This window comes from Desulfopila sp. IMCC35008 (assembly GCF_010646885.2).
Taxonomy (GTDB): Bacteria; Desulfobacterota; Desulfobulbia; order Desulfobulbales; family Desulfocapsaceae; genus Desulfopila.
The window spans coordinates 4,242,375-4,357,717 of sequence record NZ_CP050700.1 but is presented as its reverse complement, the minus strand read 5'-3'; the positions used below and the strand labels follow the sequence as shown (position 1 = coordinate 4,357,717).

The window sequence follows — 115,343 nt, the reverse complement described above, 5'->3', positions numbered from 1 at the left end:
CCGAAATAATCGAACCGGACTTCATACTCAGGGACAACACGATCAAGTACAATGTCTTGTCCTATTGCACTGCTTGCACGACTTTGGAGTATATTGCACCCATCATGATGCAAAACAAAATCTGCAATTGCGTGGGCACTCCGACCAACTTTCCATTGATGTGCCGTTTTAGTGGAATCATACAGGTGAGCCCAGTCTGCAAGGGATTCGATCGGTTCACCTGAAGATTTTTCAATCCGCATTTTTCTTTATTATTTCTTTTTTGCCCATCTGTAACGGTGAGGATCTTTTTTTAACAGGTAAGCACGTAATTCTTCTCGTTTAGCAGAGGTCGCACGCATAAAGATGCTACGAAGATCGTCATCAACTGATTTCTCACTGGCGCCACGTTCAATAGCTTTTTCATACCATGCCTCCCCCATACTGTGATTTCCCATTTCCATATTCACAGCGCCCAATAATGTGCAGGGGCGAAAATCTTTTGGGGTGAGTTCGTGTGCTTGTTCTCCCAAAGTTATCGCTTCGTTATACTTGTGTAGATCTCGTTTAACCCCGCCATGGGTCGTGCAAAGGGCAGACCTCAGCTTCTTTTTATTTATTTTTGAGGTCTTGATCGTTTTTAACATGGTGTCAGCTTCCGCAGCTCTTTGACATTTGCGGAAGTGGCTGCTCGCGTTCACTGCTAACCATGGATCTCTGCGCTTTTGAAATTCCTTAGCGTAGAATTCAGCTTCGTTTTCATGGTAACGTTCTCTGAGTTCTTCTGTGTAATATTCGTACTCATAGTCTTTAGTCGTGAGCCAGGCGATATCATTTTCCGTTAAACGAAGCCCTCTATCAACATTCCCAAGAATGTTCATGAGTCTTGGGAAATGTTCTCTTTCAATATAAAATGACAGGTTATACCTGGCCCGGAGTTTATTTTGCTTCCGCTTGGCGATGGTTTTAGGGTCATTTTCATAGGCCCGTCTCCTTGCGGCAGCACGTTCTTGCTCTTGCCTGGCTTTAGCGAGCAGGGCCTCTCTTTTCTTCCTTCTTTCTGCCTCTTCCCACGATATTTTGTCTTTCGTGAGCTCCTGACGCTTGGCCTGTTCCGGTTTTGCAGCTTTTTGAAAATCAACGAAGGAAATCTCATTTTTCACATAACTCAACAAAGCGAGAAATCCGTTTTTCTGTAGATATTGGAGGGTAAAGTTGGAGAGTGGAGATCCAGACTCTACCTGTTTCAATATATTGTTGATTCGACTGCCGGGAATGGCTGCACCGGAAAGATCCTGCACGAAATGCTTACGAGCAATCTCAATTAACGGTTGTGCTGTTAGCTTGGATTCGGGGGACATCTTCCTTGGCCTGGTCATTTTGATAACCACCTCTCGTCATACAATACGGATTGCAGCTTTTCCAAAGCAGTTTTGTGCTTTTCAGCAGGCATCTTGCCCAGGTTTTGCTGTTTCCATTTTACTGCCGGCAACTCTTTAATCCCGGGTAATCCAAGCAGCTCCCAATCAGGTTTATTCTGTTTGAAACTCAGCAGAAATTGACGTTCATTTTCAGTGAGACCGGAATTAATAGTTGTAATAAGCTGCTTCAAACCCTCCTCCAGCCTATCTTTAGTTACTTGTTCTTCCGTCATATGCTCAAACTCGCCATAATAGGTGCCCGAGATGTCCTTTAAGCCTGGCTGCAGGAGTTCTGAGATTGGTCTTGGATGGCTTATGAGATAGACAATGAAAGCTCTTCGTAACTCCTCGTTAATCCCAGTATCGTCCAGAAGCAACAAGATGTCGTAAAGGTCTCTCGGGTGCTGGCGATCAAGCGCTGCACATATTTTCCCGGCATAGAGGTCGGCAGGGTGGACCACTTGTATCTCTGCAAACCCGAACTCATCTTCAACCTTGTCGCAGACGCTTCTCATTTCCGGCTCGTAAACAGTTCCACGCAAAACAGGTGACAATTCAATTTTAACCTGAACACCATTTCTGGAGACGATAAGCCGTAATGCATCCTGTTTATCTTGGAAGGCCTCAACTACACGGGCTTCGCTCCAGGTTTCTCTTATTTCTTTTGCAATCCTGGCTAAGGCCGTAGAAATTTCAGTCAGCGAAGCTTTTCTGTCTAATACTGGAAGAAAAACCAGATCGATATCGACTGACAGGCGTGGGAGATTTTTTTCAAACAGGTTGATTGCTGTCCCACCCTTCAGTGCAAAACAGTCTTCCTCCGCGATGATTGGAAGGATCTGAATGAGTAACTGTACCTGCTTATAATATGTTGAAGCCCTATCCATGCATACTCTCCGGGACCGTTATCAGGAACTCAGTGTCAAGTTTGCCACCTGGTGCAACGACCCTTTTACCGCTACCCAGATCAAAATCATTCGGTGTTATTTTCTGATACCATCTGTAATTGTGCCTTCTTCCAAACCAGAAAAACAGTCTCTTGACCTTCACATGACAGCAGGATGATAGCAAGAGATTCAACCTGTTGGGAGACAAGTTCGTTAGTCCCTGCATTATCTCATCTGCGTGTTCGAAGCTGATTGTTCCTGGAACGTCCATCAGCATTTCCAGGTACCCTTTTTCAGGGCTTGAAGCGCAAAAAGAGGGCAGATCCTCCCGCCAACTGTGTTCTTTTATAACTTTTGAATTTTCCATCACACCTGGTAACCATATTTTCTTGGCAGTATGGTGGCGGAATTCATATTTGGACGAAACTCTGTTAAGCCATGTCGGTAGTTTTTCTTCAGAAAAGAGATGGATTAGTTTCTTTCCTTGGGGAGTGAGATAATGGGCGAAACCTGACAACTCCAGCGAAGAGATGCCACCTACATGCACAGGCCACTCGGACATTGTCTGAAGAGAAGTTACAACTCCTTCCCAGGTTATCGGTATACCTGCTCTGCAATACAATCCCGGTGTTATGGAGATTATGCTGCCGCTTTTTACGCCATTATCCAGGAAATGTCTGCTTATCCCTTTGCTTGTCAGCCACTGTTTGGTGGCAACCATGCCAAATGGTAAGAGTTTTTCAAGCTCTGCTTTATAGCGTGACTTTGTCATAGTTTGCTTATTTGTGTATTTGCGGCGAATAGCGCCGTAAAAAAGCTAGAGCTGTAAACTATCAATTTTTAGCGAGGTTTGCAATATATCTTGTGTGCGGCATATTGTGCCGCATAGTTGAGAAAACGTAAACTACAGGGGGTGGTTTTGTACGTATAGGAAAGAGGATATTATTTCAAGAGCACCTGAGGTGATGAACAGCCTCTGGCAATAATTGGCCAGAAAAGAAGGCCGCGATCATAGGGAGTGTTGATCGCGGCTAATTGAAAACTCATAACGGCTAGAAGGGATTAAGCATTAACCTCATCACCCAAAGCCTTTCCCGCCTTGAATTTGACAACTGTCTTGGCTGGAATTGTCATTGCCTTGCCGTTCTGCGGATTTTTTCCCTGCCTCTCAGCTCTCTCTGATGTTGAGAAGGTGCCAAAACCGATAAGGGTGACCTTGTCCTTTCTGCCCAACGATTCGGTAATGCCTTTGAGTGTTGCATCCAGGGCTGCTGCCGCTTGTTTCTTTTCAAGTCCGGCGTTGTCCGCAATATAATCGATCAGCTCTTTCTTGTTCATGTCTTTCTCCTGATTGTGTTTGGTTGAAAAGTGAAATTTTCTGCTATGGGTGAGAAACAGAGTCATCTGCTTTCTGGTTCATAATCTCATGGAAGGTTTGGTTCACCTCCAGGTACCCACGTTTTATCCGTTCCTGGTGTACTCGCTCATATTCCTTCAGCATTCCCGTTTCCTCGAGAAAACGTTGCTTTTTCCCTGGCTGCCCTCTGGTACCAATCCTTCCCCATCTCCTGATCAGGATAAAGCCAAAAAGGTCTTTCCCTGCGAAAAGCTCATAGAACGCTTTTTTGTTTCGGTCAGGGATGATGCACACATAATATGCGTATTTGTGGCAGTCCATTTTTTATCCTTTTCCCAGGACCAAATGTCCTTGCTGATAGATATATCGCTGTGTTCTTTATCATTGTACTATAGTATAAATAGGGAAAAAGATAAAATGAATAATAGATAAAAAGATATAAATTTATCTATTCGATGTTGTTCGCTTTCTTGTAGGCTTCTAACGCTTTTTCAAGTAGTTCGACCTTTTTCATTTTGCCAAAGAATGCGATGCGCCTGAATTCTTCATCAAACTCAGCGGTAACTTTGGTAGCAAATGGCACCGTTCGTCCTGTTTTATTTCTTGGTTTACGTGCAGGGGCTGTCTCCGGCGCATCGAGGTTATTATCATTCTCCTCTGGTGAGGGCGCATCTCCGAAACGGCTTTTCCTGGTCTGCTTTATTTTGCTGAAATCTGCCATTATCCTACTCGCTCAGTAAGTTGGTTAAGATGCTTTCCAAAACAATGTTTGCCTTATTGTTGAGGCTTTTCCATTTTGTCTCCGTCAAAGCGTAGCCATCGTTCTGAGCTTGTCTGTAACCAGGTTTTTCAAAAACACAGCCATCAAGCACTTTAAAACCGGATTCGGTGATGAACTCCCTTGCATCTTCGATTTCTGACGCTGTGTTGACCCTGGACAAAGCGAAGACAATATTGCGGCGAGGTATCTGATTTTTAACCAGCTCGTGCCCAAGCTTGATGGTGGGGATAAGATCAGCCCTGCTTGAACAACAAGGCAATACAATGAGGTCGGATATTTTTCCGGCAGCGAGAGTACCTTTACTGGCTCTAGGAGTACCGTCAATAATCAGGAAATCATAATCGCTATTTGTCACAGATTTTTTGAGATCATTGATCGTCGCAAAGATTTCAACAGAGCCAATGGAAGAGATACCGTTGTTGAGGCGCTGCCGATGGAGGTCGGAAAGGGTACCTTGCTGGGTGTCCATGTCGGCGACCTTCACAGATAATCCACTTTTGGATGCCTCATAGGCGGTTGCGAGGGCCAGGGTGCTTTTGCCAACGCCGCCCTTTTGGGAGACGAAAGAGATAGTTTTCATGGCTGTTCTGGATGTATAAAAAGATTAATTTAAAAATAGACAAAAAGATAACAATTTGTCTACTGAGGATATTAGCCTATCTCTCTTTCCCATTCAAATCAAGTGATAGTTCGTGGAAGATTTTATGGAGGCACTTGATCTAGATCATCCAGTTTGGGAGGAAAGGTAACGATAGATACTAGCTTTGGATAGATCGTATTCCTTCATCAATGTTTTAATCAGTTCCCCACTTGCTCGTCTCTTATGTAGTTGCTGAATCTGGTCCTGGGTCAATTTCTTTTTTCGCCCAAAGCTAACCCCTTTTTCTTTTGCCTTGAGAATTCCATCCATCTGTCGTTCAGCACGAATCTCTGTTTCAAATTGTGATATAGCTCCAAGCATGTTGAAAAGTAACCTGCCGGTGGCATCACCGGTGTTAATGTTTTGTGATAAAACCTGAAGGTTCACGTCTTTTTTTTGTAGTTCGTCTGCTATTTGGCACAGGTGAAGCGTTGAGCGAGCAAGTCTGTCAAGACGGGTAACGACGAGCGTATCCCCTTCCCTTACATACTCGAGGCAGGCTTTCAATCTTGGTCGCTTGTCAGAAGAACCGCTTTTTTTCTCTTTGAAAACTTTATCACAGTGCTGGAGCATATCCATTTGCACATCTAGACTTTGTCCAATTGAACTTACTCGTGCATACCCGACCAGTGCCATCCCATTTCCTCCGAATCAGATTAGTCGCAAATACTCTTAGACGATTTGAGAAATGCATTCTGAGACATTTATTGAGACTAGTCAATTAAAACGTCTCACAAAGTTTACTTTTTGGGACACTGTCAGACTGGCCATAATGTTGTCATGAAGAATGTCCGCATAATTATCATTCTCATTTGTGAATTCAGTAGGATATTATATATCCTTGTCGGGTATTGTCATGAGATAATAAATAATTGTAAATGTCGGTCCTATACAAGTATTAAAAAATATGATACTAAAACCATTGCAACTAAAAAATAACTATTTGGTAGGTATGGAATGAAGTGGAATGTACGAAAAAGACTTGAGTTTATCGAGTCTCGATTAGCCTGGGAAGAGAAGATTAGCCGTGGAGATCTTATTGATTATTTTGACATTTCTACCCCGCAATCTACTAAAGATCTGAAGCTTTACCAGGAGAAAGCTCCCTCTAATCTTTACTATGATAAGAGGATGAAGCAGTATATTGCGGCTGAAGGGTTTGATCCTTTTTTCGTATCTTTCAACAGTCAATCCTATCTATCACGTTTGTTAATAGCGCTACGTGACAAGACAAAAGGAGTTTTTTCTTGTGGCAAAATCCCCCCGGCATACCAGTTGCCAAACCTGGAAAGAATGATAGAAACGCCTATTTTAAAGGCTATTCTTAGTTGCTTGCATTCCCACCATTCCATAATGATTGAATATCAATCAATGAATAGCCCTAAACCTGCTAAGAGATGGATTTCACCTCATGCACTTGGTTTTGCAGAGCATAGGTGGCATGTACGTTCTCTATGTCATAATAACAAGGAGTACAGGGACTTTAATCTGGGACGAATTCTGTCAGTGGGAGATATCCGCATGGAGTCCATTGATCACTCAAATGATTTTTTATGGCACAACTCCGTATCATATCGAATTACCACACATCCTGATTTGACACCAAGCCAAAAGAAACTCATTGAGCGCGATTATAATATGGTCAATGGAGTGGCAGAAGTTGAGGTTAAGGCAGCTTTTCATTTTTACTTTCAGAAAAGATTGAATCTCACCAAGGGTCATGAAAAAAAGCCAGCAAAGGAACAGCATATCATTCTTACAAATGAGGATGAAATCAATACTCAAATAAAGCTGTTACGAGATATAGAAAAGAAGCGACTAGCGGCTATCACTTTTGCGGAAGAAACTTGTTAATGGGTAAGCATAATGGTGTGTGGTATGAAGGTTCCACATTACTGCATGTGAAAAAATGTTCTGTTAGATTGGATCAATAATGCAATGGAATACAAGGCATGGATTGTGAAAAATTTCAAAGCATAACAAGAAGTATATCACTTGGGAAAAAGCTCCCTGATGCGATTTATCTTCATGAGTCAGCACTCAAAAATGTTTCAATTGAACTGTTTCGATTTGTTTATGAAAAAATTGACGAGTTTGACTTGAAGGGGATTGACTGGAATGTAATAAAAATTTCAAAAAAGACTTTTAGGTTTTCTTTACTTAACTACCCAAGTTTCTTTTCAGAATCATACCCAGAGCTATCTGTAAGTTATTTGTTCGATTTAAAAGAAAATATATTTCAAAAACGAAGTTATAAAAATTCAAAAAACCCACCAATATTACATCGAAAGGAGATGTTCCTGGCTCCAGATCATCATGCAGTTGGGGAATTTAAACAATTAACAAAAGAAGGTGAAGAAGCAGGCTTGTATGAATCTCCACGCACTATAGGTTTTAAGAAAGGGTGGGAAGATGTTATCGCAGCTAAGGGGTATGAACTGATAGAAGGGCACCTTACGAAAAAAAGAGTTTCAAGCGATGTGCCCCAAAAGGAAATCGAAAGACATAGAACGGCTATTGACCGATACAGTCTTTCTTCTCCGATGCAGAGCTTATACCGTAATGGATACCTTTCAGGTCAGTATTCAGTGTTAGATTATGGCTGTGGTAAAGGAGATGATATAAGAATTTTAAATCAACATGGCCTCTATGCGAAGGGTTGGGATCCGGTGTATTTCCCTGAGGAGCAGGTAGTATCATCTGATATTGTCAATCTAGGTTTTGTTATCAATGTCATTGAGGATCAACAAGAAAGAAGAGAAACCTTGGAGAAGGCCTATCAACACGCACACAAGCTTTTAGTTATTGCTGTTATGTTGGGTGGAGAAAGTATAACGTGTCGCTACCAGAAACATGGCGATGGGGTAATAACCTCACGGAATACATTTCAAAAATACTATGGCCAACAAGAATTCAGAAATTATCTGGAAGGTGTACTTTCTGAGGCTGCAATAGCTGTAGGGCCAGGTGTCTTTTATATTTTTAGAGATAAAATTGAAGAGCAAAAGTTCCTTGTAGAGCGTGAAAAAGTAAAGAGAAATTGGAAAAGATTATCATATATTGGCGATACCGAACGGCTTAAAGTTAAGCAGAGGGCTTTTTATGAGTTGAACAATAAGATTCTTGATGATTTTTGGGATAAAAGTTTGGAGCTTGGTCGCATGCCTGTTGATGCTAACGAGTTCACAGAATCTGAAAGTCTCCGCACTTTATGTGGCTCTCACAACAAGGCTTTTCAATTTTTGTTGAGCTTTCATGATGAAAGCATTCTTGCTGATGCCGCTAAGGCAAGACAAGATGATCTTTTAGTATATTTTTCCCTTGGACTTTTTAAGCAAAGAAAAGCTTATTCAAAAATGCCGATGGGGTTAAAGCGAGATATTAAGAACTTTTGGGGAAAATACACTAATGCCATTCAGGAAGCGAGGGAAGTTCTGTTCTCGGTGGGCCGAACAACTACTATAGCTGAAGCGTGTCGGGATACCTATGCTGGATTAGAGGTTGGATTGTTGGAGGAGAAAGCGTTTACCTTTCACCAGTCTTACTTGTCACAGCTTCCGACAGTATTACGCATTTATGTTGGCTGTGCCACTCAACTCTATGGTGATTTGGAGGGGGTAGATCTTATAAAAATCCATATCAACTCCGGTAAAGTTTCTCTGATGCGATATGAAGATTTCTGGGAATCCCCCCTCCCCCTTCTCGTGGAGAGAATAAAGATAAAAATGAGAGAACAGGAGATCGATTTTTTTGAATATGGTGAAAGGTTTCCTGCTCACCCCCTTTATTTAAAATCGCAATTCATGAACCCTCATATGGCTAATTATTCAAATCAAACTCGTTTTGATCAGCGTATAAAGACTTTTAAGTGGCTTGATTTGACAGGGTATGGACCAAAACGTGAAGAGTTTGATACTTCTTTGGAGACTCATGAGGGTTTAAAAGTACGAGGTTTTAGATTTTATAATTATAAGGCATGAAAGCTGTGTTGGCTTTCGTGTAACTATAAGGAATACAGAGACAAAGATGACGACAGATTTATCAGAGTGGTTTGAAAGTATTTATTTTGCCAGGCATGAGACCTTTTGCCCTCGTTACAGTTGGTTGAAAAAAGGGTTCGATGGGGTTTTGAGTGACCCAGGGATATTTGATAGACCAGACGCCATTGAGCTGCTTGGTGTTGGTAAGAATATGGTGAGGTCTATTCGCTTCTGGTGCATGGCCTTTAATATTATTCGCCCGATCAGTGATAAAAAACCTCTACGAGTAGCAGGTCCGATGGAAGTTACTTCCTTCGGCAAGAAGCTTTTTACTGATAAAACAGGTTGGGATCCTTTTGCAGAAGATATCGGAACTTTGTGGTTGCTCCATTGGCAGCTTTTTACTCCACCAGTTATTGCTACTTTCTGGCCACTAGCTATGAATGGCAATGTTCGTGGAAATTTTTCAGCAAAGGATCTTGCTCTGGCTGTTGATGGGCGTATTCGCCAAGATGACCGTTTCAATCGATTTTCCAGCTCTTCAGTTGAAAAGGATGCATCTTGTTTTTTGCGGATGTATTCCTTCTCTAATCGTGCAAATTCAGATGAGATTGAATGCCCTTTCACCAGTTTAGACATTCTCTTAGCAGGCGACAAAAAGAATAAGGCTACCTTCAATGTGGAAGAAAAGAGTTCTCTGCCTAATTCGATTTTTATGGCTTCATGTTTCCGCTATGCTGCTATAACGCAACCAAAACTCAGGACGCTGTCTCTGCATAAAATTGTCTATGACTTTAATAGTCCAGGAGTCGTCTTCAAACTCTCTGAGTCGGATGTAGGGCGTAGAATCGAGGAAAGTGTTAGGGAGTTACCAGAGGTATCCTTTGTGGAATCATTCGGCAACAGGCAGTTACAGTTCGAACATGATCCAGAAAGCATCTGTCTTAAATTGTTAGATGACTATTACGCTAGCCATACCTAAGACTGTAAATAAAAAATGACAAAATAATTCAATCTTGCTCTTCGTTTATAGGAAACATTTAAATGCTTTTATCTGACATTGTGCAGCCTGGTTCAAATGTAGCTCGTTCAGTTAATATTGAACGGGATTTGGAAAATGAGGTTACACTTAAACAATATATAATGACCGATAAAGGTGCAGATATCATTAGCCGCTTTATTTCCGCGCTTGCTGGTGAAAAGATATCTGCATGGTCATTGACAGGCCCTTACGGCATGGGGAAGTCGGCTTTTGTAAATTTTTTGCTGTCTCTATGTGGGCCAGACAATCAGGCGACCAAAGTTGCTGCAGCTATATTGAAAAAACGCTCCCCAGGATTGCATAAGAAATTCGTTAATCTTACGAAACAACAAAAACAACAGGGTTTTCTACGTATTGCAGCAACAGCATCATTTGAACCTATTAATCGCACCCTGGCTAGGGCATTGCAACAAGCGGTAAATCATGTCTTTTGCAGCCCAAAACGAAGGGAAGAGCTAAGTCATCTCGAAAGTGATATTCGAAATTTTATTGATCAGGATTGTACTGATACAACTATGCTGTTAAGGCTCATTAAAATGGCTGGTAGGCTGCACGGTGCGCCGCTAGTCATTGTTCTAGATGAGTTTGGAAAAAATCTAGAATTCATGGCTCGACATGCTGGGGATGGTGATCTCTATATTCTTCAGTTGCTGGCTGAGAGCAATGGGATTTTCACCTGGGTATGTCTTCACCAGGCTTTTGAAGAACATGCATCATCGCTTACAAATAAACAGGTCCAGGAGTGGGGGAAAATACAAGGAAGGTTTGAAGATATTTCCTTTATTGAACCACGGCGGCAAATGGTTCAATTTATCGGCACTACCCTGATCACTCGAAACGGCAATTCCTACCGCGAAAAGAGAGGTCCCTCACCAGAGGGGACAGAAACTAAGTCGCAACTATTTGGTCAGTTATTAAAACGTTGGACCTGTTTCTTTTCTGACCAACTCAATTCTTTGGAACTACCTGAAAAAGACATAATAGACAAGGATTCGATTGCGGCCTGCTATCCACTTCATCCATTGGTAGTCTACACTTTGCCCGACCTTTGTTGTCGTTTTGCTCAAAATGATCGTACCCTATTTTCTTTTCTATGTGGTGGTGATCCATACGCATTGCCCAATTTTATAAAAGGCACACAAATTGATGTTGAGAAAGGAGGGCTTACATCATTTAGACCTGCGGCATTATATGACTACTTCTTGGCCGTAACTAATACTCTCTCAATGAATCGACCGGAATCTAAAAGGTGGTTCGAAGTCAATTCCATTATCGAAGAAACCAGCCATTTCCCGAGAAAAGAAAGGGAGGTGTTAAAGGTCATTGCCTTATTAAATCTCTTAGCTCAACCTGCAGGTCTACGAGCTTCCAGAGAGATTGTTGTTTTTGCTTGTTCCTGTCCTGGAGAAGAATGTCTTTCCAGGGATGATACTTTGAATATTTTGGAGAAGCTGTCGCGGAAAGGACTTTTAATATATCGAGAATATGCAGATGAATTTCGGCTTTGGGAAGGTACCGATATTGATTTTGATGAAGCCCTGGAAACTTATCGAACAAAACTAACGGGCATAGCTTTAGACGAGATGCTTACGCAAACAGCACCTCTGATACCAATTGTCGCTGCTCGCCATTCATATGAAACAGGTAGTGTTCGCCATTTTGAACGGCGTTGGATTTCATTAGCTGGTTTGCAAGAAAACATACAATGTGAGTCTCCGGATGCGGACGGACTTTTACTACAGTGCTTTGGTGAGGCCGAATCACCAGAATTGATTCCTACCAAAACTGATGATGGTAGACCCGTTCTGGTTGCATACGCACCAAGCGAAAAACAAATACTACAAGCCATTATTGAAGCAGCATCTATAAATAAAATGATTGCCGAGTCCTCTGAGCTTGCTCGAGATAGTGTGGCTCGAAAAGAGGCAAGATACCGGGCTCAAATAGCTACTAAAAAACTCGCAAAACTTATTGATCAGGAATATTCCCACGGAAGTAATTCGCTGCTTTGGTTTGTACAGGGGCAGTCTGTTGAAATTCCTTCTCACCGAGCTCTTTCTCGCCAGATAAGTACTGTGTGCGATGCAGTATATTCCGATTGCCCAACAGTTCGTAATGAACTCATTAATCGTAACAACCTGTCTTCTGCCACAGCCCGAGCTAGGCGGGAAGTTATTGATGCGATGATTTTGGGAGCAGAGGAACAGATGCTTGGTATGAGCGGCACAGGGCCGGAAGTGGCCATTTATCGTACGATGTTGCTCAGTGGCAGAGTACACAAGCAAATAGGTGGTTCCTGGGGATTCCTACCTCCTACAGAAAGTTCTACCTATTTCCCGGCTTGGAATGCCTTGGATGAGTTGATTCAGAAGGCAGAAGAGAGTGAGCTACCTGTTAGCTCTATGGTTCGGGAGTTGCAGCAAGCACCTGTTGGTATGAAATATGGCCCGGTTCCAATTTTCCTTTGCCTTTACTTGTTGGTGGAGGCTGATGAACTCGCTTTGTATAGAGAGGGACGTTTTCTTCCTGCTTTGACCTGTGATGAAATGGAGCTGATGGTTAAGAGACCAGAACTCTTTACGGTCAAGCGGTTTGCTTCTACCGGTATTCGAGGAGAAATTTTTCAAGTTTACCGAAAGCTCCTTAATACTAGCCCCGCAGCAGGGCAAAAAATCAGAAATGCAGACATGGTAAGTGTTGTTGGGCCTCTAGTACAGTTCGCCAATACTTTAAGTGATTATGTCAAACAAACCAAAACAATTAGCAAACATGCACAGGCTGCTCGCCGGGTACTGTTGGCTGCCAAGGATCCGATAACCCTTTTGTTTTCCGATTTGCCTGAGGCTTTGGGGTGTGGAGCTTTCTCAGATAGTAAAGAGATGGACCCAGAGCAGGTTGTCAAGTTTCAGCAAGTTCTTCGAGACGCTCTTATTGAACTAAGTAAGGCAGATCAGATATTGCAGCAAAATATTGCAGATAACATTCTGCAGGCATTTAACTGGCAGGAAGATGTTAGTTTATTACAAAAAGAATTACAAAGTCGAGCAATTCCATTGCTCACACGATGTGCAGACAAGCAGCTGAAACCCTTTTTAACAGCTCTTTGTAAATCATCTACCTCTAATGATGAGTGGTTGATCTCAGTAGGGACTATTATCAATCAACGCCCTGTTGATTCCTGGCGTGATAACGATCTGCAAATATTCACTGCTAAGGTTCATGATTTTTCCAGAAGATTTTCTGCTCTAGAGGCAGTGGTTACAGCCGAGCTTTCTTTGCCGGTGAACCAAGAAGGTAAGGATGTCCGTTTCGTAGCCATAATGGATGGTTCGGGCGCTATGCCTGGTAAGGTGGTCACAGTGAATAAAAAAACAGAATCGTCGATGCGTAAAATTATGAATGAATTAGAAACTACTTACGACACGGAAGAGCTTGAAGCTTTGATGGTACTTTTAGGGGAACAACTACTTGCATCTAAGGAGAAAGGCTTAAATGACTAACCATGACAATAGACGGCATGTACTATCATTGTCGGGCGGAAAGGATAGTGCTGCATTGGCTGTATACCTTCAGGACAAGGTACCAAATCTTGAATATATGTTTATGGACACGGGTTATGAGCTGGCGGAGACCTATGAGTTTTTAAAGCGAATGCGGGCGATCTTGGGAATTGAGATAACAGTGGTGAAACCCGAGCGGGATTTTGAGACTTGGCTGGACTTGAAAGGGGGATATTTGCCGTCACCGCATAAAAGATGGTGTACCGATGTTTTAAAAATATCACCTTATGAGAAAGCAATAGGATCGGATAAAATATACAGCTATATAGGCATCCGCGCAGATGAGGATAGGGATGGATATATATCAAATAATGACAATATTATTCCGGTTTACCCTTTTATTGAAGATGGTCTCGTCTATGCTGATATCGAAAATTTATTAGAAAGCAGTGGACTTGGTTTCCCAAAATACTATGAGTGGCGGAGTCGGTCTGGATGCTTTTTTTGTTTCTTTCAACAAAAGATTGAGTGGGTCAATTTGCATAAACACCATCCTGATCTTTTCAAGAAAGCAATGTCGTATGAAAAAGTCGGTGAGGGTGAAAAACGATTTACTTGGAGTGAAGGGGAAAGTTTAGAAGAGTTGCTACTGCGTAAAGATGAAATTGAAAAAGCTCATCTAGATAAAATATCAGCAAAAAAGAAAAATGAAAGTGGAGATAAGTTGGTCGATATTTTTCAAGATTTTGGCCCAAAAGCTTGCATAATTTGCGATCTTTAATCAGGAGGGTGCAGGAATGGATATACAAAACTTTAAAGATCTCTTAATGGCTGTTGTTCCAAAAAACATTGAAACTGACAAGCCACATAAGGCCATAGCTGTTCTTGCTGTAATAGATGGGATTGAACAAGGAGTCTACTTAGATAATAGGATATTCTTTGATTCTGATTTTAAGGATTTGTTTTCAAAATATTTCAGTCGTTTTTCTAGGAAACAAGATAGCAATAGACCTTTAAATCCTTTTTTTCATTTACGCTCAAGTGAGTTCTGGAAATTAGTAGCAGTTGCTGGGCAGGAACATGCATTGGAGAGTTTGAACTCAGTAGGTTCACCTCGGGAGCTCAATAGTTTTGTTAATTATGCTTGCTTGGATGATGAAATCTTTGTGCACTTGCAAAATCCTACTATTTGTCTGGATGTTAAAGATTTCCTAATGCAATCGTTGAAACATTATGACACCTCCAGTACCACCCCCTCACTTCAAATACCCAGTAAATTTCCCCACGAAGCCCAAGCTCTCACTGCCATTGTCCAGCCATTTGTAAAAAGCAGCAATATCAAGTTTGTCCCAAATCACGACCTTTATGACCCTGCCACGAATTCCTACCTTGAGTGTGATTTGATTGCCATATCTATGAATTTGATCACTATTGTTGAGCTCAAGCATTGGAGTGGGGAGGTTGATATAGCTCCCAACAATTGGCAAGTCAATGGCCGTTACCGAAAGGATCCACACAAATCAAACAAATACAAGTGTCAGGTACTGAGAGGCGTCATTGAAAAGGAATTTCCATATCTTAAGTGCCCCTGGGTAGAGTCTGTGGTTGTGCTGACTAATCTCGATGCCACTGTGCATCATGATGATAATTACAAAACAACACGCCATAATCCGACTTTTGCTGATACTGAAACCCTGGTTAAATTCTTTAAGTACAGGTTGAGTGGTAATGTCGAAGAAAGAACCTTATCTGCTGCTGATCGAGACAAAATTGCAGCAAGGTTAAAAGAATGGCAGACCGGGCCTCGAAACAAGACCCTGGAAGTTCCAGGGTACGATATCCTAGAAAATATAACCCAAACTGACAGCCGTATTGAATTACTTGCCCGAGTAGCAGGGTTGGAGTTGCAAACTATCAAAAGGTTAAGGATCTTTCCTTCTGATTCTGAACTTTCTGAGTCTAAACAAAAGATTCAAAGAGAAAAATCTTTCCACACCCTGAAAACGCTAGACCAGATTGGCTCTCATCCCAATATCTTGAAAGTGGAGCCTGTTCCAAATGATGATGGTCTGCTTATAGAGGTATCTGACTGGACAGAGGATGGTTCTTTGGCTGATGTCATCGCAAATAAGGAAAAGTTTAGTGAAAAGGAGGCAACGGAACTCGTTTCAGATATTGTATCAGCCTTAGTCAGGCTTCATCAAGATGTGATAGTTCATCGGGATTTGCGACCGGAAAATATTTTGATGGATGGCAATACCCCTAAACTTATGAACTTTGATTATACCTATCTGCCTGATGATCACGCCCCTGAGTACACCGTTTTTCATCCGGAAGCGTTACAGGCTTCCCCCTTTATTGCCCCGGAACTCTATATCAATGAACAGTTTGACGAAACAGCCGATCTCTTCAGTGTAGGTGTTATTCTTTATCGTATGTTGTGTGGTGAAGATCCTTTTGAAAAGTCACTCGATCTTATCGATACAGGCGGTTTATCCGATTCTGCACTGGCTAAGCTGAAAGCAGAGGATCTTTCGTCCTCATTATTTGAACTCATTACTTCCCTGATTTGCTTTCCTCGGACAAAGCGAATCCAGCAGGCTGAACAAGTTTTGGCGATTCTGTTAAAGCAGAACGAAGAGCAGGAAGCAGAGCGCAAAGTTGCCCCCCCAAACGACGAGGTCTTACAGGCCGGGGATGCTTGTAATGTATATGAAATAGTCAAATTCATAGGTCAAGGTCGAGAAGCACAGGTTTATAGAGCTCGAGAGGTAGGCGACAGGCAAGTTGCTCTTAAGTTATTTATGCACAAGGTGCCGCGTCAAAGGATTATTGATGAAAGGCAAAACCTGGAGCAGCTTAAAAACCCCTACATTCTCCATATTCATACCTTATCGCAGTGGTCTGACGGGAGGTTCTTCCTCGTAACCAATCTGGTGGAAGGGGCATCAATGCGTGAAATGATTACAGAGGGCCAACGTCCCTCTGTGGACGAATTTCGCCATGTTGCAGGGTGTCTTCTGCAGGCCCTTGAGGCAATGCATAGAGCTCCCGATCGGGAAAAGCCTCTTTTGCATAACGACATAAAGCCAGACAATATCCTACTTACGGAAGATTTTGATCCTGTTCTGATTGATTTCGGTACAGCTTGCTATCCTCGGATAAGCTCATATATGGGGACTGATCTTTATACCGCCCCCGATCTACTAAGAAAGGTTGATTTTGAGTTTTGTGAAAGCGGAGATCTGTTTGCTTTGGCGGTAACACTGTTTGAGTGGTTGTGTGGTATGCGCCCTTATGATGGTGTGGCCTCCTCAGAGGTGACTCCAAAACCTGCTTGCAATTTTATAGCTGATTTACCTGAAAAATTAAATGATTGGCTAGATCAAGCTGTACAACCCAAACGAACAAGTCGGTTTGCTAAAATTGGCGATATGCAAGAAGCCTTTGAGAATATCTGGGCTGTTGAAGAGCAGGAAGAAGTGATTGAGTCAGAATTATCACCCCTTCCAGCAGAAGATCAAGACGAAGAGAACAAAGCCAAAACAATAGTAAAATCTATATCATCCTCCAAGAGAGATAAAGCTACAGATCCTTATTGTAGAAATCCATTTGTTCACTATTTAAATACCCTCCATAACGCTACTTCTGAGGATGAGAATTCCTTGGCTGAATCTCAAGCTCGAAATCCTTATTTCGGCTCTATTCATGTTTCTTTGCCCCAGACAGATTTTATCTTCGAAAAGCTGACCTGCTCAGATGGTGCACATGTGATCCTCACCGGTCACGCTGGCGATGGGAAATCCACCATAGGGCTTGAGCTCTACAAAAAAGCCAATAATCTTGATTTTGATGCTCCACTTGATCAGGCTTTAGATGCTAAAGAAAGAATAGTTACCGATCAAGGGACTATTCATATCGTTAAGGATATGAGTGAGCTGGGGGTAAAGGAGAGAAGTGAAGTCCTTGCCCAAACAATTGACCCGGAAAAGAGTGGTGAGCATTGGCTAATTATATCTAATACCGGCACGATGTTATCTACTTTTAAAGAGATTGCCAGGGGTAAAGATGTTCATTGGCCCAAAATGGAAAGTGACATGCTCAAGGGGCTTGGTAGTCATGATCCTCACTCTCTCACCCTTTTTGACACGAATTTCATCCTGATTAACTTGGCACAGACAGACAATATTGCCACAGCAATGCAGGCTTTTGACAGTATTTTGGAGCATAAAGAGTGGGAGAAGTGCCAAACCTGCGACCTCTTGACTAGTTGTTCTGTTCAGCAAAACGTAGCTCTTCTCAAGGGAAACCAGTTAGCTCGAAAAAGAATCAGTATGGTCTATCGCCGCCTTAAAGGATATGGGATCCGGTTAACCATGCGGCAGATTACCGGCCACTTGGCATATAGCCTGACAGGTGGGCTCGATTGTAGGAATATTCGTGGTCATGCGGTTTCTGCAGCTCCTCCTCATCCGTCGGATAATCTTTTTAGCAATCGATTTTTTGGACACAAAGGGCCGCGTTTTGATGTGCAGGCTAATAGATTGAAAGCAATTCAACATATACAAGCCCTTGAAATGGGGTCAAAACCTTTTCTTAGTTTTGATCGTGATTTGTGGAATGAGACTGGTGATTTACATTTGTCGTTGTCAGAAGATGGTTTAAAAAGCATGGTGCGACAATTACGACAAGATCTACGGAGAGATAATAACTCTAGACGTATACGGCAATCCATCAGGCGGCTTTATTATGTCTTTGCCGAGTTTGGTCAACAGGAAAGAGCCTTACCATTTTTTCTTGATTCGCAGGTGCTATCGGCTGTGCAAAAATGGCATGATTCTGAGTCAGGTGGTCCTAGCGCAAAAGAAAAGGCCGATCTATTGAGGCAAATACTCTACGTGCTGCAAGAAGAATTTACAGGTTTACAACTTGGAGCAAATATTCGTCCGAGCCATCTTTATATCACATTGCGGCGGCGACAAGAGGGATACCGGCAAAGTGTCCAGCTGTTGGTCGCTCAGATTCCATTGGCAAGTTTCATGTTAGAATGGCGGCAGATAAATACAGAATTTCCACCATTCACCCATAGCTTGGTTCTAAAAGAGCAGGTTTCTAAAGCTGAGATGGTGCTTGATATTCCATTTCTCGACTTTGTTTTAATGCGGGATATGGGGGAAGTTGGACAACGGCTTAATCCTGGCTATAAAGATCGGCTTGAAAAACTGAAGTCTGATTTGTTGCGTTCCCCTCACTACAATAATAAAGAAAGTGAACAACAACTTACTCTTCTTGAGCTTGATCGGACAGGAAATCTCAATACCAGGTCGCTGCTGGTTGAAAATCAACAATTGCAGGTGGTGTGATGACAATAGCGCGTTTTCCAGATCTTTCCCATCATCAAACCGATGATAATAATCCTGCAATTCAGCTCTGCGGGAGAAGGTTTTACAAAGACCAGACAGAGATTGAATATCTTGTCGAGTTTTTATTGGTTTTTCTGTCTCCTAAATATGTAGTGGATGAAAATGAGATTGGAACAGGTTTTCCTGATTCACATACCATTGATGCATGGCCAATAAACACTCCGCTCAGGTATGTACCTCAAGAACGTCTAGGCTTAAAGCTCTTTGCCTTTCTAGGTTCCTCCAAACTTGAAACCAGACATCCGTGCCATAAGGATCGGTTCGAGGAGCTAGTTACCACCCTCAAACAGAGGATTGAGACGGATTACAACACCAGTAAAGACCAAATCCTTGAGCTTTTGGAGCAACTTCTTGGTGGTTTTGTTGGAGTTGCTGCGAATCGTACTTGGTGTACGCAGGTCTTTTTACCGGTTGGAGAGGGGCTCATTGCTGGTGAGACAATTTGGAAGCGAGTTTTGGGTAATAAAAATCCAGAAATTTCTTGGGATCAAGCTCTAGAAGGCATTGAAACGAGGAAAAAGAATGAGAAGCTATTCACTTTTTCAAATCACGACTTCATGGCCCGTGGAGGTGAAATTCTTTATTTGCAGCTTTGCAACCTTAAGCGTTTTCTTAACTCTCCTGAATTAGCTGCATTGGAAAAGCAGTATGATTTTGAGCCAGGAAGTGGCTATAGAGCCTTGCAAACTATAGAACAGGAATTGGAAAATCTTTTTCGGAAAACATCACCTATAACTCAGATTGTACAGTGGCTTGAAGCTGCTGACCCTGAAACTCCAAGGTTAGTTAGGGATGGTCGACAAGATGCCAAATGCGGCTGGTGTCCGGAAGAAAGTTGGCAGGAGGCGTATTTGTTTGGACAGGAGTTTGCCAACATCTGCCGGGCAACTATCGACCCCATGGAAAAGATTGAAATGCTAACTTTCTGTTGTGTTTTCCAAGTGTTGAGAAGTATTTGTGCTCAGGCTGTTCGGTATAGCATGGTTATGGAGGATGAGCAACGCATGCTTGGTGGATGTAACGGATTTGCCTGGCTACTTACCCCAGCCCAGCTTGATGATGTAGCGTTCAAAGAAACCGCAAAACAAAATTTAGTTAGAGTGCGCGAGGTTATTTATGGTGCTGTAAAGAATCCAGCTATTCTTTCTCCAGAAACAAATACTGATAAAATTAAAGAAACAGAAGTTGATAAACATAGTCAGGATCTTTTGGTCCATTTAGGAAAGCGCATAGGCTTTATTGCTCCTCGTACTGGGGCAGGCGCTCGGTTTGTTATGTCTGAAAAAGTATTGCGGTTTTTAGTACTTGCTTTGGTTACACCGGGGGAGACAATGACTTTGGCCAGCTTCACTGACCGTATGTTTTTCCATTATGGTATGGCTGTTTCGGGTTCACATTTAAGAAAGGCTGCGAACTGGACTTATCCCAGGCAGGAAGTTCAGATTGCAGAGCTGCAAACAAATTGGTTGGAAGATGCTTTACTCGCTGCTGGTTTTTTAATCCCTCTTTCAGATGCAGTTTCTCAGGTCAAAAATCCCTTTGGGGACAAGGAATAATAACTTTTTAAGGATATAGGCGATGAAGCTTTTTGCCAGAACGTTAACAGATTTTCTCATCAAAGAGATCCGTCCCATGATAATGGGGCAGAGCGGAGGAAAAGAGCTACGGTTGTTCCTTTCTTCGCAACCTCCCCAAGTGATTCATCGGGTAGCAAATGCAGTTTCTGAATTCTTACGTGATCATCCAGCACAGATTCAATTTGAATTCAAGGTTGGCACGGCATTGTGGCAAAGTTGGCAAGAAAATTCCGCTAATCATAATACTGGTGCATATCTTCAGAAAGTTGATTCGAGTGGCTGGGTCGACAAAGAAGATAAACTCACCCACTACCGGAACATGAAATGGGAGGCTGGTTCTGGATATGACTACTTGGTCATTATTCTAGTTGGAGTTGACCTCGCTCGGGATCAAGCAAGTTTACATGATTTTTTTAGGGTTGATTCAAAAGTTATCTGGGAGAGTGGGTTGAAAAAAACTTTTGAACCATGGGTTAGGCTGTTGTACCAGGAACAGCAGGAGCCGGTTTTCGCCCAGGATGAGCAGATTGAAGAAGCAGGCGAGCTTCTCAAAGTGTTGCATAAAAATGGGGCTGGAGACTTATTGAGGGTTTCTGACTTTTTGGAACAGCTTGATGTGAGCGGTTTACCTGATGGTAATGAGGCTTTGATGTCCATGTATGGAGGATTGGGTTTTTGGGATCTCCCTTTACTCCAAGAAATGTCGTTTCGCTCCCGTAAGCGTTGGGTAGACTATGTAAAAGATGCAGGGGCATTTTTTACATATCAGAATTTTTTAAAAAGCTCGGAGCGTAAAAAAGTTTTAGGCAAAATTGAGCTGTTTCAAGAAAAGTTCGATGCTGGAGAAGAAGATTACCCTCTGGAGGTTGGTGAATTTGCAGATGTTCAAGATCTTCTAAGCTGTTTACGAGAGTATGTGGGTCACAACCAGACAAATGCCCGGAATCGGTTGCTCAAAACCGATTTCGCACTGGTGCGTGATTTGATACTGAAAGTACGAAAGAAGGGGCCTAAAAAACCACCTCGCCCGCCTGCAATGACAAAGATTGATGCTCACCCTTTAGGAGCAGTATTAAATGCTCTTTGGATGGTGTTGACTGATTTTAAAAAGGGCTGTACCCAAACCAATATAGGGCCTGCTAAGGCTTTAAAAAAGATTCATATTGAAGGTAAGAAGTTTCTCCATGACCTAGATGACCAAGATGATGGTCGGGATCTTATAAACGGTTGCCTCGGAGGACTGGATGCGTTTCTGGAAAAAAATCTTACAATCGAAGTAGAAGGTGATTCTGAAGGTGAAAAACAAAATATACCGATTGAGAGCAAATTATTGCCAGATTACCTCAATCATTTGCAGTTAGGGCGTGCAGGTGCAGGGAGCCCTGGTTTCCAGTTTGAAATTGTATTTCAGGCAGAAGATGATGAATTGAGTGTTAGGCGAAAGTTTCAATGGCAATTGCCAGCGACACAACCCTACAGAACTTTGTGGAATTTAAGCAAGGAAGTTCGAAGGCAAATGCCAGAACAAGGCGCTTGTTTGCCTGTTATCACTGTACCGTTTTATGATGAAATATTTTTAGCTTCTGATGAGGAAGAAGCTAATCGAATTCTGCAGCTTGGCTTTAAAAAATTACAGGTAGAGAATCTTTTTGTTCATCAGCAAATTAATCCTGATGATGAAGCTTTATTAAAATTGGATTTAGGTGAGTTGTCTCACTGTTTTGGAGTTTTCTTAAAGTCGTTAGAGCAAGATGGATATTTTGCTGCATTGGAAAAACCATGGGAAGAATATAGCCGCTCTTATTCCAGAGTTTTAACTCTTTTGGCTAGGGACGGCCAGGTCGGCCCTAAAAATCAATTTGCCCCTTTGGTGTACAAGGCTTTTTCAATAATTGATGCCGCCCATTCAAAGACTCCCTTTGCACAGTTTTTGCCATCTGCAGTCTTGACTGGGTTACACCCTACTCTTCTAGAAATGCTTAGAAATCGTGAGACATTTCTCGTCCATGGATTTTTAGAGAAATCGCAAAGAATTTTAAATGATACAAGTGGATTAAAGATTACCTTACAGCAATGGGAGAGTGTCTGCGACCTGGCCGACATTAAATATCCATTATTTGGTCTAGTAGCAGATGACAGTAAACGGCTTGATAGTACTGTCAAATCACTTGGCCTGATCCATTGTGTTGGTTCACCTGTCCAGGATTCGGCACCATTGTCGGCCAAAATTTTACTGCGATCTGATGAAAATGATGATGAGATGTCTGATTCGTCATTGTTTAGAGAAAGCAGGGAGTCTCGCGTTGTTAAACGTCTACTGGAGGAATATGTTGATGTTTATCCACATGCTCGAGACGGGATTTCACTTGCTGTAGTCAATCCAGAGAACATTCAAACAATTATTTCTGGAATTGATGCGTTTTTAAAAGAACGGCTTAGTGGAGATGATAACTTGATATCTCCTCCTTATCATTTTTCCTTGGTTCTGTTGACCCTGGATAGTGGGCAGCAAGAGGCTGCAAGACATTTGCAAGAATGGAGGAAGCGTTGGGAGGTTGTCAATGAACCTTCTTCAAAATTCGGTTATTACCATAATTGTCGGTTGTCTATTGCTCATAGAGTTGCGAGTAACGTCAATCAAGGGATTGATGATTATTTAAAGCTAGCTAGTCGTGATGATTTTGATGCAGACATAACAATGCTTATCAATTTCATAACTGTTGGGAATATGGGCAATGATGTTGAGCGAACCGACAGTTTCCAGGTTGATTTAGATCACCCGTTGAAATTTCCTATTGTGGAAATGCCGCGTTGCAGTGATGAGCATCCTTCACAGCTGTATGTACGTGCCAAAGTTGTTAGTAATAGAAGGTTTCGTCTAGCTACTTTGCACTCAGAACTTGGGGTGTATTTTAAACACCCTGAATACCCTATGGGTAGAGAGTATATTGTAATCAGTAAGGGGGACTATGAACGTTGGAGTAGTTTGATTGACAAGTTGCATGAACAATCAGCCTGGGTATTTTGCCTGGACTCGGCTATGGATGAGAGGCTGGCTGCCGGTCTTGATGGTGTGGGTCGAAAACGTGAAATAATTGGTTTTTCTTCAGGTCTAGGGTTTAGGGGGGAGCTGAACTACACCATTTCTACAGAACGTTCAACATTAGCAGAAATTGAAAAAGAAATTGCTGGGCAGGTGAGTAGACTTTGCGGGATAAAGGAGCAGAATGTTTTAGAGCAGAGTGCTCATCGTCTTGTCGCTAAGGCGAGAGAGCTTTCCGGGCTATCTCTGGTCAGGGCTACAGGGCCGGGCGAACGACATATTCGAGAATTGATTGCGGCAACACTTGTCCGTATCTCTTTGCCTGAGGTATCTGGTGAAGGGTTGTGTCTTTGTGATGAGCTTGTTTCTTTAGATGCCTTTATTCACTGGTTTGAAAGCGCGAGTAGTTCTAATCGTCCTGATCTCTTGCGAGTTGTCGCCTTTCTTCAAGGTGACGGAACTGTGGTAGTGTATACCCATATGATCGAATGCAAGTTAGCACTGAAAAATTCTGCTCATCTTGAAAAGGCGCGGTTACAACTCTATAGCGGCTTGCAGCATTTAATGACAGTTTTTCAGCCAAGCTGTGACGGAAGTGGTAGTGGCGTCTTTGATCAACGCTATTGGTGGGCGCAGCTTCAACGTTTGATTGCCAGTAAAAGTCGCGTACCTTCTGATCAACAGCAAAATGTTACTCACGCTTTAGAATTGCTAGGGGAAGGGAAGTTTAAAATTTGTTGGCGAGCTATGGCCGTTGCATTTTGGACGGATAGTCTCACAGCCCATTATGAGTATGTGAGAAGCTGGGATTTCCCCTTTGAAGAGCGTCAATTGACCATTGATGTGATTAGTGCAGGTGCAGGAATTATCGTTCCCCTTTGTAGCGCTTCGGATGAGCGGATTCCCTGCTCTAGTGATCCTTTATGTTTTCCTGATGAAAAGTCTTGTGACGAGAAATGTCCAACAGAAGATGGTGCCAGAGTATGTATGGTTGCATCTACCCAGAAGGATGACTTGTCTGAAAACCGCTCTACTGAGAGCACAGGTTCATCAACAGAAGAGATGAATAGTGACTCAGAACTATTATCTGGCGATGAATCAATGGAGGAGGATTCAACAGAACATGTGGAACCAGCATTCCCAGACATGAAGATTGATTCCGACACTATTCAAGAACGTCAGGATACTGAAGGAAAAAGGGAGGAAACGATAGAGATCCCTGATCGCATTACTCTAGGTACAACTCTTGGTGGAGTAAAGAAAGAGATTTGCTGGGAATTTGGACATCCAAAACTTACCAATAGGCATTTTTTGATTTTTGGGAAATCTGGAGTCGGAAAGACCTATGCGATTCAAGCCATTCTCATGGAGCTTGCTCGGGCTAAGCAGAATTCGGTGATCGTTGATTATACTAGTGGCTTCTTAAAGAATCATCTTGAGGAAGAATTCAAAGATATTGTTAATCCCACAGGGCATATTGTTAAGCAATCTCCTCTACCAATAAATCCATTCAAGCAGCAGCGGATTATGATCGAGGACTTTGAGGATATTGAGGATCCTTTTTCAGTAGCTGGGAGAATAACGAGTGTTTTCACCTCAGTTTATTCCTCTTTTGGGGAGCAACAGAAAGCTTTGCTTCACAGAGTGTTGGAGCATGGGGTTGAATCTTATGGAGACGGGTATGATTTTGGGCGCCTCCTTGAAGACCTTGAGGAAGAAGGCAGCGCAACTGCGGTTACAGTAGCGAATAAACTGACCCCGTTGGGAAGGGCTAAGATTTTTTCAGGGCATGAAGGAGACAGTTGGCAACAGATATATTCAGATCAAAGCTCTAAAGTAAACGTTCTTCAACTTGCAGGATTGTCCCGAGAATTGGCTAATATGGCGACGGAGTTTATCTTATGGGATTTATACGATTTTGCGAGAAGTCAGGGCGCTGAGGAAAGGCCTTTACCTATTGTTCTTGATGAAATACAAAATCTGGATCATCGACTGGATTCACCGCTGGCTAAAATACTTACGGAAGGCCGTAAATTTGGTTTGTCCGCAATATTGGCAACACAGACATTGAGTAATTTGCCCCAGGAGGCCCGGGATCGTCTATTCATGGCTACGCATAAGCTTTTTTTCAAGCCTGCAGAGACTGAAATGAAAGAATATTCTACCATATTAGCCAATGCAACAGGTGATAAATTAGATGTCTGGAAAGAGAGACTCATGAAACTTGGCAAAGGAGAATGCTATTCATTTGGTCCTACTTTGAATACTAAAACACAATCGATTGAAGAAAAGCCGTTCCCTATCCAAATCACCTCGCTCCCTGACAGGCTAAGGGAGATAATTAATGATTGATAATATAGAAAATGACAGGTTGTCTGTTTCCTTCCATCAAACTTTTATCCCAGAGCGCTTATATATAACGGCCTTTCTTCGTTATGTAGCTGGAGGTGGCGGGGGAGCAGACCAACAAATATCTGAGCAGACAGGAATTCCGGTTGGCAAGTCATCAGGAAAAGTTCCGGCTATTATTCGTTACTGCAGTGGCATGGGTCTGATCACAGTTTCTGGCACGATTAAGGTTGAAGAGCGGGAATTTGATCTTACTCCGTTTGGTCGATGTGTGTTGCTAGAAGACCCTAACTTCAGTGAAGCCCTCACACAATGGCTTGTTCATTTCCATCTTTGTCGCAGCAGTGGTGGGGCTGAAATTTGGTTTCAGTGTTTTGCTAAAGGCCACTCTGTTTTAGGGATGGATTTTTCGGAAGATGAATTAAACACCCACCTTGCAAATATTTTCGGTAAAAAAAAACGTTCTTTGATTGGTCCTTTAATTCGTTCTTATGAAGAAACCGCCTCTTTAAAAGTGGCTGGTGTTCTACACAGAGAAAACGGAAGAATAATACGAAACCCTGCTCCTTTGCTGTCAGGTTTCCGCAATGGTTACAGTGGGTTTCTTCTTTCCTTATGGGATCAACATTTCCCAGGTGAGTTTCAAATAACTGCGAATGATTTTGAGCAGAAAACCTATTTGCAGCAGATAGCTGGCTGGGATTTACGGCAATATGAAATAGCACTAGAGATGTCGGAGGCTGCAGGTGCTGTTCGAATTGACAAGCAAATGAGGCCTTGGGTTTTAAGCCGATCTTCTGAAACAAATAATTTTTGGCCAATTCTTTTTGATGAACTAGCCTAGACCGGAAAGAGGGAGAAGAAGTGAAAACTATTGCAGATCTTGTAGAGTTCCGACGTGATTTGTTTTTTGATGGTGCTGTTCAAATTAATTGGTTTGAAAATGATCCTTCCAAAAGAGACAAGGCTGCTACTAATTTTGTCTTTCATGGTCCGAAATATCATGGAGTGTCTGCTGCTGACATTGAAGAGAGTCGAGGCTATCGACTAACTGATACCGTATCGTTTGTTAAAAATATTACAGAAGAACTAGGCTCCAAGAAAGGCAAAGAAAATCCCATCACTCTCGCTATAGCGGGCTATGGAACGGGTAAATCTCACCTAGGCCTTACCTTGTCCACCCTTTTTTCTGAACCAACAGGGCCTGTTGCCGATGGAATCCTTGCCAACATCAAAAATGCAGATTCTGTCATAGGAAGTGACATTGAACTGAGGTTAGGAGCCTACGAGGCACCTATCCTTGTCATTCCTATCAATGGAATGGGGAATTTTGATTTGGCTGCAGAGTTGAGCAGACAGGTGATAATTCGGTTAAATGCTTATGGACTTGATACAACCCCAATCGATGAGCTTTGGCCTCGCTTTCAGCAGGCTTATCTTTTTGTTGAAAGAAACTATGAGTTGCGACAAGCTGATTTCGATAGATTTTTTGGATCAGATTGCAAAAAAGAAACGATTCTTCACAAGTTAACCACCCATGAAGACCTCGCTTTTCAATGGGTTAATGAAGTTTTTGAACAAGCCAATGGGTATCCTATCCGTGCAGTAGGCCAGGAGTCACCCCAACAGCTCATTCAGACGCTTTGCGATTCTTATTGTGGTCCTGGTCAGCCTTTTCAAAGCATACTGATTCTTTTTGATGAATTTGGTCGATATCTCGAATTTGCGGCAGAGCATCCTCATATTGCAGGGGATGCGGCCTTGCAGCAAATATTTGAGGGAGTTCAAGACAATTCTGACAAGTGTACCCTACTATGTCTTAATCAGTATGAATTAAAGGTATATCTGTCTCGTATAACTAGGGAGCGCCAATCAACGATACAGCGATATATAACGCGCTATGATTCCGCTAAGAAATACTACCTCTCTAGTAACATTGAGACCCTTTTTGCCCATCTAATAAAAAAACGAGATCCTAAATTTATTTCTGCCTATCTTGCTGATTCTCGTGTCCAAAATTTGGTTGATATCCAGAAGTGGTTTCCTTTTGCTGAACAGCAAAGTGTGTGGCAGGATACTGCATTATACGAACAAGTAGTTGTTCAGGGGTGTTGGCCCTTGCATCCTCTTGCAACACTGTTTTTAAGTCGTTCTTCCGGATTTCTTCAGCAGCGCTCAGCAATTACCTTTGTGGCAGAAGCTTTTGATAGGGCAGAGGGGCGAACCTTGGGGCTTGACGAAGTACCATGGTCAATTTCTGCAACGGACCTTTGTGATTCGCTGCTTGTAAAAGAGCTTATTATTTCAGAAGAGTATGGTCAAGGGGGGGCACTAGCGCAATCATACGAGACCGTCACGCAAAAATATGAGCATGATTTTTCCAAAACTCACCGGCATGCTTTACTCGCTGTATTGATAGCAGGAAAACTAGGACTTAAGGTCAGTTCTCAGCAGGAGGCACTGACAGCATTGGTAGCCTTGATAGGCTGCACTTCAAAACAACTGGAGAACGCTGTCACAGAACTTGAAGATGAATATGGCGTACTTGAGTGGAATGAACGTTTTCTCCGCTATGAAATTATCGGTGATGCAGTCCCCCGAAGTACATTTATTAAATTTCTAAAACATAAAATATCTGGAATTACTCCAGAGCAAATAGAGGAGCTATTTGTTTCCCGTGGTAAGGCATGGGCTGGACTAGACGATATTGAGCCTCAGTTTGCAGCAGAAAATAATATTACAACCTCTGAATGGAAGTACTTTGCAAGTTGTACTCACCTTGGATTTTTGGCCCAGACGATAAAAAATAGTGTGGACGATTGTTTAAAAGCAATTAAGCCTGACGATTTGCGTGGTCAGGTCGTTTATTGTTATGTGCGCGGAGATGAACAATTAGCAAATGCTAAGCGACAAGCAGAAGAGGTGCTTGAGACAAATATTAAGCGGGCAAAATGTGGTTATTTGCCAATTCTAATTATTTTTCTCCAGGATTGTGAAAATAAGATCGGCCGTATATTGGCGGAGTATTCAGTATTGTCAGGGCCTATTTCATCTGATGAAAAACAGAAATTCTCACATTTTATTAATGATCACAAAAGTAAATCTCTGGAAGAACTGAAACAAGCCTGCGACAACTTGCTGAAAGCACGAGAATATATTGGGGTAGCGGGTATCACTATAGAAAAAACTCGATTGACCAGAGCAGGTGATTCAATTTTTAGACAAGTTTACCCTGAAATTGTCCCATTCCCTTTTGATGGTTTTACCACAACTCGGGGTAACGCTGTTGCAGTTAAAGACTGCAGACTCATTACAGCTGAACTATTGAAGGGAACACTAAATCATGAATGGATAGCCACTCAGGAGCCTCGGGCTCAAAATCGTGCAAAAAATCTGTTGAGAACTTGGGAGAGCCTTGGGGAGGATGGTGAAATACGGTTACACCCAAGGCATCAGGGTATTCGAAAAGTTATCATCTCATTAGAAGAAAAACTTGAGGTCGAGAAAATCCTTAATGTGGGTACGTTATTGCAGGACTTAATGGCCCCGCCGCTTGGGTTTAATATTGCATCTGCTGGACTTGTTCTGGGTATTTTTTTAACCCCAAGAAAAGACGTGGCAGTGCTTGCTTTGGATGAAGAGGATATCGCGCTTGGCACCTGGATTGGCAAAGCTTTTACCGGTAATTTTCTCGATCTGAAAATACTTAAGAGAACCATTGTCCGTTATGTTTCCGGCTCTGAAACTGGAGCATGGCAGAAGCTTCTATCGCAATGGGACCTTGCTGGATCATATACGGGGAAAGTCTCTTTTATGGCAAAGGCTCAGCAATTACGGGACAGGATGCCACTTCCCCCAGGAGAATTATATGAACGCTATCTTCGCCTTGAAGAGCAAACCCATAAAGCTCTGAAAAAGTTAAATGAACTGAAGTCGTTTTTAGAGAAGGAGTCACTATTTTTTGAACAATCTTTCTATAAACAAGACGCCGGTAACCTGAGTCGAATCGCTAATGATTTGCTGCAGCGTCTTGAAAACATGAAACGCGAAACAGCTTTATGGACTGAAGATCAACGTCTTGAAGTTGAACGAGCCTATACCGAGGCAAGGCAAGCAGCATCGCAATTTTTTAATGAATGGCTTACGCAGCAAAGTTGCCTTTCCTCAAAGCAGGTAGGTAGCTTTCGCCACAAAATGGTCGAAAAAATAGGTAAGAATTTTCAAAAAATTGGGCTTCGACAAAAAACACAAAAAATAGAAGAATACACAACCAAAATAATTGCCCAAATAGAGGAACGGGAAAAAATCAAATTCATCGTTGAAGATTCACGAGCATTTTTACAAAGTCATCCCGTGCATGCTGAGTGCAGAGTTGCCGAGCTGAGACAATTGATACGTGGAGCCGAAGGGCTTATTGAACCACTCAATGAAGCTGGTAGGCAGATAGAGGTACCGGAGGTAGGTAGGACATTAAATAAGATAGATAAATACATTAAAGAGTGCAGAACACAAATCAAGCAGCATGGGAAACGGGTACAGGAGTTGTGGGATGTTTCAATTCTGTCCAAAGAAGATGTTAATGCAACTCAGCGGGAAGTAGACCTGCTGTTAACCTTGTTTTCGGGAGATAAACCCGAAAATATTGAAGAGCTCGAGACTATGCAGAAGCAACTGCAAGAGTTTGATGATAATTTATCGTTATGGATGGATTTAGGTGTCTCCAATGCCGAGCTCGAAGCCAGTGTCGCTAAAAGAATAGATTTTGAAATGGCGAATCAGGATGATGAAGATGAGTTGGCATGGGACCCTGAGGAGACATATAGAAATATATTGAAATCTTTACTAGAGGAAAGAAATCAGGCTGCTACTAGATGGCTTTCACAGTTAGCTTTCTCCAAAAACGACATAGTAACAATGGACGCCAGAGAATGTCAGGTAGCTATGGGGAGGCTAGAGACAACACCTGTCTATTTAAGTAGCGATCAAAATATTCTTGTTGATGATATGCAAGTAGCGATTAGAGATCGACTAAATAGCCTGAAGCTTGAAGGTGTACTAGAAATGTACAATAATTTATCAGAATCTTTGCAAATGCAATTCATTGAAATTATTTTTGCTGGTAAAAAATAAATTGCAGCCGATTTGATGATTTTGGTAATACTGTATGCTGCCCCTGAAATACTGGAGCATTACACGAAAAATCAGTTTTCAGAAGCTGTTTTAATTTTTTTAAATAGAAAAGACTATCATGACGTCGACAAAACGGAAAATTTTACATTGTGGTTGGCTGACTGATATTCATTTGGAATTTTTAACAAATAAAGAAGCAGCTGCATTTGTTGAAAGCCTGGCTTATAAAGGGCTTGGTTGCCTTTGGATAACCGGGGATATTTCTACAGCACATCAGATTGAAGATCATCTTCAATTGTTTGAGAAACTCTATAAAACACCTGTTTATTTTGTCCTCGGTAATCATGATTATTATGGTGGGGATATAGAATCGGTTCGTTCAATTGTTAAAAAGAAATGTCAGAGATCGAAATGGCTCCATTGGCTGCCCAGCTCTGGCATTGTTCCTTTGAATAACGATACCTGCTTGATTGGCCATGATGGGTGGTCAGATGGCAGGCTTGGAAATTATAAAGACTCGAAGGTATTGCTCAACGATTACCTGAAGATTCAAGATTTTGTGCAGGCTGGTGGTGTTGGTCGCCTGGCTCTGTTGAATCGTTTGGGAGATCAAGCTGCCTCGTACATTCGGGGAAGACTTCTCGTCGCTCTGGAGCAATATAGCCACATTATAATTTTGACCCATGTTCCTCCATTCATTGAAGCCTGTTGGCATGAAGGTGAAATATCAACAGATGATTGGTTGCCTCATTTCTCCTGCCAAGCCATGGGTGATGTTTTGAAAGGTAGTATGAGAACTGCACATGATAAGCAGATGACAGTTTTCTGTGGACATACTCATAGCTTTGGAGAATGTCAGATATTACCAAACCTCCTGGTGAAAACAGGGGAAGCGAAATATGGTGCGCCAAAAATTCAAGAAATTTTTAAAATATCATATTGATACATGAAAGGGCATGGCTGGTAGAATAAATAAAGAACACGGGAAATCCACCCAAAACGAGTCATCCATTGTCCGATCTTCGGCTGCTGAATATCTAACTTTTATTGCGGCGAGTGGTGAGGGTGGTGTCGAGGCAATTTATGCGGATGAAAATATCTGGCTGACCCAGAAAATGATGGGGGTGCTTTATGACGTAGATGTTCGGACGGTTAATTATCATTTGAAAAAGATCTTCAGTGACAGCGAGTTAGAGGAAAATTCAGTTATCCGAAATTTTCGGATAACTGCCGCTGATGGCAAAAACTACAACACCAAGCATTACAATCTCTCTGCCATTATCGCAGTTGGTTACAAAGTCAACTCCGAACGTGCTGTTCAGTTCCGGAAGTGGGCGACAAAGATTATCCAGGAATTCACCGTGAAAGGCTTTACCATGGATGATGAGCGTCTCAAGAGTGACGGCTCTATCCTTGGTAGTAAGTATTTTGAAGAGCAGTTGGAGCGCATTCGGGAAATACGCCTGAGTGAACGTAAGTTTTACCAAAAGATCACTGATATCTATGCAACCTCTATTGATTATGACATAACAGCGAAAGCCACAAAGCGTTTCTTTGCGACCGTTCAGAACAAACTGCACTGGGCTATTCATGGACAAACTGCAGCGGAAGTTATCGTGGAGCGTGCGGATCATGAAAAGGATAACATGGGGTTAACCACTTGGAAGGATGCTCCTGATGGGAAGATTCAAAAGTTCGATGTCAGTATCGCCAAAAATTACCTAACTGAAGGCGAAATGGCACAATTGCGCCGACTGGTTGCTGCCTATTTGGATGTCGCTGAGGATATGGCCTTGCGACAAATTCCAATGACAATGCAGGATTGGGAAGCACGCCTTAATCGCTTTATTGAGGCAACAGACCGGGAAATTTTACGAGATGCCGGGAAGGTTACTGCAGAAATAGCCAAAGCCCACGCGGAGAGTGAATTTGAAAAGTACCGGATTGTTCAGGATCGTCTTTTTGAGAGCGATTTTGATCGGGTTATTAAGCAACTGAAGCAGAAGGGGGAGGAGTAGGTCTATTCAGGTGAGCTTGACATTTTATCACGATGTTGTAAGGATTTATAAAGGGATGAACCCAACAAACGACTACCACCTTTTTAGAAAGACAAAGCTATGACCCTTGAATACGCTATATGTCCCCATTGCGGTTGCCGTTGTGAAGATGACGAATACTGCGCTGCATGCGGGAAGCTGTTTCATGAGGATACGGTTCCAGCACGTAAAGTCTCTTTTTGGGAAATTGTGGGGAGTGGTATCCGATCCTTTTCTAAATCTATTCGGCCTGCTGAAAAAGGTGAGTTTGAAATCGAAGAAGATTTAGAATTTGACTCAAGTTGGTCTTGTCTTTCATCAAACGTTCATAATAGAAATAGGTAGTTAAATCATATTAACTATTTCTTGCCCCCGATTGTACTCGGCGCATTTTTGGGAACGGGTCCTGGAGGAGGTGTTTCTCCCACTCTTTGTACCGTCCCTGTATAATCGAAATATCCATCCTTTGTAGGTCTATCTCCCTGACTATCGACAAGACCATCAAATACTTTTCCGACACCTTCTTTTGCCATTCCAGTTGGAGTTGTTCGTATCCTTCCATCACCTGTTTCCTCGTTGCGAGCAATGTTTCTTAGATGATCTGCTTTATCTACTGCAGGGGTTGAGTCTGGCTCGCGTAAACCTTTCTGATCAGGTGGAACCAGATTATTTGTTGTGACCCCAGACGATTCTTTCCTTGCCGCATTGGTTGTATGGTCTATAGCTCCTCTCAATATTGCATCGTCATGAGTCCGGTTGCCCATTGCATCCATAGCACTGATTACCTTTCCGCTGGTAGTACCCCAGCCATAGCCATTACCGCTGACAAATCCTTCAACCATTTTGTTCAATGCCTGAGGATTGCTTTGCGCCATGTGTGCTAAATTTCCTACTGCCTTTCTAATGCTTGCAGGATTTTCATCTCCAAACTGATTCGTTGCATAATCGCGGACAAAAGCAGTTTGCATATTGGTCCCGTAGGATTGCGTTGCCGCCTCAACTCGTCGTGCATCTTCAAGAAAGGAGTAACTTTCAGTAGCACCAATCTGCTTTGAGATATCTGTTAGGTAATCCAGGCCTTGGGAACCTGAAAAAGTTTCCTGTATGGACTCTGCTCGTATCCTTGCCTGATCTCGGGCAAAGGCTTGGGCTGTTTGTTCGGAAACGTTAAAGCTTACTGTTTCCCCATCATTACCCATGACAGTAATCTGCGCGTTTCCGCCTGCTCCGGCTGATAGGCCAAGACCTATTTTTCCACCAGCATTAAGCATTGACGACAATTGTGTGCGTGAATACTGATCCATCGAATGTACAAAACTCGACGAGTCATTGAACGATCTTTGCCAGTTCGACCTCATGGAATTATCAAGCCGTTCACTGTAGCTCTGGGCGCTGGTACTGGTAAGGCTATCCCTCTGCAGTTGCCGGGTCATCATATTCCAGTTGGAAGAACCGCCAAGACTGTTTGAAGCTGAGCCAATAAGCTGGTTTTGCAGAGACTGCCCGATGCTGATTGGATTCATGCCATTAACCTGAGCGTAGGTGAGGGTTTGATTGCCATTACCATCGACATCATATTTTGCGGTGCCAGCAGGCATGGTATCTACTGCCTGGCCAGTACCACCAGTACCTGTGGTTATTGTGGTTGTGGATCCATCTGCATTGACTGATTCACCTTTCATCCTGGAGGCATTCCCATCAGTTCCAGTTGTGACACTGATAACACCAGCGTTTGTACCTGCGGATCGGCCAGCGGAGGTTTCAGCCTGGGCATATTCCGCTGCAGTCGTTCCCTGTGGAAGATGACCGGTGTCCTGAAGGGAATTCCTGGTGTTCATGGCGGCATGATATCCGCCAACATTTGAATGCATCTTGTATGCACCGGCGGCAGCCATATTGGTAAACCGGTGTTCCTGCATTCCTTCAAGCAAACCTGCAATTCTGGTCTGTTCGGCGAGGGCTGAGGCGTTGCCTTCCGGTGTAATTAGTGCTCCAGCCTGGGCACCAGCACCTCGTGCGATAGAGCCGAGGTTTGTGGCGAAATGAGCGAGGGCCGAACCTCCGAATCGAACCAGCATCATGGAAAAGATACTGGCCAACATGATCCCCGCTGAGCGGATTACCCCAAACATGGCCATCATTTTGAGTGACATGTTGGGAAAGGATGCCATGGCATATACTCCTAGGTTTGACTGTCGAACATCCTCGAAGGCGTAAGCAGCATAGTCCATGGCTGCACCGTGGATAACGGCATCGGTTACTCCCCAGGTGGTGAGAAATACGAAAAACCCAAACATAACTGATGCAGCTCTACCAATAACCGGTGTGGGCAGGAACAGGGCGAGAAAGGGGAGGGTACCGACCGCAATAGCTGTCATAATTGCACGGATAATGGGAATCCACTCATTCATTGTGATGCCGATTCCCATGCCGGTGGCTACGATCTTTCTGTCCGACTCCATCAGGACTGAGGTCTCGTAATCATCCTGGTAGTAGAAGTTATAAAGAATTTCGGCAATCTGTCGCTGTTGAATGAGTCGCTCCGGGGTGTAGGAATTTCCCGTAACATGGAGCATGGTGGTTGAGATGAGGGATTGGCACCTCAGCATTTCCGTGGTGCTGTTCGGGTCAAAATGGGCTTTGGCGCAGGCGCGTTGAATGGCCTCGTCATAGTTGGTGGGGTTTGAGTAGATTGGCTGCAGCTGTGTCCACGCCTGGGTGCAGGTCATGGTTTGTCCTTCAGGGTTTGTGCTGTCGTAATAGACTGTATAGATGGCCGGGTTCTGTGCGCCTGCGAGCTCAGTCAGAAAATCGGTAGAGCTGTTTCGCATGGTATCCAGGGATATTGTGGAGCCAGGCCGTAGCAGTTCGAAGGTCACGCAGTCCTTGATGTAACGGATCATTGAAGTCCGGGCATGGTTATCTTTGGGGCTTGACCCCCTTATGGCCTCCAGGACCTTAAATCCCTTTCCACCGGCTGTATCCAGATAGTGGGCGTTGGGGGCAGAAGCTGTGTCGATAATATCGACCAGACCTTTTTCCAGTTTGTTGAGAGTGCCTGCTGTGGCAACGATAGCGTCCGGGACGTTTGGGACAATCTGGAATCGGTTGAGGACCGGATCGTAGACCGTGATGTTGCCGGTGGGGATAAACAGGGCAATATAGACCACCATTCCAGCCAGTACAGGGACAGGCCAGGTAAGGCTGATCCTGCCACCCACTGTGGCTTTGGCGATCATTCCTACAGCGGCGGCCACTATGCCTAAAACAGTGACGACGACAAGTAGTCCTTTATAACCGCTATCACCGAAAATAAGTGCAACCTTGGCGAAGGCCTGTACAACAGGGTTAAAACCACCGTAGGTATAAAACTCCATATCTATTGCCATCGCCGGAGCGGCAGCAAATACCAACAGGCCGGTGAGTAATAAAGGGTAGATTTTTTTCATGATAATCAAAGCTGCATTCGTGAAGCAATGTCTTTGCCGTATCTGCGGGTAATTTCGCTGACCATCTGGGTCTCGATCTTCTGCATATTTTCCATATAGGCCATGATGGTGGTTATCTCACCTGCAGCAGCGATATAGGCTTCCCTTGATGCTTCCTGCCTTTGTCGTATTCTTCCCAGCATAATGCCAAGGTCGGTATCGATGTGGCCGGCAAATACTGCGGGGTTGCAGTTCTCGGCAGGCTGTCCGCTGGCGGCTCCGGCCTTTTTCTCCAGCATCTCTTTGGCTTTTACCGCAATGGATTCTGCACGGATGTACAAGTCGGAGAGCATCTGCAGGCTGTATGCCTTGGCAGTGAGATCTGCCAGGCTGGTAACCATTGACTCCTTCATGTTACTGCCAATGGCGGTCTTGAGGATGGGTAGAGGTGATAGTGGTGTCGACTCCAGGAAATCCTGTTCCGTGGTGCTGAGGGCGGTTCTGGACTCTATCTTGGTGACGATGGCGTTTAAGGTGTCGGTCACATACTGGACCAGGTCCCTGTTAGCATCAGTGATCAGGGTACAGGTGCCGCCGGAATTTTTGGAATAGAGTATCCCTTCGGAGATTCCTTTGATATCGTCAGGGTTGTTCTGAGGGCAGGGACCTTCGTAGCTCACTTTATAGGCGCTGGCAGGTCCCTGAAGTGTGATATCACCAACCAGACCACGAATAAGATCGGTGTGGCCGGAAGGGATCCCCATGCTGGAACCAAGGTTGTCGAGCAAGGAACCGCCCGACAAGAAGGTGTTGCGGATATCTGCATTGCAGCCGCTGTTGATACGGGTGACATCTGCAGCCTGCGGTATGTTGTTATTGGTCTGGTCCTCCTTGGTGGCAATGTCCCACATCTCCGTGATACCCTGGGCCAGCTTGTTTTCCTTGATCGCAGTACCAAGCTTTTCCCGCATAACCTCTGATGAGTGGAAACCGTTTTCATCCATCACCACCCCGACCAGTCCCTGGGCGGTCGCACATTCCTCGATCTGCATGGAGTTGAGCTTGTCAGCAATGGCTTCAAAGTTCTTGACTGTGTTGGAGCACTGGGAGCAGAGGGTCTTTAAGCCAAGGTCAAAGGCAACAGCCGCGGCGTTGCTCAGGATCCCCTGCATCTTATCCACCAGGTAGTCGGAATTCATAAAAGACATGCCACCAAGGAACACATCGATTCCTCCACAGCCGGCTTTGATCCTGGGAGATTCAACGGTAATTGGATAATCGTTGGTGTTTGACCAGCGGGTGGAAAAACTTCCGGCTTGATAAAAGCCCCGTTCCTGGCCGTGAAAGTAGTTTGGGCCGCTTATGCTGCGCTGCTGCAGCCAATCATCAACCCATTCGGCATGGGTGGAGGTTGAGAAGAGGAGAAAGACGCTTGCTGCTACGAAGATTACTTTCCTTGCCATGGTTGCTTGCCCTCATTGTTTAGGATCGAGGTTGCGTCGAATGCCGAACCTTTCTGGAAGTCGTACATCAGGAAATTGTCATCCCTTGTTTCACCCTGCAGATAGCGGACTGCACGGTAGAGCTTACGCTCGAGTTCAGTGAGTGTGACAACTCCAACGGATACTGTCATATGTTCTTCCCTTCCTTTTTTTATGAGCAACAGGGTGGGAGTTGTTTCAATGTTGAACCTTGCGGCAACACCTGGTTGTCGGCTTATATCCACCGGCTTTATCGTCCAGCCGTATTTTTCCACGAAATAGGAGAGGATGCCGTTTTGTTTCTCACAGAAGCCACATGTGGGGCTGGTGAAATAGATCAGGGCATGGTTGTTCCTGGCATTTGAGATGGTTTGCCCGATCTCTTGATTCTGTATTTGCACTCTGGCAGTGACTCCCGGCCTGGATGTTGGATAGACCTGGTTGATATTGAACAGGTTTCCGTATTTCTGGGTCACGTACATTGCACTGTTAGTGTAGGCAAGGGCCTTTCTCCTCGCCACGTCCTGCATGACCAGGTACCGGAGAGTGTTCTCTTCCGTTGGAGCCTGGACTGCCAGGTTCTGGACATGATCAAGTAGCTGCTGGAAGTCATCGGGGTACATTTTCCACAAATCTTCCAGGCTCACTTGCTCGAGATTTGCTCCCCTGTATCTATTTTCCTGTTGTTGCGGGATCTGCTGAACCAGGCTTATTTTTTGTTCCTCATTCTCATCCGGTTCTGGTGGTGGGTCGTGATACCAGAACCAGCCTTCTTTTTGTTTTTCGTAAAATTGTGGATTTCCCTCACCCAGGGCATGACAACAGGTAGACAGAATTATCCAAAGTCCTGCTGCAAGTATGAACGTGCTACCATAACGGCAGAGCTTTTGAGAGAAATGCACTGTCATGGATCAGTCCGAAGTAACGAGAATCAAAGGAACGGGGATTTGTGCCCTTCATGAAAAAACGTCCCATTGGAATAGGGCCGTTGAAATCGAAGACGGGAAGCACATTGCCTTTACTGTCTTTTGTCAGGGCCTTGCCAAGCAGGTTTTGTTTGCAGAAAAAGACTCCATCAGCGTCCCTGGTTAAAAGATCTCCCGGGATGCAGCCAACCTCTTTGATCAAAACGTTGTTTTCTGTGAGCCCTTTGCGGATAAAGGGCGTGTGTTCTCCTTGTTGCACCCTGAACAGCAGATAGTCTCCATGCTTAATCCTGGTAGTATCCACCGGCACCTTGAAAAATATGCGGTGGTCAAGCGAGTCACTGGTGGCGATGATGATCCGCTGAGGGAGTACAAGCCCGGCGATAAGTCCGGTCAACAGGACAAGAACTATGCTTAGTTCCTTTTTGTTGAGCTGCCATAAGGGCCGCTTTTTATTTGAGGGTGAGTTCGTTCCCATTTTTCAGTACAACTTCTTTGAGAATGTAGATTTGATTTTTATGGAGATCTGCATCCTGGCTGATAAGGGTGTCCACCTGGTTGAGGTTGACCCTGAAATCAGCTTCTGTTATCTCACCGGCTGCCATAAGCGCTTTTTGTTGCCGAAAATACCCGCTCATATCCACTATTTTGATCTTTTGGGCGAAATACCTGTCATAACCATAGAAGGCCCCGGTTACGATGATCAGAACAATTACGATGACTTCTATGTAGCCAGGTGTTAATCGGGTATTTCCAGGTGCGGGTTCGCTTTCACTCATATTTCATTCCTTGCAGAGTGGTGACCAGGTGACTTAGGTGGGGGCTCTTTGCCTCCCGGTTAATCTGTTCCAGCAGGTAATCGAGTCCGGCATCTCCGGTTATTTTCCAGGCCTTTCCTTCTCGTTCATATACGACTGCAGGTGCCCGGGTAACATCATATTTGTCAAACAAGGAGGGCTGAATCCTGATTGGTACGTCGAATCGCTCACAGACCACTGGATTTTCCTGTTGCATCCGGTCAATACAGTTCCGGTCTTTTTGAGTAATCCGGGTCAGGTAGCGACCACGTTGACCCGGGACAAAACCTTTCATAAGTATGCTTATGCCTGGCTCCTCCAATCCTTCAATTGCTGCCAGGTATGTGTTGATCGTTTCATCAGGGATGGAGGATGAAATAAAGAGATACACCTTCTCGTTTTCTGACAGCTTGCCAGTGATAGGCGTGTCCTTTTCCTCTGCATCAGGAGTGTAATCTGCAAAAACTTCCTCTCTGATCCGCCGCTTTTCACACTGGAGTTTTTCTTGAAACTCAGGAGAATTGAATAAGCTTGCGCTTTCCTGGGCAGCCTTCATCCCCTCATCCTCATGTTTATTCGCCGGGATTTCTATCTTGGCAGCATCCTTTCTCGCCTGCTCCATAGCCTGCTGTACACTTTTCTCCAGTTCATCAGCCGCAGTGGGAACAGTTGACAGGAGAAGCATTATCATTATTCGCAGCACGTACAGCAAAATTGCCTCCTGTAAACAGTCCATAGGTATTGGTCATTGGGACCAAGGCCTCCGCCAACCATCGGAACATTGAGGCCGGAGTTGTAATAGGCGGAAGTGACACCAAAGGGCCAGGCCGGTGCTCGAACGCCAGGGCGAACCACATGGGTTTTGTAATGGCTTTTGACCCAGACCGGTGTATTCATACACCCACAAGGGGACTGGGCAGGGTCGCAAATCATGAAAACCCGATTGAGTTTGTAGATCAGGCGGGCAGCAGCGCTGTTGTTGGCCTGGGTTATTTCGTCATTCTGTATCGAGCCAGTCATTGGATAGGCCGAACCGCCTGAACCTATGCACCAGGGCATGAAATCGAGCGTGGCGCCAACATTTGTTGCCGTTGCATCGGCCATGCATGCCATCTGCATGACAGGATTTGCATAAAGCGCAGCTTCCGGGTGGATAAGCACGGACAACTCATCATTGTTCCATTGCACGTCATATTCGGATACCCAGAACGGGTAGTCATAGCGATTGCACATGAGCCAGCTTAAAAGCGGAATCGGATATGAATGCGCCTGGGCAAAATTGTTTTCATTGGCAATACTGACCGCGTCCTGGGTTGCATTTGTTCCTCCCAATTCATCGATAAGAGAACCGCCAAAAGATGATCCGATAAATGCGGAGTAGAAGGGGGTGCTGACGGTATCGACAGCAGCAAGTGGCTCCCAATACGTCCATATCTCACCTTCCTCGTAAAAGATCGGTGGTGGCCGGGGACAGATGCAAATTCCCAGAAAGGTCAGTTGAATTTCACTGTAATGGATATCTGTCATTGGATTGAAAGGCGTTCCTGCCTTTGACCAATTGCCGGCGGTGATGAGGAGTACCAGGAGAAGGGGGAGAATGAATGCTTGCGCTTTCATTAATTCTCCTCCTGAATCAGAAATTCCCTGACCTGGATGTGTTTATCTTTCTGCACGGCAACACATGGGACAGCTGCCAGTTGAAAACGATCGGAAACCTCTTGGTCCAGATAGAATACAGCCCGGTTAAGTTCAGATATTAATGACCGTGCATAGCCCCCGGATAGCATAAGCTTCATCTTGTGATTGGAAGAATAAGGGGACGCCTTGAACCATTTCACCTGAGCCGGATCAGCTCCGTCGATTACCACCAGGCCAATGGTCAAGGTCATATAGTCCAGGGGATTAAACGTGTACCCTTTGGGGTAGAGCACTTTACCGTCCTTGTCTGCCAGATCACGATCCAGGGTGTAGGTCATATCAACGCTGAATGAACGATCTTGCCTGGCCTTTGGTAGCAGTTGCAAGTTGGTTGGTTGATAGGCGTATAGTTTCTCCAGGTAGTCTGATTTTTGCTGTTTCCACTTGCTGACTGCTTCCTGTTTTATTTCAATCCGGACATCCGGCTCCACCACCGGATACACTGCCCCGGCAGGTTCAAGTTCAGTTATTGCCGGAGCTTTCACAGCAATAGCTAAAAAGGTAAAAATATAAAAAGATAACAAATTATATTTCACCTTGTTCCCTCAACATGACCATATGTCCAATGGCTTCGTGGTGTGTAAGCCCTTTCTCCACGAGTTGCTCAATCATGGCGATTTCAGCAGCCTTGGACGTGTAGATGAAGTAGGCGTAGTCATTAACGACCAGGCGGCTCACACCAAGTCCGAAGGGTGTGTCGAAGAAGATCTCAGAGTAGTACGGCGGATTGGATTTGAGTGATTTCAGGAGTTCCATGGTGAAGTCGTCATAGTCGATCAATTCCATACTCCTGGCTTGTGAAAAGTCGCCGGACTCGAGTAGGATCTTGAACTGTGAGTTTCCGTTAACAACCTTGCCCACCTCACCAAAGTTCATCAGGTCAAGCAAGGACTGGGTGACCACCATGAAACTGCCGTTGTATTTCCTGGCTCTGCGATAGCCTTCGTTGATCACAGGGGAGAGCATTGCTGCCTTGTCCAGGAATTGCCAGGCCTCTTCGAAGATCACGAGCCTGGGCCGTGAGCGGTCGGAAAGGTAAAGATCCTGGGTAACGGCATTAATAATGAGGAGGGTGACGACGCGGTACAGGTCAGGCTGGATTTTGAGATTTTCCAACTCGAGAACGACAAACTCATCTCTACGGATATCAAACGAAGAAGGGCCGGTAAAAAATTTGCCGTGAAAGCCGTGGGAAGTAAATTCCCGGATGTTGAAGGCTAGTTTTCTTGCTGATTCAATCAGCTGTTTGTTATCGGCTAATTCTTCGAGATCCGCGTTTTCCACCTCAGGAAATTTCATCAGGAAGGTGTAAACCGTATCTGCATCGGCCTCTTGACCTTTGACTTGCCAGGCCCACCTGACCGCGTTACGGATGAGGTTCATTTCGGTGTCATCGCATCTCTCCATATCCGAGTTGGAGTAGGCCATCTGAGCAAAAACAGCCGCTACGGATTTCAGCTCTTCATCCGGTTCCAGGATATAAGTGAAGGGATTGAGGCAGACATTGGTATCGGCTTGGAAATCGAGATATCTGGCTCCAAGCATACGGGCGATTTTCTGGTAACTGCCGCCGATATCGATGATCCGCACCATGGCGTTGGTGGAATAATAGTTAAAGGCGATATAGTTGATAAGAAAAGATTTGCCGGATCCGGACGTGGCGCAGCAGAGGACATTGTGATTGGCTGCTCCTTTGGCAAAGAAATCCAGGGAAACAAGCTGCCCTTTGCGACCGGTAAAGATCAGATTTGGGTTGCCTCCGGAACCGGAGAAGTCACCCTGGACGGGAAGAATCGAAGTGATCCCTCCCACGGGTGCAACAAAATCGCGTTCCAGGTTTTCAACGTTCCTGCCAGAAGTATACATGCAGAAGGGCAGGGAAGAGAGGAACAGGATTTTCAGGATCAGGTTATCCTTCTGCATAACATACCCCTGATTTTCCCATAAACGTCGAACCCGGGTCAGGGAGTCCCTGGCATGTTCGAGCTCATCGCTCCATACCCAGATGATCGGGATAACCTTTACAAACTTTTCTCCGCTCTCTAGTTGATCAGTTGCTTCCAGGAATTCTGCCTGCTTTCTCCTGAGTGTCGGGGAAAGTGAACCAACGGCTTGCTGGTTGAGCAGCAGGTTACACTTGCCATGGATTTTCATCTCCAGCCCTTTTTCGAAAATAATGTTAAAGGTGTAGAGAAAATCTGTCTTGATCTGGTCGGCATCGGAAACAACGCCCCAAATGCCGCCGAACAACGAATTCGTTTGCAGGGAGTTGACCTGCTTGGGGATGATTTTCGGAGTGGTACAGCAGAAGTAGTTATCACCAACGACCATATGATCCTTTTCTTCACGGATTGGGGTATCAGCGGTGATAATCTGTTTTCGCAGGGGAACCTGATCACTGTAGACACCGTGATTATTTTCCGGGTATCCGTCAGGGTAAGAATTGATCAGACGCCGTAGCAATTCGAGCAGTTCGTCAGGCCGCATGTGATACGGAGAAAGAAGAGCCGCTTTCAGGGTCTCGTTGACCTGGCGTTTGATCTCCATGAGAGGGGCAACTTTAGCCTGATCATGTAAGTCCTCGGGTTTGGGCATCCCCTGGCTGTTTGCAGGAATTGTCACGGCCACATAAAGCCTGAAATTCCGTACCGGGATATTGCTGCAGTTCCTGAGTCCTTTCTTGCCGGCCATCATGAAATCCACCACTTTGTCTGTGTTGGAACGGATGATCTCATCTGGCCTTGTCCTGCTTGCCCTATACCGGTCAAGGATAGGTTCTATGAACGAATCAGCATGGAAGGTGAGTTGAATAACGCTGTCTTTGGGAATACCAGCCCGGAAGAGACCTTCCAGGGCATTGATAGTTTTGGGACCTGCATAAACCAGCGGGTAGCATTCCCAGAGTATGCCCAGGCTATCATCCTGGTTGAGGTAGATCTCTGTCTGCTCGTCGTATGCCACGTAGTTCAGGAATGACGAGAACGGTGTTCTTCTCGTCATTTTCTCAAGATAGGACTGTTTCAAGTGGTCACGACCGCCGAGTCTGGAGTTTTGCAAAAAGTTGAGCAACATGGTTATTCCTGGGTTTCACTGATATCGCTGAGTATCCAGTCAGACTCCTCAACCTTGAGATATACGTAACGGGTCATGAAAAGTTCCCCACCTTCTCCTTCATAGGGCAGGAGTAACACGCGCATGATTTTTGGCGGCTGCAGGATAGGTTTTTGAGGCTCTTCCAGGAGACCGGTCACCATCTGGTAGCGCTGGTCAGGTTCACTGAAACCTGGTGTCGGCATCCCGGGTTGCAACGGCTCTTCAATATTCGGATATCTGGCCTCCTTGTACGCGCTGGGGGTATCAATGCATTTGCCTGTTTCATCACTGGCACGGCACTTAAAGTCTTCCTCGTATGGGTTGACTGCCTTTTCAAGTGGTGCACAGGCAGAAAGAGCGAGCAGTGTCACTATGGTTATCAATTGCTTAAATCGTTCCACTGTCGATCTCCCTTATCTGCAGGTCTTTCCCTTCAGAAATTACCACCGTGATTTCTTTTGTTGCCCCTACCTCAATGACAGGAGTGGTCTGTCGGGCAAGATCCAGGTAGAAGTCGCGCAGTGTGTCTGCACCCTCGGATAAGCCACCACCAATGGCATAGGGAACTATATCTTCACCATTTACGGTCTGGGTTGAACCAAGTGCAGAGGTAGAGGTTGTTGTTGAAGCCGCCTTGAGCCAATCTCCGACACCGCCGAAAATTCCGGCCACTGTTGCCCTGGCTGTTGCTGCTCCCATGCGTGAGACAACCCTTCCAGAGAGACCTACTTTGGAATCTGAGTCCGTCACAAATCCTTTCACAGTTTCATCAATGACGGCCTGGCCGTTTTTTGAAAGGCAGGAGAGAGAAGTCAGACGTACATCAGCACGCTCCTTATCGAGCCTGCCCACGGCTTCGGCAACCACAAAACAACCTTCTACGTCTCCTTTAATGTCGTTGGGCAGGACTGCCGGGGTCTGTATCCGGAGAAGCATAGGTTCAGGGTTGTTCTTGCCGGTCCCGCTGGTAGAAGCGTCGAAACCGGTCAGCAGGCTCGCCTCCATAAAAGAAGGCGGCAGGTAGACGGTTCTCCCTTTTTTTTTAGGATCTTCCAGGATCTCGTCCGCTTTGGGGTTCGACACGACCGCGATCTCACCGATAATTACCGGTTCGGGGTTGATCGCTGCTGGTGGTGGGGTAATCGGGAGTCTCCGGCCCGACCCGTTATCGGTGATTGGCAGAGGCCATTCGGCTACTGTTTGTGATGAGGGCGTAGGAGCCTTGGAAATTTCATCGGCACTTGGGATAACTGTCTTTTCAAGCCCCTGATTCTTGCGCTCAGCCATCTCCTGATCCTTTTTGAGATCGTTAAGCTCGTTCTTAAGTTTTTCCAGTTCCCGCCGTGTCTCCCGCAGTGTCGTCTTTTGAATGAGGTCCGGTTCGAGTGCTACGGATTTGGCACCCTGATCTCCAAGAAGATTCAAGGAACGTTTTGATCGGAGGTTATAGCCGACCATGATGAGGGTAAAAAGGATGATCCCGATGACAGCCCAGATGATCTGTTTTTTCTGCCGTGGTTCAAGCTTGTCAAAACCGCTCATAGACCACCCTCCTTCTTCTCAACCACAAATACCCTTGTGGATTCTCCGGGTTGCAGGGTGTGATCCTCAATGGTAATGGCAAGAATGGATGAGCTGATGTTCGAGCGTAGGAAATCTGTCTCTTTCACCCTGATGTCGCTCATAGCTGACGAAGTGATGTCATAGCGTTTCAGACGAAGCCCGACGCCTTCCACGTCAACATATTGCTGCAACAGGACGTCGAGATCAGGCCTGATAATGGCACTCTGCTCTGCCTCTGTCACCTTATAGCTGGAGGGATATTGGTCTCCATAGGCCTGGCGAATGATATGCAGGGCCTGTTTTTCCAGTGGCATGTTTTTGAACATAGCCACGTTCTGTTTGAACGAATCACCGGCAGGAGGGATCAGGCGAACCGTGGTGGACGGCATATCGGTTGGCTTGGTGATAATGGTATAGACGTTGCCGTCACAGACCAAGAACAGCTCGTTGTCCTCTTCTGCGTACTGCTTCTCGGTACCGACCTGAGTTATCTTGAATTTGATGAAAGCGTCGCTTTTTGAAAAATGACCGGTGATATCCTTCTCCTTGGAGTAAATCATGTCCTGCATGGTGCCGGGGCAGACAAAGCGGTTTACGTCACGGTTGGACACTTCAACCGCGGTCCGAACGTCCGGGGCTACCGATTGCGCTGCAAATCCGCTGGGTGCACAGATAAAGAGCAGATTCATTGCCGCATATAACTTCTTCATTTATTTTCCTTTTCCTGATCTGCTTCTATCTTTTTGGCTTTTTCCTGGATGGACAACACATAAAACCTGCCCTGGTCGATCCGGTATTTCACCAGATAGGTCCTGGTTGTGTTTTCCAGTGGAGTGTTGCCTGTGTACTGTACCAGCTGCCCGAAAAGCTCTATCACCGAGTCATCGAAGCTGATTTTTTCGAGGTAGAATGACGAGCTGACCAGTCCCTCTTCCGCCCGACCTGCCAGTGAATACCAACGCTCCGAAGCCTGGGGGAAAGATTCCGGGGCAAAATAGAAAAGTAGCTCTTCAAAGTTTTCCCTGGCGGTTGCGGGGGACCAGGTACCGGCGAGGTTCGCGATGGTCCGGCTGATGTCCCGTATATATTTCTCGTTTGGTTTACCCTGGATAAATTCGATCTCACTGGATAATTTGGGTGGGATCAGGATGGTACGCTGGTAATTAACCGCCCTATGGACCTGGAGTGAGTTGTAGCAGAACGCTATGGTCAGGCAGACAAGGCAGAATTTTAGCAGCCTGTTTTCGTCAAAGAGGGCGCTGGATTTTTGCAGGTAATCGGAGATTTTCATTCGTGGAACTCCTTTTCAAAATATTCCGGATAGTTTTTCATCTCCAGAAGCCCAAGCATATAAAGAATGTGTTTTAAAAATCCTCTGGCATGTTTTCGCTTGGTGCGGGTGTAAAACCATTGGATTGCGATGAATAGGATCCACATGAAGCCGCCGTAAATAAGGGCGAAGGTCAGGGTGAAAACAAAAATGATCAACTCGTCGAGTTCAAACCACAGCACCTGTATGGGTTTTCCCAGGTATTGGGGGAAACTTTTGTTCAACGCATTGTTACTCATCACTGGTCTTGACTATCTGGTTTACGAAATGCGTAGACTCAGCAGATAATCGCTCCAACAGTCTGGACAACGGCATCGGCCTTGAGCAAAAACGCACCTCCCAGAACCACTCCGGCTGCAGGTAACAGCATCTGGCGGATCGCCATAATCGCTGCGAAGACCATACAGGCAACCCCGCCGACAAAACCGATGGGGCCGAGCAGGATCTGGTTAACGCCGATGTCGTATAGATCGTAGGCGAATGATCCTGCTGCGGGGGTGGTCATGGCTAGGGCGTTGCCTGCAAACAGGAGCAAGGTGATCGCCAGTGCTGTAATGCGGGTATGTTTCCGATTTTGGGATGTAAGGCTCATTTGGTTTCCTCCTTGGTAGAGAATGTGGATTGCCCGGTTCGGGCAGAACTTGTTTCAAACGACGTGACTTCAACTCGACGGTTCAGAGGCGCATAGTGTTCACTGACCAGGTCCGTGGCCCCCTTGCCCTTGATTTTGGCAACTGTGTAGCCTTCTTTTTCAAGAAATCCTGCAACAGCTTTTGCACGTTCTTTCGACAGCCAGGCGTTGAACTCGACAGGTCCCATTGCGCAGGTGAACCCAGTGACCATCAAAGGTGCATTTTGGGGTATCTCGATCTCATGAATCTGAGAGAGCAAATTGCTCTGTTCGTCTAGGGTGATCTCTGCTCTGTCGATTTTGAAATGGACTGAAATTGGATTACTAAAAAGCGGACCAGGGGTAGGAGCTCCCTGAGTAAATTTTTCGGAAATGACCTTCTCTCCTGGGATTTGTTTTGAGGCAGTGGAAACGACAAAAGTTTCGGTGGAAATTACTTGGGCGAACGGTATCTGATAGCGATAAACTTCTTGTAGAATTTCCAGATCTGCTCCCAAAGATGTGGAAGGTAATGACAGGCTGATGGAGATAATTGTCATCAGTCCGGTGAGTATTCTTATGGCAGATATCCCACTCTCATTTTGAGTAATCAAAGAAACTATGTTTCTTTTTATTTGTTTGCCGGTTTTAAGCAATTTCTCAGGCCTCAGTTTTGCCGCTTTTCAGTAATTTATTTCTGTCGTTGTAGACTCTTCGACGCACACAGTAGAGACGCGATTTGTGTGTGTGGCTGAGGGTGAAACCAAAGGTGATCTCGACTTCATCAATGAGCTTTTTCATTGGTAATCGTTCCCCTTTCTCAAGGTTACTTAAGCGGCTGTATGCATACCGTTCCCATTTGGTTTCCAGGTCGGCTGAATTGATAAGTTGTTGTCTTCTTTTCCTGGAAAATTGACTGAGCTGTGCCCGTAAAATTTCTCTTTTGCCCCATGTCTTCTCGATCAGTTGCAACCCCAGGCGATCAGTCTCTGAAAGTGGGTTTTGAATCATTTTGTTCTGGACCATCCAACGCAGTATTTTATGCGAGAGCCGGGACTGTCCGGCATACGTTTCTATTTCCATTCTCAATCCGGGTTATTGCGTCATTGATAAGCCGCCTGACTCCCCTTGTGGAGATACCGAAATGCTCCCCAACCAGGTCGGTATTCACAGGTGACGGTTGACTGAGGATCCACTTCGCGACCTGTCTTTGACGGTTGGTCAGTGAAGCAAGCGCTGCGTCAATGACATCCTGGTCCAGCTCTTGGTGTAGTGTTTCTCCGTTATGGGGAACATTGATTATTTCGGGGTCTAGGATATCTACGACTTTAACCCCCATGGTCATCTGAATGCAGCGCGAGCGGAACACGACCCTGAAGTACTGAGCCATACAGGAGAGATCCTTTTCACTTTGAAACAGGCTGGAGATTGTCTGATAGGCCACGAGCAGGGCCTCGCTCTCCAGGTCGCGGAAGTTGCAACCCATGTATGGGAAGTACTGGGCAGCGACGCACTTAATAAGCACCGGGTTGGATTTTATCCATAGAGACGCGAGTGACCAGGTATCAGTGCGCTTTGCCGAGACTTGAACTCGTATTTCAGGATGCGCTGTTTGCATGTTTTGATGCTGCAGTGGAATAATTTTTTGAAATCATGATGGAAGTTTTGATGTTCGTTTAACCACATGAACCTTGTCTTTTTCGTCAATTTCCCAAGATTCAAGCAGATTGATGTTTACCAGCTCATGGAGTGCACGACGAAGTTTGCTGCGAAAATCAGAGAGTCTACCGTAGCTGGAACCACAGAGAAGTTTGAGTGTGTTCACCTTTATGGGGTATGGGGCTCTATGGCTGGCGTAGAATCCATGTAACCACTTGGCAAGGTCAGTCTTCAGCAGGCGTCGTTGCTGCCATTGCATCTGTGTCCAGCCTGCGTCAAAGAGTTTTGCCAGCTTCGGGTTGATCTTGAGCAGATAGCACCCCTCGTCGGAGCTGTAATAAAACTCATCCACCAACGATCCGGCGTAGGTGTAGGAGCTTTCGTTAAAATGATCTTTAACCTCAAAAGTTATTTCCACGGCAGATCCTGTTAGACGTCTGAATGAGTCCTTGAGCCATTCCCGTCCTGATTTTCCGCTCGTGCGGCCAATGGCTCTGAGAAATCCCTTGCCGGTGAATCGGGCATGGTCTTTGGTTGATTTCTCAAGGGAGACGAGATTCAGGGCATAGAGGAGGACATCGAAATCACCCTGGTCAAGTCGCCAGCCGGTATAGCGAATACTGATTCCCTTAACCGAAGCAAGCAGTTCACCTTTAACGGCTCTTCTGCGGCCTCTCTGAACAAGACCGAACAGGGCGGAGCGTAGGCAGATATTAGGGATACCCCGGACCTCCACAGGCCAGTCAGGCAGAGGCGGGTATCTGGTAGCCTCTTCAATTCTCTTTCTGACTGCAGGCGGAAAAAGGTCGAGTGCGTCAATTCTCTTACCATCTTTAAGCCTCATGTTTGAAATTAAGTAGTTTTCTCAGGCAGGAGTTCTGGTTTACTCTTACTTGATTTGAGCTCATTTTCAGCATTAGTCACTTTGCTCCGAATAGATAAACTCATGGACTTTCACCCGTAATTCATCTGGCTCTGGCCACATCCAGACATTTCTTTCAATACCGGTAGCAGCCTCCAGCTTTGGAGCAAGGTTACGGGGGCAGGGCTTTCTGCCCCAGATGATATGACTAAAAAAATCTGGCCCGATCCCAACCTGAGCAGCTATTGCCTTTTGAGTCGTATGCTTTTTCTTTGTCGTCATAGATAATAAAATTGCCTAACAAAGACCGATATGTCAATACAAAAAATGATTTTTATTCAACTTAACCATTTGATAATACATGATAAAATGACCATAAGGTCTATTGTTGACCTATAGTTCAATCAGTTCTTGTTGATTGGGAAACTCTATAATACAATCAGTTTCTAATAAAACTCTAACTGCATTCATCCACCTGCTGGAAAAGGATGTTAGTGGTACACATTTTTGACTGGTAGAAACTCAGGAATTGGATTGACGCTATTGAAGTGCGACAATCAGGGCGGAAAAAACTGCCACGGCTAAGGTAAAAATTGTGAAAGATGGTAGAATAAGTGACTGGAAAATTTCCTCGAGGATGATTGAGAATGGGCTCGAAAATAGCCTTTCAGGAGGGAATTTAATCAGCAAAATTTGAAAAATTTGAGGCCGAAATAAAATATTGCAAATTTCAGTATTTAGGTTTTGGGGGCCTTTTTGGGGGCTTTGTGTGCGGTTTTTAGAGTATCAAAGTCTTTAAAATCATTGTCATATCTTATCTGTTCGGTTCCCTGCATCGCCACCAGTTAAATAAAGGGGTTACAGCTAATAGGCTGTAACCCCTTTTGTCGTTTATGGGGTGCTGGTAGGCAAATGGTAGGCAGGTTCGAATATTTTAGTCATCAAGGAATCTTATGACCTCCAAAGCTAGTAAAATCACAAGCTCTAGTCTGTTCTCCCGCAGTTGTAACCGATTCCGGATTTATTAAGAAATTCCTACTGTATTTAATATTTCCGTATGGCAGTGCCTTTACGGCTACGTGCCGCATAAGGACTGAGAGAGATGAAAAGATCTCTCTACACCAAAAGCCATGGAAAAACCCTCCATCTCGCCCGTAGATACACTACCTTTCTTGAACTCCTCTTTGAACAGCAAGTTGTTACAAAAGTTTTTCTTGCAGTGATTGTTGATTCTTTTTCAACGGTCAAAATTGCACCTCCTCGTAAAGCAAAGAAGCTTGAATATAAGCTGAGTCCGAAGAAAATTGGGAAGAGTGATGAAGATATCTGAATACATTTCAGGAAAATACGAACAGCAGTACGAGTACAAGAGCTTTTTACCGGAGCGAATCAATCATGCTTGGCATGTGGATGAACCGGAGCTGGTAACTCTGCTCGATGATGCGAACAGGCTATTGGGTGAATTGAACGCTTTCTCGCAGCTCGTACCCGATGTCGATTTCTTTATTAAAATGCACATTACTAAGGAGGCGACTACCTCTAGCCGAATTGAAGGTACGCGTACCAATATGGAAGAGGCCTTTGTTGATGTGCAGATGTCGATCCGGAGCGAAGAGACGATTGGGAAGAGGTTCAGAATTACATAAAAGCTGTGAACTTCTCCATCGAACGACTTCAGACTTTGCCTCTCTCGACACGACTATTGCGAGAAACACATTAGGTACTGATGCAGGGAGTGAGAGGTGAGCAAAAGCTACCTGGCGAATTCCGTAAAAGCCAGAATTGGCTTGGCCCTAGCTTGAAGAATGCGGTGTTTATACCACCACACCATGAACATCTGGCAGAATTGATGACTGATCTGTAGAACTTCGTTCATAATGACGAAATCCATGTTCCACATCTTATCCGTGTTGGAATACTCCATTATCAGTTCGAAACCATACATCCGTTTCTCGATGGTAATGGATGCCTTGGGCGACTCTTGATTGCACTATATTTTGCAAACTTCAATCTGCTCCATAAACCAGCTCTGTATCTTTCCGATTACTTTGAAAGAAATAGGTTAGATTACTATGATCATTTGACACTAGCGCGATCAAAAAATGATATGTCAGTTTGGCTTCGATATTTTCTGATCGGAGTTCAAGATACCGCTGAACGGTCTATTGGTGTATTTAAATCGATTCTGGAACTGAAGGAGCGGATAGAGCGAGAGATTATGCCTCAGTTTCATGCTAGACGACAGACGAATACAGCAAGCTCACTGATTCTTGATTTTGAGGAATATGGCATTTTAAAGGAAATGACTGGTTATAAACGAAATCGGACTTTTGTGTTTTCTGAATATTTACAAATATTTTCTTAACATTGGTCTGTATAGGTGTTGAGTGACCTTTTAGTCAAGTTATAAAAACTGACATACCAGTGTTCAAGCTATTCGTATGTGAAAAAAAATCAGTACTGTGCTTGCTTTTGTACTCTGTAGCAAATTTGAAGGCGGTTATACTGTCCCCGCTATGTGCCCCGATTCGGTTAATACAACGTTCATCTGTCTTTCACCTCGATAATCCCTGGTTTAGCCACTCCCCACATTGATGTTGCCAGGTACAATGTCCTCACCGACAAGAAAATTGGAGGGGAGTTATCATATGACACCCCATCCTCATGTATTCTTCATGCTCAACGATGAAGCACTATCTGTTTCAGGGGTGTAAGAGCATGAATGACTGCAAACATCTCGAAAGAAGAACTACAACCGATTCTGCCGAAAGAGGCCGAAGACACTTACTGTGACCACGTGATAAAATTAATCCGTGCTGGAGACCTCAGGAGCTTTACACTTCATGAAGAGTAGACGTGTATTTTTCCGGGCTCAAATTATCAGACAATGAGATGGGAGCCCGGCATACAGTAAATACGAATAAGCTCATCTAGTTCACTCGAGTCGTGGAATCACGTAGTCGGGAGAAAATCATTGCCCTGATATTGCATCCGCTTGGACGATGATGAATAATAGTAAACATGGATATTCAAATTGGCACCTGCAGCTGGAAATACGAGTCATGGCAAGGTTTGGTTTACTCATCCGGGAAACCGGCCAATTATCTGCATGAGTACAGTCAGCACTACAGGACCGTTGAAGTTGATCAATGGTTCTGGAGTTTGTTCGCCGGTGACAAGGTAGTTCTTCCCAAGCCTGCCGTAGTCCGTGAATACGCTGCCTCAGTTCCCGGTGATTTTACCTTTTGCGTAAAAGCACCCAACAGCATTACTCTTACTCACCATTACAAGAAGGGCAAAGTCCCTGGACCATTACAGCCCAACCCTTACTTTCTATCTGTGGATTTGATGCATAGGTTCCTGGATAGCCTGGAACCGCTGCACCCAAAACTGGGGGCAGTTATTTTTCAGTTTGAATACCTCAATAAGCAGAAGATGCCAAGACCGGGCGAGTTCTTTGACCGGTTCGGCGAGTTTGCAGAACAGCTCCCATCCGACTTCCCATATTTCGTAGAACTCAGGAACGCAAAATGGTTAAACTCCCGGTACTTTGATTTCCTGGCAGAGAAGTGCCTCTACCATGTTTTCCTGCAAGGGTATTACATGCCGTCCATTTTTGACCTGTACCGGAAACATCGTGAAAAGATCCAGGGCAAATCGGTAATCAGACTACATGGCCCGGACCGGAAAGGTATTGAGGAACAGACCGGCAAAGATTGGAGCCGGATAGTTACTCCGAAGGACCAGGAGATTCGAAACCTGGTTGGGATGGTGGCCGACCTGCGATTACGACATGTCGAGCCGTGTGTCTACGTGAACAATCACTTTGAGGGTTCTGCGCCACGGACGATTGAGAAGATCCGACAGACAGCGGCTGAAAAATATCCCCTGGATGCAACTTGACAGACAATATCCTGTTATGTATTAAATAATTATTATCCCAAAGAAGTTCAGCTGCTGTGGTCTTACAGTGAATTCCAGGCGAGTGCTTCCGTCATATTCCTGGCCGTCCGGATAGCGTATTTTTTTCATTTATGGTAGGCGAACGGTTGTTACCGGGTACAGGTTGTTTTGATAATGGTTTGAACCTTCAAGGAGATCATTATGAAGATATTTCGCTGTTTATGCCGTGTCATTGTCATTGTGTCCTTTTGTTCTATCACTTTTGAGGCAGGTGCGGGAGAACTCTATTCATCCCAGGATTACATAGCGGGTGACTGGGGTGGGTACAGAACCAAACTCCATGATGCGGGAGTGCAGGTCGGGCTCAGTTATACTGCCGAACCCGCAGTACTCATTGCCGGGGGGTACGAATATGAGGATACGTATCTTCACAATATAAACATCGAAGTCCGCCTGGATCTCCAGAACCTCATTCATGTTCCCAATACTACTTTCCTGGCAAAATATTCCAGCAGGAGTGGTGATAACTTATCTGAAGAATATGTGGTACCTGGTTTGGCGGAAGACGGACGGTATGTTTATGGTGAATATTTTAACAAGAGCCAGGAAGCGTTTGGCGGCCAGACCACCAAGCTTGTCAACTTCCAGTTGACCACAACTCTTGGCGATAACTGGTCCATAGATTACGGAAGACTGGTCATGAATGATCTTTTCCTGCGTTCCGACCTGTACTGCAATTTCATGAACAATGCCATCTGCGGCAGCCCCAAAGGAGTATTTACTCCTTATGCCCTGAATGCCTATCCGGATGCCACTGCGGGTATCCATACCGCTATTAAAGCGGGAGATATGGTGGAGTTGAGGCTGGGTGTGTTTGACGGCGGCTGGATGGAGCAGGAAAGCAACGGCTGGGATTGGAGTCTTGGTGAGAACGGGGCCGCAGTTGCCGGTGAATTGCAGCTTTATTTTGATCGTGCAGCTGCCGGCGGTGCCCAGAAGGTCATCAAACTCGGTGCCAGTCATCACACCGGTGATTTTGCAAATATGAAAACGGGTGAAGTGACCGATGGACAAAACTCTGTCTGGTTGCTTGCTGACTGGATGCTCTTTCGAGAAGAGGGCAGTATGACGCAGGGACTTGCCGTTTTTGGGTCAATCGTTGCCAACAGTGACGATGAGATATCGGCCCTGCCGATGACTTATACCCTGGGTTTCATGTACGAGGGTTTGATTCCGTCAAGAGACCGTGACCGACTGGGGATGATGATCACCTATGCCGAGCATTCCGAATACAATACCTATACCCACGACTTTGTAAGTGGAAAAGAACGCGAAGCTGAAACCATTCTGGAAATCACCTACAATCTTGTTTTGGGCTACGGTGTGCAGCTGATGCCTTCCATGCAGTTTATTACCAATCCCAACGGCTCGGAGGATTTTTCCGATGTCACGGTTTTTGGTCTCAAATTCAACGTGAATTTATAACTTCACTTCAAGAGGAAGAAAGACATGGAGAAAGTTATTGTTAAGGCTCCGTTGTCGGGTGTCATATATCCCATTGAACAGGTACCCGATCCGGTATTTTCCCAGAAAATGGTGGGGGACGGTATTTCAATTGATCCGATTTCCAATGAACTGACAGCGCCACTTGGGGGGCAGGTGACCCAGCTGCACAGTGCCGGTCATGCGGTGACAATTACCCACAGTTCCGGGCTTGAGGTGATGCTGCATGTCGGTATTGATACGGTGGCGTTAAAGGGCAAAGGTTTCGACGCCCTGGTCGAGGAGGGACAGGCCGTACAGGCAGGTGACAAACTGATAGTGTTCGATCTCGATTACGTAGCCACCAATGCGAAAAGCCTTCTGACCCAGATCATCCTGACCAATGGAGAGATTATTGCCGGAGTTGAGAAGGCGGAGGGGAGGGCGGAAAGTGGTCAAACCGATCTTATGACGGTGACCATTGCTGAGGATGGCGGCTTGGAGGATGAGGGGGGCGGCGTTGAGAGTGTTTCCGAGGCTGTGATCATTCCCAACATGACAGGCCTGCATGCAAGGCCCGCAGCGGTGCTCGCAGGGTTGGCGAAGAAATTTGCGGCACGGATTGAACTGATAAAAGGCGAAGAGAGGGCCAATGCAAAGTCTGTAGTCGGTATCATGAAGCTCAATGTAGCCTATCGTGACAAAGTGCAGTTACGGGCAGTGGGGCCGGATGGTGAGGCGGCAGTCGCTGAAATCCTTCCTGAACTTCAGAGCGGACTGGGTGATGAAGGGACGGCACCGGTGATCTCACCAGCGTCAGTTGAGATTCCTGAAGAGATGACACCGGCCCAGGGCCCTAAGAGTGGGGACCCTGATCTCTTGCTTGGCGTAGCGGCAGCACCTGGTATTGCGGTGGGTACCGCAGTGAGGATACAGGAGGAACGTTTCGAGTACGAAGAAGAGGCGGAGGATTCTCACCGGGAAAATGTTCGTATCGATGCTGCTATCGAGGAGTCGAAAAACTATCTGGAAGCACTGCAGATGAACTTGCACATGCATTCGGATCCGGCGAAGGCTGCTATTTTTGCCGCTCATCGGGAGATACTCGATGATCCTGATTTGCTGGATATTACGCGAAGTCTGATCGCAAAAGGAAAGAGCGCTGAATACGCCTGGCAGAAGAGCTACTCTTCTTACGCGGATCAGCTCGCTGTCCTGAAAAACGAGGTACTTGCCGGCAGGGCAAATGATTTGCGAGATGTGGGGAAACGGGTCCTGAGAATTCTCACCGGTAAAGAGGCGGAAGAACTGCAACTGCCTGGAAGTGCCATACTCCTGGCCGAAGAGCTGACTCCATCCTTCACCGCTACTCTGGATACTGAAAAAGTGAAAGGATTCTGTACCACAACGGGTGGCGCAACCTCTCATGTTGCAATTCTAGCCAGGGCACTCGATATTGCAGCGGTGGCTGGAATAGAAGCCGCAATTCTTGAAATAGAAGACGGAACCCCGCTGATTCTGGATGGAAATAGAGGCACACTCAGGATTAACCCGTCCGATGAACTTCGGGAAGAGACCCTGTCCCGGCAGGCAGCCATTAAAGAGCAAAAGGAAAAAGATCTTGCAGCATCTGGTGAGCCTGCGGTGACCAAAGATGGAAAACGGCTTGAGGTGGTGGCCAATATCGGCGGGCTGGAGGGTGCGAGGGAGTCAATTAAGCTTGGTGGAGAAGGCGTCGGTCTGCTTCGTTCGGAATTTCTTTTTCTGGAGAGAACGACCGCACCGACTGAAGATGAGCAGTATGAAGTGTACCGAGACATATTGCTGGCACTCGACGGATATCCACTCATTGTCCGGACCTTGGATGTGGGTGGTGATAAACCGCTTCCCTATCTGCCCATGCCGGTGGAGGAGAATCCTTTTCTCGGCCAGAGAGGAATCCGTATTGGTCTCGAGAGGCCGGAAATCTTCAGGGCCCAGGCCCGTGCTGTTCTTCGTGCCGGAGCCCATGGCAGGATATGCATCATGTTTCCCATGATAGCGACTATACAGGAGCTGCGCGATGCCCGTGCCATGCTGGCGGAAGAGCAGGAGAAACTTGGTGTCGAACCTATAGAGGTCGGGATTATGATTGAGGTTCCGTCAACTGCTGTCATGGCGGAGCAGTTTGCCAGGGAGGTGGATTTTTTCTCTGTTGGCACGAATGACCTGACCCAGTACAGCCTTGCTATGGATCGAGGCCACCCAAAGCTTGCCGCCAAGATCGATGCCATGGATCCGGCTATTCTCCGGTTAATAGAGTTGGCGGTAAAAGGTGCACATCAGCACGGTAAATGGCTGGGGATCTGTGGAGGGCTGGCTTCCGACCCCGATGCGGTCCCTATTCTGATCGGTCTTGGTGTGGATGAGCTATCGGTTTCTGTGCCAGCCCTGCCGTCAATAAAAGCTGAGGTGAGAAAATGGACGGTGGCTGACTGCCAGCTCCTTGCCGAAAAGAGTCTGAATGCAATTTCCGGTTCGGAGGTTCGTGAACTGGTTGGAAACGCGAGGTAGAAAGATGATCAAAACATTATGGAATAACTCCTTTGCCTTCCTGCAGAAGATCGGCAAATCGCTCATGCTTCCCGTTGCCCTGCTGCCGGCGGCCGGTATCCTGCTCGGTGTCGGCAGTGCCGAGTTTGCGGTTTTTCCGGATATAGTCAACAATCTCATGAAGTCAGCAGGAGGTGCAATCTTTGGTAATCTGGCCCTCCTCTTTGCCCTGGGTGTGGCCCTGGGATTGACTAAAAACGATGGTGTCTCAGCCCTGTCAGCTGCCGTTGGCTATGCGGTCATGGTCGGCACTATGGGGGTTGCTGCCAACCTTCTGGGGCTTGAGACCCAGACCGTCATGGGGATGGAATCGATCGACACCGGGGTCTTCGGTGGAATTCTGGTGGGAGGTCTAGCGGCCTTCCTGTTTAATAAGTACTTCCGGATAAGCCTGCCGGCCTATCTTGGTTTTTTTGCAGGGAAGCGGTTTGTTCCCATCGTCACCGCGTTTTCTGCCATCGCCCTGGGCGTCCTGCTCAGTGTTATCTGGCCCCCGGTACAGAATGTTATCAATGTCTTGTCCGATTTTGCATCAACAGGAAATACAGCTCTTGCGGTGGCCATTTACGGGTTCGTAGAGAGATTGCTCATACCCTTCGGGTTGCACCATATCTGGAATGTCCCGTTCTTTTTTGAACTGGGTAGTTATACCACACCGGACGGTGAAGTGGTTCGGGGCGTTATCAATAGGTTCTTTGCCGGGGACAGGGAAGCTGGCATTCTTGCCGGTGGATTTGTCTTCAAGATGTTTGGTCTGCCCGCCGCGGCACTGGCCATGTATCACATGGCAAAACCGGAAAACAAGGTGAAGACCGGAGGTATCATGCTCTCCGCAGCTCTTACATCCTTTCTTACAGGCATTACGGAACCACTCGAGTTCGCCTTCATGTTTCTGGCACCGCTGCTCTATCTGGTCCACGCAGTACTGGTCTCCATTGCCTATGTCGTCACGTATCTTCTAGGCGTGCGTATGGGATATTCTTTTTCTCACGGGTTGATAGACTTTGTCCTGTTTTATGCGATCGATATTAAGCCGTGGTTGATCTTTATTCTGGGTCCCACCTTTGCATCAATCTATTATTTCCTGTTTCGTTTTGCTATCAAGCTTTTCGATCTGAAAACACCGGGCCGTGAAGATGCCGAAGCAGATATAGGGGAAGCCCGTGATGTTGCGGCGGACACCATGGCAAACCAACTGGTCCTGGCATTTGGCGGTCGGAGCAATATCGTCAGTCTGGATGCCTGTATCACCCGCCTGCGGGTTGAGGTGGCGGATATTGGTAAAGCCAGGCCGGACAAGTTGAAGGCCCTGGGAGCCGCTGGTGTGGTAATCGTAGGGACCGGGCTTCAGGCAATATTCGGTCCGCGCTCAGAGAACCTGATGACGGATATGAAGCTGTATATGGAAACTGCGGGGGATGAGGCTGAACTGACAGATCTCGATAAGCCTTCCGAGGTGAGTTATGAGGAGAAAGAAGTCAAGCCGAAACTTCGTGACCAGAATGCACCGCAGAAAGTGGCTGAGTGGCTCGCTGCACTGGGTGGGGCCGATAATGTTGCCATGGTCGAAATGTGTGCTCAGACCCGATTGCGGTTGAGGATTCGAGATCTCTCAGGTGTTAACGAAAGACTCCTGGCGGAAAAAGGAATCTGTGCGGTTGTGCATATAGATGATTCTGTATTACATCTCTTGACCGGTCTTAACGCCGATCAATATGCAGCGGAGATGAGTGGACAGATTGCGGGAAGGTGATTTCCTGGAAGGCCTTGTTGAAAATTGAGTACAATGTCACCCTACTTAAAAATATCTGCGAAACCAAGGTGAAGAGTTATGACGAATGACTATATTGATTCTCAAGTGTACGATCTTTATGATGAATACTGTCATACACCAATGACACGTCGGGAGTTTCTTAACAAAGCATCAGCACTTGCCGTGGCAAGTGGTTCGGCCCTGGTTATGGCGGAGGCATTGCTGCCACGTTACGCTATGGCCCAGACGATTTCGTTTACGGATGAGCGTATAATTCCGAAATATATAGAATACGATTCTCCTGGCGGCACATCAGGAACGATGCGCGGTTATCTGGTACGGCCCGCAGGGGGAGGTCCGTTTCCAGCGATTCTGGTGATACATGAAAACAGAGGTCTGAATCCCTATATCGAAGACGTTGCTCGCCGTTTTGCCGTTGAAGGTTTTGTGGCGCTGGCACCGGATGGCTTGTCACCGATCGGGGGATACCCCGGAAATGATGACGATGGCAAGGTAATGCAGAAATCTCTGGATCAGGATAAGCTGTTTACCGACCTCCTGAATGGGGCTGGCTTTCTCAAGTCGCATGAGCTGTCCAATGGTCGCTTGGGTGCAACCGGCTTTTGTTATGGCGGTGGTGTCGTTAATAAGCTTGCGGTGGTCATGGGCCCTGAACTCAATGCCGGGGTTCCCTTTTACGGCCGATCACCTGCAATGGTTGAGGTTGCCAAAATTGAGGCACCATTGATGATTCAGTATGCCGAGGATGATCCACGTGTTAACGCAACCCGGCAGGAGTACCAGCAGGCCCTGGAGGAGCATGGCAAAGATTTTGTCATGCACACCTACCCGGGTACTCGTCATGGTTTTCATAACAATTCCACTCCGCGCTACAACGAGGTCCAAGCCCAAATAGCCTGGGAGCGGACGATCGCCTTTTTAAGGAAGCATTTGTCATGAGCCAGTAACTCTAGGTATCTCAAACGGTTGGCGCATTTCAAGTCAACCGTTTTTTGTCCGCAGCCATTCCCTTCAAGTATAAGCAAAGATCGGATACGAATTTTCCTTGCAGCTTTGATGCTTGAAGGCTCCAGGGCTAAGACTATTCTTTTATCTTGCCGACCACGTAGGGGCCTTCCGGAATAACAATAACCTTGCTGTGCGATTTCAGCAGTAGATCAACGGTCTGCTGGCAATCGGTCACTTTGATGCCGCCAAACCGGCTTACATCGTCATCGCTTAATCCCGGGGAGTAGACATAGATTTTCCCGGCATGCTCCAGGGCCTGATAAATGTTCTGGGCGCACCACTGGTCTATGACAAAATTTTCCGGGTTACTATGGTGGGCATTGAAATCCTCCGGGGTGGGATTTGAACGCATAATGGTGCAGAACTCCTCGTTGCCAAGCCCTTCCTCACAGCCGCAGAGCACAAAAATTGTTCCATCCTCGGTGAGGATATCCCGTGCACTGGTTAAGCATTTTGATACCTGGTAGAAGGATGCATCCAAAGGGTAGCCGCCAGCCGAGGTGATGATGAGATCGGCTTTTTCTTCCAGCTGTGTCACCGCATGCTCCACAACCATGTCGCAACCGGCCCTGTGTGCCTTGTCGTAATGACCACCGAAAATCCCGGCCAGTTCCCGCTGCTTATTGATCACCACATTCAGAATAAAGTCGACTCCTGCTTTTTCGGTCACCTCCATGGCATAGTCATGGAAGATATTGTTTTCCAGTCTGCAGTTAGCCTGCTGAAGTTGATCTATGACTTGGTAGGAATGCATGAATTTCATGGTCTCAAAGCTGGAGATACCGGGCAGAATCGACTTTCTGGAACCTGAGAAACCGGCATAGAAATGGGGTTCTATGAGACCGGTGAGGATCTTTAAATCCGCGTCAAGATAGTGGGTATTTACCTCAATGGGTACGCCGTCAATTCGGGCAATCTCACGCATCTCCTCACTTTTTTGGCAATAGTGGTTGATGATACGATAATTGCCCATGATTTCTCTGCCGACCATAGATTCCAGTTCTTCACCGAGATTGGGCCGATGCATGCCGGTTGCAATCAGGATCGTGATACTCTCCCGGTCAATACCATTTTCTTCAAGAGTGGCCAAAATAGGCGGCAGAATGACCTTATTGGGGACCGGCCTGGTTATATCTGAAATCACGATGCAGCAACTCGTTCGGCCTTTGGCTAATTCTGCAAGGGGTGGTGTCCCTATGGGATGGGTCAGGGCATTGTGCACCTCCTTCTCAGGATCTGTGATGCTTCCGGACTCGTGGGTTGAGATAGTGCGAACAGTATCTGGCAGGTTCAGGGCGATATTTTCTTTGCCGCAGTTCAATGCAACTTTCATGGTGCCTCCAGGAAGTAGGATGAGTCATGGAATGTGCTCCTACTCATTATAGCAAATTTGGAAGAAATCAGAAGGACATCACGGGAGCCAGGAAGGGATCACATTCGATGATCTGGCCCCTCATCAATTGGAGGTGAGTTTGCCAGTTCTTTAGGAATCCCTCTTGTATAACGAAAATGGCCGTTTTTTGTCTCTAACAGCGCTTTTATAGCGTCTTTTTGGCGATATTTTGCATAACGGGCATAGATGATGTTACCTTCTTCAAAATAGGTTACAGCTTTTCCTTCCGGAAGCGAAAAATGAACAGCACCGGTTTTTCGTGCCAATTCGATCATATGAAAAAGCTTGCCTGTACTTATTTCGTTCAATTTGCCAGTCATGCCAGAAGTAATATTGCCGGACCTTAAGGCAACTTTTTGCGACCTCTCCATGAGTAACTTTAAAAGGAAAAATTGCAATATGTGGTAACTTGTTAAAATGTCGCGAAAATTCTTTACGCTAAGGGTGGCGACATGGGTTTCTTCAATTGTATGTATAGAACTTGACACCGGCTCCCCGGAGAGAAGGCTCATTTCGCCGAATATCTCTCCAGCCTTGAGCTCTGCCACTTTTGAACGATTATCATTTATGACAGCTACCGTCCCTTTTAAAATGATATACAGATTATTGCCTGGTGCTCCTTTCTTCACCACTCTCTTATCTTTGGGAATCGTCTTGAACTCAAGTAAAAATGTCAGGTCTATCAGAGAACTGTCGTTAAGTGGTTTGAAAATATCCAGTTTCCGGAGCTCCAGGAAATGTTGTTTGATATGTTTACTGTTTCGCCGCTTTTTTTCCTCTTTGAGCACCTTCATTTGTAATGTGCTAAAATCTCTCTCTCTTTTATATTCAAAGTAGATGAGTCCTTCTTCACAGCCACCGCAGTTAAATTGTTTATTTTGCCCGCCTGCTGTTGCTGAAGTTGCACTGATATTTTTCTTTATCGTTACTATATCGGCTATTCTGGCAGTAAGGTGGAGGCAGCTGGCTTTATAATGTGATGTCACCAGGCTGAAATTCTGAACTTTCAGCTCATCACCTACCTCGTAAATGGGGCAGGAACGCGCTTCCGTGACGATAAAAGTAGCATCACGATATGTATCTTCTTTCATTTTCACATTTTCCCTGAATGCATTCTCGTTCTCAATTTAACATGTCGATTATATAATATATTTGACAGAATGTACATCCAGATGTGTTTGTGTGCTGTTGCAAAGACAAGGAGAGGATCTTTTCCATATAATTTAAAGCACCTATTGTTTAGGTTTTTTCAAGAATGAAAAAGCCTTTTCAGAGGAAGCTTAGTTTTCCTGAAACCTACAACTTCTCATGTCTGCTCTGCCTGTGGCATGCAATCTTCATCATAATCTATCAACTTCGTGGTTCCGCTTGAGATTTAATGATGTGATAAACCGATTTGGTGAATCGTATTTATCGATATTTAATATTTGACTTTACCCATATTCGCCTACTATAGATTGTTTTCAAATAAGGCTTACTGATAATTTTTTATGTCTTTTCGATACCTTTAACGTCGCAGATTCATGACATGACTTCCGGTAACAAAAAATACTTTGCAGGTATTGATGCAGGTTCCCGCACTACCAAAGTGGTGCTGCTTAACGGCGAGTCCTCCTTCATCAGCGCGATCAGGCCAACCGGCATAAATGTAGGGAAGACTGCAGAGACGGTATTGGCAGAAGCACTTTCAACTGCCTCTGCACAAACCCACGATATCCTGGGAATGGTAGGTACTGGTTACGGACGCGTATCGCTGTCCTTTGCCGATACGACAGTTACAGAACTCTCCTGTCACGCCTTAGGTGCGAATTATACCAACCCGAATATCCGAATGGTGATCGATGTCGGCGGCCAGGATAGTAAAGTGATTCATCTCGATGAGAACGGGAACATGGTTGATTTCATTATGAACGATAAATGCGCCGCCGGGACCGGGAAATTTCTGGAAATGGTGGCGCGCACTCTGGAGATGGATCTGGCTAACCTGTCGGACATTCACTTCAAGGGTGTTCACCCCTGCAGTATTAACTCGATGTGCGTGGTTTTTGTCGAGTCGGAACTCATTTCACTGATTGCTCGTGGTGAATCCCCGGCAGATATCGTTTCCGGGGTGAATCGTGCCTTTGCAAACCGTATCGGTAACATGGCCAGACGAATCGGGCTGAAAGACCAATGTGTGCTCACCGGCGGGGTCGCAAAAAACAGGGGACTCAGAGATGCGCTAGCTGATTACCTGGGAACCCCCTTGCCTCCCCTGGATATCGATCCTCAACTCAGCGGGGCTCTCGGGGCAGCCGTTCTGGCACAACGATCCTCTCAATAAATGGTGCTTACATGGTACTTGCAGTAACTGAAACTATACAGGACGTCCATAACGACTTCGCCCTTTCCTTAGAGATGGCAAAGGAGGACGGCAGGAAGGTGGTCGGTTGTCTCTGTTCCTACTCACCGACAGAACTCATCCTGGCTGCAGGTGCAATTCCGGTAGGACTTTGCGGCTCGACACAGGAACCTATTACTAAAGCAGAAGAGGTTCTGAGCCCGGATCAGTGTCCGAAGGTCAAGGCAACCTACGGCAGGGCAATTTCGGGTACCTGTCCAATTTTTCCGCTTGCTGACTGCGTTATCGCAGAGACTACCTGTGATGGGCGAAAGAAGATGTACGAGTTACTTGAGCGGGAGGTGCCAATGTATGTCATGGACCTGCCGCAAAAGCCAGAAACCCCTGCTGCTCTGGATCATTGGGTCGAAGAGGTCCGTCAGGCTAAATCGTTTCTCGAACAGCAGCTTGGTGTAACCATCACTCATGACCACCTCCGAGAAGCGATAGTAAAGGGCAACAAGCGACGCAAACTGATTACCGATCTTTACTACTGCAGGGTGCATCATCCCGGGCCGATCAATGGATTTGAGTTCATAAATACCATGTCCAAACTTCAGTATTACACAGATTTTGATCACCATATCGAGACGCTCGAGAGATTTCATGCAGAGCTACACAACCTTGTCGAGAAAAAGGAATACGCGCATTCTGCTGACCAGCCACGTATTTTGTGGACTGGGCTCGGCAATAGTCTTGGCTGTTCCAAGGTGTTGGAAATTGTAGAAGAGTGTGGTGGGGTTGTTGTCTGCCAGGAAGGGTGCGGCGGAGTAACCCGGTCAGAAGATCAGATTCACTTGCATGGAAATGAAGACCCTCTCGTCGCCATTGCCAAACGCTATCTCAGGGTTACCTGTGCCTGCATGACGCCCAATAACCAACGCTTTGAGGATCTTGAACGTTTAACCGGGGAATTTCAAATCGACGGGGTAATCGATCTGGCCTGGCAATTCTGTCAGCCGTTTGAAATTGAATCATACCGGGTCAGGGAGCTGGTAAAAGATAAACTTGGGCTTCCTTTTCTGCATGTTGTAACCGACTACTCGCACTCCGATACAGAGCAGCTTCGCATTCGCATTGAAGGATTTATGGAACAGATAGCCACCAGGAAGAGATATGCATTATAGATGCATGTAATATGTAATATCCAGAAAGTATTCAATGGCAGGAAAGACACCGAAGAGAGTTTCGATCAGTACTTTGGAAAAAGGAACAACAATAGCTGAAAACGATAAATAATAACAGTAGCATGCAGAGGGAGTTGACATCATTGTGACGGATCGGGAGTTGGAGTTGCTGGTGACTGCTCAACAGTAGTAAGATGTTTTACAGGTACGCGATGAAGGGTTGAGGTCTTGAGAATCATCTCATCTTTGTGAGCTGCGCTCTGAAAATAGCCGATATACTCCCGCCTCCCTTTATGGCAGGTTGGAGGATATCGGCTATTCTATTTTTATACCGGGAATCTCACCTGCTGCTAAATGATTGCCTCAGGATAAGATTCAGAGTATCGCTATACTCTATATGAGCTTTGTGAATTCTGGAGATTACGAGGAGAGAACAGTGCCAAAAATTACAAACGGTTCGTTATTTTTTCTTATTCTGCTTATAGGTTATCTGGCCGGTTGCTCCCCGCTTCCCGGAGGTCATGCACTTAAGGAAACGGTACAACTGGAGCAGCACCCTGATGACCCTGTGACCGGAAAGATCCTGCCTGTTTTTACGACGCTGGAGAGTGGGAAAACGTATAACCGTATCGGGACTGTTGAAGCTCTCGACAAAGACGGGCGTGTTACTGTTCGGGTAAATGGGGCCCGGCCCACTGTTTATGAAGCTTCTGCAAAGTTTACGACGGCAAAGGGAGAGTATACAAACTCCATCTACCGTGTCCATTTCGAGAAAACCCCTTTTAGTCTGTTTCCATTTTATCTTACTGCGGGCAGGCATCCCGGGCTGCTTGTAGTTCTGACCAGGGATCAGGATGATCACCTTGTCCTGTTGACGACGGTTCATACCTGTGGCTGCTACGTTGCAATACTCCCCACAGGCTGGTTGTCTGGGGAGGCCTACCCTGAAGAGTGGCCTGAATCGCAAATCGATATTTATGGTGAGACCCTGCCTGCACGTTTGCCAGCGGTTGTGCCGGGACAGTCAATAGAACTTGTTATTCGCCCGGGTACCCACCGAATTATGGGGATCAATGTTATAACCGGGAAAGAGGAGAGTGAACACAATTTCGCTACGGCGGAGATTAGAAGCCAGGAAAGCTTGCGCAATCTGCAGACGGAACAGGGGAATGAAACAAGCTTTTACTATAGTGGTTGGCCGTTGACAGGGCACGTTAGAGGTGCGTTCAAATGGTGGGAGCTTTTATTGCTATCATTACCGAGCATGGATCTCTTTGTCGGCATGGATAAGGATTTTGGAAGTACGGAACTGACAGGTAATCCATTTTATACCAGTCTGCAGCCGTGGTACAGATCACGTTCCGATATGAATAAATTTTCAACTTTTCTGCAGTTTCATGGGTGGAAATTATGAGCTGGCCTCGAAATGGTTTAAGGTATATGTTCTTGGCCTGCTATGGCATGCTCGTGGTCTTTTGTTCTCATTCGAAGATATTTGCCGACTCCGGTCTTCTCGATGAGTCGTTCAGGAGTCTGGAGCAATGGGAGCCGTTTACCTTTCATGGCATTGATGACCATTCTTCCTATCGCATTGTTGAGGAAGAAAAGACAACTTGTCTTGAAATGCGGACAGCAGGAGGGGCATCCGCCCTGATCCTGAAAACACGATTTGATGTCTACAATGCCCCGATTCTGAGTTGGCGCTGGAAAGTAGATAATATTTATGCTCATGGGAACTACCTGGAAAAACAAGGTGATGATTATCCGGCTCGTCTCTATGTTATATTCGCCTACGACCCGGAAAAGGCGAGCTGGTCCAGAAAACTCAAATACACCGCGGGAAAGGTTATTTACGGAGAATATCCGCCGGACAGTACCTTGAACTATATTTGGGCAAATCGTCCAGATGCACCAGATGTGATCACAAATGTGTATGTGGATCGGGCGAAAATGATCCCGGTAGACAGGGGGGCAAGGTACCTGAACCAGTGGCGCAACTACGAGGTCGATATCGTTGCCGACTATGAGAAGGCGTTTGGGGCAAAGCCGCCACGCATGGCAACTCTCGGAGTCATGATCGATGGCGACAACACTGGGGAGGTGGCACGTTCCTGTATTGATTTCATTCGGCTATCCGGCAGCGAGGTGCGCTGATACACGGCTGTAATTGTAGTGAGGTGGTGAAGGGTATTGGGATATTTTTCCATGATGTTATATGACGTATATTTTTTGATCAATCGCTTCAGTATGATCGTTATGAACACTCTTCATCATAGGATTGTCCCTTAGGCTGGTAGCTACATAAATAATGATTCAGGCTTACATTTCATTTCTCAGGCGTTGCTGGCCATTGCTGGTTTTTGGCATGATGACAGTTTTCTGGGGAAATTTCGGGCAGTCTTTTTTTATCAGTTGGTATGGTGCCAGTTTTCAGGAAGATCTTGGACTCTCTGCCACCGGCTATGGTTCCGCGTATTCAATTGCAACCCTGGCCAGCGGTCTTCTTTTGATGTGGATTGGGGCAACAATCGATAAAGTCTCGCTTCGGTTGTTTGTCACCTTCAGTGCCACGGGATTATTCATTGCGGCCTTGTGCTTGTGGAAGGTAAATACCTTAGGCGGGCTCATTGTAAGTCTGTTTTTGCTCAGGTTCTTTGGTCAGGGATTGCTACCCCATACAGCTGTTACATGCATGACCAGGGAGTTTGCAATCCACAGGGGAAAAGCGGTCAGCATAGCTACCAGCGGTGTTCCACTGGGTGAGATCCTTCTTCCCTCCCTTGCGGTGGTGTTGATTACCTTATTTGGTTGGCAAAACAGTTGGTTCCTTGTCGGGTTGTCCGTTCCTTTTCTCTATTTACCATTGGCCCACTGGCTGCTAAGCAGAAACGAACAGGAGAAATACGCGGAAGCAAACATCGGTTCAAATGTTAAGAAGCGAAAAAAGCTACCTTCACAGGGCTCGCGCAGAACCTTGCTTAAGGATTACAGGTTTTGGTTTGTGTTACCGGCAATTCTGGCGGCACCATTTATAATCACAGGTCTTTTCATTCACCAGGGCTTTTTTCTCCCGCACATGGGGTGGTCGCCAATGCTTTTTGCAAACTGTTTTGTGTTATATGGAAGTGCCCATTGGTTATCATCCATGTATGCCGGAGTACTGGTAGATCGCTTCAGTGGTATTCAATTGTTGAAATTCTTTCCTTTGCCGATGTTGGCGGGTTTGTGGATTCCCGTCGTGAGAACCGGTGACTGGGTTGCTTATGCCCTTATGATGCTGCTTGGCACATCTATAGGTGCCAGCAGTCCAATTATCAGCGCCCTGTGGGTCGAAGTGTACGGCACGAAACACCTTGGCGCAATCAGGGCCCTGATTTCTTCTCTGGCAGTAATCAGTACTTCAGCCTCGCCAATATTGTTCGGTTATTTAATTGATAGGGGAATCGCAGTTCAGGCGTTTTTTTTGTGGCTTGGGGTGTACGTGCTTGTTGCTGCTTTACTGACTTTGTTCTCATTTTCTGCCAGGCAGGTTTTGTAGAAAGGGACACTATTTCTCTTCCCCTTCGGGATAACAGTTTAACGACATGAGTTCATTTTATCGTTTTCACGCTGCAATTATAATGATACTTTCACCCACAGTCAGGTAAATGATACCTGGTGCTTGGAGGGAACGGCAATTCTCCAGGGTCGTCTATAAACTATTGAGCCGGTTTCTTTTTACTCCAGGTACGTTTCGTGAAACTAACGATGTACAACACCCCGTTATTTCCAACGATTATAAAACCGCTGTGCAAAATCATTCTCAAGATCAGGGGGTGGGAACTGCAAGGGCACCCACCGCTTGCCCCGAAATATGTTTTAATTGCTGTGCCCCATACAAGTAATTGGGATTTTCCTCTCTCGTTAGCGATGGCGTTTGTTTATGGCTTTGATATGCACTGGATGGGCAAAGATTCGCTATTTAAAGGGTGGCGTGGACCCATTATGAGGTGGATGGGTGGTATCCCCATCGTACGATCATCATCGAATAATGTTGTGGGTCAAACCATCGAAGCGTTTAATGCCAGTGAGCGCTTGGTTATCGCCGTACCACCAGAGGGGACACGGTCCAGGGTCGATAAGTGGAAGACCGGATTTTATTATATTGCCCTTGGTGCGAAAGTACCTATTGCCCTGGCATTTCTGGACTACGAAAGAAAAACCGGCGGTTTCCTGTCAAGCTTTGAGCCCACTGGTGATGTTGATAATGACATTGCCCGGATTCGTACTTGTTATAGCGGAATTGCGGGGAAACATTCCAGGCAATGTAATGTGGGCTAACCCGAATTTGTGGTTGCCGGAGTACCTGAGAGTTGTGTCAGAAGGTCTTCAGTTCTTTTGTGAACGAGGGGACCAGCAATTCCGCACCATAGGAGTTGAGATGGTTATTGTCATGGTATTTAAGGGCGCCGCCTTCCCCAAATATTGAAGATACATATTTTTCCGGTTTAAAATAATATACTGATGGATTTTCGATAGTTGTTTGTTCAAACATGGTTCTTCCAAGCCGCAGTATCTCATCGCTGAACTCGTCGTTGACGTCACATCCAGGTTTGAGTTTAAGGATATAGGTGAGAAGTGTCTGATTTCTTTTGATGCATATATCCGGTTTTTCGCGCAGAACAGGAACCTGTCCCAAAAGGACGATTTTCTTCCCGGCCTGTTTCAACCGTTCTATGGTGTAGTTAAACGAATGCCTGAAGTATTCCTCGCGGGAGAAGGGCACCTGAGCTTCCAACACTGCCCTGAAAAGCATAGATGGATGGTTCAGATAATATTCATACCTCATCGCAAGAAAGACATACTCAATCTGGTCGTCGTTTTCTATGGTAGCCAGAGTCTCTTCGTTATGGTCGAAGCAAACGGTGTAGTTGGTGTAGGCAATATCAAGAAGGGCGGAGATCTCGTCCTGATTTATTGCTACTGGCGGACATGCCGGTTTATAAATAAGTTTAAGTGTCAGATCTTTTTCATTTGTCCACCGACTTACCGAGTCTCCATAATTCCTAACATGGGAATCCCCCCAGAGAACAACCTGGGCAGCTCCGTTACTGTTGAGAGCATGCAGATCTGTTTTGGCCATCGCTTCGCGCCAGTATTCCGGCGATTCATGTTCAATGAAACGCCAACTGGATGTGGATGAAAACTGTCCGCGAAAAGATATCGTTATCGAGAAACAGATCAAGGCGAGGCCATATGAGACCACCGCCATATGCATTTGTCCTCGATGTGTGCAGGAGAAGGCTGCAAAAAGAAAACAGCCAATTGCCATTACGGCAAGGAGTAATGATTCGGTTTCATAAAAGTGCGGAAACTTGGCAAACAGCAAAAAATAAGGGTCAGTTGAATGGCTCTGTATCTGTAGTTTACCGTTTACCAGGCTGAATTCAAGATTATCAGAAGCTCCGACCGTTGACTGTGCAATCCATGATACATCAGAGAATGTTTTGGTTCTGGCGAGCAGACCGCTTGTTACCTGAATCTGGAGGATTTCAATAACGCCTTCATGCCGCAATGGGTCGATTCTAATTGAGTCGATGCTGTATATTGGCGGCAGTTCAAAAATAAAATGATAAACATCATCCGTGTCGATAAAGTCTACATAATCAAGGTCGAGGGATCGTTCCTCCTCAAACCCTTGTCTGTCTGTTCTCCAATAAATGGTGACATCTTCACTCTCAAAATTAGAGGGGCTTTCGATTCCACGGATTTTAATTGCCAATAAGGTCGACTTCTCATTTTTTTCAAACAGGTATGAAAAAACAAGACAAGCAAGCATGGCCAGGGCGACTGTGCATGTAAGTAACTGCAGCTTTGGTTTCGGTGCGTTTTGGTGTGGTTCATCACTCTTTCGTCGAAACGGTTGTTCAACAAAATAATACGAAACAGTTGCAAGAAGGCACGTTACAGCGGCGATAACACTACCGGAGATTATATCTATCTCTTTTCCTGTCGAGATCTTGTAGCTGATGATAAGGGGCCAGTGCCAAAGATAGACTGAGTATGAAATTTTCCCGATAAAAACGCAAATCCTGTTCGCGAGGAAAGGGGCAACAATAGTTTTCTGTCGGCCACCGGTATAGATCAGAAGAGCTGCCCCAAGCACTGGTAATAGGCCATTCCGGCCGGGAAAGGGCATATACTGATTGAGTTTGGTAAATCCCAGAATGATGAATACAAAACCTGTCGATGCGAGTATGGAGTTGAGCCATTTCATCTGCAGGGAGCCAGTGGGCAAAAAGGTCAGAATGCCACCGATACCCAGCTCCCAGGCCCTTGAATGAAGGAGGTAAAACGCCTGTTGAGGGGATTCCCTGCAGAAGTAATCGCTCAGTAAAAAAGAACTCAGGATGACACCTGAAATTACATACCAGTACTTCTTTTTAAACAGATGGAAACCAGTGAAAAGAAGCAGAGGCCAGAAAAGGTAAAACTGCTCCTCCACGCCAAGTGACCAAGTGTGTAAAAGAAGTGAAAGCTCATTGCCGGGGGCAAAGTAATCGAGCTCTTTTGAGAAGGTAAAGTTGGAGATTTGTAATGATGCAAACCGAAATTCTTCCATGAAGCGTGAGTACGCATTTGGTTCCAGGGCGATAAGGGCGAAAATGAATGTGGCAAAAAGCACGGTAAAAAGTGCCGGGAAGATTCTTCGGATCCTGCGGGAATAAAACCGGGCCAGAGAAAACCTGTTCTGTTCAATATCTGACCTGAGCAGCCGGGTGATGAGAAAACCGGAAATGACAAAGAAAATATCAACGCCCGTAAAGCCACCGGGCAGTAATTGCGGACTGAGGTGGTAGAGCAGCACACTCACCACAGCAAAACATCGAAGTCCATCAATATCTCGACGATAATCCATAATTTAAGAATGAGAAACGATAATTGCAGGAATGATTGCCGACAGGAACATCCCGGTTAGCTCACCGTATTAGTTCGATCTGGAATGTATAGGGTAACAGGTAACAATTTCAGTCAATATATTGAAAACTGGTCAAACTACAAGGGTTTATTTATGGGATTCTCCAGGAGCGTGTCGGAGAAAACCCTTTTGACCCATCTCTTCGTTATGTGCAGGAATTGTATGCTTGCAATATCAATTATATGGCTGTGATGAATTTTCTGCAATTGCCTCGATTTGTGCCAAAATGGCAATTCTCCGACACGTTCCTGGCGGTATTGCTTTTAGAGGTAACTGGCAGCTCTTGTTGGTGCAGCGACTATCAGATTCCACCGAAACGACATACCACTTTTTTTCAAGGGAATTGCTGAGTTTTTTCGCAGGAACTGAAATGTTTTTTATAATCATCTAATTGTGGTAGAATCTCAGGTATCTGGTTTGGCCGTAGGAGTTGTTTTTTCATTTTAAATCTCATCAATAAGTCCACTTTCTGCTATGCGGGTAGAAGAACACAGTTCAGGTCTGTTGAGCATACGAAACAGGATCCTTGTTTTGTCTATCCTTGTTGCTGTGGTTCCTTCTTTTTCAGTGGGAGTGCTGCTTCATAATATGCTGCAGTCTACCCTTGAGGAGAAGGTTGAACAGAAATTTATGGATTCGGCCAACATAATTGAAAGGGAAATCTCGCTTTGGCTGAAAGAGAGGGTGTATGACCTGAATGTCTTTTCCAATTCTTCCATTTTAGCCGGCGTTGTCCCTGCTTCCCAGAACAATGATGGAGCTGCTGGTGTGACGGGTTCGGTTCCTGGTGGCGAAATCGAAACAGTTGAGACATATCTTACCACGCTCAAGAACCAGTTTGATGATTACCTGAGCATTTTCGTTCTTTCCAGAACCGGTTCGGTTATTGCCGCCTCTCAAACGGGAGATGCCGATCGCTCCTTTTCTTTTCCGGATGATGCTGTAGTCCAGATTTCTGACAGACAGTGGTTTAAGGGTGGTGTTCTCCTTCATTCCGGGGATGCGCCTTCTCTATTGATAGGCATTCCCCTGTTTATGGACCAACTTTATGAATATGAAAGCCTTCTTGCAATTGAGGTCTCACTTGCCGGCCTGAAGCCGTTGCTCGAACCGGAAAGGTTGGGGGCGAAGAGTGGAGATCGTCTTTATGAATCTCTTGTTGAGTTGGAGGGTGGTCGCCAATTCCTGTTTAGTAATGATGGTGCGGATATTCTCGGTGGCATACAGCTTCTACTTGGTGACTTGAATATGGATGAAGGTGACAGGCCGGTGTTGCAGGAGTTGTCGAATGGTCAAAACATGCGATTAATGGGATTACTTGTTCCGTTTCAGGAGTTGGAGTGGGGACTCCTGATCGCCGAGGATTACGAGGAAGTCTTTGCCAGCGCGATCGAGTCACGAAATCGGAATATCATCATAGTGTGTTCGCTGGGGTTGGTCATGGGGCTTGCTGCATATCTATTGACGAGGCAGATTATGGTCCCGCTCACGGCCTTGATTCAAGGTTCACGAAAGGTTGCCGGTGGTGATCTGGATGTGCAGCTATCTGTTCGGCGAAACGATGAGATCGGTTTTGCCACAAGGGTATTTAATGAGATGGTAGAGAAACTCAAGGAAAGTCAGACCGCACTGGAGCAGCTCGCTACCACCGATGCACTTACAGGACTCGATAATCGTAAGCAGATTATGCAGAAACTGCAGGATCACTTTGATTACTACCAACGTTACAAGACCGGCTTTTCTGTCCTGATGTTAGATGTGGATCATTTTAAATCCGTGAACGACACCTGTGGTCATCAGGCGGGTGATGAAGTATTAAGACAGATTGCCCTGATATTTCAAGATAATTTACGTAATGTTGATGCCGCCGGCCGATATGGTGGAGAGGAATTTCTGGTGATTCTGGCAGAATCTGCCGAGGAGGAATCGCTTCATGCTGCTGAACGTATAAGAAAAGCAGTTGCCAATCACATTTTCTGTCATGAAGACACGGTAATCCGCTTGCATGTGTCCATTGGGGTGAGCAGAATTATGGAACAGGACGAAGATGAGAATGCTGTGGTGAAGCGATCTGATCGAGCACTCTATAGGGCAAAGAAGGGCGGGCGTAATCAAGTTGTTTATCTTGTCGCAGAGGAAGATGCGCCTGTTGGCAGGTCAGAAAATGTTGTGGCTTTGCAGACATCAGTAAAGAAGTGAGATGTGCATCCATCCCGTTTGAACCGGCTCCCCGACTTGAACTTTGACCCAATTATTGTTGAAACCAATCGCAGATACAGATCTTCCGGTTTGAAGGACTGCAATAATCTCGGCCTGCGTGGACGGTTTGTTTCTGAGGTTGCCATTTTTCAACAGTTCCATTTGTAAAGGGGTTGAAAAGGAGACTTCCTCGTTGTTCTGGCTGATATTACCCTTATTTTTTTCCCGTTCTATTCCTTTAACCTGTTCCATGGCTTTTCGGCAGAGATAGGAGGCTCCCTCGAAATTTTCCTTTTCTACCTCGGCCTTACTTTCCAGGAGATACTGTTTTGCTTTTTTTGCGAGAATCTCCTGTCTACGGTTTTTGGGCTGATTATCTAAGGCGCCAATAACGGCTGTGGCTTCTGCAATAAGGGTGACGGCTTCGAGCTTACTTCCTCTGTTGGCCAGTTTAGCCTTGCTTTGAACCAGTTCTGCAACGAGGCGTTCATTTGTCTGCAGACAGCTGTCTGTCTCCTGGTAGCGGGCGAGCAGTGCTTTTTGCAGCTTTGTAGATATTTGCTTCTGATTGTAGAGTTGGTCAGCGAGTATCTTGTTTTCCTTTTCGAGTGTACTTATTTTTTCATTTTTATTTTCAATTACCCGAAGGTCCAGCTCCGGCGGTTCAGTGGCCATTCCAGAGTCTTGTTGTTGCTTGCCTGCTATACATCCGGAAAGAAGAAAAACCAACATTACGGCGGATAAAAGTGATGGATGAAATCGGTATTGCATAAGATCGCTTTATGGAGATACGTTTGAAACCATTTATCAGGTCAGGGTTACCAATTCTTAATGTACCTTTTTTCTACAGTTTGGGGAATCGCGATTACCACATAATTGCATGCTGTATCAACTCTTTTTCCTGTGAATTATACCAATAGTTCCTTACAATGGGCAGATATTCGCTTTTGTCTACCGATATATTTGGTTCGATACCTGAATATCTGTGTTTTTTGTTAGAGAAAATACGATATTGTGTTTTAAAATGTGATGAAATGCTTATCCAGTGTTTGTGGCAGTATGAAAATGCTCGGTTGTGAGAGCACATAACTCTTTAAATCTCAGCAACGTACAGGGTGACAAATGGAATCCGTTGTGCTGACCAATGAGATGATCATTGTTTTTGTATTATTGGGAATTGCCATAACACTTTTTGTCTTTGACTTATTGCGGGTTGACCTTGTTGGTTTATTGATGATGGTGCTTCTGCCACTCGCTGGCGTGGTCAGCCCTGAGGAAGCTGTCGCCGGGTTAAGTTCCAACGCCGTGGTGTCTATTATTGCAGTGATGATTATCGGTGCAGGGCTGAACAAAACGGGGGTAATGCACGTTGTTGCTGCCCAGATAATTAAAGTGGCCGGGCAGAGCGAGAAGCGTGTGATGCTGGTTGTTTCGGCAACGGTGGCGGTGATATCGAGCTTTATGCAGAATATCGGGGCTGCAGCGTTGTTTCTACCGGCAACGATGCGAATTAGCCGCCGGTTAAACATTTCCGCAGCCAGGATCCTCATGCCTATGGGCTTTTGTGCCATAACAGGCGGATGCCTCACCCTGGTCGGATCGAGTCCTCTTATTATGCTGAACGATCTTATGGCAGGATGGTGGAATAATAACGAGGCTATTGTTGGAGGGCAGCCGTTTGAACCGCTGAGACTGTTTTCGGTTTCTGTTATAGGTGTGTTCTTGTTACTGGGTGTGCTTCTATATTTTATGCTTTGGGGCAATAAGCTTTTGCCGGCAAACATCTGTGAACTCGATGACCAGAATATGGACAAGCGACTGCATGATATCTACGGCAGCGTGGTCGGTCACGGGTATGAGCTGGAGGTCTCCTATGGTTTTCAGGCTCAGACTCTTGCTGAGCTGGAACTGCGGCCTCGCTATAAAATCACCGTTGTAGGTATTGCAAAGAGCAAGGGGTTGATAAAAAACCTGGCACCTACTGCCGATTCAGTTATTGAGTCGGGGGATGTGCTGTGGATCATATGTTCTGAAGATAAAATTGACAAACTTGCCAAGGATCATAACTGGCGCGTCAAGCAACAGCACCAGGTGTTTGCTGAGGAAAATTCCCCTGACGAATCAGGTGTTGTGGAAGGAGTTGTAATTCCACACTCAAACCTGAGCGGGCACTCTATGGAGGAACTACAGTTTCGGGCCTTGTACCGGGTTAATCCGCTGGCGATTGTTCGGGGTGATGAAATTATCCTGGAGAATATTAATGTTACCCGCTTGAAACAGGGTGATACTATTCTACTGCAAGGGAAGTGGGAGCAGTTTGAGCTGCTTCAACAGAAGATGGACATCGCGTTTATTGAAGAGATTCGCGGTGAACACCTGAAGCCGGAGCGAACGAGATGTGCGGTCTTTTTTTTGCTGCTGCCGATGGTGCTGATCATGGCATTTAACGTAAAACTCTCGATTGCCTTATTAACAGGGGCACTCGGTATGATACTGACTCGAATTATCCCGGCAGACAGGGCCTATGAAGCGGTTGACTGGCGCACCGTATTCCTGCTTTCTGGGCTTATACCGCTTGGGACTGCTTTTGAGAAAACGGGTGCGGCTGCATTCATTGCCGATAATGTGCTTCGGGCGGTGGGCGAACCCTCGTTTATTGTTCTCATGACTGTTATATCAGTGTTAACCGCATTTTTCTCCTTGGTGGCGTCCAACGTCGGTGCGACAGTGCTAATGATTCCCCTGGCAATGAATATGGCAGCCAGTGTTGGTTTCAATCCGATTGCAGCAGCGATTGTTGTGGCTGTTTCCGCCTCGAATACATTCATCTTGCCCACTCATCAGGTCAATGCTCTCATTATGCGTCCTGGAGGGTACAGGACAAAGGATTATATGAAGGCAGGAGCGGGGGTAACGGTTATGTATACTGCGATTCTTGTCCTCTGCATTACCTTGTTTTTCGGGAAGTAGAGTTGCAAGGAGCTCCAACCGGTTTCTGTTTGCAATTATGCTTGCAGGGTATATGGCAGTCATGCTAGTGTCTTACGCTATTGGTTTACAGGGGCTACAGGAATTTTCTGAGGCAGGTGCTCAGCGCATCTTCTGCCGGGATGTTTTTTTTCGTGGGTGCAGGGATAATGAACGAACTACAATTTCATAATGGTCTTTATGTAACGAAAGAGAGACCTATCTCCTTTTTGGCAAAGTTCATGCCATCATTTCATTTCTGGGTCAGGTTGGTGGGAGTTGTCATGCGGAGCGGATCGTTGGCTCGGAAGGGCAAGTACGATGAGGCAGCCTGGCAATCAAGCAGTCGTGAAATTTACAATTTTGTTGAAGATGTGGGTGGGCGAATTCAAATTTCCGGGATAGAGAATCTTGAGAATCTGGATGGTCCGTGTGTCATTGTGGCCAATCATATGAGTTTTCTGGAGACCGTCCTTTTGCCGGGTATGGTTTTGCGATCGCATGAGATGACTTTCGTGATTAAAGAAAGTCTGTTGAGGTATCCAATATTTAAGGATGTCATACAGGTTTGCAGTCCTATTGCTGTAACGCGGACCAACCCTCGTCAGGATCTGAAAAAAGTTCTTAATGAAGGAACCAGGCGGCTTAAGGAAGGGGTTTCGGTAGCGGTTTTCCCGCAATCAACCCGTTCTCATATCTTCAATCCAGAGCAGATGAGCTCAATAGGGGTGAAGCTTGCCAAAAAAGCGGATGTCCCCATAATCCCTCTTGCCTTGAAGACAGATGCTTTGAAAAACGGAACAATTATTAAGGATATCGGCAGGTTCGATACGAGCATTCCTGTCCATTTTTCATTCGGCAAACCATTTCGTGTGGAAGGAAAAGGGAATGAAGAACAGAAGAGAGTCACTGATTATATCAGTGAAAGCATCGCTGAATGGACTCGTGAGCTGGAAGTTGCGGTTAAATAACTGCAACAAACTTCTGTCGTATCTATGAAATTGTATGGAAATGGCAGGAGTGACCCTGCCATTTTATCATTTTTCGCTATCTACGAGGTCCGGCTCTTCAGAGAAGTCGTCATCATCATCGTAGATGTCTTCTTCTTCACTCTTCTCTGTTTCGTCGTTTTCTTCATCTTCCTCGACAGCGATTGCCGCTTCCGCCTGCTCATTCTGCAATCGGACCGCCTTGGGGATTTTAGATTCAGGTAGAATCATTTCCCTTATTTTGGCGATTTCATCTTGGAGGTCCGGATCTTTTTGGCAGACATCGCATTCGTCGGCATGATTTTCCATGAAAGCAATCATACGAGCCGGGGCCATGGTTTCTTCCCTGACATGGACATACCAGGATTTTGCCAGCTTTATTAAACGTTCACACTGCATACGTGGTTTTATGTGATTGTTGTATTGTAGATTTTTAGAGTGAGTCTGTTTTGTTCAATACATAATGTCATATTACGAAACAGAATAAAACAGCATAATATAATAATATCTTGTTTTCCAGGTCAATAGATATTATTATTCTGCCTCGTTTCTTTAGAGAAAGGAAGTGGACAGGGCACTGGTGGCCCTCCCGGACTTCAAATCCGGTGTAGGGGGTTAATAGCCTCCTAGGTGGGTTCGATTCCCATGCACTTCCGCCATAAGGGTTTCCGGCCGACAGGCCCATATATACAGGGCGTTACAGCCCGAACCACTTTCCCCTAAAGCAACAAAAGACCACAATCGAATGTGTCTTTTGTTGCTTTTTTTTTGCCTAATGTTACTTTTGAGTGTGTACTAAAGTGTGTATCATTGTGTATTAAAAGACACGGTATTGTGTACTGTCTTTTTCACTTAAAAAATCAATAGCACTCTGAAAATGGCAACATACAGGACGATAAAAAGGAAAAAGGGTACAGTTCACCAGGCAATCATCCGCAGGAAGGGCCTCAAGCCTCTCACAAAGACCTTTGATACCAAAGGTCAGGCCAAGCACTGGGCAGCCGAACAGGAAGGCCTGATATACATGAAGAAGTACAAGGATCCCCGACTTGCCCAGATGGTCACCCTGGAGGAGGCCTTGAAAAAATACGCCTCATACACCCCGGTCACAAAAAAGAAGGCAGCCTCAACCCTGGATCGAGAGATATACAGTCGGAGGCACCTGGAACGAATCATTGGAAAAGACACCCCTCTTTCTGACATCGAGAGTAGCACGGTGGCAGCCTATCAAAGCGATAGGTTAGATGAAGGCGGTAGCGCATCATCTATCCGACAAGAGGTTGCCATGCTATCAAAAATGTTTCGGGTAGCAAAAACAGATTGGGGCCTGCCGGTAGACAACCCAACCGCCGGAATCGAGAGAGTCTCCCCTGCAGCTGGCAGGGAACGGTTCATGACCGAGCGGGAGGCAGTCTTGATCCTTGAAGAATCGAAAAAATCAATAAATGACAGGTTCTATCCTTATTTGGTTGTTTTGATGCACACAGGCATGAGATCCGGGGAGGCTGCCCGCCTGACTGCCGATAAGGTAGATTTGAAAAATCAGACAATCCGTATAGAGATAACCAAGACCGGAAAGCCAAGAACCGTTGCCTTGACTGATAGGGCAAAAGAGGCCTTGGAGAGTATAGACCCTCTTGAAGACGGTTATTATTTTTTAAAACCGAATCATCGCCAGGCCAAGAGTATTATGTTGCGTCCTGGGTGTATTTTTCGGGAATGCTGGAAGCAACTCTGGAGAAGATTGGATTCTCAAGCGGATGACCTAAACAATCCCCTGGGTAAAATACCTTACGTAGAGCCTCCTCAGAAAAACACCGTCCATATTACGCGGCAACGAGCCCGGCAGTGATCCGCATGGAGAAATTGCCGAAAGCAACAGCTAAAACCTTGGTACAGAGTCTGAAAAGTAGAGCCAACAACGATAGCGCAAGATTTTTACTCAACTTCTTGAGCAGAACCATGAGGTTCATCACCAAGAAGATACAGTTGATCCATGCTTCTGAGGTCTTTTGCAGCTTGGCTCGGATATAGTTGAGTCGGTAGCCGTTTTTACCTTGCCCGAACTTACCTTCAATCGGGATTCGTTCCCGACTGTCCTGGATTCGCTGTTGCTTCATTTTTCGAATCTTTTCTGTATTCTCTGCCGATTGCTTTGGGGGACGGCCAAGTGCTTTACCGCCAAAGCGAATTCCTTTTTCCTTGAGGTACTTTCGGTTATCTCGCGAGCCATATAACTGATCAGCCAGAACAACCTCTGGGTAATGACCAAACCGCTGTCGATAATCCTCCACCTGCTTTTTCAAATCCTTACTCTCATTGAACGCATCCCAACCGATATGGTCAACAAACGCCAGGCCGTCTTTCATACTGACACTGATCTTGGCGCCGAATTCAGTTTTCTTGCTTGCCTTGCCGCGCACTATCGGACGAACATGGGGTTGAGATATGGATACGATTCTGTCATCACACCTGTTTTGCCGGTTTCTGTACATTCCGTCCTGCTGCGAATACAAATGCTGAATGATCCAGTATTGCCGTTGCAGGCCATGCGGTAAGGGAAAAGGAGCGCTTCCCAAAGAGTCAAGCAGGGACGATATGTGCTTTAAGTTTCGCCTCAGGTACTGCAATTGCTCACGCAGCGCGCGACGGCGAACCTTCACGCTTGGCTTTTTGTTTTTGGCAATCTTCAGATACTGTTTTCTCGCTTTACGGCGATAGGTCCTCGGCTTCTTAGTGTAGTCACTCAGAGCATACAGTTCATCGATCAGCTTCTCGGAAATCTCGCGAGCCTCATTGAGTAAGCTCAGATCGGTCGGGTAACGAATCGCCTGCTCCGCAACTGTGGCATCGAGAAGCAGTTTCCCTCGATTTTCCTCTTTCGCTTTTCCTGTACGACGGGGCTTACCTATCTTTTCGAGGATAACTTGTTCAAATCCGGCAAACACTTCAGACCCCATCCGTTTTCGGATATCTACAAACAAGCTGGCCGCAAACGGTGGCTTATCCACATAACTGCTGAAGCCTACAAAGTACTGGAGGTACGGGTTTTCCTGGATCTGCATAACCGTCTCCTCGTCACTCAGAGTCAGCTTATGTTTGATGATCATTGCCCCTATCACCAGTCGCGCATCTTTACCAGGTCGCCCCTTTCCCGGATTCATAGTCTTGTAATAGCATGTAGCCAGGTCATCCCATGGGATAACTTCGCTCCATTTCACCCACCGGTTTTGCGGATTCAGCGAACCACCAAAGGGGAGGCTGAATCCATCCAAACTGAGTTGCTTACTGCTCGTATATCGAATCATGTGCAAGCCTTTTGAGGTATATGTCGTTGAACTTCTACATATTATACCAGATACAAGGAAGGTATGCTTGCAATTACAGTCGGTTATCTATTTCTAAGGAGAATCTACGTAAAAATCCACGATATCCGCCATACCGCCGCAAGCCACCTTTTGGCCGGTGGGGTTGATATCCGAATTGTTGCCGACATCCTGGGCCACAGTACACTGCAGATGGCCATGAGGTACACTCACGTTTTCCAGGAAACCAAAACAGAAGAGATGAAACGACTCAACCATCTCGGATTTGAGGAAAAAGAATAAGGGGAGGGAAGGCCGAGACCAGGGGGGATGGGTTATTCCCCCTGCCCCCTGGCGGCCCTGCTCCCCTGTATAGGCCGGACCACTCCTGGATATCCTGCTAACCAGGTCCGCCACTCCACCACAAACACTCCGCCCGACAAAAAGAAGAAGGAGATCCGCCCGACCCCTCTCTCCACCCAGATCATACACCCATCCATGCACCCATCAGCTTCTAACCTGATTTTTGCAAACCATTAATATTACTGTACATTTTTTCACATCGCGGTGCCGCGACCCCTGAGTATGAAGGAGACTAGAAGGACCCTGGAACGGATGACTTTATTGCTGCCAGAGTCACCCTCTTTGTGCTCTGCCATGCTTCCTTTTCGAAGCAGAGTGTTCAGGTAGTCTCCAGAGTAGGGGGGACTAAAACCGATAAGGGCTGATGTGCTGTTAACCACTGCTCCCAATGAATCTGACCCTAAACAACAAGAAGTTTCTCTGCCTTCTGCTATTATATAATCTTGTCCATTTAAGCGTTTCTTTGCAACATTCTGATATTTAATGATATTAACGTGTTTCCGTCTTTGCTCTTTTCGTTTTACCCTGTTGATTTCGTCTAATTTGCACTGTTTCGCGAAAATCGTCTACAGATTATCTACAAAACATATTTTTGCCTGGCATTATGATGGGGGCGTTGTTGTGGCGGAAGGATCCAGTAGCTTACCTTATTATTGTTGTAAGGTGTATTCCGTTACTGCTACAATGTATCACATGTGTTTGGTTTTACATGGGTAAAAAATTATCAACTGAGGCAAAAATAAAAAAAAGTTAAAAAAAAAATCTATCAATCAAATTTTAGGTTTTGATAGAATATTCGGACGATTGAAATTACACTTAAAGGTGTATCGTTCAGATTATATGTGTAATATAGGTATCTCTGCCTATTGACAGCCAATCTTTAACTTGTTAGGCCTAGACGTTGAAAACCTAACAGATGTTGTAGCCTTTGATTTTTCAATAGTTTTTGTTTTATTCCTTGGGGGAGGGAGAAATGAGAAAGTCTTTTTTATGTGTATGTACCGCTGTCTTATTTTTAATGACCGGAATTCACCAAGCACAATCTGAGCCACTGGATCTATCAACTTTTTCTTTAGAAGGAAACACTAGCGTTGACCTCATAACAGGTATAGTCACCATTGATGAGTTGGATACATCAATAGGATACAGCTATTTCGCCAATGATAGCTTCTTTGTTGATGCGGATATGGAAACACTTACCGTTGAATATTCATTGTCTAGTACTGAGTATGATTTCGATTGGCTCGTCGTGAAGGTTGATGATGATCCTGCCGATGGCGTGATGGCTTTGTATGATCTTGAGGTATCACCACCCTACCCTTATGATCCCACGCCCGTTACTGGAACCTATACTTTAGATCTGATTTCCTATCAAAATAGCAATATTGGCCTTGCGTTCGGTCTTGAATACGATTGGGCTGATTGGGCTTATGGTTCAGTTGCGACATTTTCTGATTTTGAAGTAATTCGATCTAACGGAACTGCTCCAGTACCTGAACCAGCTACCATGATTCTTTTTGGTACTGGACTTGCGGGTGTTTTTGCAGCCAGGCGGAAAAAGGAACTTTAATAGGCGACGTAATTTTCATTTCTTACGAGAGTTGGAGATTGTATAACACCTAACGGATTACTGCATCATTCATCGCGTCTCACAATTTAAACCTATACTGTTTGCTCTGGGGGGAAATAAGTATGAGGTCCATCAACAGAGTCTTACCCAGTAGTATTCTGATCCTTATTTTATGCCTGAGTCCGATTATCTCATACAGTTCTGATCTTGATGTAGTTGACGTAACTGACATAGTACAGGTCAATTCCTCTCGTATGATGTTCAACCGCACCACAAGCACTAACTACCTCGACATTACTCTCACGAATATAGGTGATGAACCTATTGTTGGACCTGTTGTACTGATGATTGAAAATATCACCAATGATTCTGTTACTGTTAATAATGCTGATGGTTATACGGAAGATGGTAAGCCGTATATTGAGTTCACTCCAGAGAACTCGCTTCTTGATGTAGATCAAGTGAGTGATGGTCGGAGAGTAGAGTTTTCGAATAGTCTACGTGCAAGGTTTAGTTATATAACAACTGTTTGGGGTAAGAGTGTTCCTGAGGCTGCTGGAGCTATAGGGCCCGATGGAGGAATCCTGCAATCTGATTCACAAATATTATTAGAAATTCCGCAAGGAAGCCTCGATTCAGAAGTTGTTATCAGCGCGACTTTAGTAGCGAATGATAAACTTGGTCATGCCGCCGAATTATCGAATAACATGCAGCCGACCGGAGTTGTCGATTTCTCCCCTGACGGTCTAGTATTTAATAAACCTGTAAAGGCAACTTTCCCTCTTAACTTTTATGTGACACCTGGCAAAACACTTCCATTATATATTTTAAATGAGAACACCAATCAATTCGACCAGACCGAATGGAACTGTGTTGTGGATGATGAAGGAAAACGCTGCTTAGGAAATGTATCCCATTTTACCAAAATCACACCTGTAAATCCTGGATATTTAGGTGTTCCATGGAATAACAGCGAATTTAAGCAAAATGCCTTTTATGGGTTCACCACTAATTTTTCGAGATTAGCAGTCCGCGACACCGAAGGTACAGAGTATAGGCTGCCATTTAAACCAGGAGAAGTTACAGCAAGTGAAGCTTTTACTTATAGTTTTCCCACTTGGTGGAATACCTTTGAGACAAAAGTGGCCGAAGAGAAAGATTGCTGGCAATTATTTAGTAAAAGATCTCGTAGTGAAATGATTCTGAGGAGAACCCTTGGAGAATATATACCAGAACCTGTTGTTTTTATCCATGGATATCAAAAAAATAACAAGTATGGACAAGGGGATGAATATTGGGGCGAATTCCCAAAATTAATCCATGAACTAAAAATTGTTGACAGGAGTTTTCTTCCATTCGAATTTCAGTGGAGAACCAATGCTAGATTTCAAGATGTAGCTAAAGATTTGTACGACGCGCTTAAAGATATTAACGAGGTTACAGGCAAAAAAGTACATATTATTGCACATTCTTTAGGAGGAGTATTGGCTCGTACAATGCTACAAAGAATCTTTATTAAGGATTATATTGAACAACCAGTAGATTTTGTTGCATCTTTAAATACTCTAGGTTCCCCACATTCCGGGATATCACCTACAAAAACAAGTTTTAACAATATTGAGTTTCCAGTTGGCCAAGATAAAACTTTTGCAATTGATCCTATATTCTTTGGCAATCAAACGTCTGTCCACCAAACAGGTGATAGTACATTGGATAACGAATTGCCATATTTGTATCAGCAACTTGGCTCTCCGCAAGTTGGCGATATTGTGTCTGAAATGGCGAATTTAAGCAAGAACCCCTTACCTGACAACATGCCAATTCAAATTGGTATTGGATTGTTAGGCTTCCCTGGATACGACGAAAATGGAATACCAATAGTTACATTAGGTGATGGAGATGGTCTAATATCTTATGAGGGGCAAAGATTTCACCCTGCCCTCACTACTGAAGGACGACAGCCGTTGTTACAAAATAGCGTAAAATTTAATAACATTAACGACACAGAATTAATGGGATCCATAGTCACAGAAAAGCTGTTGGGTATAGGCAGCGATGACTACCACCCCAAAAGTGAGCACCAATACTATGATTTCACATCCCAATATCCAAATTTCGGTGAATATGGTTATGGCGTTTTGCATTCCTCGGGTACTTACCATGAAAAATTTAGGATTATACCGCACGATTACGAAGAAAATATCGTCAAATGTGAGACAACAGATGATTGTCAACACCCAAGTTACTTATTAGTTAATGACTGGCTAAGTCGGTATAATGCAACAACATCTTACTTCAGGCTGTACGCACATATCGCTGATTACCGCTATCCTGATAGCCCTATTTCTTTAACTAATATTGATTTCAGTATTAAAACTAGTACCGGAGAAGAATTAACAGCTCAAAAAGTGGATGACTTTTTACTAGTTCCGTTGATCGATAACGAAGCGTACACAATAACTATTAACTATCCTGGATTCAGCAGTGAACAATTTAACGTTAATACCAGCAATATCGAAGGAAAATATTTCTACCCAACACCAATCTTACTTTATCGAAACGACTACCTATATGGTCAGCAGGCATTCGTATCACCGTGGAACGAAATTGATTACGAGTCTATTTCTTTAAAATCAGTTTTTGGAATAATCAGCAACTTAAGAAATGAAGTCATACCGGCTGATACCGATTTCTATAATTTTATAAAGGAGAGATCTAATCCCGAAGGATTTATTCTAAGTGATGATGGCACGCCTATTATTTCATATTGGCTGGATTCAGAGTGGAATGACGAGCTCAATGTAGATTTAAGTTTCAATACAGTTTATGGTAAAAATCCAGGACCAGATAGCGGAGGTGTTTTCGAAGTAATCTCGTCGAGTGATGTTGAAGGATCTCAGCGGGGAACAACAAACACAAATGCTTACTATTTCTCATACGATGCTCTTAATGACGATAGCCCTGCAGTATCACTTAAGCAATGGGTAGACTACCTAGCAGCTATAAAAGAACAGTATGAACCCATTGGAAGGCTAACAATCTTCGCTCATGGTGATAAAGGGAAAATATACTTATCTGAAAATGACGGTATCTCACCTCCTGTTACCTTGACTTATGAGACCGTAAATGACCCTACTCATGAACATCATATACAACTCAAGCGACTTAAAGATGAAGGCATCTTAACTTCTGAAGCACACATATTATTGTTTAGCTGTCTTGTTGCTGATGATATTGATGGCTTAAACCTAGTTCAAAAAATAGCCGAAATAACAGGAGCATATATTCATGCTAACAGTGAGTATACTGGTGACTCTGGGACTAGTATTTCATCTGATTATAACACTGGGAGTAGTTATTTGGTTGATTGGGACCTAAACATCGAATGTGATCAAAACGGATGTAAAGATATAACAGAAAACCAAATCACATTATCAAATTCATTTACACCACCATATACAGAACTTTACGATGATGAATATTATAGTACGTTTATCTCTGTTTCTAAATTACTAAATAATCTTAAAGATAATACACTATCAGCTGATAGTGACTTTTACACATTTCTAAAAGATAATTCTAACCCCAATGGGTATGTTTTAGATGATAAGTCAGCTCCCTTTATATCTTATTGGTTAGACTCGGAATGGTTAGATAATTTAGGAATAGATTTAAGTTTTAATACGGTATACGGAGATAACCCTGGGCCTGATGAAGGTGGAACATTTGAAGTAATCTCTGCGGGTAATGTTGAAGGCTCTCAACGCGGAATAACAAACACCAACGCCTACTATTTCTCATATGATGCTCTTAGTGACGACACTCCTGCAATTTCATTTACGCAATGGGTGGACTATTTAGCAGCTATAAAGGAGCAGTATGAACCTATAGGCAGACTGATAATCTTTGCTCATGGTAATTACGGGGAAATATACTTGTCTGAGAATGATGGCATAAACCCGCCAGTTACTCTGACCTATGAGACAGTGAGTGACCCTACTCATGTGCATCATATACAACTCAGACGACTTAAAGATGAAGGTATATTAACATCTGATGCACGCATACTATTGTTTAGCTGTCTTGTTGCAGGTCGTCCTGATGGTATGGCTCTCGTACAGAAGATTGCCGATTTAACAGGAGCATATATTCATGCTAACAGTGAATATGTCGGTGATTCTGGAATAAGTCTTTCAGGCGATTATTCAATAGGTAGTAATGTAGGTGTTAATTGGGGGTTAAACATTGAATGCGATGCATCTGGGTGTATTAATAAATCAGAAAGCCCGGAAATGATTATTATTACAACTGGTTCGGTAGATATTAACCATGCAGATTTGAATATTACATCACCAACCTTTGAAACTGGAGCAATATACTGTTTCAAAGCATTTAATAGCACTGATTATTCAATTGCTTTCCAGTATTGTGGTGGCAACCCCTCCCTCAATGTGTCATTAGAATATGGCACATCATATCTCATTGAAATTTTAGTATATGATGCAGATGGGAACCTCATTTCAGCAAGTCAACAGATCCCATTTGAAACATCTCCTGACTTATCTATAGATGACAATGACGCTGATGGTATAGAAAATGACTTCGACTTATGTCCAGGTACACAAACTGGTGTTGAAGTTGATAACGTGGGATGTCCCCTTTACGATTCAGTTGTACCAACGCCAAAGAATTTAAGCGCAGAGTATCAAAGCGTAGTTGGATGGAACTACTTGACCTGGGATAGAGTGCCAGGCGCAGACAGTTACCGAGTATATTGGGGCACAAGTTCTGAGGTAACGGAAACCAGTCAACAGCTTGCCCAACCAGTAACATCTCCATATGGTCATACTGTAAATGATTTGGTTGATTATTATTATCGGGTCAGTGCTATTGTAGACGGTGTGGAGTCTCATTTGTCACCCATTGTTAAAGTGACTGCAACAGGAATAACTGATGATTTCGAAGTCAACATTCCCGATCCCGCTTTACAGCAGACGATTAGAGATGAAATTGGAAAACAAACTGGTCCTCTATATCAATCGGATTTATTAACTATCGTATACTTGAACAATCATAGCAGTACAGGCCATCCTCCAACAATAAATGATTTGACTGGATTAGGGTTCTGTACCAACATTGAAGAACTATTTTTATATGATCTCGGAGTTGCAAATCTAGATCCTATTTCTAGTCTTAGTCGGCTGGAAAGATTGGGGACTTGGGATGGAGCCATTTCAAACATAGAAGCACTGTCTGGTCTAACCAATTTGAGAGATTTGGGATTGGATTTTTGTTCGATTGAGGATATAGGCCCACTATCAAATCTTACTAATCTCTCTAGTCTAGGACTTGCTGAAAACAACATTCAAGACATAACACCTCTACAGGGATTAGTTAATCTCAGGCAACTTGATATAAGCTCAAATAATATATCAGATGTTTCTTCATTGACTAATCTGACGAATCTTGAATCTCTAAATCTAGGGTGCAATCTAATAAATTTAGGGTGTAATAAAATAACAAGTTTAGAGCCAATATTAAACCTTTCTAAACTAATAGAGTTGAATTTAAAAGGTCGCTCTATTCAAAGCATTGATGAACTTTCTGGCTTGACTTCGTTGCAATCTCTCGACTTAAGTTTTAACCAGATAACAAATATCGACGTACTTGAGAATATGAAAAATCTTACAATATTGTCATTGATTGATAATCCTCTGGAATCACTTTTGCCGTTATCAGGTTTGACTAAGTTAGAATATCTCAATCTTGCTTCAGTAGGAATCAACGATCTCGAAAGTTTAGCAGGTCTGAATGAACTTAAAGCCTTGTATATGCCTCGTAATGATATTGAAGATATTTCCGCTTTACAAAACATTCCAAATCTTCAGACACTATACCTTGGATCAAATGCAATCATAGATATATCCCCTTTGGAAACCATGTTAAGTTTAGTAGATATAGATCTTAGCAACAATCAAATAGAGGACATCACGTCGCTAACAAATTTACCTATGCTGAATTATATCTTTTTGTATGATAATAATATAAGTGACATAACCCCTATATATCAAAATATATATGCACCAATAAGTATGCTGGATTTACATTTTAATCCTTTAAATCAACAGTCATGTGAGCAACTTATTCCAGAACTTATTAGTAATGGTATAAGGGTGGGTCATTCTTGTGATAGTGATAAAGACCAGGATGGCATTTATGACTATTTGGATCAATGCCCTTATTCTCCTGATCCTGAGTCAGTTGATGCTAATGGTTGCTCTTCGGTTGTGCCAACCCTATCACCAACCATCACTTCTGCTTTCTATGACAATTCATATTGTTGGAATTTTATAGAATGGACAGATGTTGGTGCAGATACCTACGAAATATATTGGGGAACAGAAAACGCTGTAACCCATAACAGTGAGTTACTCACCCCAACTACAGATCTTGAATACGGTCATTCTGGAGTAGAGCCAGGTGCACAATACTACTATCGTGTGCGAGCTATCTATGCTGATGGTAGTGTTTCTGGACTATCGGATACTCAGAGGATTGAAGTCCCATTAAATGCAGGACAAAGTGGATGTGTCGTACAGTATGGTGACCTAGAATGGCAAAAAAGTGATGATGGAATTATGCGAACACCTGAACAAGCTAGGGCGTATTGTCAAAATCTTGTGTTGGGTAATTATTTAGATTGGAGATTACCTACAAAAGAAGAGCTGAAAAGTTTAGTCGTCTGTTCAAATGGTAAATCCACGCCACTGCCTGATTGGAATCACGACCTTTCTACAGATGATAATTACAACCTTGCAACATGTTGTGAAAGTTCGACTAGTTGTGATAGTTTTGTTAGGCCGACGATTGATCCAAATTTCAGCTGTCAGACTGAGGGGTACATTACATCAACAGTAGATCCGACCTACGGTAATTGGGTTGTAGACTTTGAAACAGGAATTACCGACTATCAGTGGTTGCCAGTATTCTATACCAGGTGCGTCCGTGGTCAAAACCAATATATGGAAAAGCCTGACCTGCTAATTGATACTGTCTACTCTGGTCCCTACTGGAGAGGCTACCAATTAGAATATTCAATGACAATAAAAAACAATGGGAACTACTTCTCAAATAGCAGCCAAGATGTGAATATACAGACCTATCTTTCTGAAGATAATATTTATGGTAATTGGGATGATATACCAGCTGGTGGTTTTCGCCTTGTTGGGGTAATTGAACCTTATGATTCTATTGTCAAGCAGTGGTATTATGGCGGCGGGTTGATAGATTTGAACAGGTACACATTTTTGTTTATTAATGTAGACAGTTTGGATGTGTTAGACGAGCTGGATGAGAATAATAATATATTTGGAGTACCTATTGTAAATTTGTTGCAATAAGTTTTTTTGGAATAGGGAATGTGCTATGGAGGGGGGATTTTGTGATATTAAACATTATTAGAAAGATCACCATTTTGTAGAGTGAAATTGAGATCATCGCTTTTCTCAATTTTTCTTACAGGGTTATTGTCGTGTAAGAATTGGCCTGTGTTAATAAATATATCAATGTATTATTTCATTTTCACACCACACATACAGATATTATCATCAAAGCATAATCACATGCATCAATAAGATATACCGTCAAAAAGTATGTCACCGGTGCCCTGAATATGCATCAGCTTAGAGCTATTGTTGTATAGACTTGGTCTCTCTCTCATAAGGGATCACATACGATCAAAACATGACCGGTGAAATCTGACCCACATCACAATGTGTGAGATATGATTTTGATCTATGAATAGGTAGTTATATCTATTGACTGTTGTCGGTTTATTTGTTAGGCATTCTTCTATGCCTTAAGCTTTTAGAATTAATCAAAAGGGTATAGGGTATGGTTTGGTTATCTAGCCAGATCCCGTTCCAGAAGCAGCACGGTGATCCTTTTTTGAGTAGGGATTGCCGGGGCTGTTGCCGCAAGGAGAAAGAAAAGACCTTCTTGAAACATCAGTGAATAAGCTTATGGAGCAACCGCTGCCTAACATTTAACGCACTCAATTGGCGTTAACCACATCAACCTGTATTACTTTTTCGGGGGGGAAAGTATGAGGGGCATCTGTGAAGTTTCCGAGACTAACCTAACACGTTTCCATGGGCCTTTGTTGGCTGGATGGTGCTCTAGCAAGAGATTTGATACTGAACAAGTAGCTAATTTGTTCAATTCCTGCTGTTCAATATTTTGCTGTCCCGATAATTATAGACGCTTAATCTTCACTTTCACTAACAATAGAGCTGTTTGGCTCTGTTGACCAGCTTCATTGCGTTTAATTGAATTGAGTTTTTCCAGGATTCTCCAACCTCAGTTCTCTTACTGTCGTTTGGGAATGTTAGCAATTATTAGTTCATTATAGTTAACGAGATAAAGATCGATGAAAAGTATTAAAGTGCAATTATCTTTAGTGATTCACATGCTGTTGATGGTAGTGGCTCTTTTCAATGCTGGGCTTATTTGCGCGAGTACAGATATCTCAGACATGGTCATCCTGATGAAGAGCAGGTTCATGTTTGATAGAAGCACAAATGAGAACTATTTTGATGCATACCTCACTAACATCTCAGGGGAAACGCTGGAGGCACCTTTCAGGATTGTAATTGGGACCATAAGCAACCCTGCAGTTACAGTTGCAAATCCAGATGGTTACACAGAGGATAATAATCCTTATTTTGAATACAACTCTCCTGCTAGCCTGATACCAGATGAATCTACTGTTAGCAAACAGTGGCGTTTCTCTAATCCCACCCGGGTCAGATTTGACTTCACAATTGCCTCTCTAGAGAGCACTTCAACTCTTGATAACAACCTACCTATTTCAAATGCAGGAGAAGACCAGAGTCATACTCTGGCCCACGGTCAGGAAACAATACTTATTACATTAGACGGCTCGGTTTCAAGTGATCCGGATGGCGAGCAGATAAGCTATCTTTGGTCAGGGACACCTGATCCAGATGATGTTGTAAGTCCTGAAGTGCTGGTGTCTGCGGGTAATCATACATTTTCACTCGTTGTATCAGATACGAATGGGGGTTCTAGTGAAACAGATTCTGTTACTATTACCATACTCCCGGCGCCGAATGAACCCCCTGCGATAAGTGCTGACCAGCAACACGTTGTAATGAACGAAGGTAATACCTTATCCATCTCTATTTCAGCAACGGATCCTGACAGTGACCAATTGTCTCTTTCTGGAACATCTATACCGGATAATGCGGAGTTTGTATTGTCTAACGAGGATTCAAACTTGGGAACATTTACATTTAACCCTGGTTTTGATCAAGCTGGCACTTATCAGGTTGTTTTTACAGCAGAAGATCCAAGTGGGGCAAAGACTGCTTTAACTGTCGAGATACAAGTAGATAATACTAATCTGCCTCCACAAATCACCAGTACGGCGATAACCACAGCCACAGAAGGTATCCCTTATGAGTACGATGTGATCGCATCAGATCCTGATGGGGATCAGCTGATACTGACGACTGTAAATGGGCCAATTGGAATGACTGTCGATCAGCAGAACAAACAGCTATATTGGACTCCTACTGGTGCTCAGGTAGGCGACATAACAGTCGGGATTCAAGTTGCAGATGTGGAAGGGTTGACTGACTTACAGGAATTTACGATAGCTGTGCAACCTGTTAATGACCCACCGGAACTTATTTCTACTCCCATAGTAACTGGTGAAGCCTTCATTTTATACTCCTATCAGGTATTGGCAGTAGACCCTGAAGATGATCAGTTGACCTTTAGCCTCCAGGATCAACCCGAGTCCATGTTTATTGATCCGCTTACAGGGCTAATAACCTGGTCTCCGGGGGAGTCCGAAGTGGGAAGTCATGCAGTTGCCGTTACCGTTTCAGATGGTAAAGCCACCACTATCCAGACGTATGTATTGCAGATTGAAGCTGCGAAAGATAGGACTCCACCGCGCATTGATCTGATTGCACCTGCGCAGGTCCAGGCTGGTACTTCTCTTGGGATACGTGCCAACGTAACAGATAATGCTGAAGTAAGTCTGGTTTCTTTCAGTATAGACAATCTGGAAGTAAAACAGTTTACATCTGGTCCTTTCGTTCTTGAATACAACGCGCCCGAAGAAGTCGGGACAACGTTACAATTGATTGTAGTTGCAACAGATACATCAGGTAACACCAGTGTTGAGAGAGCATCTGTCCTCGTAGTTGATGAACCTGATACAATTCCACCGGAAATATCTCTTTTTCATCCGAATTCTGCTGCACCTGGTGAAACCATTCGTATGAGGGCAGAGGCTACGGATAATTACGGTGTTATAGGAGTTAACTTCAGTGCCGGGCAGAATGGATTTGCTTCGATAGGTGGTAATCCATACGAGACGGATTTCATTGTACCGGATGATGCAACGGTTGGAACTGAAATACATATTGCCGCAGAGGCATTGGATGCCGAAGGGAACAGCAATTCTGCCCAAGGCGTGATCCAGCTTGTCGAGACAGGCGATAATGAATCCCCAGTACAGGTTGCGGTTAATGTACCGGCAAATGCCCAACATGGTCAGGAGATTGTTGTTCATGCTTCTGCTATTGATAATGTTGGTATTCTGAAAATAATCTTTTTAGCTGATAATGTCATCATAGGTGAAGATGTAAGTCCACCGTACGACCTCAGTTATCCCATCCCCGAGACCATGGTGAAGGGGAGCAAAATCGAGTTTGTGGCCAGAGCTGTTGATTTTTCAGGTCACTCAACTGATTCTGACAGTGCAGAAACAACTATAACTGGTACCAGAAGTGGTTTTCTTGTTGGGGAGGTATATGATGACTCAACGGGCCTTCCCTTGAAAGGGGCCGTGATTCGAGCTGGTCAACCTGAAGATGGTATCGAGTGGGAAACAGATGCAAGCGGTCGTTATGAATTGTACGTCCCAGAAAATATCACCACACTCACTGTCGAAAAAGATGGTTATACATCATCGATTCGACAGCCTAACGTTTTGCCAGACGAAGTGAATCGTGTGCTGGACAGTCGCCTGACCCCTTTAACTTATTATGAGATAAATAATCTTACAGGAACGAATTTACAGGTTGAAGGGGAAATAAACATATACGTGCCACCAGGTTCTTTACCGGATATAGCGACTATCACAGTCAGCCCATTAAGCGGTCAGGGATTACCACACCCCCTGCCAGCAGGCTGGGCTCCTGTAATGGCATTCGATATTGGCTCATCAGAGAGTGTGCCGAATAATCCTCTTGAACTTGCACTGAAGCCATCAGCAAATATAGATGGTTTGATAGCCGTATACTGGAATAATGAGGTTCATGAATGGATAAGGCTGGAGGGGCAGATTGCAGGGACAGAGAACCAATTGGCTCTCGATGTGCAGATTTTTGGAACTGTTGCGCTGGTAAAAGCCGACACGCTGCCAATTGCTCCAGAAACACCCCAGCCGGGCCAAGTACTTGTCGGGGTAAATCCACAAATACTGCCTGAGTCGATCTCAGCTGATATTCTTCCAGACCCTGAGATAATTTTCATGCAGCCGGGTTCCAAATCGGCTGTAACATTGCTGTTGAATACCCAGGAACCGCAATCAAGCGGTACAGTCGTAGAAGTAGATTTTACTGAATACTACAAACGTTATGATGCAACGCTGCTAACTCCAGCGTCAATGACACAGGATATAATCCTGTATCAGGAGCAGAATGGTTTTGTGGGGCATTTTATTGCCACACCGTCAGAGATTTTTGATCCCATGCTTCTTGAGGAGGGAAAAATACAGCTGAGTGCCCATCGTACAGATGGGGCAATAACTCAAAATATCGTTACCAAAGCTGGTGGTACAGTTGCCGGCAATGATGGAGTGACTTTGTTAATTCCCCCAGGGGCATTGGAACTACCTACCTCGGTAACAATATCTTCCAGCAGCACTGGAGTGGACCTTGCACTACCGACCAGCCAATTTTATACGCCCTTGTCATCAGTAAAAATTGATCTTGGAGAAAACTCGCTCTCGACATCTGTCATTTTACAGGTGCCTCTTCCTGATTCCGCGGAGCTGGATAAGCGCATTGCCCTGATCAGAAAGACGAGAGTAGCATTCAATACTGTGTTTGAACTGATTGGTTTGGGGGCTGTTGATAACACTATAATTGAGATCGGGGCGGGTAGTTTAGGGTTACCTTTGCCTGGTGTACTTGAATCAGGCGAGTATATCTTAATTCAACTATTGTCGGAGGTCGGCTTTATCAGCGGTTCAGTCATATCGGAAGGGCAACCGGTAACTTCGGCGAAGGTGACTTCGAATCAGCTCCCTTTTGTAAGCCTGCAAGATGCAAGACAACCATCATATGCCATGCTGGCACCACTGGCTGTCAATCATGTGTCAGGTGAAGATCTTTCAAATGGAAATAGTTCTTCAGTCGCGGTCACGATCGAAAAAGGTGATCAGATTGTAACGCGTAACCTGGAATTAATACCGGTTATGCCGACTGTAATAAGTTCAAATCCCGCAAACAATGAAACTAATGTGGCGGTTTCAAGCCCAATCTCGGTAGTGTTTTCAACAGCCATGGCCGAAGAAACGCTCACAGGTGCTTTTGAACTTAGTGCAGGTTCATCTGTAGTTCAAGGGACGGTTTCGCTATTTTCTGATCAGAAGACGGCAGTTTTCGTGCCTGCGATGCCATTGGCAGAAAATGCAACCTATACCATGAGATTGGCTGAGACGATTGCTGATAAATACCTTAATCTGCTGTCGGGTAACCAGGATGCAGGGAGTTACGAATTTACATTCCATACTGTAGATTCCATAGCGCCGGAAGAACCAGATCCGGGAACTATTACAACTTCTATCCCGTATGACGGAGAGACGCTCATCACAGGAACCAAAGGGACCAGTGAGCCAGGAACTGTAATGACAGCTGTTAATACCACTACAGGTGTAACTGTTTCTGTTATTGTTGATAATGATGGTAGTTTTGTTTTGAGCCTTTCCGCAGATTTAAGTGATAGCATTGAGCTGATATTTACCGATCAGGCCGGCAACAGCACAGAATTTGTCCCCCCTCCATTTCAGGATGCCGATGGGACCATTGTCATTGGATCGGAAGGAGGTACAGTAGAAGGGCCAAATGATTTGCAGGTGATTATTCCCGCTGGAGTTATTCCTGATGGTACTCCTATAAGAGTTGATGCAGCGGAAGAGGCAGAATTTGAGGCGGAGATCTCTCCTTTGTTACCCTATGTCATAGGGTTTGATCTGAAAATTCCTGAAGGGGTTGAGGCGACAGATGAATTTAAGATCTCTTTTCCCCTTCCAGAAGGTTCTGACATCACGGAAGACTCTCAGCTTTTTCTTTTAAAAGAAGTGGATTTTTTACCCTTTAAAAGTTTCTACCTTTCGAATATCGCGAAGGTAAATGGCGACCGGATTGAAACGGCTTCTCCGCCATTCCGTGGGGTTCGATCTGTTGGGAAATTTTATGTCGCGTCCGCAACCGTCACAATGCAAGTGATGGAGGCTTGTATTGCTGGGACAATTAATGCGATTGCTACTGCATCACCTGTGGCGTTTGCCGTGGCTGCTGATGCGTTTCAATTATCGTTTGTTCCTTCTAGTGAAACAACTTTTTTCCCAATCTATGCTGTGCCGTTAAATAAACCCTATTCAATTGTAGGATACGACCAGACTGGTGTGACAGTATATACAAAGAGCAGTATTGAAGAAGAAAAGACACTTATTTCACAGATGTTTATAGCTGAAACTGATACAAGTGAAATGGCTTTGATTGGATCCTACCCTGAGGATATTAGTGACAGAGTGATAACACCATATATCTATGAGAATGAAGGATCTGCACCAATAGATCTGGAAGTAATATTGTCTTTTAATAAGGATATCGTAACTCCTGAGGATCAAAGTGATAAAGTAATACTTTCATATTTTGTAGAAAATGAAGAAAAAATCATAGAAGGTGAGCTTAAGTCATATCGTGAAGAAGAGGGCGTAGTGAGTTCAAATGATGACTTAGCTCAAACAATATCCTTTTTACCTGCAGAAAGGTTAAAATTCAACACCTATTATACACTGAAAATCAATTCACTTGGATATCTAACGAAAGAGTCTGATGAAGAAGGGTCTGATGATATTATAGCGTCTTATAGTGGAAATATTAAATTTAAAACATTCTCTCCAAAAATTATTGGTAGTACAGATTTATTTGAAAAAGATGAAGGTGGTTTGAATTCTTCCTGGACTGATAGTGCCATACCAAATGATTTAGCGATTCTTACTCCAGATCTAGCAGCAGTGGCAATAGGAAATTACTCAAGTCCATCAGGAATGGAGCATGATGTTGCATTGATCGATATTTCTGAACCTGATAAACCAAGATTTTTAAAAGAGAGTGAAGCTGGGAATGGCATTGAAGGGAAGACAAGTTCATTATTGTCTTTTGATAATTCAATTATAGTGGCGCATTCAGGTCTAAATATATATGGGAACATAAGTTTACTTGATTATACAACCGGTGAAAACCCTACCCTTGAATATCATCCAAATATTGACGGTAGATATAGGAAGTTTTTGACAAGTTCTTTATCGGATTTACAGGCCGGTATGTCACCATTGGGGATACCGCCGGTAACTGGCCTCCCAAGAGATATTGCGAACTTAGGTAATAACGTATATATCGCGACCACTGGAGTTGGTATTCAGGGGGTGGTATTTCCTCGACCGGAAGATGAAAAAGACGAGTTACCATCTCTTTGGGCGATGGATAAACCTATGGTTATTGCTACATTGCGTGACAAAGTAATCACGGGAACGATTGCGCCGGATTCCCTTATCTTCCTCAATGATGATCTATCTGATAGCTATTATACAATCCCCGATATCCCTGTGACTTCAATTAAAGCTATTCAGGAATACCCAATAACGAAATGTAGCAAATGGACTAACTCAACAAATTGTCCGGAGAAATGTTTACAAGGGAGTTTAGACGAAGATTGCATCGATAAAAAGGATTTAGTTTTTATTGGTGGACGAAATGGTTCTTTTTATATTGTGGATGCATCAGAATATATTGTGGATGCATCAGAAGAAAGTGTTTTTTCTTATCCAGAGCTTGAAAGAGAGATTGTCGTAAATGAAGATGGTTCCAGGATTCGATCAATTGCCATAAATCCTCGAGATGGGTTAGCATATTTGTCAAGTTCTGATGGGATAAAAATAATCGATATTTCTGATCCATTGGATGAGAAAATTCCAAATTATTGTGGAGGCGGTGATTCTGAGAAGGAGGAATGTAAAGCATTAAGATTGGGATATGTTGAAGAACTATCAGAGACTGATGAGTATAATTACGATAAAATGGCTTTAAGTGAAGATTATACTAAAGGCTTTTTGACAAGTTTGACTGGAGATGGATTTAAAGCTGCTTCATTGCTGCCTGGCAGATTGTATGTTGATACATATGATTCTGATTTTGCTGATCTTGCATTGAACCGAGATGATTATTATCCGGATTTAGGAAAAAAAGAACTCAAAGTAAGAGCTCTGGATTTGTACTATGAACCAGGCGAAGGTGATATTGAAGTAGTAGAAGTTACTAATCAAGGGATGCCTACTGATCTTGTTAAAGTAACCCCAATTAGACCAGAGTTAATAGATGGTGTTGCATTATTCAATGTAGAAGCACCAAAGTTCATAGTTGATCCAGAAGATTCTGAGAAAAATAAAGTCAAAATTCATTTTAGGTGGAAGCAAAATAATACTAATTTCATATATGAATTAAATATACGAGATAATACTATAACAACTATAGAAGATGTGTTAAACGGTAAAGCTGTTTTTGTAGCAAAGGCCAACTATAGACCAGAATCCACTGGTGTAGGTAAAACAAAAAGAGATAAGGGGACTACTTTAGGCGAAAATGAAGAGTGTGCTGTTTATTCAGATGCGCCAAAAGCCAGATATAAAATGGGTTTGGATAAACAGAAATTTGATATGCTTGAAGAAATGCTAAACCAAGTGCTTTCTAGAAAGTATACTTCATCACAAAAGCATAAACGGTTATTAAATGAGGATGGTCTATTTGATGAGTTGACACAAAAAGGGTTAAAGTTGTTTAAAACAGAATTTAATCATTTAGTAAATTTTGATGAATATAACAGTGAAGCATTTAGTAGTACATTTAGTAGGATTATATCAGATTATCCAAGTGTGCTAGAATCAATAGGAGACTATACAAATAAGATTGTCGATAGAAAAACACTTGTTGGAGATACCTATAGTGAGAGTGATATATTTGTTAATGATAAGGTATCTACAATTGATACAGGTCTTTTTGAGCTCTATGATAATGTTGTAAAAGCTTATATTGAGAATTTAATAAAAAAGGCGGAAGACTATCGTGATTTGGCTAATGTTAGATGGTATTCAAGAGATAATGATAATGTTATAAGTGAAAACTCACAAGGAAATTGTGAAGGATTATTGGATGGAAAAAGAAGTGTAGGATATTCATATGGAGCAAGAAATACAAAAGATGAATTCATAGAATATGTAACTTCTACTGGAGCAGCTCCTTCAACTTCTGCGTTTAATAGTAGTGATACATACAAAAGATACAGAGGCCATCTTGATAATGATGGTGTTCCTGTTTTACTTGATAATGATGGAATTCCAATAGTAAAAACCGGAATGAAATGGACTGGATTATTGAGAGATGAAAGAAATATGCCAGGAATAAACTTGCATTTCGAACCACGATACTGGACTGGTATAGACTGTTCTGGTTTGATTTATCGATGTATTGAATATGCTGAAGCTCATAACGAAGCGAAAAATGATCCGAGCTGGCAACATCTCGAAGGTAATTTTCCTAACTTATATAATCTAAATGCTAAAAAGCTCTACTATATACAAAATGAAATATATGACAAAGATGGAAAATTGGAAGATTATGGCACAAGTCGTAAAGTGGTAAGGTTGGATAATCTTAAAAACCAACTCCATATAGGGGATTTACGGGTTTCAAAAGATCATGTTGTTATGGCGTATTCTGATCCTGGAGAATACTTAAAAATGCCCTTTTATATAATTCATGCTTCTGGCCAGAACCGATATAGAACAGGTATTGCAGGAACAAATAGCTCTAAATTCGGAAGAAAGGTCGTTACGACTAGTTCAACACTCTTTATAAAAGGGAAAAAACACTCAAGAATTATACTTTGGAAATGAAATGTTGAATTTTAGAAATATATATCTTTTGATTTTTACTTCGGTGGCAAGTTCTTTAGTTTCTCCTCTAGTCTTTAATAGTTTTGCAGAATATTCTGGCCCAGAACATCTCGCATCGATAGCTTGGGGGAATGAGGAGGGCCAAATTAGCAAGAGTCAAGGTGGTGGGAGCCTGGGGAATTATACTGTGATGTTTGTGATATCTAATAATGAATATATAATTATTCCGGATCAGTATAATAATAAAATAATGGTATTAAAAAACGATGGTAAATTTTTAAACGAAATAACACCAAGAGGAATTACTACAGAGTATCTTTTGGATATTTGGCCTGGAGAAATTGTGTTAATTAATAATGACCAAATTATTAGTCTTACAAAGAGCTCTCTACAAAAATACAACTACACTGGCGAATTACTGAAGTCAGAGATTGCATCAGTTGGTCATTTTTTGAATAAGACACATGATGATAAAATAATTTTTGAATTAAACGATCTCTTTAATGTATATGATTCAGATTTGAATTTTGTTCAAACTTTGAAAGAAGAACCTAAAGATGAAAACGAAATTACACAGAAAATGATATATAGTATTGATGAAAATGATCCGAGTGGTGTTGCTATATCTTATGAATACAATGTGGGGAATGAAATTGTTAGTCTATATGAGGAATATTTAGACGTTCAATATTATAAATTGATTAATGCTGAATTATTTGTGGTAAGCAATGAGGAAAACGAGGAATCAGCCCACACTTATATTCATCCTGGAGGATTTGAAGAAATTGATTATGAAGAATGTAATGTCATAAGAGTTTATAACATTTCTTCTCAATTGATTACAGCATTGTTTCTCCCTTGCGATTTTTATGAGAAAGAAGTGATTCTACCTGAGAATATGGTTGAGTATCCTGGCCCGTTAAGAGTTTATAGTTCCCCTGTTTTTGACAGTAAAGGTAATGTTTACGTTACTGAACAATTTGCAGACTACTTTAATATATACAAATGGACTTATAGCAAATAGGAGTTCATGAACAAAGTATATTTTAATAAATTAGAATATCCTGGTGAAAAGGAATTATGAAAAAAATACTTGTTCTTCAGTATTTATTATTTTTAATTTTTAATTTATTTCAATTTCCTGTACTAGCCGAAGATATCGGTAATAGTGAAGTTCTTGTTAAAGGAATAGCCATTGATGTCGATACAAGACCTGATCTAAACGGAATCCATCACAAAATGACAGCTGTGAAGGATCTACCAACTGGTGTCCAAACAATAGTAGGATTACCCCAACAGGGAATAGCAGCAGATTACCCATTTGGTTCTATGGTTAAAGCGGAACTGTATGGACCGCAATTTTCCGAACCTCTCACACTTAGTGCTTTTCCGAACCAATATATGGAGATACCAGGTCTGAAAGTCGGAGGTGATTACTTTCTTCGCAATATAAGACTTGAAGACCAAGATGGTGCACAACTACTTTTACGCGATCCAGTAGCAGAGCCAGTCGTAATTAACGTTATTGAAAAACTGCTTGTTACACAGGTTACATCAAGAACTTTAACCTTAGACGAGATAGAAGAACGTGGAATTGTTATAGATGCAGACAATTTTACTGTACTAAATTTCACAATTGGCTTGTCTCTTGGAAGTGAGACTGTATCAATTGATTTACCATTTTATCGCACAGGGAATGACGGTGAAGAAATTTTAGTCCCAATTTCTCTCCCTGACTATACGAACATCGGAAAGGGATTGGAGCTTATTAACATTCCAAATTTAAGCCTCCAGGGTTTCACTATTAGGCCGGTTATTCCTAACGAGGAAGAGATTGAGCTTCCATCAATTGCAGGTGTAATTATAATCCCTGGGAATATTGCTTATCTGAATCAATTTTTCAGTGTTATCGTACAGGCCAGTAACGCCTCGCCTGAAGGTTCCGGTTTGGATGTGGAAAACCTAACTGCTACAATAAATCTTCCTTTGGGTGCTGATGAGATCCCTGCAAGCGGTGATGATCCACTGAGACTTGCAGAAACGGATAGTGGTATTACCGAACAGGTAGCTCTTGTTGATGAACATGGCAGTAATACTCTCGCTCCCCAAAGAACAAATTCAGGAGAATTCCTAGTTGAAGGCCTGCGAGAAGGGACACATACTGTCGATTTCCATATTAATGGTGAGTTATATGTTGATGCTCTCAATAGATATGTTGATGTCGTTGGTAAAGCGTCTGGGGTGGTAAAGGTTGAAAATCCATCTTTCGACATAGTTCTTGCTCACCCGGATGTTGTTCGTGAAGGTGAAGCCTATCCCGTTTTTGCTACAGTCACTAATGCCTCATCGACACCTGCAAATCTTTTTCAGCTGAATATCAACAAGCATAGCCTGTCCGGAGCCAGTTTAGCTGAGGGAGAAACAGGGCAGCGATCGATCAGGACCCTGGCCGCCGGACAGGCCGAGACGCTTGAATTTCGTCTTGTTGCTCGAATTACAGGAGAGGTAAGAGGGACTGTTTTCTTGGCAGATGAAGGGATTAATGGCAGTTTCGTTCTAAATACTGGGGTTGGAGATTGCGGTATACCACTATCACCTGATACTTTGGCCCTGCCCTCGACAGTGGACTATCTTCCTGATGAACCTGATCTTGCTTTTGCAGCTATCCGCTTGCTTGGAATGGCATACAGTGTTGCAACAGCTCCAGCGGGTTCTCTTTCCTCTGATGTCTCGAGGATAAGGAAATCACATGTTTTTGACTTGGCAACCAAGATGGCCCAAGCCGGTCTGCATATTCAATTTGGTGAATCCTACCGGTCTGCATTACAGGCCATAATAATGGATTTTCTTGGTAACGATATTGACAGACTTGCAGAATTTTACCCTGACGAAGAAGAGCAGTCGAAGGTGCTGGCAGATATCGAAGCATTTGACAGCCTGCGAAGGAATACGGATGCTGGAAACAACCTGACCACGGTCTTATCTGAACTCATTAGAAAAGAATTGGATGGCCAGGCATTAGCAGAATTTCAGCAACAATGGGCAGAACTTTTTGCGTCCCGTCCTGCACATCTATCGTACGGGATGAGTGGCGAGAATGGTGTTGTACAATTACAAATTACCGATGATGAAGAGAATATTGTAGGTAAGCTTAGCGAAAACGGTTCACTGTATAGAGAAATACCTAATACGATAGTTTTATCCTTGTCGGAAGAAAGCTTTGCAAATGAGATAATATTTGATGCAGCCCCGGCTTCTCCGTCCTATACATTCGAGTTTTCTATTACTCAGCGACTTGATTCGTCTGTTATTTCCCTGATTGTTCCTGGTGAATCCGCCTCCATGAAACGAGTGATCTACCCTTCTCTGGTGCTGCCGGATGGCAGTTATGGAAGGATGAATTGGAGAAAGGACAATGACAATAGTTTCGTATTCCAGATTGATACTGATAATAATGGTGACTTTGATCTGGATCTTCTGCCCGTTACAGTCGAAACTATAACAGATTTTGCTCCGGAAATTATTGGTGTTAGGCAGTGGATCAAAGGCAACAAAATGGGAAAAATGATTGGTGCCTTGTTAAATGAGGAAGTTGATTCACAACTGGCTGGGGAAACTTCAATTTATGAAGTTGAGGGTCACAATGTCAAAGGTGCATACGTTACTTCTGATCGTCGGATGGTTTTCCTGGCATTGGATGCACCTGTCGGGCCATTTATAGAAAGAGAACTTGTTATAACTGGATTGGCAGATCTACGCCAGCATGGCATGGGGCGATCTGCCAGAATTATTATGCCAGATCCGGATAGAGAGATTGGCGGGCTGGTTAGTGGCCAGGTTACAGGGGTCGATGGTTCATCTATCCCATTTGCTTCTGTCAAGTATTATAACTCGGCAAGTGAGTGGCCAGGTCCCGTTTCTATACTCGTATCCGATGCAAGTGGCCGGTTTCTCATAGATTATGTTGTGCAGGGGGAGTCTGTAGCTGGTAAGTTGACACCTTTTACAATTCAGGGTGTTGATACTCTTAGTGATGAGGAGGGGGAGGTGTCCTCTGTAATTCACTTTGACGGGCAGGATCAATATCTCGATGTCATTGTACAATCAGTTGGTGGCGGAACAGGGAGTCTTGAGGGGACTGTCTTTTTTGAGAATGGTTCAATTGTGTCTGGATCGACACCGGATTCAGACGATGCTTTGATGGTTGTGGCCAATAATATCACTACCAACGAGACCTTCCTCAGTTGGGTTGATGCAGATGGTCATTATTCCTTTCCTTATGAGTATATTGATGACACCGGTAAAGTGTGGTCAGCTCCTCGTCTTCCCGTCGGTAATACCACTCTGGTTACAACACTAGTTGGCAGTGGCCGTTCATTGATAGGAAAGGGGCTCACGACGATCAATATCCCAAATAATGAAGCGAGTGTAGAACAGGATATTATTCTTGTTGCACCTAGCCAGTTCGGAACAGTAAGTGGCCGTGTTCTTGAACATGACGGGGTTGCCGGAGCTGTCCATGTTGAGGTTCAGATAGCTGCTGAAGTTGTAATTAATAGTGATCTTGCTGGTCAAACTTATGGCATGAGTGCGGTTGCATCAACTTACACCGATGCTGATGGTTATTATTCATTCTCAGATATTCCTGCAGGTGATGTAATCCTTTATGCTGCAAGAGCATCAACCTATGAGCAAGCTCGTGCAAACGGTTTTCTGGAGCAAGATGGACATGTTGATCTAACTGTAGTTTTACCTGGGACCGGCGGGACGGTGCGCGGCGTTGTTGTGGATTCTCTTGGAAATCTGGTCCCGGCAGCCAAGGTCGCATGCGGCCCTTTTCTGGTTGAGGCAGATGATAGTGGGATATTTGAAATCTCAGATCTGCCCCTAATGAAACTGACAGTGTATGGCCAAAAGGAAGGCTCAAAAGCACTGGCAAAGACACAGGTTGAGCTTTATTCACCGGAAGATGTTCAGGATGTAGTTCTGGTTCTGGAGCCGACTGGTGTTTTTCAGGGTACTGTTTTTGAAGCTGATGGCGTGACTCCTGTAGCTAATCAGATGGTTCAGCTGTGGTATTCTGGTGAGAGTGGTTCAGGGATAATGAGTGAAACTGTAACTGATGATCAGGGTTTTTATCGATTTGATGAGTCTCCCATGTATCAGCTTGGTTACCCAGACACCGTAAAATTTGCTGAATACTCGATTCGCGCTGTCACTCATCATCATGGTGATGGGGGCATGGCAAACGCTTCAATTCGCTACCCAGGAGAAGTGAGTGATGTTGATGTGTATTTTCGGGGGCTTGGTGAAGTGCTTGGACGCGTCATTCAAAGTAACGGTACTCCTGCCATAGCCGATGTTGTAATTACCAACAAGGTATGGAATGCAAATTGTCCAGAGCAAGAGGGACGTTCAAAAGCTGAGAATTATTATCTAACGGCAATAGAGGCATCTCTGAGTGAGTTCCCCGCTGAGTTAGAGGGTCGAATTATGTCCATGTTACCAGGGGAACAGAAATGTTTTTACCTGTCGAGCAGACAGCGCCTCCTCTCAAGTGACATACTTGGGGATGGGGGGGAGGTTACTGGTGAATTCCATTATAAAGGATCCATTACAGGTGGACCGTTCACACTCTCCGTTTCAAATGCTTTTGTTGACCAGGTCGATCTGGATTATGAGATGCCTCGGACAACAAATCCTGCAGAGCGCATAGTAGATGTTGGTGACATAATTCTTTCGCCAGTCAATGGCGAGGTACGTGGAACAGTTTTCTTACCGGATGGAGTTACTCCTGTCGGTGAAAATGTTAAGGTTTCTGCCATGTCAGCGGGACTTGGGGAAATTAGTGTCTTAACTGATGAGACTGGTTCCTTCCATTTTCCATTGGTACTAAGGGGTGGCATATCTCTTACTGCTGATACCGGAGAGCCTGATGCAATTATTAGAGCAACCTCCGCAGCCGATATCAAAACAAGCACTTTTGAAAATCTTAATGTCCGCCTTTATGGTGAAACTTATGGTGTAGTGCCAATTTACGATGTTCTCATTGCAGATATTCGTCTTCAGGACGCTGCCGGAGCAGTTGTTAACATTGTAGAAGCAGACGGGGTGAGCCCGGTACCTTATGCTGAGGTCACCGTTAGTACAGCATCGGGTTTAGATATTAATGAAGAGGATTCTTTTCGGAAATTGGTGGTGGATGAAAATGGCAATATCGAAATATTTCCATTAACTGAAGGTGATTTTCAAGTCACTGCAACTTTTCCGGGATATTTTCCCGGAGTCACCTCAGGTAATATACCTGAGAACCCTGTAGATGGTTTAATCCGCAATATAACTGTCAGCATGGGGGCGGTAACGACGCAGAGCGGACAGGTTATTACCAGTGAAGAGTTTGGTACTGTGACCGGTACGGTGTATAAGCCAGATGGTACTGTGAACGATGGGGCAGCGATGGTGCGGTTGCAGGCTACTGGTGGGATAGACCTGTATACAATTACAGGGGATAATGGAATTTTCACGTTTGAAAACGTTCCAGGTGGTTTTTTCAATTTGGAAGTCCGGGACACAAATACTGCACGATGTGGTAGCGAATATGGGGCTATTACTTATGATGGACAGATTGTCGAAATTCCAGTTACATTGGGCGGATTGGGTACCGTTACCGGTCAGGTATTAAGAAATAACGGCTCCATCCCTGTCACCTCGGCGGATGTCACACTTTTTCCTTCGGGCAGTTTCAGTAATAGCATGATTACTCGATCGAATAGCCAGGGAATATTTCAGTTTCCTGGTGTTCCTCTTGGAGAGTTTAGTATAAATGCGAGGGATTATGCCAGTGGTTTGTCAGGAGTGGCGACCGGTGAAATGCAAGCCGATGGAGACCTCAACACTCAAGATATTTTTCTCACTGCCAGTGGATCAATCACTGGAGTCGTTTATGGGCAGGGAGTTGTTTTAGATGATTCAGGATCTCCTGTTGATGCTGAAGGAAATCCATTGAGTGATCCCCCTGTCTCTGCAGCTGCTTCCGTGAGTATTAATGGTAACGGAGTAGAAAGAACGATACAGACTGATGGTGATGGAAGATTTGATTCCGGTCTGTTTCTGCCAATCGGTAAATATAGGTTAACCGTCAGGTCTGCAACAGGGAACGATGGCACTGAAGCAGAGGTCGTTTTACTGTTTGATGGTGATGTCGCACAGAAAAACCTGGTCATGAACGGTACCGGCAGGGTCGAAGGGGTTGTGCTTGATTGGCAAGGTGAGAATCTTATAGCAAATGCCCGGGTAATACTCCAAAGTCAAAGTTCATTTTCACCGGGGGGCGTGTCGAGAATTACACCAGATGATGGTAGTTTTGTTTTTGAGGATATTCCGTTTGGTCCATTTACTCTTGAGGTTGAAACCCTTAATACAACTCCAAGGTTAGGAGCGATTGTTTCCGGTGAGTTGACGGCCCCTGGGCAAGTTCTTGTATTTCAGGACAATGATGATGATCCAGAACACAACAGTCTTCGGCTGCAGCCGAGTAGCAGCATAAGCGGCACTGTTCTTCTTTCCGATGGTTTGAGTCCAGCAGCGGGTGCTATCGTTGCCTTGCACGGTAGTGGATTTGATGTCAATCACCTTGCAGATGGAAATGGTATTTTCAGTTTCACAGGTCTGCCTTTAGATACGTATTCAGTGACGATACTGGAATCCAAGTCGAATGGAGTGGCTTCAAGGTTCTTTACTCTCGACAACAATGGGCAAAATCTTGATCTTGGAAGTATTGTTGTGGACAGCGACAGTCCGATAGTTGTTACACACACACCCGGTTCCCAAATAACCGGTGTGAGTGTCAATGCCGAGATAATAGTTGAATTTTCAGAGCCAATCGATAGTCAGTCGGTGACGATGGATACGTTCCAGGTGTTGTTAGGTAGTGTCACTGTGCCTGGTACTTTAAGCTTCTCGTCTGACAATTTGGTGGTGACATTTTCAGCAGATCAGCAGTTTCCTGATTTATCAACGGTACGTGTTCTACTCAAAAGAGATAAACTTGATTTTGAGAATGAGGTTGAAAAACCTGGAATCAAAGATCTTTCTGGGTTGAGCATGGTTGCTGACTTCGATTTCACCTTTACAACTGCTGACTCTACTCCGCCTGAACTTGTTTCAGTGAGTCCTGATAGTGATGAGGAGGAGATATCACTTTCATCGGTAATACGGTTTGAGTTTAGTGAGTCTGTAAACCCGGATTCAATAACATCCTTTAATGTTATGCGGCATGGTTCTTCTATTAATGGCACCATGTCTTGGCCGGAAGCTTTCACTGATAGAGTTGGTGTGTTTGTGTCTGATGAGCCGCTTGTGGCAAACTCAAGTTATACAGTAAAGATTATAGGACCTGTTAGTGACAAGGTCGGCAATGTGATGCCAAACGAGGAAATCAATTGGACATTTTTTACTATTGATACAATCGCGCCAGAAGTAATAGACGTGGCTGTTTCAGGAGGTGACCAGCTTACACAGGGTAAAGCAGTTACATTTACTCCGGTGATGAATGGCGCTGGGGATCTAAGTAATGTTGAGTTTTATGTTAATGGAACACTTCTTGAGACAGTCGCAGAAGATCCTTACAGCTTTTCATTATTGCCGGGACCTGAACTTGGATCTCAATTTGCGTTAGGGGTGGTGGCTGTGGATTTGATGGATAACCGCAGTCCTGTTTACAACCTGCCGCTGTCAATTATCGCAAATAAACCCCCGACGGCTATCATTACTGCACCAGGAAATATAACGGTAACGCCAGGACAGGAGGTAACCGTACGCATAGCTGCGAGTGATGATGTTGGTGTAGACAAAATATCCTACCTTGCCGAGGGAGGGACTCTCGGTTCAGGGAATCGGCAATTTGCTGTATTTCCAGAAACTGCTGAAACTCTATTTCAATTTACTGTTCCGGAAGATTATCCTGTAGGGAAAACAATTCCAATCAGAGGCACGGTTATTGATGCACTTGGACTATCCTCTCCATCAAATGAAGTAATTGTTACCGTGGCAGATCGCTTGCCTCCAAAGGTTTCCATAGGTAGCCCGGCAAATGGCAGCATGGTTGAACCCGGTTCTGAAATCACTGTGTTTGTACGTGCAGATGATCTCAGTGGAGTAAAATCTATTAGTTTGTCTGCAGTAGGGGCATTGCCTGCTGTCAGCGAGCATATTATTGAACCGGTTCAATCACCATCATCAGCTAATATCACCATTTCAGTTCCAGAAGATGCTGATCCTACTAAAGAAATAATACTGACTGCATCGGCTTTTGATGCAGCCGATAATCATGCCGAATCTTCTATTTCCTTAATGGTTGTTGATAGACGACCACCGCTTACTGCAATAAGTATAGAAGCTGGATCCTTGGATGTTCATGTCGGGCAGGTGGTAACTGTTAAAGGTATCGCAGAAGATGAAATTGAAGTAGTAAAATTGCAATTTCAGGCTGGAGATTTTCATATTGAATCAAGAAGCACATCCTCAGCACATGTTTCAGAAGATTTTTCATTTACTGTTCCCGAAACATTGACTCATGGGCAGGCTATACCTGTTTCATTTGTTGCAACTGACAGTATGGGAAATAATTCAGCTACAGCTCGTCTGACACTTCAGGTTGTTGATGTTTTAGGACCGGTATTGACCATTTTGGAGCCCCAGGAGGACAGCGTAGTTATCCCCGGAGATACCATTACTATAAATATTGCAGCAGAAGACAAGTCAGGGTTGGCAGAGTTAAGGTATTCTGCGAGTGGCGCAGTAACAGGTGAGGGCAAACATACCGTAGTCGATAGTGCGACCTCTGCATCGACTCAATTTGATCTCAATATTCCCGAGGAGGCCGGTGCCAATGAACAGGTGATGATAGAGGTGGTTGGCCGAGATATAGCTGGGAACGAAACCGTTCAGAAACGCACAGTAAAAATTGCCGATATTGTTGCTCCTTCAGTTATCTCCATTTCACCAGTTGAAGGAGCAACAGGTGTACCGTTTCTCTCTAATGTAGTGGTTAAGGTCAGCGAGGCGATAGCTGCGGACAGTGTTGTTGCGGAATCTTTTATAGTCAGGGTAGATAGCAATGCCGTTAGCGGTACTTTCAGTATAAGCACTGATGGGTCCAGTATAACATGGCAACCTGATAATCCTTTAAACCTGGGTAAACTACATTCTGTGGAGTTGACTGCTGATATAACAGATATCGCAGGAAATCCTCTTATACCTTATTCTTCTACATTTTCGGTATTAGATTTCTATATTCTTGCTCCTGAGGATAGCAGTTTATTAGTAGAAGGTCAGGAAACCGAGGTGGTTGCTGCCGGTGGGTCGGATGATATGATCAGTTTTGTTCATTTTCTGGCACAAAATGGACAACAAAAATGGTCGGTTGGTACATCTGAATCGCCTTATTCGACTATATGGCACGTTCCAATGCTTGATGCAATGGAAGATGACCAGCTGCTTATTTATGGCGATATTATCTATGGTGGAGAAAAGCTAAATGTCAATGTGGAAATGACATCGTCTTCTTCTCTCGCCGATGGTTCGTCTTCAGGGTTGGCTGTCGATGGAAATGTGAATGGCTTTTGGGATGAGACGAATCCTACAATTGCCGAAACCAACGAAGAGTTGCATGCATGGTGGCAACTCGACTTAGGACAAAATGTTGATATTGGTTATGTGAAATTGTATTTGCGTGCCGACGATTGTTGTCAGGGAAGTAATCAGTTGGCAGTTCTTATATCCGAGACCCTATTTGATGAAAACGACTTTAGTTCACCTCAGTTACCGCTGGAATACAAGAATAATGCGGTAGAGGTATATCGAACTCAAAGAGATTTTGATACGGGCACCATTATAGTTCCCATTTTTAGTAACGCCAGATTCCTAAGGGTTGTTCATAAAGGTGTGGGCATCGTTTCACTTGCTGAGGTAGAAATATATCAAGATGCCGACAGCATTGCTATTGATGGCAACCAGGTTACGCTAATACCGGAATTCGGAGATTATGATGGTGATGGCTTAATTAATAGTGTCGAAATTGGTGCTGGATCAGACCCATATACGGATGACGCACATGACGATCCAGACAATGATGGATTGGAGAATATTGATGAGATTGCAATAGGGACTGATATACATAATCCCGACAGTGATGGAGATAGCATTCCTGATGGCGAAGATGATAAACCCTTGGAGCATAATGAGGCTCCGGTTGCTCTTCAGCAGGAAATTGTTCTCGATACAAGTAGTGAGGTTTTGATTACTCTACAGGGTAGTGATCCAAACGGTGACGAACTTGTATTTACTATTACTTCCCTTCCTATTCATGGATCACTGTACCAGACGATTGATAGTATTGCTGCAGGCGAAGCTATTTCTACAGTACCGGCAATTGTAATTGATGAGCAAAAGCGAGTCGTTTATATCGCAGAACCTGGATACTCAGGGGAAGACTCACTAATTTTTGATGTTAACGATGGGCACCTTTACTCTGACGAAGCTTTGATTCAATTCAGTGTTTTGGCACAAGATACTGACAACGATGGATTGTCAGATGATGAAGAGGTTAACACCTATCAAACCGATCCCTTTGATCCGGATTCTGATGGTGACGGACTGCACGATGGTGATGAGGTTCAGGTCCATGGAACAGACCCGAATTCCATGGATTCAGATAATGACGGATTGCATGATGCTGATGAGTTAGTGAATGGAAGTAATCCTGTTATTACTGACACCGATGGAGATGGAGTCAATGATCTGGCTGATAACTGCCCAACAGATATAAATCCTGACCAAACCGATTCTGACCTTCAGGGATCTGTTTATACAACAGATGTTGAAGGCTATATGAAAAATTGGCTTATACTTGGGCCTTTTGCTGCGGAAGGTTGTGGTAGCGCAGTCGAATATATAAACGAAAAGAACGCAGCACCATTTGCGGGTGGTACGGTCGAGGGGAAAACCTGGCATGAATATGAAAGTGATAGTTCCTATATCGATTTTGATTCTCTATTTGTGCCTAATGAGCAGGTGGTTAGCTATGCCTACACAGACGTTTATGCAGAGAATGCTACGGATGTACAATTGCTTTTGGGAAGTGGCGACGGTGTACAGGTATGGCTTAATGGGGTTGAGATACTGGTTGAAAATACCTGTAGGGAACCAGTCCCCGGCCAGAATGTGATTGCAGCTCATTTGGTAAAAGGAGCCAATCGCCTTTTGATTAAAGTGACCGATGGGGGAGGGAATTGGGGCTTTTATGCACAAATTCTGAATGTCGACGGCCAGGCCTTAGTACTCGAATGTGGATATAAAAATGATGGACATGGTGATATCTGCGATAATTGCCCGGATGTCATTAATGGTGAACAATATGATATCGACAACGATGGATTAGGTGATGCTTGTGACGATTCGGACAATGATGGCTTAAGCGATAAAGAAGAGAGGCTGATCTATTTAACAGACTATCTTGTTGGAGATACAGACTCTGATGGATTAAGTGATGGGGAAGAGGTCAATGTTCATGGAACAGACCCGTTAATTACCGATTCCGATAATGACGGCATATCTGATTTCATTGAAATTTCGATCACTCACACTGATCCACTGCAAGCGGATACAGATGGTGACGGCCTAAGTGATATTGAGGAGGATAAAAATCAAGATGGAATAATTGATCCAGGAGAATCTGATCCTAATAGCGACGACTCTGACGGAGACGGCATGTCCGATGCTGTTGAGGTTCACTGGGGATTGGATCCGCTGGTAAAAGATGCAGATGACGACCCAGATCAGGATGGACTCACGAATATCGAAGAGCTGGAATTGGGGGCAGACCCGTTTGATAAGAATACTGCTTTGGACACGACAGGGATAAGTGAATTAGAGTTGTCGGGTATTAATGTTTACACCTCAATTTATATTGCCCCGGAAACGACCATACGTGGCAGTGGTGATGAGCCGTTGCTGTTGATCTCTGCTGGAGACATTGACGTTGAAGGGATTATCGATGTGGCTGGTGGTGATGGTGCCGATGCTGTTAATACATCTACTGAAAACGCGTTTGGTGGTGAAGGCGTAGCTGGCGGTGGTTCCGGTGGTAGCGGTGGTATTCTCGGTGCGGGTTCTGCAGGAGTCGGTTCTGGCTTCGGTGGAGGCGGTCCATGGTTTGATAACCGGTCCCAGGGAATGACTGGTGGTGGTGCCGGATACGGTTCACCCGGTTTACAGGGCGGATATTATTGGACGGCAGATCCTTTATCTAGAGGGAGTGCCGGCATTGTTTATGGATCTACCCGTCTGGTTGATTTTACGGGCGGTTCCGGTGGTGGTGGCGGCAGCAGTGCCAGGAGCAGCTACGTACCTGAAGTATCCTACGGTTCCCATGGGGGCGGTGGTGGAGCCGGTGGCGGTGCGGT

At 44.4% G+C, this 115,343-nt stretch carries 69 protein-coding genes, 1 tRNA gene and 1 pseudogene (1 of these 71 only partly in view); 37 read left to right on the top strand and 34 right to left on the bottom strand.

Features of this window, described 5'->3' with window-relative positions; genetic code table 11:
* Positions 1-251: 251 nt before the first annotated feature.
* The 8 genes from GA520_RS18785 to GA520_RS18750 form a co-directional block, all read right to left on the bottom strand.
* Complete coding sequence (locus GA520_RS18785) at positions 252-1,340, bottom strand: hypothetical protein (protein WP_163338778.1); 1,089 nt, start codon at positions 1,338-1,340, stop codon at positions 252-254.
* A gap of 14 nt (positions 1,341-1,354) precedes the next feature.
* The gene (locus GA520_RS18780; RefSeq protein WP_163338777.1) at positions 1,355-2,287 is read right to left on the bottom strand and encodes a nucleotidyl transferase AbiEii/AbiGii toxin family protein; all 933 of its coding nucleotides are present in this window, start codon (positions 2,285-2,287) and stop codon (positions 1,355-1,357) included.
* Entirely contained in the window at positions 2,280-3,059 is a 780-nt protein-coding gene (locus GA520_RS18775; RefSeq protein WP_163338776.1) for a type IV toxin-antitoxin system AbiEi family antitoxin domain-containing protein, read from the bottom strand. Before GA520_RS18775 ends, GA520_RS18780 begins: the two co-directional genes overlap by 8 nt.
* A gap of 290 nt (positions 3,060-3,349) precedes the next feature.
* On the bottom strand, positions 3,350-3,625 hold the full coding sequence (locus tag GA520_RS18770) for an HU family DNA-binding protein (RefSeq protein ID WP_240910175.1): 276 nt from the start codon (positions 3,623-3,625) through the stop codon (positions 3,350-3,352).
* A gap of 43 nt (positions 3,626-3,668) precedes the next feature.
* Complete coding sequence (locus tag GA520_RS18765; protein WP_163338774.1) at positions 3,669-3,965, bottom strand: WGR domain-containing protein; 297 nt, start codon at positions 3,963-3,965, stop codon at positions 3,669-3,671.
* Positions 3,966-4,092: 127 nt separating this feature from the next.
* Positions 4,093-4,365, bottom strand: coding sequence for a hypothetical protein (locus GA520_RS18760; RefSeq protein WP_163338773.1), 273 nt, complete (start codon positions 4,363-4,365; stop codon positions 4,093-4,095).
* Between the two features lie 4 nt (positions 4,366-4,369).
* Positions 4,370-5,005 carry a ParA family protein gene (locus GA520_RS18755; RefSeq protein WP_163338772.1) on the bottom strand — a complete coding sequence of 212 codons (636 nt, stop codon included), beginning with the start codon at positions 5,003-5,005 and terminating at the stop codon, positions 4,370-4,372.
* A 144-nt stretch (positions 5,006-5,149) separates the two neighbouring features.
* Positions 5,150-5,701 (bottom strand): recombinase family protein, encoded by a 552-nt coding sequence (locus GA520_RS18750; protein ID WP_163338771.1) that lies wholly within the window; start codon positions 5,699-5,701, stop codon positions 5,150-5,152.
* A 321-nt stretch (positions 5,702-6,022) separates the two neighbouring features.
* Here GA520_RS18750 and GA520_RS18745 point away from each other — a divergent pair, with 321 nt between their 5' ends.
* The 12 genes from GA520_RS18745 to GA520_RS18690 all read left to right on the top strand — a co-directional run bounded on the left by GA520_RS18745 (position 6,023) and on the right by GA520_RS18690 (position 33,127).
* Positions 6,023-6,919 (top strand): WYL domain-containing protein, encoded by an 897-nt coding sequence (locus tag GA520_RS18745; protein ID WP_163338770.1) that lies wholly within the window; start codon positions 6,023-6,025, stop codon positions 6,917-6,919.
* 98 nt (positions 6,920-7,017) lie between these two features.
* Positions 7,018-9,045: a DNA phosphorothioation-associated putative methyltransferase gene (locus GA520_RS18740; RefSeq protein WP_163338769.1), complete on the top strand. Its 2,028-nt coding sequence runs from the start codon at positions 7,018-7,020 to the stop codon at positions 9,043-9,045.
* A 46-nt stretch (positions 9,046-9,091) separates the two neighbouring features.
* The gene (locus GA520_RS18735) at positions 9,092-10,027 is read left to right on the top strand and encodes a DUF4007 family protein (protein WP_163338768.1); all 936 of its coding nucleotides are present in this window, start codon (positions 9,092-9,094) and stop codon (positions 10,025-10,027) included.
* 62 nt (positions 10,028-10,089) lie between these two features.
* Positions 10,090-13,587, top strand: a complete 3,498-nt coding sequence (locus GA520_RS18730) for a hypothetical protein (protein WP_163338767.1) — start codon at positions 10,090-10,092, stop codon at positions 13,585-13,587.
* A complete protein-coding gene (locus GA520_RS18725; protein ID WP_163338766.1) occupies positions 13,580-14,368 on the top strand; it encodes a phosphoadenosine phosphosulfate reductase family protein in 789 nt (262 codons plus the stop codon). Before GA520_RS18730 ends, GA520_RS18725 begins: the two co-directional genes overlap by 8 nt.
* A 16-nt stretch (positions 14,369-14,384) precedes the next feature.
* Positions 14,385-18,950 carry a protein kinase gene (locus tag GA520_RS18720; protein WP_163338765.1) on the top strand — a complete coding sequence of 1,522 codons (4,566 nt, stop codon included), beginning with the start codon at positions 14,385-14,387 and terminating at the stop codon, positions 18,948-18,950.
* A complete protein-coding gene (locus GA520_RS18715) occupies positions 18,950-20,566 on the top strand; it encodes a hypothetical protein (RefSeq protein ID WP_163338764.1) in 1,617 nt (538 codons plus the stop codon). Before GA520_RS18720 ends, GA520_RS18715 begins: the two co-directional genes overlap by 1 nt.
* 22 nt (positions 20,567-20,588) lie before the next feature.
* Positions 20,589-25,982, top strand: a complete 5,394-nt coding sequence (locus GA520_RS18710; RefSeq protein WP_163338763.1) for an ATP-binding protein — start codon at positions 20,589-20,591, stop codon at positions 25,980-25,982.
* Positions 25,975-26,823: a DUF4007 family protein gene (locus GA520_RS18705; protein ID WP_163338762.1), complete on the top strand. Its 849-nt coding sequence runs from the start codon at positions 25,975-25,977 to the stop codon at positions 26,821-26,823. Before GA520_RS18710 ends, GA520_RS18705 begins: the two co-directional genes overlap by 8 nt.
* 20 nt (positions 26,824-26,843) lie before the next feature.
* A complete protein-coding gene (locus tag GA520_RS18700) occupies positions 26,844-31,109 on the top strand; it encodes a hypothetical protein (RefSeq protein WP_163338761.1) in 4,266 nt (1,421 codons plus the stop codon).
* A 118-nt stretch (positions 31,110-31,227) separates the two neighbouring features.
* Entirely contained in the window at positions 31,228-32,052 is an 825-nt protein-coding gene (locus tag GA520_RS18695; protein WP_163338760.1) for a metallophosphoesterase, read from the top strand.
* Between the two features lie 13 nt (positions 32,053-32,065).
* A complete protein-coding gene (locus GA520_RS18690; RefSeq protein WP_163338759.1) occupies positions 32,066-33,127 on the top strand; it encodes a virulence RhuM family protein in 1,062 nt (353 codons plus the stop codon).
* A gap of 377 nt (positions 33,128-33,504) precedes the next feature.
* On the opposite strand, the gene GA520_RS18685 is transcribed toward GA520_RS18690, so the two are convergent.
* From GA520_RS18685 to GA520_RS18590, 20 genes are all read right to left on the bottom strand, one after another.
* Positions 33,505-36,594 (bottom strand): conjugal transfer protein TraG N-terminal domain-containing protein, encoded by a 3,090-nt coding sequence (locus GA520_RS18685; protein ID WP_163338758.1) that lies wholly within the window; start codon positions 36,592-36,594, stop codon positions 33,505-33,507.
* A 5-nt stretch (positions 36,595-36,599) separates the two neighbouring features.
* Entirely contained in the window at positions 36,600-38,036 is a 1,437-nt protein-coding gene (locus GA520_RS18680) for a conjugal transfer protein TraH (protein WP_163338757.1), read from the bottom strand.
* On the bottom strand, positions 38,021-38,962 hold the full coding sequence (locus tag GA520_RS18675; protein ID WP_163338756.1) for a conjugal transfer protein TraF: 942 nt from the start codon (positions 38,960-38,962) through the stop codon (positions 38,021-38,023). Before GA520_RS18675 ends, GA520_RS18680 begins: the two co-directional genes overlap by 16 nt.
* Entirely contained in the window at positions 38,922-39,458 is a 537-nt protein-coding gene (locus tag GA520_RS18670) for a S26 family signal peptidase (protein WP_163338755.1), read from the bottom strand. The genes GA520_RS18675 and GA520_RS18670 overlap by 41 nt, the downstream gene beginning before the upstream one ends.
* The gene (locus tag GA520_RS18665; protein WP_163338754.1) at positions 39,433-39,759 is read right to left on the bottom strand and encodes a hypothetical protein; all 327 of its coding nucleotides are present in this window, start codon (positions 39,757-39,759) and stop codon (positions 39,433-39,435) included. The genes GA520_RS18670 and GA520_RS18665 overlap by 26 nt, the downstream gene beginning before the upstream one ends.
* Positions 39,752-40,480 (bottom strand): TrbC family F-type conjugative pilus assembly protein, encoded by a 729-nt coding sequence (locus GA520_RS18660; protein ID WP_240910183.1) that lies wholly within the window; start codon positions 40,478-40,480, stop codon positions 39,752-39,754. Before GA520_RS18660 ends, GA520_RS18665 begins: the two co-directional genes overlap by 8 nt.
* A complete protein-coding gene (locus tag GA520_RS18655; RefSeq protein ID WP_163338752.1) occupies positions 40,468-41,394 on the bottom strand; it encodes a TraU family protein in 927 nt (308 codons plus the stop codon). Before GA520_RS18655 ends, GA520_RS18660 begins: the two co-directional genes overlap by 13 nt.
* Positions 41,394-42,011 carry a hypothetical protein gene (locus tag GA520_RS18650; protein WP_163338751.1) on the bottom strand — a complete coding sequence of 206 codons (618 nt, stop codon included), beginning with the start codon at positions 42,009-42,011 and terminating at the stop codon, positions 41,394-41,396. Before GA520_RS18650 ends, GA520_RS18655 begins: the two co-directional genes overlap by 1 nt.
* Positions 42,001-44,547 (bottom strand): TraC family protein, encoded by a 2,547-nt coding sequence (locus GA520_RS18645; protein ID WP_163338750.1) that lies wholly within the window; start codon positions 44,545-44,547, stop codon positions 42,001-42,003. The genes GA520_RS18650 and GA520_RS18645 overlap by 11 nt, the downstream gene beginning before the upstream one ends.
* 2 nt (positions 44,548-44,549) lie before the next feature.
* Positions 44,550-44,969, bottom strand: a complete 420-nt coding sequence (locus tag GA520_RS18640; RefSeq protein WP_163338749.1) for a TraV family lipoprotein — start codon at positions 44,967-44,969, stop codon at positions 44,550-44,552.
* A complete protein-coding gene (locus GA520_RS18635) occupies positions 44,956-46,110 on the bottom strand; it encodes a TraB/VirB10 family protein (protein ID WP_205749304.1) in 1,155 nt (384 codons plus the stop codon). The genes GA520_RS18640 and GA520_RS18635 overlap by 14 nt, the downstream gene beginning before the upstream one ends.
* Positions 46,107-46,841, bottom strand: coding sequence for a type-F conjugative transfer system secretin TraK (locus GA520_RS18630; RefSeq protein ID WP_163338748.1), 735 nt, complete (start codon positions 46,839-46,841; stop codon positions 46,107-46,109). The genes GA520_RS18635 and GA520_RS18630 overlap by 4 nt, the downstream gene beginning before the upstream one ends.
* Complete coding sequence (locus tag GA520_RS18625; RefSeq protein ID WP_163338747.1) at positions 46,838-47,422, bottom strand: TraE/TraK family type IV conjugative transfer system protein; 585 nt, start codon at positions 47,420-47,422, stop codon at positions 46,838-46,840. Before GA520_RS18625 ends, GA520_RS18630 begins: the two co-directional genes overlap by 4 nt.
* Positions 47,419-47,700: a type IV conjugative transfer system protein TraL gene (gene traL / locus GA520_RS18620; RefSeq protein WP_205749303.1), complete on the bottom strand. Its 282-nt coding sequence runs from the start codon at positions 47,698-47,700 to the stop codon at positions 47,419-47,421. The genes GA520_RS18625 and traL overlap by 4 nt, the downstream gene beginning before the upstream one ends.
* Positions 47,701-47,738: 38 nt before the next feature.
* Complete coding sequence (locus GA520_RS18615) at positions 47,739-48,053, bottom strand: hypothetical protein (protein ID WP_205749302.1); 315 nt, start codon at positions 48,051-48,053, stop codon at positions 47,739-47,741.
* Positions 48,050-48,727: an OmpA family protein gene (locus GA520_RS18610; RefSeq protein WP_163338746.1), complete on the bottom strand. Its 678-nt coding sequence runs from the start codon at positions 48,725-48,727 to the stop codon at positions 48,050-48,052. The genes GA520_RS18615 and GA520_RS18610 overlap by 4 nt, the downstream gene beginning before the upstream one ends.
* Before the next feature lie 4 nt (positions 48,728-48,731).
* Positions 48,732-49,082 (bottom strand): hypothetical protein, encoded by a 351-nt coding sequence (locus GA520_RS18605; RefSeq protein ID WP_163338745.1) that lies wholly within the window; start codon positions 49,080-49,082, stop codon positions 48,732-48,734.
* A 28-nt stretch (positions 49,083-49,110) separates the two neighbouring features.
* Positions 49,111-49,689: a sigma-70 family RNA polymerase sigma factor gene (locus GA520_RS18600; RefSeq protein WP_163338744.1), complete on the bottom strand. Its 579-nt coding sequence runs from the start codon at positions 49,687-49,689 to the stop codon at positions 49,111-49,113.
* Between the two features lie 33 nt (positions 49,690-49,722).
* Positions 49,723-50,574, bottom strand: a complete 852-nt coding sequence (gene trfA / locus GA520_RS18595) for a plasmid replication initiator TrfA (protein WP_163338743.1) — start codon at positions 50,572-50,574, stop codon at positions 49,723-49,725.
* Between the two features lie 72 nt (positions 50,575-50,646).
* The gene (locus GA520_RS18590; RefSeq protein ID WP_163338742.1) at positions 50,647-50,874 is read right to left on the bottom strand and encodes a hypothetical protein; all 228 of its coding nucleotides are present in this window, start codon (positions 50,872-50,874) and stop codon (positions 50,647-50,649) included.
* 820 nt (positions 50,875-51,694) lie between these two features.
* Here GA520_RS18590 and GA520_RS18585 point away from each other — a divergent pair.
* From GA520_RS18585 to GA520_RS18555, 7 genes and pseudogenes are all read left to right on the top strand, one after another.
* Positions 51,695-51,922, top strand: a complete 228-nt coding sequence (locus GA520_RS18585) for a hypothetical protein (RefSeq protein WP_163338741.1) — start codon at positions 51,695-51,697, stop codon at positions 51,920-51,922.
* Positions 51,909-52,957: pseudogene (locus GA520_RS27250) on the top strand (Fic family protein). Before GA520_RS18585 ends, GA520_RS27250 begins: the two are co-directional and overlap by 14 nt.
* A 656-nt stretch (positions 52,958-53,613) precedes the next feature.
* Complete coding sequence (locus tag GA520_RS18575; protein WP_163338740.1) at positions 53,614-54,495, top strand: DUF72 domain-containing protein; 882 nt, start codon at positions 53,614-53,616, stop codon at positions 54,493-54,495.
* 201 nt (positions 54,496-54,696) lie between these two features.
* Complete coding sequence (locus GA520_RS18570; protein WP_163338739.1) at positions 54,697-55,980, top strand: carbohydrate porin; 1,284 nt, start codon at positions 54,697-54,699, stop codon at positions 55,978-55,980.
* 24 nt (positions 55,981-56,004) lie between these two features.
* Positions 56,005-58,530, top strand: coding sequence for a phosphoenolpyruvate--protein phosphotransferase (ptsP, locus tag GA520_RS18565; protein WP_163338738.1), 2,526 nt, complete (start codon positions 56,005-56,007; stop codon positions 58,528-58,530).
* A gap of 4 nt (positions 58,531-58,534) precedes the next feature.
* Positions 58,535-60,322 (top strand): PTS glucose transporter subunit IIBC, encoded by a 1,788-nt coding sequence (gene ptsG / locus GA520_RS18560; protein ID WP_163338737.1) that lies wholly within the window; start codon positions 58,535-58,537, stop codon positions 60,320-60,322.
* Between the two features lie 78 nt (positions 60,323-60,400).
* Positions 60,401-61,282 (top strand): dienelactone hydrolase family protein, encoded by an 882-nt coding sequence (locus GA520_RS18555; RefSeq protein WP_163338736.1) that lies wholly within the window; start codon positions 60,401-60,403, stop codon positions 61,280-61,282.
* Positions 61,283-61,424: 142 nt separating this feature from the next.
* Here GA520_RS18555 and larA read toward each other — a convergent pair whose 3' ends face one another.
* Positions 61,425-62,684: a nickel-dependent lactate racemase gene (gene larA, locus GA520_RS18550; RefSeq protein WP_163338735.1), complete on the bottom strand. Its 1,260-nt coding sequence runs from the start codon at positions 62,682-62,684 to the stop codon at positions 61,425-61,427.
* 98 nt (positions 62,685-62,782) lie between these two features.
* Positions 62,783-63,835 (bottom strand): cyclic nucleotide-binding domain-containing protein, encoded by a 1,053-nt coding sequence (locus tag GA520_RS18545; RefSeq protein WP_163338734.1) that lies wholly within the window; start codon positions 63,833-63,835, stop codon positions 62,783-62,785.
* Positions 63,836-64,272: 437 nt separating this feature from the next.
* Between GA520_RS18545 and GA520_RS18540 the strand changes: the two genes are divergently transcribed.
* The 6 genes from GA520_RS18540 (at position 64,273) to GA520_RS18515 (ending at position 70,571) form a co-directional block, all read left to right on the top strand.
* The gene (locus tag GA520_RS18540) at positions 64,273-65,067 is read left to right on the top strand and encodes an acyl-CoA dehydratase activase (protein WP_163338733.1); all 795 of its coding nucleotides are present in this window, start codon (positions 64,273-64,275) and stop codon (positions 65,065-65,067) included.
* Positions 65,068-65,078: 11 nt separating this feature from the next.
* Positions 65,079-66,251, top strand: a complete 1,173-nt coding sequence (locus GA520_RS18535; RefSeq protein WP_163338732.1) for a double-cubane-cluster-containing anaerobic reductase — start codon at positions 65,079-65,081, stop codon at positions 66,249-66,251.
* Between the two features lie 436 nt (positions 66,252-66,687).
* The gene (locus GA520_RS18530) at positions 66,688-67,665 is read left to right on the top strand and encodes a hypothetical protein (protein ID WP_163338731.1); all 978 of its coding nucleotides are present in this window, start codon (positions 66,688-66,690) and stop codon (positions 67,663-67,665) included.
* On the top strand, positions 67,662-68,405 hold the full coding sequence (locus tag GA520_RS18525) for a DUF3047 domain-containing protein (protein WP_163338730.1): 744 nt from the start codon (positions 67,662-67,664) through the stop codon (positions 68,403-68,405). Before GA520_RS18530 ends, GA520_RS18525 begins: the two co-directional genes overlap by 4 nt.
* Positions 68,406-68,616: 211 nt before the next feature.
* Entirely contained in the window at positions 68,617-69,789 is a 1,173-nt protein-coding gene (locus GA520_RS18520) for an MFS transporter (RefSeq protein ID WP_205749300.1), read from the top strand.
* A gap of 197 nt (positions 69,790-69,986) precedes the next feature.
* Positions 69,987-70,571, top strand: coding sequence for a lysophospholipid acyltransferase family protein (locus tag GA520_RS18515; RefSeq protein ID WP_163338728.1), 585 nt, complete (start codon positions 69,987-69,989; stop codon positions 70,569-70,571).
* A 37-nt stretch (positions 70,572-70,608) separates the two neighbouring features.
* On the opposite strand, the gene GA520_RS18510 is transcribed toward GA520_RS18515, so the two are convergent.
* The gene (locus GA520_RS18510) at positions 70,609-73,149 is read right to left on the bottom strand and encodes an acyltransferase family protein (protein ID WP_163338727.1); all 2,541 of its coding nucleotides are present in this window, start codon (positions 73,147-73,149) and stop codon (positions 70,609-70,611) included.
* A 591-nt stretch (positions 73,150-73,740) separates the two neighbouring features.
* Here GA520_RS18510 and GA520_RS18505 point away from each other — a divergent pair.
* Positions 73,741-75,408: a diguanylate cyclase gene (locus GA520_RS18505; RefSeq protein WP_240910174.1), complete on the top strand. Its 1,668-nt coding sequence runs from the start codon at positions 73,741-73,743 to the stop codon at positions 75,406-75,408.
* On the opposite strand, the gene GA520_RS18500 is transcribed toward GA520_RS18505, so the two are convergent.
* A complete protein-coding gene (locus tag GA520_RS18500) occupies positions 75,394-76,083 on the bottom strand; it encodes an SH3 domain-containing protein (protein ID WP_163338725.1) in 690 nt (229 codons plus the stop codon). The genes GA520_RS18505 and GA520_RS18500 overlap by 15 nt on opposite strands.
* A 447-nt stretch (positions 76,084-76,530) precedes the next feature.
* On the opposite strand from GA520_RS18500, the gene GA520_RS18495 reads away from it, so the two are divergent.
* Both GA520_RS18495 and GA520_RS18490 read left to right on the top strand, forming a co-directional pair.
* Positions 76,531-78,378, top strand: coding sequence for an SLC13 family permease (locus GA520_RS18495; RefSeq protein WP_205749299.1), 1,848 nt, complete (start codon positions 76,531-76,533; stop codon positions 78,376-78,378).
* A gap of 167 nt (positions 78,379-78,545) precedes the next feature.
* A complete protein-coding gene (locus tag GA520_RS18490; RefSeq protein WP_163338724.1) occupies positions 78,546-79,346 on the top strand; it encodes a 1-acyl-sn-glycerol-3-phosphate acyltransferase in 801 nt (266 codons plus the stop codon).
* A 66-nt stretch (positions 79,347-79,412) separates the two neighbouring features.
* Here the strand turns inward: GA520_RS18490 and GA520_RS18485 are convergent, their stop codons facing one another.
* Positions 79,413-79,700, bottom strand: a complete 288-nt coding sequence (locus tag GA520_RS18485) for a hypothetical protein (protein WP_163338722.1) — start codon at positions 79,698-79,700, stop codon at positions 79,413-79,415.
* A gap of 225 nt (positions 79,701-79,925) precedes the next feature.
* Here GA520_RS18485 and GA520_RS18480 point away from each other — a divergent pair.
* Positions 79,926-80,023: transfer RNA gene (locus tag GA520_RS18480), tRNA-Sec, on the top strand.
* Positions 80,024-80,241: 218 nt separating this feature from the next.
* The gene (locus tag GA520_RS18475; RefSeq protein WP_163338723.1) at positions 80,242-81,216 is read left to right on the top strand and encodes a site-specific integrase; all 975 of its coding nucleotides are present in this window, start codon (positions 80,242-80,244) and stop codon (positions 81,214-81,216) included.
* Here the strand turns inward: GA520_RS18475 and GA520_RS18470 are convergent.
* Positions 81,191-82,672: an IS5 family transposase gene (locus GA520_RS18470; protein ID WP_370362722.1), complete on the bottom strand. Its 1,482-nt coding sequence runs from the start codon at positions 82,670-82,672 to the stop codon at positions 81,191-81,193. The two genes, GA520_RS18475 and GA520_RS18470, sit on opposite strands and share 26 nt — an antisense overlap.
* A gap of 63 nt (positions 82,673-82,735) precedes the next feature.
* Between GA520_RS18470 and GA520_RS18465 the strand changes: the two genes are divergently transcribed.
* The 7 genes from GA520_RS18465 to GA520_RS18435 form a co-directional block, all read left to right on the top strand.
* The gene (locus GA520_RS18465; RefSeq protein ID WP_163340804.1) at positions 82,736-82,972 is read left to right on the top strand and encodes a tyrosine-type recombinase/integrase; all 237 of its coding nucleotides are present in this window, start codon (positions 82,736-82,738) and stop codon (positions 82,970-82,972) included.
* A gap of 27 nt (positions 82,973-82,999) precedes the next feature.
* Complete coding sequence (locus tag GA520_RS18460) at positions 83,000-83,209, top strand: hypothetical protein (protein WP_163340806.1); 210 nt, start codon at positions 83,000-83,002, stop codon at positions 83,207-83,209.
* Between the two features lie 796 nt (positions 83,210-84,005).
* Positions 84,006-84,602, top strand: coding sequence for a PEP-CTERM sorting domain-containing protein (locus GA520_RS18455; protein ID WP_163340808.1), 597 nt, complete (start codon positions 84,006-84,008; stop codon positions 84,600-84,602).
* 254 nt (positions 84,603-84,856) lie between these two features.
* Positions 84,857-92,002: a leucine-rich repeat domain-containing protein gene (locus GA520_RS18450; RefSeq protein ID WP_163340810.1), complete on the top strand. Its 7,146-nt coding sequence runs from the start codon at positions 84,857-84,859 to the stop codon at positions 92,000-92,002.
* Positions 92,003-93,030: 1,028 nt separating this feature from the next.
* Complete coding sequence (locus tag GA520_RS18445; RefSeq protein WP_163340812.1) at positions 93,031-101,880, top strand: Ig-like domain-containing protein; 8,850 nt, start codon at positions 93,031-93,033, stop codon at positions 101,878-101,880.
* Position 101,881: 1 nt separating this feature from the next.
* Positions 101,882-102,904 (top strand): hypothetical protein, encoded by a 1,023-nt coding sequence (locus GA520_RS18440; RefSeq protein WP_163340813.1) that lies wholly within the window; start codon positions 101,882-101,884, stop codon positions 102,902-102,904.
* A gap of 56 nt (positions 102,905-102,960) precedes the next feature.
* A protein-coding gene (locus GA520_RS18435; protein ID WP_304511247.1) for an Ig-like domain-containing protein crosses the window boundary here: on the top strand, positions 102,961-115,343 show its 5' portion. Its footprint extends 9,931 nt past the window's final position; only the first 12,383 of its 22,314 coding nucleotides appear in the window; the start codon lies at positions 102,961-102,963; the stop codon falls past the right edge of the window.

Coding starts and splice junctions, on each gene's coding strand:
- GA520_RS18785 (WP_163338778.1), bottom strand. CDS start 1,340: ATGTCCCCCGAATCCAAGCTAACAGCACAACCGTTAATTGAGATTGCT.
- GA520_RS18780 (WP_163338777.1), bottom strand. CDS start 2,287: ATGGATAGGGCTTCAACATATTATAAGCAGGTACAGTTACTCATTCAG.
- GA520_RS18775 (WP_163338776.1), bottom strand. CDS start 3,059: ATGACAAAGTCACGCTATAAAGCAGAGCTTGAAAAACTCTTACCATTT.
- GA520_RS18770 (WP_240910175.1), bottom strand. CDS start 3,625: ATGAACAAGAAAGAGCTGATCGATTATATTGCGGACAACGCCGGACTT.
- GA520_RS18765 (WP_163338774.1), bottom strand. CDS start 3,965: ATGGACTGCCACAAATACGCATATTATGTGTGCATCATCCCTGACCGA.
- GA520_RS18760 (WP_163338773.1), bottom strand. CDS start 4,365: ATGGCAGATTTCAGCAAAATAAAGCAGACCAGGAAAAGCCGTTTCGGA.
- GA520_RS18755 (WP_163338772.1), bottom strand. CDS start 5,005: ATGAAAACTATCTCTTTCGTCTCCCAAAAGGGCGGCGTTGGCAAAAGC.
- GA520_RS18750 (WP_163338771.1), bottom strand. CDS start 5,701: ATGGCACTGGTCGGGTATGCACGAGTAAGTTCAATTGGACAAAGTCTA.
- GA520_RS18745 (WP_163338770.1), top strand. CDS start 6,023: ATGAAGTGGAATGTACGAAAAAGACTTGAGTTTATCGAGTCTCGATTA.
- GA520_RS18740 (WP_163338769.1), top strand. CDS start 7,018: ATGGATTGTGAAAAATTTCAAAGCATAACAAGAAGTATATCACTTGGG.
- GA520_RS18735 (WP_163338768.1), top strand. CDS start 9,092: ATGACGACAGATTTATCAGAGTGGTTTGAAAGTATTTATTTTGCCAGG.
- GA520_RS18730 (WP_163338767.1), top strand. CDS start 10,090: ATGCTTTTATCTGACATTGTGCAGCCTGGTTCAAATGTAGCTCGTTCA.
- GA520_RS18725 (WP_163338766.1), top strand. CDS start 13,580: ATGACTAACCATGACAATAGACGGCATGTACTATCATTGTCGGGCGGA.
- GA520_RS18720 (WP_163338765.1), top strand. CDS start 14,385: ATGGATATACAAAACTTTAAAGATCTCTTAATGGCTGTTGTTCCAAAA.
- GA520_RS18715 (WP_163338764.1), top strand. CDS start 18,950: ATGACAATAGCGCGTTTTCCAGATCTTTCCCATCATCAAACCGATGAT.
- GA520_RS18710 (WP_163338763.1), top strand. CDS start 20,589: ATGAAGCTTTTTGCCAGAACGTTAACAGATTTTCTCATCAAAGAGATC.
- GA520_RS18705 (WP_163338762.1), top strand. CDS start 25,975: ATGATTGATAATATAGAAAATGACAGGTTGTCTGTTTCCTTCCATCAA.
- GA520_RS18695 (WP_163338760.1), top strand. CDS start 31,228: ATGACGTCGACAAAACGGAAAATTTTACATTGTGGTTGGCTGACTGAT.
- GA520_RS18690 (WP_163338759.1), top strand. CDS start 32,066: ATGGCTGGTAGAATAAATAAAGAACACGGGAAATCCACCCAAAACGAG.
- GA520_RS18685 (WP_163338758.1), bottom strand. CDS start 36,594: ATGAAAAAAATCTACCCTTTATTACTCACCGGCCTGTTGGTATTTGCT.
- GA520_RS18680 (WP_163338757.1), bottom strand. CDS start 38,036: ATGGCAAGGAAAGTAATCTTCGTAGCAGCAAGCGTCTTTCTCCTCTTC.
- GA520_RS18675 (WP_163338756.1), bottom strand. CDS start 38,962: ATGACAGTGCATTTCTCTCAAAAGCTCTGCCGTTATGGTAGCACGTTC.
- GA520_RS18670 (WP_163338755.1), bottom strand. CDS start 39,458: ATGGGAACGAACTCACCCTCAAATAAAAAGCGGCCCTTATGGCAGCTC.
- GA520_RS18665 (WP_163338754.1), bottom strand. CDS start 39,759: ATGAGTGAAAGCGAACCCGCACCTGGAAATACCCGATTAACACCTGGC.
- GA520_RS18655 (WP_163338752.1), bottom strand. CDS start 41,394: ATGAAAGCGCAAGCATTCATTCTCCCCCTTCTCCTGGTACTCCTCATC.
- GA520_RS18645 (WP_163338750.1), bottom strand. CDS start 44,547: ATGTTGCTCAACTTTTTGCAAAACTCCAGACTCGGCGGTCGTGACCAC.
- GA520_RS18635 (WP_205749304.1), bottom strand. CDS start 46,110: ATGAGCGGTTTTGACAAGCTTGAACCACGGCAGAAAAAACAGATCATC.
- GA520_RS18630 (WP_163338748.1), bottom strand. CDS start 46,841: ATGAAGAAGTTATATGCGGCAATGAATCTGCTCTTTATCTGTGCACCC.
- GA520_RS18625 (WP_163338747.1), bottom strand. CDS start 47,422: ATGAAAATCTCCGATTACCTGCAAAAATCCAGCGCCCTCTTTGACGAA.
- traL (WP_205749303.1), bottom strand. CDS start 47,700: ATGAGTAACAATGCGTTGAACAAAAGTTTCCCCCAATACCTGGGAAAA.
- GA520_RS18615 (WP_205749302.1), bottom strand. CDS start 48,053: ATGAGCCTTACATCCCAAAATCGGAAACATACCCGCATTACAGCACTG.
- GA520_RS18605 (WP_163338745.1), bottom strand. CDS start 49,082: ATGATTCAAAACCCACTTTCAGAGACTGATCGCCTGGGGTTGCAACTG.
- GA520_RS18600 (WP_163338744.1), bottom strand. CDS start 49,689: ATGCAAACAGCGCATCCTGAAATACGAGTTCAAGTCTCGGCAAAGCGC.
- trfA (WP_163338743.1), bottom strand. CDS start 50,574: ATGAGGCTTAAAGATGGTAAGAGAATTGACGCACTCGACCTTTTTCCG.
- GA520_RS18590 (WP_163338742.1), bottom strand. CDS start 50,874: ATGACGACAAAGAAAAAGCATACGACTCAAAAGGCAATAGCTGCTCAG.
- GA520_RS18585 (WP_163338741.1), top strand. CDS start 51,695: ATGAAAAGATCTCTCTACACCAAAAGCCATGGAAAAACCCTCCATCTC.
- GA520_RS18575 (WP_163338740.1), top strand. CDS start 53,614: ATGGATATTCAAATTGGCACCTGCAGCTGGAAATACGAGTCATGGCAA.
- GA520_RS18570 (WP_163338739.1), top strand. CDS start 54,697: ATGAAGATATTTCGCTGTTTATGCCGTGTCATTGTCATTGTGTCCTTT.
- ptsP (WP_163338738.1), top strand. CDS start 56,005: ATGGAGAAAGTTATTGTTAAGGCTCCGTTGTCGGGTGTCATATATCCC.
- ptsG (WP_163338737.1), top strand. CDS start 58,535: ATGATCAAAACATTATGGAATAACTCCTTTGCCTTCCTGCAGAAGATC.
- GA520_RS18555 (WP_163338736.1), top strand. CDS start 60,401: ATGACGAATGACTATATTGATTCTCAAGTGTACGATCTTTATGATGAA.
- larA (WP_163338735.1), bottom strand. CDS start 62,684: ATGAAAGTTGCATTGAACTGCGGCAAAGAAAATATCGCCCTGAACCTG.
- GA520_RS18545 (WP_163338734.1), bottom strand. CDS start 63,835: ATGAAAGAAGATACATATCGTGATGCTACTTTTATCGTCACGGAAGCG.
- GA520_RS18540 (WP_163338733.1), top strand. CDS start 64,273: ATGACTTCCGGTAACAAAAAATACTTTGCAGGTATTGATGCAGGTTCC.
- GA520_RS18535 (WP_163338732.1), top strand. CDS start 65,079: ATGGTACTTGCAGTAACTGAAACTATACAGGACGTCCATAACGACTTC.
- GA520_RS18525 (WP_163338730.1), top strand. CDS start 67,662: ATGAGCTGGCCTCGAAATGGTTTAAGGTATATGTTCTTGGCCTGCTAT.
- GA520_RS18520 (WP_205749300.1), top strand. CDS start 68,617: ATGATGACAGTTTTCTGGGGAAATTTCGGGCAGTCTTTTTTTATCAGT.
- GA520_RS18510 (WP_163338727.1), bottom strand. CDS start 73,149: ATGGATTATCGTCGAGATATTGATGGACTTCGATGTTTTGCTGTGGTG.
- GA520_RS18500 (WP_163338725.1), bottom strand. CDS start 76,083: ATGGCCACTGAACCGCCGGAGCTGGACCTTCGGGTAATTGAAAATAAA.
- GA520_RS18495 (WP_205749299.1), top strand. CDS start 76,531: ATGGAATCCGTTGTGCTGACCAATGAGATGATCATTGTTTTTGTATTA.
- GA520_RS18490 (WP_163338724.1), top strand. CDS start 78,546: ATGAACGAACTACAATTTCATAATGGTCTTTATGTAACGAAAGAGAGA.
- GA520_RS18485 (WP_163338722.1), bottom strand. CDS start 79,700: ATGGCCCCGGCTCGTATGATTGCTTTCATGGAAAATCATGCCGACGAA.
- GA520_RS18475 (WP_163338723.1), top strand. CDS start 80,242: ATGGCAACATACAGGACGATAAAAAGGAAAAAGGGTACAGTTCACCAG.
- GA520_RS18470 (WP_370362722.1), bottom strand. CDS start 82,672: ATGATTCGATATACGAGCAGTAAGCAACTCAGTTTGGATGGATTCAGC.
- GA520_RS18465 (WP_163340804.1), top strand. CDS start 82,736: ATGCTTGCAATTACAGTCGGTTATCTATTTCTAAGGAGAATCTACGTA.
- GA520_RS18460 (WP_163340806.1), top strand. CDS start 83,000: ATGGGTTATTCCCCCTGCCCCCTGGCGGCCCTGCTCCCCTGTATAGGC.
- GA520_RS18455 (WP_163340808.1), top strand. CDS start 84,006: ATGAGAAAGTCTTTTTTATGTGTATGTACCGCTGTCTTATTTTTAATG.
- GA520_RS18450 (WP_163340810.1), top strand. CDS start 84,857: ATGATGTTCAACCGCACCACAAGCACTAACTACCTCGACATTACTCTC.
- GA520_RS18445 (WP_163340812.1), top strand. CDS start 93,031: ATGAAAAGTATTAAAGTGCAATTATCTTTAGTGATTCACATGCTGTTG.
- GA520_RS18440 (WP_163340813.1), top strand. CDS start 101,882: ATGTTGAATTTTAGAAATATATATCTTTTGATTTTTACTTCGGTGGCA.